The organism is Paenibacillus mendelii (assembly GCF_024498075.1).
Classification (GTDB): domain Bacteria; phylum Bacillota; class Bacilli; order Paenibacillales; family Paenibacillaceae; genus Paenibacillus_Z; species Paenibacillus_Z mendelii.
This window is the reverse complement of the sequence record NZ_JANHOF010000004.1, coordinates 576,714-681,034: the sequence shown is the minus strand read 5'-3', so window position 1 is coordinate 681,034 and position 104,321 is coordinate 576,714. Positions and strand designations below refer to the sequence as shown.

At 50.5% G+C, this 104,321-nt stretch carries 92 protein-coding genes and 5 pseudogenes (1 of these 97 only partly in view); 79 read left to right on the top strand and 18 right to left on the bottom strand.

The features are described 5' to 3' along the window. The first annotated feature begins 389 nt into the window (after positions 1–389). Positions 390–779 (top strand): hypothetical protein, encoded by a 390-nt coding sequence (locus NNL21_RS17400; protein ID WP_256555297.1) that lies wholly within the window; start codon positions 390–392, stop codon positions 777–779. Beyond that, positions 734–1,336 (top strand): N-acetyl-gamma-glutamyl-phosphate reductase, encoded by a 603-nt coding sequence (locus NNL21_RS17395; RefSeq protein ID WP_256555296.1) that lies wholly within the window; start codon positions 734–736, stop codon positions 1,334–1,336. The genes NNL21_RS17400 and NNL21_RS17395 overlap by 46 nt, the downstream gene beginning before the upstream one ends. Before the next feature lie 412 nt (positions 1,337–1,748). On the opposite strand, the pseudogene NNL21_RS17390 reads toward NNL21_RS17395, so the two are convergent. Further along, positions 1,749–2,150 (bottom strand): annotated as a pseudogene (locus NNL21_RS17390) (IS110 family transposase); the annotation flags it as partial. A 532-nt stretch (positions 2,151–2,682) separates the two neighbouring features. On the opposite strand from NNL21_RS17390, the pseudogene NNL21_RS17385 reads away from it, so the two are divergent. Then, positions 2,683–2,883: pseudogene (locus tag NNL21_RS17385) on the top strand (hypothetical protein); the annotation flags it as partial. Between the two features lie 171 nt (positions 2,884–3,054). Continuing rightward, positions 3,055–4,131 (top strand): protein kinase, encoded by a 1,077-nt coding sequence (locus NNL21_RS17380; RefSeq protein WP_204818505.1) that lies wholly within the window; start codon positions 3,055–3,057, stop codon positions 4,129–4,131. Between the two features lie 206 nt (positions 4,132–4,337). On the opposite strand, the gene NNL21_RS17375 is transcribed toward NNL21_RS17380, so the two are convergent. After that, positions 4,338–5,252, bottom strand: a complete 915-nt coding sequence (locus NNL21_RS17375) for a LysR family transcriptional regulator (RefSeq protein ID WP_204818504.1) — start codon at positions 5,250–5,252, stop codon at positions 4,338–4,340. A 165-nt stretch (positions 5,253–5,417) separates the two neighbouring features. Here NNL21_RS17375 and NNL21_RS17370 point away from each other — a divergent pair, with 165 nt between their 5' ends. The 11 genes and pseudogenes from NNL21_RS17370 to NNL21_RS37015 form a co-directional block, all read left to right on the top strand. After that, complete coding sequence (locus NNL21_RS17370) at positions 5,418–6,257, top strand: SDR family NAD(P)-dependent oxidoreductase (RefSeq protein ID WP_204818503.1); 840 nt, start codon at positions 5,418–5,420, stop codon at positions 6,255–6,257. Next, positions 6,247–7,425, top strand: a complete 1,179-nt coding sequence (locus NNL21_RS17365; protein WP_204818502.1) for an MFS transporter — start codon at positions 6,247–6,249, stop codon at positions 7,423–7,425. Before NNL21_RS17370 ends, NNL21_RS17365 begins: the two co-directional genes overlap by 11 nt. Beyond that, positions 7,415–7,633, top strand: a pseudogene (locus NNL21_RS17360) (SDR family NAD(P)-dependent oxidoreductase); the annotation flags it as partial. The gene NNL21_RS17365 and the pseudogene NNL21_RS17360, both read left to right, overlap by 11 nt. 43 nt (positions 7,634–7,676) lie before the next feature. Next, positions 7,677–7,886, top strand: a complete 210-nt coding sequence (locus NNL21_RS17355; RefSeq protein ID WP_309145331.1) for an SDR family NAD(P)-dependent oxidoreductase — start codon at positions 7,677–7,679, stop codon at positions 7,884–7,886. Between the two features lie 308 nt (positions 7,887–8,194). Next, positions 8,195–8,749, top strand: coding sequence for a dihydrofolate reductase family protein (locus tag NNL21_RS17350; protein ID WP_204818501.1), 555 nt, complete (start codon positions 8,195–8,197; stop codon positions 8,747–8,749). Positions 8,750–9,034: 285 nt separating this feature from the next. Then, the gene (locus tag NNL21_RS17345; RefSeq protein ID WP_204818500.1) at positions 9,035–11,311 is read left to right on the top strand and encodes an ATP-binding cassette domain-containing protein; all 2,277 of its coding nucleotides are present in this window, start codon (positions 9,035–9,037) and stop codon (positions 11,309–11,311) included. A gap of 504 nt (positions 11,312–11,815) precedes the next feature. Further along, entirely contained in the window at positions 11,816–12,148 is a 333-nt protein-coding gene (locus NNL21_RS17340) for a winged helix-turn-helix transcriptional regulator (protein WP_204818499.1), read from the top strand. A 267-nt stretch (positions 12,149–12,415) separates the two neighbouring features. Next, positions 12,416–13,144, top strand: a complete 729-nt coding sequence (locus NNL21_RS17335) for an NAD(P)-dependent oxidoreductase (protein ID WP_204818498.1) — start codon at positions 12,416–12,418, stop codon at positions 13,142–13,144. A 15-nt stretch (positions 13,145–13,159) separates the two neighbouring features. Next, positions 13,160–13,621 carry a DUF2269 family protein gene (locus tag NNL21_RS17330; RefSeq protein ID WP_204818497.1) on the top strand — a complete coding sequence of 154 codons (462 nt, stop codon included), beginning with the start codon at positions 13,160–13,162 and terminating at the stop codon, positions 13,619–13,621. A gap of 450 nt (positions 13,622–14,071) precedes the next feature. Beyond that, complete coding sequence (locus tag NNL21_RS17325; RefSeq protein ID WP_204818496.1) at positions 14,072–14,449, top strand: hypothetical protein; 378 nt, start codon at positions 14,072–14,074, stop codon at positions 14,447–14,449. 346 nt (positions 14,450–14,795) lie between these two features. After that, positions 14,796–14,921, top strand: a pseudogene (locus NNL21_RS37015) (IS110 family transposase); the annotation flags it as partial. Between the two features lie 184 nt (positions 14,922–15,105). On the opposite strand, the pseudogene NNL21_RS17315 reads toward NNL21_RS37015, so the two are convergent. After that, a pseudogene (locus NNL21_RS17315) lies at positions 15,106–15,234 on the bottom strand (transposase); the annotation flags it as partial. 324 nt (positions 15,235–15,558) lie between these two features. On the opposite strand from NNL21_RS17315, the gene NNL21_RS17310 reads away from it, so the two are divergent. Together NNL21_RS17310 and NNL21_RS17305 are read left to right on the top strand one after the other, a co-directional pair. Then, positions 15,559–15,948: a MerR family transcriptional regulator gene (locus NNL21_RS17310; RefSeq protein WP_204818495.1), complete on the top strand. Its 390-nt coding sequence runs from the start codon at positions 15,559–15,561 to the stop codon at positions 15,946–15,948. An 18-nt stretch (positions 15,949–15,966) separates the two neighbouring features. Then, positions 15,967–16,788, top strand: a complete 822-nt coding sequence (locus NNL21_RS17305) for an NmrA family NAD(P)-binding protein (protein WP_204818494.1) — start codon at positions 15,967–15,969, stop codon at positions 16,786–16,788. Positions 16,789–17,100: 312 nt separating this feature from the next. Here NNL21_RS17305 and NNL21_RS17300 read toward each other — a convergent pair whose 3' ends face one another. Next, complete coding sequence (locus NNL21_RS17300) at positions 17,101–18,081, bottom strand: BtrH N-terminal domain-containing protein (protein WP_204818493.1); 981 nt, start codon at positions 18,079–18,081, stop codon at positions 17,101–17,103. Continuing rightward, positions 18,065–18,637 carry a PadR family transcriptional regulator gene (locus NNL21_RS17295; RefSeq protein ID WP_204818492.1) on the bottom strand — a complete coding sequence of 191 codons (573 nt, stop codon included), beginning with the start codon at positions 18,635–18,637 and terminating at the stop codon, positions 18,065–18,067. Before NNL21_RS17295 ends, NNL21_RS17300 begins: the two co-directional genes overlap by 17 nt. A 574-nt stretch (positions 18,638–19,211) precedes the next feature. Between NNL21_RS17295 and NNL21_RS17290 the strand changes: the two genes are divergently transcribed. The 8 genes from NNL21_RS17290 (at position 19,212) to NNL21_RS17255 (ending at position 32,081) form a co-directional block, all read left to right on the top strand. Next, the gene (locus NNL21_RS17290; protein ID WP_204818491.1) at positions 19,212–19,508 is read left to right on the top strand and encodes a CBS domain-containing protein; all 297 of its coding nucleotides are present in this window, start codon (positions 19,212–19,214) and stop codon (positions 19,506–19,508) included. Positions 19,509–19,584: 76 nt separating this feature from the next. After that, positions 19,585–20,700, top strand: coding sequence for a LacI family DNA-binding transcriptional regulator (locus NNL21_RS17285; RefSeq protein WP_204818490.1), 1,116 nt, complete (start codon positions 19,585–19,587; stop codon positions 20,698–20,700). A gap of 698 nt (positions 20,701–21,398) precedes the next feature. Beyond that, positions 21,399–24,521, top strand: coding sequence for a COG1470 family protein (locus NNL21_RS17280; protein WP_204818489.1), 3,123 nt, complete (start codon positions 21,399–21,401; stop codon positions 24,519–24,521). Positions 24,522–25,287: 766 nt separating this feature from the next. Beyond that, positions 25,288–25,440, top strand: a complete 153-nt coding sequence (locus NNL21_RS17275) for a tyrosine-type recombinase/integrase (RefSeq protein ID WP_256555295.1) — start codon at positions 25,288–25,290, stop codon at positions 25,438–25,440. Positions 25,441–26,604: 1,164 nt separating this feature from the next. Then, complete coding sequence (locus NNL21_RS17270; RefSeq protein WP_204818488.1) at positions 26,605–27,909, top strand: M20/M25/M40 family metallo-hydrolase; 1,305 nt, start codon at positions 26,605–26,607, stop codon at positions 27,907–27,909. Between the two features lie 25 nt (positions 27,910–27,934). Further along, the gene (locus NNL21_RS17265) at positions 27,935–28,687 is read left to right on the top strand and encodes an SDR family NAD(P)-dependent oxidoreductase (RefSeq protein WP_204818487.1); all 753 of its coding nucleotides are present in this window, start codon (positions 27,935–27,937) and stop codon (positions 28,685–28,687) included. A gap of 26 nt (positions 28,688–28,713) precedes the next feature. After that, positions 28,714–30,603: a beta-N-acetylhexosaminidase gene (locus tag NNL21_RS17260; protein ID WP_256555294.1), complete on the top strand. Its 1,890-nt coding sequence runs from the start codon at positions 28,714–28,716 to the stop codon at positions 30,601–30,603. 38 nt (positions 30,604–30,641) lie between these two features. Beyond that, positions 30,642–32,081 (top strand): N,N-dimethylformamidase beta subunit family domain-containing protein, encoded by a 1,440-nt coding sequence (locus tag NNL21_RS17255; RefSeq protein ID WP_204818485.1) that lies wholly within the window; start codon positions 30,642–30,644, stop codon positions 32,079–32,081. 139 nt (positions 32,082–32,220) lie between these two features. Here the strand turns inward: NNL21_RS17255 and NNL21_RS17250 are convergent, their stop codons facing one another. Then, a complete protein-coding gene (locus NNL21_RS17250; protein ID WP_204818484.1) occupies positions 32,221–34,470 on the bottom strand; it encodes a helix-turn-helix domain-containing protein in 2,250 nt (749 codons plus the stop codon). Positions 34,471–34,709: 239 nt separating this feature from the next. Here NNL21_RS17250 and NNL21_RS17245 point away from each other — a divergent pair, with 239 nt between their 5' ends. From NNL21_RS17245 to NNL21_RS17170, 16 genes are all read left to right on the top strand, one after another. After that, a complete protein-coding gene (locus NNL21_RS17245) occupies positions 34,710–35,633 on the top strand; it encodes an ABC transporter permease (RefSeq protein ID WP_256555293.1) in 924 nt (307 codons plus the stop codon). A gap of 24 nt (positions 35,634–35,657) precedes the next feature. Continuing rightward, positions 35,658–36,539 carry a carbohydrate ABC transporter permease gene (locus NNL21_RS17240; protein WP_204818482.1) on the top strand — a complete coding sequence of 294 codons (882 nt, stop codon included), beginning with the start codon at positions 35,658–35,660 and terminating at the stop codon, positions 36,537–36,539. Between the two features lie 62 nt (positions 36,540–36,601). Continuing rightward, positions 36,602–38,143, top strand: a complete 1,542-nt coding sequence (locus NNL21_RS17235) for an ABC transporter substrate-binding protein (RefSeq protein ID WP_204818481.1) — start codon at positions 36,602–36,604, stop codon at positions 38,141–38,143. A 49-nt stretch (positions 38,144–38,192) separates the two neighbouring features. Then, complete coding sequence (locus tag NNL21_RS17230) at positions 38,193–44,213, top strand: S-layer homology domain-containing protein (protein ID WP_204818480.1); 6,021 nt, start codon at positions 38,193–38,195, stop codon at positions 44,211–44,213. Between the two features lie 158 nt (positions 44,214–44,371). Beyond that, positions 44,372–45,667 carry a right-handed parallel beta-helix repeat-containing protein gene (locus NNL21_RS17225; protein WP_204818479.1) on the top strand — a complete coding sequence of 432 codons (1,296 nt, stop codon included), beginning with the start codon at positions 44,372–44,374 and terminating at the stop codon, positions 45,665–45,667. A 55-nt stretch (positions 45,668–45,722) separates the two neighbouring features. Then, positions 45,723–46,193 carry a hypothetical protein gene (locus NNL21_RS17220; protein ID WP_507176559.1) on the top strand — a complete coding sequence of 157 codons (471 nt, stop codon included), beginning with the start codon at positions 45,723–45,725 and terminating at the stop codon, positions 46,191–46,193. Further along, positions 46,130–47,056 (top strand): discoidin domain-containing protein, encoded by a 927-nt coding sequence (locus NNL21_RS17215; protein ID WP_204818478.1) that lies wholly within the window; start codon positions 46,130–46,132, stop codon positions 47,054–47,056. Before NNL21_RS17220 ends, NNL21_RS17215 begins: the two co-directional genes overlap by 64 nt. Before the next feature lie 59 nt (positions 47,057–47,115). After that, entirely contained in the window at positions 47,116–48,264 is a 1,149-nt protein-coding gene (locus NNL21_RS17210) for a Gfo/Idh/MocA family protein (RefSeq protein ID WP_204818477.1), read from the top strand. Between the two features lie 23 nt (positions 48,265–48,287). Continuing rightward, positions 48,288–48,680 (top strand): Rid family detoxifying hydrolase, encoded by a 393-nt coding sequence (locus NNL21_RS17205; protein WP_204818476.1) that lies wholly within the window; start codon positions 48,288–48,290, stop codon positions 48,678–48,680. Between the two features lie 338 nt (positions 48,681–49,018). Further along, complete coding sequence (locus NNL21_RS17200) at positions 49,019–49,330, top strand: hypothetical protein (protein WP_204818475.1); 312 nt, start codon at positions 49,019–49,021, stop codon at positions 49,328–49,330. Positions 49,331–49,516: 186 nt separating this feature from the next. After that, entirely contained in the window at positions 49,517–51,586 is a 2,070-nt protein-coding gene (locus NNL21_RS17195) for a hypothetical protein (protein ID WP_204818474.1), read from the top strand. A 149-nt stretch (positions 51,587–51,735) separates the two neighbouring features. Beyond that, on the top strand, positions 51,736–52,188 hold the full coding sequence (locus NNL21_RS17190) for a MarR family winged helix-turn-helix transcriptional regulator (protein ID WP_204818473.1): 453 nt from the start codon (positions 51,736–51,738) through the stop codon (positions 52,186–52,188). Positions 52,189–52,199: 11 nt separating this feature from the next. Further along, entirely contained in the window at positions 52,200–53,402 is a 1,203-nt protein-coding gene (locus NNL21_RS17185) for an MFS transporter (RefSeq protein WP_204818472.1), read from the top strand. Between the two features lie 139 nt (positions 53,403–53,541). Then, on the top strand, positions 53,542–54,351 hold the full coding sequence (locus NNL21_RS17180) for a peptidylprolyl isomerase (RefSeq protein ID WP_204818471.1): 810 nt from the start codon (positions 53,542–53,544) through the stop codon (positions 54,349–54,351). Positions 54,352–54,454: 103 nt separating this feature from the next. Beyond that, positions 54,455–55,120, top strand: coding sequence for a Crp/Fnr family transcriptional regulator (locus tag NNL21_RS17175; RefSeq protein WP_204818470.1), 666 nt, complete (start codon positions 54,455–54,457; stop codon positions 55,118–55,120). Next, positions 55,113–57,080 carry an SLC13 family permease gene (locus NNL21_RS17170; RefSeq protein ID WP_204818469.1) on the top strand — a complete coding sequence of 656 codons (1,968 nt, stop codon included), beginning with the start codon at positions 55,113–55,115 and terminating at the stop codon, positions 57,078–57,080. The genes NNL21_RS17175 and NNL21_RS17170 overlap by 8 nt, the downstream gene beginning before the upstream one ends. On the opposite strand, the gene brfA is transcribed toward NNL21_RS17170, so the two are convergent. Beyond that, positions 57,047–57,316 carry a ribosome rescue factor BrfA gene (brfA, locus tag NNL21_RS17165; RefSeq protein ID WP_204818468.1) on the bottom strand — a complete coding sequence of 90 codons (270 nt, stop codon included), beginning with the start codon at positions 57,314–57,316 and terminating at the stop codon, positions 57,047–57,049. The two genes, NNL21_RS17170 and brfA, sit on opposite strands and share 34 nt — an antisense overlap. A gap of 257 nt (positions 57,317–57,573) precedes the next feature. On the opposite strand from brfA, the gene NNL21_RS17160 reads away from it, so the two are divergent. The 10 genes from NNL21_RS17160 (at position 57,574) to NNL21_RS17115 (ending at position 64,067) form a co-directional block, all read left to right on the top strand. Beyond that, the gene (locus NNL21_RS17160; protein WP_204818467.1) at positions 57,574–58,248 is read left to right on the top strand and encodes a PspA/IM30 family protein; all 675 of its coding nucleotides are present in this window, start codon (positions 57,574–57,576) and stop codon (positions 58,246–58,248) included. 239 nt (positions 58,249–58,487) lie between these two features. Beyond that, a complete protein-coding gene (locus NNL21_RS17155) occupies positions 58,488–58,892 on the top strand; it encodes a DUF350 domain-containing protein (RefSeq protein ID WP_204818556.1) in 405 nt (134 codons plus the stop codon). 24 nt (positions 58,893–58,916) lie between these two features. Then, entirely contained in the window at positions 58,917–59,423 is a 507-nt protein-coding gene (locus NNL21_RS17150; protein ID WP_204818466.1) for a DUF4178 domain-containing protein, read from the top strand. A 12-nt stretch (positions 59,424–59,435) separates the two neighbouring features. Next, positions 59,436–60,191, top strand: coding sequence for a DUF4247 domain-containing protein (locus NNL21_RS17145; RefSeq protein WP_204818465.1), 756 nt, complete (start codon positions 59,436–59,438; stop codon positions 60,189–60,191). A 177-nt stretch (positions 60,192–60,368) separates the two neighbouring features. Beyond that, positions 60,369–61,214: an aminoglycoside phosphotransferase family protein gene (locus NNL21_RS17140; protein ID WP_204818464.1), complete on the top strand. Its 846-nt coding sequence runs from the start codon at positions 60,369–60,371 to the stop codon at positions 61,212–61,214. A 20-nt stretch (positions 61,215–61,234) separates the two neighbouring features. Further along, positions 61,235–61,807 carry a GNAT family N-acetyltransferase gene (locus NNL21_RS17135; RefSeq protein ID WP_204818463.1) on the top strand — a complete coding sequence of 191 codons (573 nt, stop codon included), beginning with the start codon at positions 61,235–61,237 and terminating at the stop codon, positions 61,805–61,807. Further along, positions 61,807–62,328, top strand: a complete 522-nt coding sequence (locus NNL21_RS17130; RefSeq protein ID WP_204818462.1) for a DUF2569 family protein — start codon at positions 61,807–61,809, stop codon at positions 62,326–62,328. Before NNL21_RS17135 ends, NNL21_RS17130 begins: the two co-directional genes overlap by 1 nt. Positions 62,329–62,370: 42 nt before the next feature. Further along, on the top strand, positions 62,371–62,706 hold the full coding sequence (locus NNL21_RS17125) for a DUF3024 domain-containing protein (RefSeq protein ID WP_204818461.1): 336 nt from the start codon (positions 62,371–62,373) through the stop codon (positions 62,704–62,706). Positions 62,707–62,925: 219 nt separating this feature from the next. Continuing rightward, on the top strand, positions 62,926–63,153 hold the full coding sequence (locus NNL21_RS17120) for a ribosomal maturation YjgA family protein (protein WP_309145332.1): 228 nt from the start codon (positions 62,926–62,928) through the stop codon (positions 63,151–63,153). Between the two features lie 74 nt (positions 63,154–63,227). Continuing rightward, positions 63,228–64,067 (top strand): metallophosphoesterase, encoded by an 840-nt coding sequence (locus NNL21_RS17115; RefSeq protein WP_256555292.1) that lies wholly within the window; start codon positions 63,228–63,230, stop codon positions 64,065–64,067. A gap of 22 nt (positions 64,068–64,089) precedes the next feature. Here the strand turns inward: NNL21_RS17115 and NNL21_RS17110 are convergent, their stop codons facing one another. Next, complete coding sequence (locus NNL21_RS17110) at positions 64,090–64,647, bottom strand: DUF1700 domain-containing protein (protein WP_204818459.1); 558 nt, start codon at positions 64,645–64,647, stop codon at positions 64,090–64,092. Further along, on the bottom strand, positions 64,644–64,985 hold the full coding sequence (locus tag NNL21_RS17105; protein WP_305880857.1) for a PadR family transcriptional regulator: 342 nt from the start codon (positions 64,983–64,985) through the stop codon (positions 64,644–64,646). Before NNL21_RS17105 ends, NNL21_RS17110 begins: the two co-directional genes overlap by 4 nt. 792 nt (positions 64,986–65,777) lie before the next feature. On the opposite strand from NNL21_RS17105, the gene NNL21_RS17100 reads away from it, so the two are divergent. The 18 genes from NNL21_RS17100 (at position 65,778) to NNL21_RS17010 (ending at position 85,086) form a co-directional block, all read left to right on the top strand. After that, positions 65,778–66,560: a tyrosine-protein phosphatase gene (locus tag NNL21_RS17100; RefSeq protein ID WP_204818457.1), complete on the top strand. Its 783-nt coding sequence runs from the start codon at positions 65,778–65,780 to the stop codon at positions 66,558–66,560. Positions 66,561–66,575: 15 nt separating this feature from the next. Beyond that, the gene (locus NNL21_RS17095; RefSeq protein WP_204818456.1) at positions 66,576–67,334 is read left to right on the top strand and encodes a YveK family protein; all 759 of its coding nucleotides are present in this window, start codon (positions 66,576–66,578) and stop codon (positions 67,332–67,334) included. Continuing rightward, positions 67,321–67,995: a CpsD/CapB family tyrosine-protein kinase gene (locus NNL21_RS17090; protein WP_204818455.1), complete on the top strand. Its 675-nt coding sequence runs from the start codon at positions 67,321–67,323 to the stop codon at positions 67,993–67,995. The genes NNL21_RS17095 and NNL21_RS17090 overlap by 14 nt, the downstream gene beginning before the upstream one ends. Before the next feature lie 37 nt (positions 67,996–68,032). After that, on the top strand, positions 68,033–69,865 hold the full coding sequence (locus NNL21_RS17085; RefSeq protein ID WP_204818454.1) for a polysaccharide biosynthesis protein: 1,833 nt from the start codon (positions 68,033–68,035) through the stop codon (positions 69,863–69,865). A 17-nt stretch (positions 69,866–69,882) separates the two neighbouring features. Next, complete coding sequence (locus NNL21_RS17080) at positions 69,883–71,265, top strand: flippase (protein WP_204818453.1); 1,383 nt, start codon at positions 69,883–69,885, stop codon at positions 71,263–71,265. Between the two features lie 17 nt (positions 71,266–71,282). Next, positions 71,283–72,410 carry a glycosyltransferase family 1 protein gene (locus NNL21_RS17075; protein ID WP_204818452.1) on the top strand — a complete coding sequence of 376 codons (1,128 nt, stop codon included), beginning with the start codon at positions 71,283–71,285 and terminating at the stop codon, positions 72,408–72,410. Next, positions 72,400–73,629 (top strand): hypothetical protein, encoded by a 1,230-nt coding sequence (locus tag NNL21_RS17070; RefSeq protein WP_204818451.1) that lies wholly within the window; start codon positions 72,400–72,402, stop codon positions 73,627–73,629. Before NNL21_RS17075 ends, NNL21_RS17070 begins: the two co-directional genes overlap by 11 nt. After that, positions 73,616–74,221, top strand: a complete 606-nt coding sequence (locus NNL21_RS17065) for an acyltransferase (protein ID WP_204818450.1) — start codon at positions 73,616–73,618, stop codon at positions 74,219–74,221. The genes NNL21_RS17070 and NNL21_RS17065 overlap by 14 nt, the downstream gene beginning before the upstream one ends. A gap of 22 nt (positions 74,222–74,243) precedes the next feature. Next, positions 74,244–75,572, top strand: a complete 1,329-nt coding sequence (locus NNL21_RS17060; RefSeq protein ID WP_204818449.1) for a glycosyltransferase — start codon at positions 74,244–74,246, stop codon at positions 75,570–75,572. Further along, a complete protein-coding gene (locus NNL21_RS17055) occupies positions 75,569–76,603 on the top strand; it encodes an NAD-dependent epimerase (protein WP_204818448.1) in 1,035 nt (344 codons plus the stop codon). The genes NNL21_RS17060 and NNL21_RS17055 overlap by 4 nt, the downstream gene beginning before the upstream one ends. Before the next feature lie 40 nt (positions 76,604–76,643). Beyond that, positions 76,644–78,452 carry a sugar transferase gene (locus NNL21_RS36535; RefSeq protein WP_204818447.1) on the top strand — a complete coding sequence of 603 codons (1,809 nt, stop codon included), beginning with the start codon at positions 76,644–76,646 and terminating at the stop codon, positions 78,450–78,452. Between the two features lie 63 nt (positions 78,453–78,515). Further along, positions 78,516–79,685 (top strand): aminotransferase class I/II-fold pyridoxal phosphate-dependent enzyme, encoded by a 1,170-nt coding sequence (locus NNL21_RS17040; protein WP_204818446.1) that lies wholly within the window; start codon positions 78,516–78,518, stop codon positions 79,683–79,685. A 46-nt stretch (positions 79,686–79,731) separates the two neighbouring features. Continuing rightward, positions 79,732–80,634: a UTP--glucose-1-phosphate uridylyltransferase GalU gene (galU, locus tag NNL21_RS17035; protein ID WP_305880828.1), complete on the top strand. Its 903-nt coding sequence runs from the start codon at positions 79,732–79,734 to the stop codon at positions 80,632–80,634. Then, the gene (tuaD, locus tag NNL21_RS17030; protein WP_204818445.1) at positions 80,635–81,978 is read left to right on the top strand and encodes a UDP-glucose 6-dehydrogenase TuaD; all 1,344 of its coding nucleotides are present in this window, start codon (positions 80,635–80,637) and stop codon (positions 81,976–81,978) included. After that, positions 81,908–82,483 (top strand): VanZ family protein, encoded by a 576-nt coding sequence (locus NNL21_RS17025; protein ID WP_204818444.1) that lies wholly within the window; start codon positions 81,908–81,910, stop codon positions 82,481–82,483. The genes tuaD and NNL21_RS17025 overlap by 71 nt, the downstream gene beginning before the upstream one ends. A gap of 81 nt (positions 82,484–82,564) precedes the next feature. Then, positions 82,565–83,296 (top strand): hypothetical protein, encoded by a 732-nt coding sequence (locus tag NNL21_RS17020; protein ID WP_204818443.1) that lies wholly within the window; start codon positions 82,565–82,567, stop codon positions 83,294–83,296. Positions 83,297–83,302: 6 nt separating this feature from the next. Next, complete coding sequence (locus NNL21_RS17015) at positions 83,303–83,953, top strand: hypothetical protein (protein WP_256555291.1); 651 nt, start codon at positions 83,303–83,305, stop codon at positions 83,951–83,953. Positions 83,954–84,189: 236 nt separating this feature from the next. Further along, the gene (locus NNL21_RS17010) at positions 84,190–85,086 is read left to right on the top strand and encodes a helix-turn-helix transcriptional regulator (protein ID WP_204818441.1); all 897 of its coding nucleotides are present in this window, start codon (positions 84,190–84,192) and stop codon (positions 85,084–85,086) included. Positions 85,087–85,235: 149 nt separating this feature from the next. Here the strand turns inward: NNL21_RS17010 and NNL21_RS17005 are convergent, their stop codons facing one another. The 3 genes from NNL21_RS17005 to NNL21_RS16995 all read right to left on the bottom strand — a co-directional run bounded on the left by NNL21_RS17005 (position 85,236) and on the right by NNL21_RS16995 (position 89,358). After that, a complete protein-coding gene (locus NNL21_RS17005) occupies positions 85,236–86,063 on the bottom strand; it encodes an aldo/keto reductase (RefSeq protein WP_204818440.1) in 828 nt (275 codons plus the stop codon). Between the two features lie 29 nt (positions 86,064–86,092). Continuing rightward, complete coding sequence (locus NNL21_RS17000) at positions 86,093–87,259, bottom strand: iron-containing alcohol dehydrogenase (protein ID WP_204818439.1); 1,167 nt, start codon at positions 87,257–87,259, stop codon at positions 86,093–86,095. 218 nt (positions 87,260–87,477) lie between these two features. Beyond that, positions 87,478–89,358 (bottom strand): beta-L-arabinofuranosidase domain-containing protein, encoded by a 1,881-nt coding sequence (locus NNL21_RS16995; protein WP_256555290.1) that lies wholly within the window; start codon positions 89,356–89,358, stop codon positions 87,478–87,480. A 280-nt stretch (positions 89,359–89,638) separates the two neighbouring features. Between NNL21_RS16995 and NNL21_RS16990 the strand changes: the two genes are divergently transcribed. The 6 genes from NNL21_RS16990 to NNL21_RS16965 all read left to right on the top strand — a co-directional run bounded on the left by NNL21_RS16990 (position 89,639) and on the right by NNL21_RS16965 (position 98,634). Then, positions 89,639–90,586 (top strand): helix-turn-helix transcriptional regulator, encoded by a 948-nt coding sequence (locus NNL21_RS16990; RefSeq protein ID WP_204818438.1) that lies wholly within the window; start codon positions 89,639–89,641, stop codon positions 90,584–90,586. A 296-nt stretch (positions 90,587–90,882) separates the two neighbouring features. Further along, complete coding sequence (gene glgB, locus NNL21_RS16985) at positions 90,883–92,799, top strand: 1,4-alpha-glucan branching protein GlgB (RefSeq protein WP_256555289.1); 1,917 nt, start codon at positions 90,883–90,885, stop codon at positions 92,797–92,799. A gap of 109 nt (positions 92,800–92,908) precedes the next feature. Next, positions 92,909–94,075 (top strand): glucose-1-phosphate adenylyltransferase, encoded by a 1,167-nt coding sequence (locus tag NNL21_RS16980; RefSeq protein ID WP_204818436.1) that lies wholly within the window; start codon positions 92,909–92,911, stop codon positions 94,073–94,075. Further along, the gene (gene glgD / locus NNL21_RS16975; protein WP_204818435.1) at positions 94,072–95,184 is read left to right on the top strand and encodes a glucose-1-phosphate adenylyltransferase subunit GlgD; all 1,113 of its coding nucleotides are present in this window, start codon (positions 94,072–94,074) and stop codon (positions 95,182–95,184) included. The genes NNL21_RS16980 and glgD overlap by 4 nt, the downstream gene beginning before the upstream one ends. 34 nt (positions 95,185–95,218) lie before the next feature. After that, the gene (glgA, locus tag NNL21_RS16970; protein WP_204818434.1) at positions 95,219–96,685 is read left to right on the top strand and encodes a glycogen synthase GlgA; all 1,467 of its coding nucleotides are present in this window, start codon (positions 95,219–95,221) and stop codon (positions 96,683–96,685) included. Next, positions 96,667–98,634, top strand: a complete 1,968-nt coding sequence (locus NNL21_RS16965) for a glycoside hydrolase family 15 protein (RefSeq protein ID WP_204818433.1) — start codon at positions 96,667–96,669, stop codon at positions 98,632–98,634. Before glgA ends, NNL21_RS16965 begins: the two co-directional genes overlap by 19 nt. 104 nt (positions 98,635–98,738) lie before the next feature. Here NNL21_RS16965 and NNL21_RS16960 read toward each other — a convergent pair whose 3' ends face one another. From NNL21_RS16960 to NNL21_RS16935, 6 genes are all read right to left on the bottom strand, one after another. Further along, entirely contained in the window at positions 98,739–98,897 is a 159-nt protein-coding gene (locus NNL21_RS16960; RefSeq protein WP_204818432.1) for a hypothetical protein, read from the bottom strand. 175 nt (positions 98,898–99,072) lie between these two features. After that, the gene (locus tag NNL21_RS16955; protein ID WP_204818431.1) at positions 99,073–99,513 is read right to left on the bottom strand and encodes a spore germination protein GerPE; all 441 of its coding nucleotides are present in this window, start codon (positions 99,511–99,513) and stop codon (positions 99,073–99,075) included. Then, on the bottom strand, positions 99,479–99,724 hold the full coding sequence (locus NNL21_RS16950; RefSeq protein WP_204818430.1) for a spore germination protein GerPD: 246 nt from the start codon (positions 99,722–99,724) through the stop codon (positions 99,479–99,481). Before NNL21_RS16950 ends, NNL21_RS16955 begins: the two co-directional genes overlap by 35 nt. 32 nt (positions 99,725–99,756) lie before the next feature. Continuing rightward, complete coding sequence (gene gerPC / locus NNL21_RS16945; RefSeq protein WP_204818429.1) at positions 99,757–100,500, bottom strand: spore germination protein GerPC; 744 nt, start codon at positions 100,498–100,500, stop codon at positions 99,757–99,759. A gap of 18 nt (positions 100,501–100,518) precedes the next feature. Beyond that, positions 100,519–100,722, bottom strand: coding sequence for a spore germination protein GerPB (locus NNL21_RS16940; RefSeq protein ID WP_204818428.1), 204 nt, complete (start codon positions 100,720–100,722; stop codon positions 100,519–100,521). Next, the gene (locus tag NNL21_RS16935) at positions 100,719–100,946 is read right to left on the bottom strand and encodes a spore germination protein (protein ID WP_204818427.1); all 228 of its coding nucleotides are present in this window, start codon (positions 100,944–100,946) and stop codon (positions 100,719–100,721) included. The genes NNL21_RS16940 and NNL21_RS16935 overlap by 4 nt, the downstream gene beginning before the upstream one ends. A 145-nt stretch (positions 100,947–101,091) precedes the next feature. On the opposite strand from NNL21_RS16935, the gene NNL21_RS16930 reads away from it, so the two are divergent. The 4 genes from NNL21_RS16930 to NNL21_RS16915 all read left to right on the top strand — a co-directional run. Beyond that, complete coding sequence (locus NNL21_RS16930; RefSeq protein WP_204818426.1) at positions 101,092–101,517, top strand: hypothetical protein; 426 nt, start codon at positions 101,092–101,094, stop codon at positions 101,515–101,517. A gap of 162 nt (positions 101,518–101,679) precedes the next feature. Then, positions 101,680–101,880: a hypothetical protein gene (locus NNL21_RS16925; protein ID WP_204818425.1), complete on the top strand. Its 201-nt coding sequence runs from the start codon at positions 101,680–101,682 to the stop codon at positions 101,878–101,880. 218 nt (positions 101,881–102,098) lie between these two features. Then, entirely contained in the window at positions 102,099–102,695 is a 597-nt protein-coding gene (locus NNL21_RS16920; protein ID WP_204818424.1) for a YkzI domain-containing protein, read from the top strand. Positions 102,696–103,016: 321 nt separating this feature from the next. Further along, on the top strand, positions 103,017–104,321 hold the 5' portion of the coding sequence (locus NNL21_RS16915; RefSeq protein WP_204818423.1) for a gluconokinase. Its footprint extends 297 nt past the window's final position; only the first 1,305 of its 1,602 coding nucleotides appear in the window; its start codon is at positions 103,017–103,019; the stop codon falls past the right edge of the window.

The window sequence follows — 104,321 nt, the reverse complement described above, 5'->3', positions numbered from 1 at the left end:
TGAAATCCACTTTTTTTCGAATATCTCGCAACAGGTGGTCTTGAGGTACGAGATCATCTAAGCTTATATACATCAATTGATTTTGTTTTACTCCATCTATACCCATCATAGCTTTGCCCTCCCTAGAAAAGACCGCATAGAAACTAATTCTACACGGCCCTTCAAAAACCTATTAAATTGGATCATTTGTCAACAGTCCCTAACTTGTGGTTTTTTTGATTGTAAAGGGTCAAGTTCTTGTCGCGGACGAACGACAAGAACTTGACCCTTTTGTCGAAGTAAAGTGGGGGCGGCTAAACTAACGGGCAGATAACTCAATAATCACAATTGAATATTTATACGTTACGATATATAATTATACATATTTTTAAATGGTAAGGGGTGTAAAAGTGAAATATAAAATATTTGTGGATGGTCAAGAAGGCACAACAGGTTTAAAAATACATGATTACTTATCTAAGATTCCTAACATAGAAGTAATCAAAATTGATTCGGAAAAGCGAAAAGATTACGAAGCCCGTAGGGCTTTAATAAATGAAGCTGATGTCGTATTCCTTTGCCTTCCAGATTCCGCTTCAAGGGATTCCGTATCTATGATAAGTAATAATAAGACCAAAATAATTGATGCAAGTACGGTGTTCAGGACCAACCAGGAGTGGACATACGGGTTACCAGAATTACATAAAAATCAAAGAAATAAAATCCAAAATTCATCTAGGGTATCTGTCCAAGGATGTCACGCGACAGGGTTTATTTTTTGGCTATACACCCTTTGGTAGCTGAAGGAATTATACCGAGGGATTACCCTACGTCTTGTTATTCGCTTACAGGATATAGTGGTGGAGGTAAGAAACTTATATCTGAATATCAGAACTCAAATAAAGAGCAGCTTTTCGCACCAAGACAATATGCACTTAACCTTAACCACAAGCATCTTCCAGAAATGCAACTATATTCTGGGTTAAACTCAGCACCACTTTTCACTCCAATAGTCGGAAACTATTATCAGGGTGATGCAGTAACTATTCCTCTATTTCCTAGAATGTTTATAAAGAATGTAACGGCAAGGGATATTCAAGAACTTCTCGCCTCGTATTATAAAGATGAACGTTTTATTCGAGTTATCCCATACGACTCTGAGGCATATCTTGAAGACGGTTTCCTTAATCTCATGCAGTGCAATAATACAAATTTTTTGGATATATTTGTTTTTGGTCATAAAGGTGAAATATTACTTGTTTCTAGATTTGATAATTTGGGAAAAGGCGCCTCGGGGGCAGCCATTCAAAATATGAACATCATGCTTGGATTTGATGAAGGTATAGGACTAGAGTAAGAGAAATAAGTTCTTCGTTAACTCCCTCAGTACGATTTAGTTTTCTCACGAATGCTCGCTTATTCGCAGGATTTCACCCTTGCCAGAAATGTGGAAAGATAGTTAGAGAAACCTAGTTGAAGACCAGGACAACAGGAAGGCATGAGGAAATAGAGGGGGAGGTTGCAAACCCCATATCCTTCCATATACTGCAAGCATTCTCCACGCCGCCCTTGGAGGTTTTCACTCCCATGTCTCAACGGGTCGTTGCCCTCTCATTCCTTCGTTACGCCTATCCAAGGGGTGGAGGCCGGTCTTGCTAACGGTACGGGTGCCCTTTGGTTTAAAATATCCAGTACTCTGTGCTTTCTTTTGAAATCCCGCGAATAAGCCAAAATTCGTACGACGAAACGGTAAGATATCGCTTATGCTGCTAGCTGAAGTGGCATCGTTTTTCGAGGATTGTTGTAGGCTTCACGGCTACGAGCCCTAATTTTCCACATAGTTTCATAAGGGACCTCATTTTCTTCATCTTTTTCACCTGAACATTGTACGTATGGATCGCTTTGAATTCCGGATTGTTCGCAACCAAACTCATGGCCATCATGAAGATGAAACGGCGGAGGCGGGACCGTCCACGTTTACTAATATTCATCTGTCCGTTCCATTTGCCCGAGCTTGCTTCTGCAAGATTGAGCCAAGCATGACGTAGCAGAGCATTGCCATGAACAAAGTCGCTTAAATCCCCAGCTTCGCCAAGAATACCAGCGAGTGAAATGGCGCTAATCCCTTTGATAGCAAGCATGGATTTCGCAAAAGGAATACGATCTAACACAGCTGCGCTTAATGGAGTAGCATAGTTCCAGAGCGATAGTATTGTAATGCACAAATGGTTGAGGAACGGGTAGGTGATTAATTATGGAATGTACTTGGTATGGTCTTGAAGAAATTGAAGAATAGGAAATAATATATGTCGTTGTGAATAACTCATGGCCACACGATCGGCTGCCGTTGTCTGTGGAACTAACTCGCGGAATCAGCTAATGAATCACTCATTAAAATAACTAATGCTTTTTGTTTTATATGTTAATTTGACACTTAGTATTTTAGCAGGGAAAAAGCATATAATGTGGCACATCATATATTAAAAACCTTGGTAAACAAGGGATATTTCCTCATACAGACTATTGTACAAAATACTATGTCTCCTAAATATGCACAAAGCCGACTAGAACCCTTGAGAAATCAGGGGTTCTTTGGGTTGTGACACAAATCCAGTGGAGGTAGAGGGAAGGAGACCATCCAGGAGGACGGCATTCTTATCGATAATAGGCGGCGGACCTCCGGCGGAAGCTGCTCGAACAGCGGGGCAGACCGTTCTTGTGATCGAGCATCATTTGGACTTGACCAAGGTGGCAGATTACATCATCGACATGGGGCCAGAGGGCGGCAAGGGTGGGGGGAATGTCATCGCTGCTGGAACGCCTGAGCAGGTGGCGGACACTGAATATTCGCATACCGGTCAGTTTCTGCGCGATATATATCGATATTGGAGCAACGGGCTCTAGGATCGTTAAAGTAAATTCAAGCATCGGTTTAATAGAATCGGCTGCTGCGTTACCTGTGGATGACCTACTCAAGCATAACTTGATATACATTTTGCCCCGCAGTGGATACACTGATTTTTAGAAATAAAAGGTAAAGCCACTATATTTGAGCGGAAGGATAGTGATCTACCTATGAAATCAACCTCAAAAGAGCTTTATGTGTCTCACGAAACTCGACTTGCCCGCTATGCCGACATATCTACTGCCTTATCGTTGCTCAGTGATGAACGGCTTCGAGAGCGAGTGGAAAATACTAAGATTCTTGGTATTGGCATCGGTGGTTCAACGGCGCTGTTGCAACTTGAAGAGACGTCCATATTCGTAAAGATAATACCGATTACGAAACTAGAAAGACGCGCAGAGAACCTCATGTCCACTAGAAACGTGTTCGAACTCCCACCGTTTTTCCACTATGGCATAGGATCATCAGGTGGTGGCGTGTGGCGTGAGGTAGCCGCCCATACCATGACCACCAACTGGGTGATAGCGAAACAGTGTGAGAGCTTCCCATTAATGTATCACTGGCGGCTGTTACCTGGTCTGAAGCGATCTTCGCCAATCGATGTTTCCCGTATGGTTGAGTTTTGGGGTTCAGAGGCAGTACGGGGGCGTCTCGAGGCAATTGAGCAATCCATGGACAGTGTTGTACTATTCTGCGAATACGTTCCCTATAACCTTCATGACTGGCTTATCGAACAGGTCAATATTGGTGAGGATACAGCCACCTCAGCGTTTGCCATGGTGGATTCCAACCTGCGGTCTGCTGTTTCATTTATGAATGCGAATGAGTTACTACATTTCGATGTTCATTTTAGGAATATTTTAACCGACGGATACCGTGTTTATATTTCGGACTTCGGTCTTGCAACATCTTCTCGGTTTGAGCTGTCCGATAGCGAATTGGAGTTTCTCGAATTGAACAAGGCTCATGATGGGTGTTTTGTGGTAACAGAGTTAGTGAACTGGATTGTAAGGGTTTTAGGTGGTGTGATGAATCTATCAGAAATTATAGACTTCATACGCCGTTATGCTGAGGGTGAGAAGTCTCGAGAGATAATGGATTCAGCAGCGGCGGTTATCAAGAGGTACGCTCCAATAGCCATGGTGATAGTTGATTTCTACATGAACCTCGTTTCTGTGAGCAGAACTACGCCATTTCCAGTCGAGGAGATTCAACGAATTTGTGTAACAACTGGGTTCGAGCCGTAAGATCATAGGGCTATGAAAGGGGGATAATGCTACCCCGAAAATTACTCTTAATTAATGATCTATTGAACCAATGGGAAACTATAGCTCAACAATAAACAACAGGCTGCTACGGCGGCCTATTGTTGCGAACGGGCAGGATACTTTGGAATTCGGTGATGGTAAACACTAAATAGCTCGGCTTGCTGCCAGCGGGATAATTAGATCATTCAGGAGAGTTTGATTCCTGGTAATTGGCCCAATATGTCCTGAATCTGTTTTAAAAAAGTTTTGGCAGCAGCCGAAAAGACCTGATGCTTTTTCCAAACCATATTTAACCCGGATTCTAGTCTAGGCTCTAGGGGTCTAAAACAAAGGTTACTATCACTAGATGTATTTACGATTTTATCTAGCGTTATTGCATAACCGATGCCTTCTTCAACCATAATTGCAGCATTATAGGCCAGATTGTATGTAGCCACGACATTTAATTTATCGAAATCGTCACCAAACCAATGCGCAAATTCATTTTTAGAAAATGTCTGCTTCAAAGCCTGTCTTGAGCAAATTAGTGGGACATTGATTAAATCTGCTGGATGAATGACATCTTTGCAAGCAAGAGAACTGTCTTTTCTCATCACAACGCCCCAAACGTCCTTAGCGGGGAAATCTATGTAATTGTATTTTGATACATCAGCTGGTTGGATTAATATACCAAAGTCAAGCAGTCCCTTGTTAAGCCTTTCAGTTACATCATCTTCATTCCCGCTGTAAAGGTGATATCGTATATTTGGATAACATAATTGTAAGTCTTTTACTACCCGTGCAATTTGTTTCATGGCGTCTGTTTCCCCGCCCCCTATATAGACATCACCACTAACTGTTTCTTCCATGTATCTAAACTCTGCCTCTAATTTATCCACCATGTCAACGATTTCTTCAGCTCTCTTTCTTAAGAGCATTCCTTCATCTGTAAGTATGATATTGTGACTACTACGAATGAAAAGTTTTTTTCCTAACGCTTGTTCAAGATCCTTTAATTGTCTTGACAAGGTTGGCTGTGTAAGATGTAAAAAATCAGCTGCTGCTGTAATGCTCCCTTCTCTTGCAACAGTAAGAAAATAACGTAAAACTCTAACCTCCATCTTCACTTCTCCTTTTTGTTTTACAATACATGTTTAAGAAATGCTTTTCAAGCATATCTGGATATAAGATATAGGTATTTGTTATTTGGGAAAAGCACGTCTAAAATAAATGCAAACAGCAATATGACAAACATTATATTTTTAAAAACTGGAGGGAATAAAAACATGGATACAAAAAAGGTTTGGTTTATTACGGGAGCTGGCCGAGGTATGGGCAAAATAATCGCGAGAGCTGCTTTGAACGCTGGAGACAAGGTTGTGGCTACCGGTCGTAATACAGACGTGGTGGCCAAGGCGATCGGTGAATCCGAGAATGCATTAATCGTCCAATTGGATGTTACACGGCCTGCCGAAGCAAAGTCTGCAGTCAACGCGGCAATCGATCGGTTCGGAACTATCGATGTGCTGGTTAATAATGCCGCACAATTCTTTGGGGGATTCTTCGAGGAACTGACCCCAGACCAAATCGAAGAACAGCTGCAAGTGGCTTTGATTGGCCCCATGAACGTTACCCGGGCGGTGTTGCCTGTCATGCGCAAGCAGCGTTCCGGTCATATCATCTCGATTTCTTCAGGTGCCGGCATTTCCGGATTCGAGTTTAATTCCGCCTATAGTGCATCGAAATTTGCGCTTGAGGGCTGGATGGAGTCGTTGTCGCCTGAGGTAGCACCTTTTGACATTCATACGACCATTGTCAATCCAGGCTTTTTCCGTACGGAATTTCTTACGGAGGCGTCGTCGACTTACGCCAAGCATTCGATCGAGGATTATGAGGACCGCAGAGCTAATTACATGTCATTTTTTAATGGACAAAACGGGCAGCAGTCCGGTGATCCGATCAAGCTCGCGAAGGCAATTCTCATAATCGCAAGCGAGGTGCAACCGCCGCAACGCTTCATCGCAGGCGCCGACGCAATTGGTATTGCAGAGCAAAAGATTGTAGATCTCCAGGCTCAGATAAATGTCTACCGTGATCTCTCATCGGCTATGGCTTATGAGGATTGAACGAAATCATTTGCTTGTCTATATATTGACCTTTGGTGTATTCGGCATCTTAAATACCGAGATGGGAGTTATCGGAATCTTGCCTTTGATTGCGGACCACTTTCATGTCAGCATCTCCACCGCAGGGTTGATCGTGAGTCTCTTTGCGCTTGCGGTTGCCATCTCTGGCCCAATTTTGCCTTCATTGTTTTCGGGTATGAACCGCAAGAAAGTCATGCTGCTTGTTCTTGGCATTTTTATTGCTGGCAACCTCGTTTCTGCCATCACATCAGACTTTACCGTGTTACTGATTGCACGTGTTGTACCAGCTTTTTTTCATCCCGTTTATTGTTCAATGGCCTTTACCGTCGCAGCTGCTTCCGTTAACAAGGATGAAGCTTCGAAGGCAGTAGCCAAAGTATTCATTGGCGTGTCTGCAGGAATGGTGCTTGGCGTACCGGTCTCAAATATGATTGCCACCGCAACTTCTCTTGCTTATGCGATGTTGTTCTTTGCTGCCATAAATACAGTCGCCTTCATCGCGACACTACTGTTCGTACCATCTATGCCTGTTACGAATAAGCCCTCTTATGGCACTCAATTGCGTGTATTAAGAAAATCCACGATATGGCTTTCCATTGCCGCTGTGATCTTCATGAACGGAGCCGTATTCGGAGTATACAGTTACCTTGCCGAGTATCTGAAAACCGTAACCAATTATACTTGGAACACAATCAGTTTGATGTTATTCCTATACGGTGCGGCCAATATTGTTGGCAACATGCTCGCAGGGAAGCTGCTTAAAAATCATGCATTAAGAACGATAAAGTTTTATCCATTTGCATTGGGAGCAGTTTATATCTTGCTTTTTATCCTGGGTCAGTTCAGCGTGCCAATGGCCTTCATTATTTTGGTTTGGGGAGTATTGGGCGGCATAGGAGGAAACATTACTCAATATTGGATTGTATCTGCCGCGCCAGAAGCTCCGGAATTCGCGAATGGAGTATTTCTGACATCCGCCAACCTTGGAACAACAATTGGTGCTAGTGTATGCGGACTTTTTATATCAGGAATAAGTACACAATACGTCGTGCTTGGGGGAATCTTGTTCCTTATATTTAGCATCGCAGCAATGTATCCAAGACTCTCAATAACGGCCGATTGTAGGTATCTTAATAATGCAAAATAAGCAGGTAGCTCTTGTTACAGGTGCAAATCGGGGATTCGGGTATGAACTTGTCAAACAATTAGCTTCAATGGAGTTCAAGGTCATATTAACAAGCAGGGATCAAAGGAAGGGGTATGAAATAGCGCAACAACTTGCTGAGACCGGATTGGATGTTTCGTCCGTCGTCATGGATGTCACAGATCAAGAGAGTATCCGTCAAGCTGCAATGACCATCACCGAGACCGTTGGTCGATTGGATATATTAGTTAACAATGCAGGCGTATTCCTTTATTCCACTTATGGAAAAGCGGGGATACGGAAGGATTATCAATATTTCTTCGGATTATGGAGCCATGAGTGCCATGTCTTCCGAAGGAGCAGGTGCGTACAAGATCTCCAAACTAGCAATGAATGCACTGACCCGAATGGCAGAAACAGAAGTCAGGGGAGATTTCAAAATTTATGCAGTCGATCCGTGTTGAGCTAACTCGAGACGATTGCAAAATAATTAACTAAGTCGCGGCTGCCGGCATGGATCGGCAGCCTCGTTGAGCTAACGGAGTTTAGGTTAATGAATAAACCACAATGCGTTTTTGAAAGTAATATGCGTTTAATACTTTTTTAAGGATTGATGAGAACCCGCGTAGAAGAAATGCTTGTAATGCTTTTAAGGTATTGCTCTGACGGACAACATTGTTAAAAAGATATCCTCTCTTTTCTTAATATGACAGAAGGTGACGTGTTTGAAGATCTATAATGGGTGATAGATCAACGAAGGGAGTAACAAATCATGACACGAAGAATAATTTTAGATTTAGCGGTTACTTTAGATGGTTTTATTGAAGGGAAAAATGGTGAAGTTGATTGGTGCATTATGGACTCTGAGCTGGGTTTTAATGATTTTCTAAAACAAATTGATACGATTTTATATGGAAGAAAAAGCTATGATTTATGGGGACAATTTACTCCGGAATTGGAACATACGGATGACGAAAAAGAATTGTGGGAATTGGTTCATAGTAAAAAGAAATATGTGTTTTCCAGGACGCAAAAGGGGACCGATGATAAAGCAATATTCATAAATGATCGTATTCTTGAAGAAGTAACTAAATTAAAGAATAAGCCGGGTAAAGACATCTGGCTATATGGTGGAGCAAGTCTTATTACAACTTTTATCAATTTAGGGCTTGTCGATGAATTTAGATTATCTGTTCACCCTGTTGTTTTGGGAGAAGGGAAACCGCTGTTTGTGGATATAAAACAGAGGTTGAATTTAAAAATGGTTCATACAAGAACGTTCTCCTCAGGCGTTGTACAACTCATTTATCATTTTGATGGAAACTAATCCTATTGTACATTCCAATAATAAAATCGTTCGTTTCATATTGACAGCGGCAAGTCTAAGACTTTATTCTCTGGTCTTCGACCGCCGCTTTTTTCTTTATCGGGTGCAGTCAAAACCTTTATTGTCGCAATGTTAACTCTGGCGAGTCTCGCTGCATCGTTAGCCTTCCAGATGCCGAACAAACTTTACCCGCACGTAGAACATTCGTCTAATCATGACAATAGGTGTCATGATTCTTCAGTTATACTGTGAAAGCTTAGCAAATAGAGATCCGAGGTGGAGTCTATGAACGTCAATGATATCGTAATTGAAGGAGCACGCGAGAATAACCTGAAAAACGTGAATGTCCGCATCCCGAAGCGAAAAATCACGATCTTCACCGGCGTCTCGGGCTCGGGCAAATCTTCCCTGGTCTTCGACACCATCAGCGCCGAAGCTCAGCGGCAGCTTAACGAGACGTTTTCCGCATTCATCCGCAATCGGCTGCCCCGGTTTAGTCAGCCGGATACCGATCTCATCGAGAACTTGTCTACGGCGGTTGTCATCGATCAGAAAAGGCTCGGCGGCAACTCCCGTTCGACGGTCGGCACGATCACGGATATTTATGCGATGCTCCGGCTGCTGTTCTCCAGAATCGGCAAACCTTTTGCTGGCTCTTCGCATGTTTTCTCGTTTAACGAACCGGCCGGCATGTGCCCGGAATGCTCCGGAGTCGGACAGGTGGTTCAGTTTGATGTGGACAAGCTGCTCGACAGGTCCAGATCGCTGAATGAAGGCGCAATCCTGTTCCCCGTATTTAAAGTGGGAAGCTGGTACTTGAATACGTATACTCATTCCGGCTTGTTCGACAACGACAAGAAGCTTGCCGACTATACGCCGGCAGAATGGGATACCCTCCTCCACGGCAAAGAAAGCAAGATCGTATACCGCACCAAAGGCGGCGATATCGAATCGGATTATGAAGGTCTGTTGACCAAGCTCACCCGCCTGTATGTAAAGCGGGACAGCAGCGAGATGTCAGATGCCAAACGCGAAACCCTTGACCGCTTTCTATCCTATAACGAGTGTAACCTTTGCAGGGGGAGCCGGCTTAATCAAGCGGCCTTGGGCTGCCGGATTAACGGATACAACATTGCGGAGTGCGCAGCGATGGAGATTGGCGAGCTTATACGCATGATTGAAGCGATTCGGGATCCCATTGCCGGTCCGATGATTGGCGGGATTCTGATCCGGTTGAACCATCTGGTCTCCATCGGGCTGGAGTATCTGAGTCTGGACCGTCAAACGGCAACCTTGTCGGGCGGGGAGTCGCAGCGTATCAAGATGATCCGGCATCTGAGCAGCAGTCTTACCGACATGATCTACATTTTCGATGAACCGAGCGTCGGACTGCATCCGCGGGATGTCCATCGTCTGAACGGCATGCTGTGCCAGCTCCGGGACAAAGGGAATACCGTACTTGTCGTCGAACATGACCGCGAAGTCATGGAGATCGCCGATTACATCATCGATGTCGGACCTCATGCGGGAACCCGAGGCGGAGAGATCGTCTACGAAGGCGACTTTGCGGGCTTGCTCCGCGCGGATACATTGACAGGACGTTACTTGAAGCAAAGTCTGCCCTTGAAAACTTCAACCAGGGCGCCCAAGGGGCGGATGACCGTAGCCTGCACCAGCCTGCACAATCTGAAGGATGTGACAGTCGATATACCCGTCGGCGTGCTGACCGTGGTAACGGGAGTAGCCGGCTCAGGCAAAAGCACGCTGATTAACGGAGCATTTCTGCCGTCGCAACCGGAAGCGATTGTCATTGATCAGACGGCCGTGGGCACGTCCATCCGCTCCAATCCGGCTACCTACACGGGGATGATGGACGAGATCCGCCGACTGTTCGCGGCAGCCAACAAGGTGAGCGCTTCCCTGTTCAGCTTCAACTCCAAGGGAGCCTGTCCCAACTGTCAGGGTCTTGGAATGATCTACACGGATTTGGCCTTTCTCGAGCCGGTAAGAACAACATGTGAAATATGCGCGGGCAAGCGGTTCAGCGATGAAGTGCTCCAGTATAAACTGAACGGAAAATCCATCAGCGACGTCCTCGCCATGACGGTACGGGAAGCTTCGGCGTTCTTCAGCGGGAAGGAACTGCTCCGTCAAATGCGGACGCTTGAGGATGTGGGACTCGGATACGTAACGCTGGGCCAGCCTCTGAGCACCTTGTCGGGTGGAGAATGCCAACGCATCAAGCTGGCGGGGGAGCTTCACAAGGAAGGCAGTCTCTATGTCATGGACGAGCCGACAACCGGACTGCATATGTCCGATATCTCTCGTCTGATGGACATTATGAACCGCTTGGTCGACGGGGGCAACACGGTGGTGGTCATCGAACACAACCTAGATGTGATCAAGAGCGCGGACTGGATCATTGACATGGGTCCCGAGGGCGGCCAAAGGGGTGGCCGAATTGTATTCGAAGGCACTCCTGTCCAGCTTGCCGCTGCCGGGCATTCGATAACGGGGGCGTATTTGCGCAAGGCAGAAACCGGCCAGGGAGCGTCTTCCTAACGGGTACATTGCAACGTACCCTATTCCGAAACATCGATACCGACTTTAACTGTATTCATCTGTATGACACTCAATAACGATTTTAATCTGCGTAGACTTGAGCGGTATTTGTCGATTGCAGTCAAACCGGCAACTGATATCGGATACCGGTAATAGTTAATAACAAGAACAAGAATTAATTATTCGGTAAAATGAAGAGCTTCAATCATCATTGGAAATTTCAATGAATTCTAGGGGTCATTTTTCAATATCAAGATTCATGAAACGCTCTTTTCATTTACATACAGAAAGCAGGCATTAGAGAGTGGGGCGGACCGGCAGTATTGGCGTTGCCTACATTGCTGCTGGCTCTGGACATGAGTGTTCTTTACTTGGCGATCCCACATCTAAGCGAAGATCTGGCGCCAAATATTATTTGGTTGACCGGATTGCAAACATTCTTTAAAATTTTGTTAAGTGTATTCTTTAGGGTAACTTACTTAAAGGTAAGGGGATGATTTATCAATGATTCATCAGCTTGAATGTCCAGTGGAGACAATCATTCATGTTCTAGGCGGCAAATGGAAACCAATGATTTTATGGCATTTGATACAATCCAATAAGCGATTCAACGATCTGGAAAAGCTTATACCTGATGTTTCTCAAAAAATGCTTTCACAACATCTACGGGACTTGGAACGAGAGGGCATAATCGATAGAAGGGTCTACCCCACCGTCCCTCCAAAAGTAGAATATTCCCTTAGTGAATATGGTAAAACATTGATTCCTGTAGCAGAAGTCATGTGTGCTTGGGGAGAAAACCATAATAAGCGGAAATATGAAGAATCTGCTTCTTAAAGCTGGTTCAATTCATTTGCAACTAATTCAAGCACTCATAACAAAAGCTGCCAAGGGTTTTTCCTGGCAGCTTTTGCTATTTACAGTCAAACTTCCTTTAAGATTTTCGTCGTGGACCAACATGGATAACCCTTTCTGCTTAATGCTTACTTTTAAGTAAGGACCCTACATTAAAGTGGGTTCTTATTAAGATTTTTAAACGATGCTAAGCTTGAGTCAATCCAGAGATGAAATATCGGGAGTCAATTATAAATGGAGGAAAAAACGATGAAAATTATTGTTTTCGGAGCAACGGGAAATACGGGGAGAAGAGCGCTGGAGCAAGGGTGTAAAATGGGACATGAAATGACCGCATTCGTGCGAGACTCCGAGAAGTTTTATGGACAGCAAGGAGAGCATTCCACCAAACATGTGAAGGTGATCGTGGACGATATCATAAACCCAGTAAGCGTCGGCGAGGCGCTCTCGCATCAAGACGCCGCTATTATTGCAGCCGGCCATGCAGGTCAAGGAGATGAGTTCGTTCGTCTCGTTGATAACATTATAAGCCAATGTGAAATCCACCCTAGTTTTTCCGGGAGGGTATGGGTTATGGGAGGTGCCGGCCTGCTGGATATTCCATACACTGATCTCATTGGCAACAATCTGCCCGGATTCCCGCCTGCGTATAAAAATCACAACCGGAATTTTGAACGACTGCTGCAGTCTGGGCTTGATTGGTCAATTATGTGTCCGGGAACTATGATTGATTCGATAGAACATCCGGCGTCGGTTCATCTGCATGTAACAACGGAAACCTTGCCCATATCAATTCCGAAGACTATCAAGGAATTATCCGAGGCCGATATAGCGGGTTACTTGTTCAGTCGGCTTCAAGAGCTGGATGTTGCTTATGATGATGTCGTGAAATGCATGCTGGACCATATCGAGCTCGGAGGGCCTTTTAAGAGGAAAAGGGTCGGACTCGCCTATCAAAGGGAGATTCCGGTGTGCTAAGGAGCAAAAAGGGAGATGGTGAGTTTGTTTGGATGGATCCTCGTTTTGCACATATTGGCTTCTATCGCGGTAATCGGTCCCGCTTTAGTGGCACCCGTCATTCGAAGGTCCGCTAGAACCGTCGGCCAGTTGCGTTTTGCTTTTGATGTAACGAACAAGCTTGCCATCCTGCCTAAAATTGGCGGAGCCATACTTATTATTACCGGGGTTTGGCTTATGATCATAACGAAGATGGGGTTGTCCCAAATATGGCTAAATATATCGATCCTTTTATCGTTGCTCATGGTCGCTACGATCGAGGGATTAATCGGGCCGCACATGAAAAAGATCATGGAAATTGTATCTATAAGTCAAAGCAAAGGGGATGAAGTACCCTCCGAGCTCGGTCGATTGATGAAAAAGATCGTACCAATCGAGACGGCGTCACAGCTGCTTATGATTGCCATAACCGTACTTATGATCCTTAAACCATTCTAAAGAAGCCGTCAACCCTTTAACAATCGGCCCCTGGGTAGCCCCAGGAAGGGAAGAGTCAATATCGAAAAGGTGGCCGTGCGCAGCCCTTTGTTCCACTAATGAGGAATGATGTTCAATAACCAAAGGGCTGCCGCGTGGCAGCCTTTTGTTCCGTATATAAACTTCTGCATCAACGCCAGGGCTTGAGAGGCCGGTTGCTATCATCTTCCTACTGCCCTGTACCCGGGCATCCGAATTACAATCCGATGATGACGGAACTGCGAAATCTATTTGATAGGGATAATCAGGATGGTATTGTTCTATTCGATTATGAAACTGAGATATTTGGGGGAGAAGTATAGATCAAGCTTCGATTATAGAGAATCATTGTGCTAACGGGAGGATGCTTGAATAAATATATAAATACCAAAACATTTGGAAATAAACAATAAGTAAAATTGGGGTGAGAAAGTGATTATTGCATGGATCGGAAGTGTAATTTTTTTGGCACTTGCTATTTTGTCCATATTGTTAGCTATGGGTTTACCTTACGGAGAATTTGCAATGGGCGGTAAGTATAAAGTAATGCCAAAACAAATGAGAGTTGCATGTGCCATTTCGGTATTAATTCAGTTAGTTGCAATCATGTTTATACTACAAGCAGGGAATGTAATCTCGATAGATGCTTTAGAAACCAGTGCAAAGGGAGTATGTTACTTTTTTGCATTTTATTTAATAGTGAATACCTTTATGAATGCTTTGTCCAAAAGTAAAAAGGAAAAGCTTGTTATGACACCATTAGCTTTTCTCACAGCGATTTGTTTTCTAATTACTGCGATGAATGGTTAGATAACTTGTTGGATGTTCAGTTAACGGAGAACAATAGTTGAACGAATAAGGAGCAGTTTGCGGCAGCTGCTCTTTGATTTTAGCAGGATAGTTCAGAGGGGTGTGGAATATGTTAGTAATATTGAAGGCGTATTCTTATATGTAAATAATGCTGGGGAATAAAGGGCGAGACGCATCCGATATGGTATCGGTGGGGTAGCCCTGGTTTTTAGGCAACTGAGAAAATAGCGAACAAGGTTGTATCGAATGGAGAGGGGATACTAATTTGAACACAAATGACCCCGCCGGTTTCTGGATTCGGTTCGGTGCACTGGTTCTTGACGCGCTTATCGTGGGAGTACCACTTCGAAACATGATCACCAAACGCGGTTCACGAAGGCTACGAACAACTTTATATTTGGCCGTAAAATGCGGTCTGCGCAGCTCGCGTAACCAAAAACTCAGAGCCTTTTACGATAAGAAGCGTGCTGAAGTATTGACAAGCTATTAGCAAGAATAGCGTAATCAATAATCTAATGTTAATCATTTCTATCTGAATTGTATTCAGCCTCAACTACTGGGACATAAGGCGAAATGAAGCTGTCCGTTTCACGAGCTAATTTCCAAACCACAAGAATCCAGCCCATTCCTTCGTTTCATATGTGACAGGTTCTCGGTGTTGCTGTAAACTTGCCGGAAGCTTGGATCAACACCAGCAAGTACAAAACGAGCTTCTTTGCATGATCAAATCGATCGATTTCTCCGACTTCAGCCAGAATTGTTAAAGCAATTTTGGTGCCAATGCCGGTATCGATTGGATCAACGATATCTAATCTAAGATGCTGCTTTCGATGGAGAAACTCTCCATGAGCAGCATTTTTGCATTCTTGAGTAAAACTGAAATCAATACGCCACTGTGCCGTTTATTGTTGACCAGTTTTTTTCGGGCGGTGATTACCTGCTAGAGTACAAGAATATATAGCGTTATCCGCGGCCGGCGCGCTGGTCTTGCTATTAAGTAAAAGGGCGCAACAAAACCTTCTCCCATATCTGAAGAAAAAGACTTGACTTTAACGCTAGTGTCATACTTTATGATGGAACTAATCATTGCAAAGAAGGGGGTTCGTGATTTGAAGATAAGTAAAATCGCTAAACTAACCGGGATCAGTGCCAGATCCGTCCGGTATTACGAGCAGAAAGGATTACTCACGGTTCCTCGTCATGACAATAATTATCGTGAGTTTGATGATTCTATTGTTGAACTGATAAACACGATTCAATTGTATCTTGGTTTAGGTTTAACAACGGATCAGATCAAGGATATTCTATATTGTAAGCACTTCGAAAATTCCGAGAATGGACTACATGACAAAAAAGACGAGTATTGCGAAGAACTGTTGCAAATATATGAAACTAAGCGGAATGAAATAATCAGACAAAGGCTGGCATTAGAAGAAGCTCAAATAAGATTGGAAAAGCAAATTAACTTAATGAGAGAAAACCGGGATAAATGGGTTTAAGACTGAGGAGGATGAACAATGACCATTTTAGTAACAGGAGCAGCCGGTAATGTTGGTCGTCATGTAGTCGATCAGCTAGTCCTGGCCGGCCAACGTGTGCGTGCGATGACGCGCAATCCGGAAAATGCAAACTTTCCGGAAGGAGTTGAGGTAGTGTATGGCGACCTTACGGTACCAGAATCTCTTGTACCGGCATTAAACGGAGTTTCAGGGATGCATTTGATCACTTTCAACAGTGAAGGATACGGACCGCTGCAGACTGGACCTGAGATTGTTAAACTGGCTATGAAGGCTGGTGTAAGGCGAGTTACGGTATTGTGGAGTGGTGTGAACGGACCGGTGGAGAAGGCAGTGGAATCCAGTAGCCTTGAGTGGAGCTTTCTCCAGCCTACCCCCGAGTTTATGTCCAATGCATTATTGTGGGCTGAGTCCATCCGCATGGAAGGTCTTGTGAGTGAGCCATTTGGTGACTCTTTGGATGCTATGATACACCCCGCTGATATTGGCAGTGTGGCTGCAACAGCGCTAATCAACTCCGGCCACGCAGGTAAAATTTATACGCTGACCGGCCCAGAAGTGCTTACCATTCCCGAGAAGGTTCACACGATTAGTGCAGCGATCGGGAGGGATATCCATTTCGTTGAGCTCACCGAAGAGCAAGCGCGTGAACGTATGAGGAAAAGGGGGGCTCAAGAGGATGTTATCGATTTTGTAATAGGATGGCATGCCAATCCTCCAAAATCTGCTTATACTGTGGTTCCGACTGTCGAGCAGGTCACTGGCCGTCAAGCACGCACCTTTGTCCAGTGGGTGTCTGAAAACGTGCATCACTTTGAATAGATCTCACTTTTTGTATGAAGGGTGATCGTTCAGCTAACGGAGAACTATAGTTGAACGAAACAAGGAGCAGTTTGCCGCGGCAGCTGTTCCTTGTTTTATTAAGCTAATTGGGACACGATAGTTCCATATATCAACAAGAACGAGGCTGCCGGAATATTCTGTGGCCTCGTTAAAATTGGGCAGATTACGCTCGTTGACCCCAAGTATGGTAAGAAAAAAAGCACCATCGTGAGGTGCTGGTGCTTAAGCTGACACTGGGTTAAAGCATGCGTGCCGAATGGAATGATTCCGTTCAATGTAAGTGTAAGGCTTTCACAACAATAGCTCCATGGCTGCGCGTTCTTTATCCGCAATCTCGAGCAACAGCTTAGACGCCTGCATGAGCTCTTGGTGCTCACCTGTTCTTCCTGCATGGTCGATTGAAGCAGAGACGCTGACCCACATTGGAGCGATCTCTGTAAACATACGGTGGGCTTGTTCGATCCTCGGGTCCTCCAGCCGATCAGCGCATTCTCTCAAATAATCCCTATACAGATTCCGAAATAAAGCGCCGCCAGTTCCCGCCCGCTCCATTAGTGTCGCGGTAAGACATAAATCATGTTCGAAATTGTTGCTGCGAGAAGGCCACTTCAAGATTTCATTGCTCATTTTAATAATGCCTTTATTGCCAATATTCCGAATGGGCGGGTTGAGATAGTCATGCGCATTCATGGTCAAGGATTCGCGTATAGCAGGAACAAGCGGAGGCAATGCGTCGTTTGGCTCAATCGTAAAGGAACGATTCCGGGAGCTCATGGGTCCCTTTGCATTTCTGGCAGCGGCCAAGCTTGTCAAACGCGTCTTCACAAATCCACCCTGTTGTCTGGTGTCCGCCATGTAGGCGTATTCGTCATCTATACCGTAAAGTACCGCATAGTGACCGGCGAAGTGCACTTTGTTCTTAAAATAATCCAAGTAATAGGCATCTAATTTAAGCCCAATTGGAATGCCGTGTTCGATGCTGCTTCGGACGTTCTGCCATGCCTTATTGACGGATGAGGTTTCTTGATATCTGACATTCAAGCCGAGTCGTTCGGCGAGATAAGCAGTCAGTTTATCCGGTTTTACCCTTCCTCCAATGAAGGGGAAGTCCATTCCCTTCGAATCCCAGTATATGAAACCAAGCCCTTGCCCGAGTCCAAACAACATCGGCTCAGACAAGCGGACGCCCGCATATTGCATTAAATTGCCTATGGCGGTTGTTTCGCAATGTTCGCCTTGATAAGGAATGAAACCTTCAATAAATCTGATCATGTCTACTTGTCTCCTCCAATAATTCATGTATTAAACGGCTAACGAATGCTTGCTCGGTCTCGATTAAGCTGAATGGATGCAAGAACAACGCCCTTACGTTCAGCGGCAAGCTAGCTCCGCCTTGTGATTCGTACCTCTGTCTTATTTTTATCGAAGCTTGTCCAAGAAAATCCAGTCGTTTCCGTAAAGCAATGACGGCCTCTTCCTTCCCGATATGGGGCAAAGCGGCCAAACCGAGATCGAAGCGGATGTCACGTTCCCGTGTAGACGACAGACTATTAAGAATTTCATTTCTCAGCTTACGTATACCCACTTCGGTGAGGGCAAACCGGGTCGGCGTTGGCCCCTTGCCGGATTTCTCGTCGGATGTCTCAGGTGAGATCCATCCTTTATCGCTAAGTTTCTTCAATCCTGCATATATCGAAGTTGTACCGATATTCGCCCATTCTTTATAACCTCGCTGCTCGACTAACTTTATAATATCGTATCCGGAAGCTTGACGATGTTCCGCGATCATTTGCAGGAGCATGAATTCGACATTCGATAATGTATGCATAGAGAGACTCCTTATATTAAGTATTTCACATGTGGAATATAGCACGTGTGTAATAAAAATTCAATAACCGAATCTGCTAGTAAACTACAGCTTGAGAATGTACAAATCAGGAACTGACGAACTTCCGAATGTACGTTCATGAGGCGGCACTTGAGCTCGCGGCATCGACCGATCATGCCGATCTTTTTTGTACCCAGGTGATCAATACTACTCCGCGGAAAGCAGTTTGCCGTCGTATGACGCTGACTCGACGGCGTTGCAGTTGCAACGTTCACTTGAATTCCTCAGGGGGATAATTGACTGAGCGCAAACTCCTGTATGCGGGAAGTCAGTTAAGCTAACGGGAGTTCAATAAGACAGTGGCAGTCTAGGACTTTATTTTCTTGTCCATGGCTACCGCTGTTTCTGTTATTGGGATCAGTCTAATACTCTTAATACTCATTTTACGGAATCTGACGGTTTTGTAATTCGAAAAGCCGCGTGGGGCCTAAACACCCAGTCTATTAGCAGGGGCGGATCATATAAATAGATGCTTCAGGAAGTACTCGGAAGAGTTGGATGATCTCCTAAATAAATGTTATATATAATCGATGATGAAACGCACGGTGAAATAGCCGCGCTCAGCACGTCCGTCTACTGCCTCGCGCCGGTGGAGATCGGCGACCGGGTGAATCTGTACCCGAAGGTCATCGATTCCGGGCGCCGCTTCTGCAAAATGGAGGTTGTCGCGCTGGCCGGCGGGAAGCGGGTAGCCCAGGCGTCATCGCGAGCTTGTTCGATTAGCCATCGCGATCGAGACAGCCCGCTGGCCGAATGGTCGGTGGGCTGCTTGCGGGCGTCGGCGGATGGAGTCGATCGGCGCGGCGTTTAAATGTCGTGGAATCGTTCCCAAAAAGCGATAACAATGTTATGATCGAAGTGCATACGACAACCGACAAGGAGAACTTATGATGAAGAAGTCTGCGCATGACCGGACGACGGCCGAGACGCGGTCCGGCAACGCCACGATCAACGATGTCGCTAAGGCGGCCGGCGTCGGCCGCTCCACGGTTTCGCGCGTCATCAACAACAGCCCGTCTGTGGACGACGCGACCCGGCGCAACGTATTGAAGGTGATGGAGGAGCTTCGCTACGTTCCCCGCGCTTCCGCGCGCGGCAACCGGCTGTCGCGGAGCCATTCCGTCGGCTACGTATTCGGCCTGCCCAAGGAGCGCATGGACGAGGATCCGTTTCACGCGATCATCTTCCAAGGGGTTGCCGACGCTTGCCGCCAAGCCGGCTTGAACATCCTCTATTTCACCGACGATTCGATGAATGATCCGCAGTCTGCCACAACCGTGCTGGAAGCGGCGCGCAGCGGCATGGTAGACGGCTTCATCGCCGTGCTGGCCCACGATTCGTGGCTGCTGAAGGCGCTGGAGGAATGGAGCGTACCGACGGTTCTGATAGACCCGCAGCATGCGGGCTCGCCTTTTCCGTGGATCGGCATCGACAATGCCGGGGCGATGATGGACACGGTCCGGCGGCTGCAGGCGCTCGGACATAGGAAGATCGCGTTCATCGCCGGCGAGCACGGGCACGGCACGATTCCGCTCAGCTTTCGCGAACGGTTGGCGGGCTATCGGGTCGCGATGGAAGAGCAGTGGACGCTCGACGAATCCCTCATCGTCGTCGAGCGCATGGACGAGGGCATCGCCGGCGTCGCGGCCGGCTTCAAGGGGGCCCGGAAGCTGCTCGACTCGGGCAATAAGCCGGATGCGATCGTGGCGGCCAACGATCTGATCGCATTCGGCGTCATGCAGCTGCTGTACGAGCGCAACGTCCGCATTCCGGACGAAATGAGTGTGCTCGGCTTCGACGACGTCCCGGCCGCTGGCTACATGGCGCCGGCTTTGTCCACCGTTCACGTGCCCAAGGAGCTGCTGGGGCGCAAGGCGGTGGAGGCTTTCATCGAACTGTACGAGGGGACGGACGGGAAGACGGCGCCGCCGGAATGCCTGCATCGCGTCCAGGCGCAATGGGTGAACCGGGGGACCGTCGCCGATCGCCGGCCGAGGCCATAACGATGAGGAGACCCTTCCGGTTCATCGCCGTCCCGCCGCTCCCTTAGCGGGACGATCCGCGTGAAACGTTTTTTTCGCAGAAGCACGCTACCGATCCGCGTAACAGGTTTGTCTGCGGAAGAGTGCCACGACGATCCGCATGCCGCCCCTGTCTATTGAAGCGCACCAAGACGAATCTATAGATAACCCCCGTCCGCGGAAGCGTTCGGGACCGGTTCGAAAAAAGGGATTGACGACTGTCTTTCTTTAGTGACATAATGGGATCGATCCCATGGGATCGATCCCAAACGGTTGCGCAATCTTGGCAAGACATTCGAGTTTATGGAAGAAAGGGGCGGATTATGCCAGAGCCAAGCCTTTGAACGGGACTTTGCAAGCGCTATCATTTTAAGGTGAAGCGGAGGTGATCGGATCGTTGCTGCCGGGCCGCGCCAGGCCAACGCGAAAGAGGTGCACGCATGCAAACGGTACATCATGCCGTCAAGAAACCGGTCGTTTATCTGGACAAAAAGGTGACGGAGCATACTTGGGACGAACCGGTGGATCAATGGCTGCAGGCCGCAAATCGAAGCCGGTGATTTCGCTGGATATGCTGAAATAAAAAGGCAAGGATTCATGCCCGCTGCCCGGCCGCTGCGGCAAGCAGCTACCCGGGCTCGGGTAAAATCATAATTTGCAACCTGGGAGGTTGATGAATCTTGTGGAAGCCTATTGGCAGTTTGGCGCTCGCGGCAATCGTGACCGCTGCGGCGCTCGTCCCTGTCGCGGGACCTGTTCGTACTGCGTCAGCTACCGCTGACGTGCTGGAATTCGCGCCGGGCGACGCCGCGGAGCAAGCGCTCCTCATTGAGAACGACGGCGCGATTCAAGAGCACGGCACGTACTTCCGTTTCACGGACGGCTGGTCGCATTTGACCTACAAGCTGACGAAGCCGCTCAACAGCAAGGCGCTGCTCACCTTGACGCTGGCCAGCCAGTATTTGGTGCGCGTCTCGACCGATAACGCCACTTGGACCGACGTTCTCGATTATGAGGTGAACGGCAATTTCAAAGAGGACCGCACCATTGATCTGTCGCCCTATTTCGCGCAGTCGCCCGACGTGTACGTCCGGCTGGAGGACAAAGTCAAGACCGACGGCTGGGGCGGGCAAATCTGGCGCGCGAAGCTGCAAACGTACGATCTCGGAACCAGCGCGGCCGATCTGCAAGCGGATCTGTCGGACGGCTGGAGCGTATCCGTCGATCAAGGTCCTCCGCAGACAATTCAGACTGGTGACCCGATCGCGATCGCGGCGGGCTCGACCGCATCTTATACGCGGACGTTCCAGGTGCCGGACGGCTGGCCAGCGCTGCCGATCAGGCTCGCATTTAGCGGCGTGACGGGCGAGGCGACGGTCTACGTGAACGGCGCCCCGACAGGCGTCGGCAAGGAAGAGCATATGCCGTTCACGGTTCCCGTCGCGACGTCGGACTTGCAAAGCGGGCAACTCGACATCCGCGTCGACGTCCAGCGGGAGCCGGGTGCAGTGGGCTCCGGCGACCTCGGACTGTGGCGGACCGTCAAGGCGGGGCACGAGGACCTGTTCACGATCCCGGAGCCGGTGAGGACCTTCGGCTCCGAACAGGTTAAGCTGGAGAAGCAGTACGCGCCCTACGATCTGACGGAGCTGAACTGGCTCGGCGCCAACGCACTGCAGAGCCTCTATGATGACCGGTACGGGCTACTGAATTTCGACGGCTACATGCGGAACAAGGAGCTTCATTACGTCCACGATTCCTTACGGGCGATCGGCGCTTTCTACGAAGAGGAACGCTACTCCCCGGTCGTCCGGCTCGATCTGGTCAAGAAGCTATATAACGGCGTCAAGGCCGCGAAGGTGCCCGGCAGCGACTACGAGTTTTTCCTGAAGCATGACAAGCGGCCGAAAAAAATACGGGGCAGCTTCACCGTGCCCGCCGATCTGCAGTTCGAAGCCGACCAGGATTTGAACGAGCCGATCGGCAACATCGGCTTCCGCGTTCGTCAAGGGAACGGCACGGAGCTAGCGAGCAAAGAGTTGTCCTATTCCGACGGGACGATCGGATACGCCGGCGGCCAGTACGATTTCACCCGGACGTACGCGAACGCGACGGGAACCGCGAATGTTGCGGCGGCGGTCCGGTACTGGGACGGCGATGCCGACAAGCCGTCGCAAGTGACGTTCTCCGCGACCGGGGACGTGTCCGCGCTGACGGCGGTCGTCGACGATTTCGACCAGCGCTGGCAGGGACGCAGCTACGCGCTCGCGGAGAAGCCGGACCGCACGACAGCGAGTGCCTCGAACGGCGACTTCGTGATCGATAATCCGCAAGAGCGCTACATTTTGCTCCGGACAAATCCGGACTGGTGGGTCAAGTCGATCCTCGTCACGTGGGACGGCCACCCGTCCCAGGTGAAGCTGAAGGCGACGAACGGCGTGTTCACGTCGGTGGAGATCACGTATCCGTCGGCGTCGAATCCGGTCACGCTGAAGGCGGTGCCGTTCGAGTGGTTCGATCCGAACATGAACTGGCCGCATGCCGCAGCCGCAAATATCTTGCAGACGGGCCATTACGGCGCGGGCGGCTTCGACCCGACCTATTCCGTCGACATCGAAGGATTGGGGCCGTACGGACTGGCTACCGCCGCCTACATTCTCAAAAAGTACGGAGACCCGCATGCGAACGAAGCGGTCGCGCTCGCGAAGTTGGCCGTCGACGGGGCCTATGAGGCGGAACTTACGCGGCCCGCGAGGACGTCGATTCTTCACGGGCTGATGGTTGCCTCCGAAGCGTTAATGCGTGCCGGATACCCGACCTACGAAACGCAGTTCCGCCACTGGGCGGACCGGATTCTGGCCGAGCAGCAGTCCGACGGATCCTGGGTGTGGCTCGACATGCAGACGCGCAACATGGTCACGATGCTGCATGCGTACAACCAGCTCGGGGACGCCAAATATTTGCAAAGCTACAACGACGCGCGGGGAACGATTCAATACTCGCCGCAAGGGCTGGTGTGGAAAGGCCAGGTGAACGTCGGGTCTCCGCTGCCGCTGTACGGGGCGCCGGACATCGCGTTCCTCGCGCATCGGAACGATCCGGCACTGGCCGACGTGATGAGCGCCGTCGGCCATTATTTCGGGGATACCGGGCTTTGCGGCTGCTCGGACATCAACCCGTATTTCCTCGGCTTCTCCCTGAAGAATGCCGGCTTGACGGACGGCCTTGGCGACACGCGCTATCCGCTCAAATTATGGGAGTACGCTAAATATGACGCGGGCGGCATGACCGTGCTGCTGAACCCGACCGCCTACGTGAACAATCCCTATTATCCGGCGGAGGAGCGGAACCGGGGCTTGACGCTGCTGGGCGAGCGCAATCTAGGGGGCTGGCTGACCCAGGTCGACGTCCCGGACGGAGGCGCGACGCAGCCGGCGGGTATCGTTCAGGGCGAGTCGGCGCGGTCGACCCGGCCGCAGGACGGACAGCACGCTATCTATTTCGACGTAGACGATCGTTTCTTGCACGATCTGGACAAGGAGAAGGGCAAGGACAAAGACAAGGTTGTCGTTACGGTGCGCTATCTGGACGAAGGGCATGACAGCTGGACACTGGAATTCGACGCCGGACGGGGCAACGATTCATTCAAGGTGAAGAAGAATGGCACGAACCGGTGGACGGAGAAGTCGTTCGTGCTCCCGCACGCCCGCTTCGCGGGAGGGCTGAACGGCCACGATTTCCGCATCCGGGACAACGGGGGCGAGACAGTGACGATCAGCCGTGTCGAAGTGCGGCTGAAGTAGAACCGGAGCCGAAGCCGGCGCTGTGTGCGCAGGGCGCTTGCGGAGCGGAGCGAAATCGGCGAGCGAACAGGCTTGCCCCGTCTCGTGGCAGGGTTTTCGCCGATAGGCCTAGGCTAAGAGTGTCCGGCCGGAAATCGGCCGAACCCCATTTAAGGTCGAAAATCGACCTTGCAGGCAGAGGAGGTCGGGAGTGAGTCACTGCAAGGTCCGAAAACGTCCTTATTGAGCGCCGAAGCCGCTGCGATAGGCACCTTCTCGTACCCGCCGCAGCGGTCAGGAGGCGAAACGCGTATACACCCGCCGGTCCATTGAATCGGCGGGTGTCAGGCTATCGACAAAGCTCTGTTATTTGAGATGGTCTGGATAAATCAATCAAGTTCTTGAGGGATCACTTATACGAAAAGAAAGAAGATCGCCCTACCCAGCCAGCTTGGCCAGGTGGTTGGCGATCTTTTTCATGTTCTAGCAGATGGCGGTCATGAACGCTTGCTCGAGGACGTTTTTCTTGCCGCGCAATCGGCAATAGCGAAATCAATGGAGCTCTTTGGCCTAGTTCTAGTTGTGAGGGTGAAACGCTTGAAAATAGTGAAGGAATTACAATTAAATGCTCTAATAGAGGTTTTATTATGTTTTTAAGCGAGCTTTGACGTCATTATGAAGCGAATAAGCGAATCCAGGGGTTTAGTCCAAATACATTGAAAGCCTATGCCTTGCAGCACAAGATGCTGGTTAACTAAAAATGGACAAGTGAATTCCGAAGTTTTTGATGGAGCAAGATGTTATTCATCTGAAGATCTCATGTCAGACACTAAGTGAAAGAGCGCTGCTTGAGTTTCTCTACAGTACAGGCTGCCGAATTGGAGAGATTGAGATGATAAATATTGAGGATCTGAACTGGGAGAACTGCTCGCCATTGTAAATGCAAGGGTTCAATGCAAAGAGAGGTATATTTCACCACCGAGTGTAAAGTATTATTTAGCCAATCGTGAGGACTCATGTAAAGCCCAATTTGTAACCGATACAAATCCAGTAAAACGAATGGCCATTCCAACGCTCAGGTGGGCATTAAAGCGGCTTGCAGACCGGGGAGAGATCGAAGCAAATGTATACCCGCATCGCTTTCGTCATACCTACATGCCAGCTCCTTGATAACGGAACGCCGTTGGGATGTTGGGGCATGAAAAAGCATCAACCACCCAAATATATGCTCAGCTGCGCGGCGAACGTCGGCGAGAACTGCATCGTCGGTTCTTTTAACGTCGCTTTGCTTGTGAGCATGGCATTAAATTGGCCATAGTCCAAAATAAAAAGGGGAAAAAACTAGGATAGCAAATTAACTCCTAAACAACAAAAACGACAGCAAGAACGTGAAATTATTGATGAGTATCACAAATTGGTAACTGAAGATGCTCTGGATCCTCTGTATCAATCTTTTTTGGAATGGAAATCAGGTTCTTTATCGTATTTCGAACTAACAGAGCTAATCCATATATTCCATAAGAATAACCAGGAGATCTACAAGGACTTCACATATACTGATCGTAAAGAACTCATTCTACTTGCCAAGCTGAAATTGGGCCGTTTAACTGAGGATGATATTAAAGAAAATAAGCGGCTTTTAGAATTTTGGGGATACGAGGACAGAACCTCTAGTTAGATTAATGTAAGCCGTTCAGTATGGTGCCGATGAATCCAACAGAAGTCATTCACAGGGAGCAGATAACGAGGAGTTGTTCCCTTCTACAGAGCAATTTAACAACAAACTTAAAAACACAGCATCTCAGTCTCTTGAAATCCATCATTTCGTCAATCAAAGCTAGACGGATGTTTTCGACCTCTGATTATAGGACGTGTCCATGGCCATCATGGATGCGTTTTTTATATATGCCCGATTCGAACACGGCCCGTAATCATAAAAACACTCATTTCAGAACAAAAGCTTGTTTTGAGAACTTCAATTTTACGATAAACAGAACTCAAGTAACACCTTAGGACTGGTGATTCTTACTTGCGAACTATAAGATTTAGTCACGGTAGCTTACAACTGTGAGATTCTTTATTGATCGTGGAAGGGGATGGCCGATTGAAGCATGCAGAGGCAGAGATTCGCGAATGGGTTGAAAAGAATGAAGAGAGCATGATTCGGCTTGTACAGGATCTAGTTTCCTTTAATACGGTGAATCGGGTATGGACAGGTACGGAGAAAGATGCGCAACTTTTTCTTTCACAAGTGCTGAGGGACATGGGATTAGAAGTGGATGTATTTACGCCGGAAGAAGTACCCGGTTTCAAGGAGCATCCAGGCTACTTTCCCGGCAAGGATTATTCAGACCGCCCGAATGTTGTAGCAGAGTGGAAAGGAACAGGCGGTGGGCAGTCGCTTATTTTTTCCAGCCATATGGATACAACTACGGCAGCCTCCGGATGGGATCGAGATCCTTGGGCAGCGCACATAGAGGATGGGAAACTGTATGGTCTAGGCACATTCGATATGAAGGGCGGTCTGGTAGCTTCAATCTCGGCAGTTCGCTGTCTGAAAGAACTTGGATTTCAACTACAAGGAGATGTCCTGGTCGAGTCTGTTGTCGATGAAGAGTTCGGCGGGGCGAACGGAACGTTGGCGAGTCGAATCAGAGGTTATAATCCCGACGCTGCAATCATTCCCGAACCAACGAACATGTCGGTATGTCCGGGTAATCATGGCGGAGCCCAATGGAGAGTTACATTTACAGGAAATACGGGAATGTCCTTCAGTGGAGAAACCATCATTAACCCGGCTAATATAGCGGCGAAATTTATCGTTTATTTGGAGGAATTTGAAGCCGAGCGGCAGAAGAAAGGGGGGCCTGCTCCTTATTTTATTCATGACCATGTCCTCCCCGTTATTGTCACCCGCTTGGAAGCCGGGGACATGAATGCGCCGTTATGCGACACGGGGCCGGCCGAATGTCATGTGGATCTATGGGTAGAATGCCACGCGGGCGTTACGGAAGAGGAGCTCGAGAAGGAATTGGTGAACGGCTTCCAACGAAAATATGCTGACGAATATATGAAATGGAACAAGCCTACCTTCAGAAAATTAATCCGCTTTCTGCCCGGAACGCAGGTGGATTCGAAATTTCCGTTAATTGGTCTGTTATCGGAGATTGCGGGTGAAGCGACTGACGGGAAATATGGCAGTATTACAGGGGCTCCATTTGCATGCGACTCTTTCATGTTCAACCAGTATACGAATACCCCGGCGATTATTATGGGCCCAGTTGGAGCGAATGCGCATGCGCCAGATGAATATATCGATATTCCGGCGTTCTTGAAGCTTGTCGAGATCTATGCGCGAACGATTGTACAGTGGTGTGGTTACCTGGATCGTGATGGGCTAACGACATAAGCGTAAGACGGAGGGAGATGAACAGATGGAACGATTTCGTAACAAAATAGCTTTCGTAACCGGCGGGAGCCGAGGAATCGGCTTGGCGATCGCCGAACGCTTCGCTGCCGAAGGCGCGAAGTTGGCAGTCGTATCCAACAGTATGGAAGAATTAAATCAAGCGGAAAGACAATTTAAAGCCGCGGGTTATGTCATGCTGCCCCTGCTCGCAGACGTTTCCGATGCCGACCAAATCGAGAGAGCCGTTGCACGAACGGTTTCGCAATGGGGCCGGATCGACATTCTTGCCAATAATGCTGGCATTGCTTGGGAAGAAGACTTCCTGGAGATGAAGGACAATAATTGGCGCAAAATGCTGGACATCAATCTGAACGGCATGTTCTATACCGCACAGCGGGTATCCCGCCAGATGGTCCAGCAAGGGGGAGGCGTCATTATCAATATGTCCTCCACCAATGGGATCGTGGGCGAGGCCAAATATGCACATTATAACGCATCGAAGGGCGGCATTGTTTTGTTGACCAAAACGATGGCTTTAGAGCTGGGAGGCTGCGGCATTCGTGTGAATGCGGTTTGTCCGGGTTATATTCAAAGCCCCATGTCCGAAGCGATCGACAGCCCGGAATTTGTAGAGGCCTACATTCGTGCCAATATCCCGCTGGGCAGGGCCGGAGTGCCTGACGAAGTAGCAGGCGTATTCGCTTTCCTCGCTTCCGACGATGCGGCCTTTATAACGGGCACAACCCTTGTAGTCGATGGCGGACAACTCGCATTTTAATGGATTTGACAACAGGAGGCATACAAGTGAACTTACATTTTATATTGGAAGATTCCGATTTGGAGCCCGGCATCCGGATATTTGCTGAAGAATTCCATTTCTCCGTAAAGGATGAGGGAATGCCGATTCAAGTCACACAGAAGAATGAGAACATCATCGTCGTGTCGAAATCGGGGGATAAAGCCTGGATTCAATATGAGCATAAGCATCAATTTTTTCGGGCGCTCGGACTGCTCCTCGAGCATATGCAGGACAAACAGGAATTCTATATGACGGAAGTGCCTCAGTTCAGCACGAACGGCCCGATGATCGACGTTTCTCAGGGGAATGCGGTATTGCAAGCCGAGACCCTTAGACGGTTAATGACCAAGATGGCCGCCATGGGACTCAATATGCTGATGCTGTACACCGAGGACAGCTATGAAGTCCAAGAGCAGCCCTATTTCGGCTATATGAGGGGCAGGTACTCACAAGATGAGATCCGCCAATGCGACGATTATGCCAATCTGTTTGGGATTGAACTTATTCCGTGCATTCAAACCTTAAGCCATTTGAGAGAGGTAATCAAATGGGATTGCTTCGCGGACATCAAGGATGATGGGGATACGCTGCTCGTGGGAGAAGAGAAAACATATGCTTTTATCGAGCAGATGATCATTGCGGCGACAAGCCCGGTTCGGACGAAGCGCATCCATATTGGCATGGACGAAGCGATGAAGCTCGGTCAAGGGAATTACCTGCTCAAAAACGGACTGCGCTCCAAGTTCGAGATCATGAACGAGCATCTTACAAGGGTGCTGCAGATCACTGAAAAGCACGGCTTGAAGCCGATGATATGGAGCGATATGTATTTCCGGGCGGGGTCTGATGTGGGGGATAACTACGATCGGAATATGATCCTGCCTGACAACATTTCCGAGGTTATGCCTCCCAATCTTCAGTATATTTTCTGGGATTATTATCACTTCGACGAGGCGTTTTATCTCGATTTTATTCGCAAGCATAAGCAATTTGGTTCAACTCCCATCTTTGCAGGCGGGATTTGGAATTGGAAAGGGTTCTGCTTGAACTATGGCGCAACCTTCGCATCCACCGAAGCGGCTTTGGCTGCATGCAAGAGAGAAGGCGTGAAGGAAATCATCGCGACCTTATGGGGCGACGACGGATCGGAATGCCATATTTATTCCGCTCTTCTCGGCTTGCAGTTGTTCGCGGAACACGGGTATGCGCAGCAAGTGGATGAACCTAAGTTGAAACGAAGATTCGAATTTTGCACCGGCGGCCGTTATGAGGATTTCATGGACATCCGTCTTGTCGACGAAATTCCCGGCACTTTCGAAGGAAACCGCGAAATGGTGAATCCGTCCCGTTACTTGCTGTGGCAGCAGGTGTTAATGGGGCTGTTCGATCACAATATCGATGGATTGCCGTTAGATGAGCATTATGCTAAGTTAGCCATTCAATATGAGCAAGCGATGCGGCGCAATGGCCAATGGGGTCAAGTATTCGGGGTTTTACATAAGCTGTGCCGCGTCCTATCCGTCAAATCGGAGATTGGCTTAAGAATCACACGCGCTTATAAGAATGGAGATAAAGCGTCTCTGCTTGATTTTGCCCAGAGGGAGCTGGTGGATTTGATCGGCCGGGTGGAAGAACTGCGGGAATATCATCTGAGCCAGTGGCACCAGCTGTACAAACCGTTTGGCTGGGAGGTCATCGATTTCCGTTATGGCGGGCTGCTGTCCGGCCTTAGAACAGCGATCCGCCGTTTGGACGATTATGTCTTCGGAAGGATCAGGCGCTTGGAAGAGCTTGAGGAGGAACGCTTGCCGTATCAAGGACAGGAAGGCATCGTGGACTGTTACTGGTACAAGGGGATGCCCACGGCAAGCAGACTTATTCAATCCGTAGACTAGGATGGCTGTATTCATTCGATATGTGGAGTTGAACGTTAATGGGTAACCTTATTGCAAATGAAAACACACAGACGGGTACGTTGAACTGGCAGCTTACCCAATATGAGTTTGAAGAGTTGAATAGCGGTCTTGGATCAAATCTGATCCCTGGAGCCCGTTCCGCTGCGATTGAGGGATATGCTTCACAAACTAGCGTCTATCCGGGGGAAAGCATCGATTTCATGGTGAGCACATTGCCTGCCTGTCGGTTCATTGTGGATATTTTCCGGCTAGGATATTACGGCGGCACCGGCGGCCGGCATATGCTGCAGCTCGGTCCGTTCGAAGGAGAAGAACAACCGGTGCCGCCGGAGACCGTGGAACGGCTGCGGGAATGCGAGTGGCAGCCTAGCGTGACCCTGCGGATTCCTGACGAATGGATCAGCGGCGTTTACCTGGCCAAGCTGACGAAACAAGCATCCTTGCGAGCCCAGAGCTACCTAGTTTTTGTAGTGAAGCAGCGAAGGAAAACGGACATTCTCGTTCAAGTAAGCGATCTGACCTGGCAGGCATATAACAAATGGCCCGGGACCAGCTCGCTTTACGATGACGGATCGAATCCCTGGTTTACCGGCCCTAATGTTCGGGTAAGCTTCGATCGGCCGTACGGCAAGTACTTTCAGGTCGTCGACTCACCATTATCCTGCGGTTCCGGTGAATTTCTACTATGGGAGTTCCCGCTCGCCTACTGGCTTGAGGCCGAAGGCTACGATGTAACGTACTGCTCCAATCTCGATCTTCATAGTGATCCAAGCTTATTGGAAACCTGTCAAGTATTTATTTCCGCCGGACATGATGAATATTGGACAAGGGACATGTACCGACATGCATCGGCCGCTCGGGATCATGGGGTCAGCCTTCTCTTTCTATCCGGCAACGCCGTATACCATGAGATCATCCCTTATGCAAGTAACGTCACCGACGCGCCGAATCGTTCATTTGCAAGGCAACAGCGATTTGTGGATGAGCATGAATTGATGGGAGCCGCCTCGTTTGCTTCGGGGTATGGCGACTGGACGGTGGTGAATCCGGAGCATTGGGTGTTTGCGGGCACCGGCATGAAGGCGGGCGACTGCATTCCCGGGTTGATCGGGTGGGAGTATCACGGTTTACCATTCAAGGAAATAGAGGGTCTGGAAATATTGGCCCATAGCGATTTGGTAGGGAATGAGCCTGCAGCTCTGGAAATTGCGGATGGTACTCTGCGTATGGGCGATGGCAAGCATGCGGCTGTTATTTATCCGGGTCCGCGCAATAACTGGGTGTTCAACGCAGGGACGATCTGGTGGGCGGAGGGATTAAGCAATCCGCCCGGCCACATTCCGGCCTCGGGCACGTTTGGCCGGGTACTCGGTCCAGACCCTAGAGTCCAACAAATCACACGAAATTTGTTGGCCCGTTGTTTAAGGGATAACCCGGATAAGGCGGGTGCGGATTGAAGAGGTGCTTGAAGGAAGCTGAACGCCATATGCCGGAGAGATGTTAACCCCGAGCGGCGATGCCGATTCGGCTCCAGACAAGTAAAAAGGCCTATCCTTCCTAATATTGGGGGGTAGGCTTTTGTGTGAACCGGGTTCATTATCCAATCTCATCGCCTTTGAGAAGCTTGGCATTGCTTCGATATTGAACAGGCGTTACCCCATAAACCTTTTTGAACAGCGTGAAAAAGTGGCTTCTGCTTAGAAATCCGCAGCTTTCCATAATCGTATTGATGGCTTCGTCCGATGATGCGATCCGATCCCTCGCAGACGAAAGCCGGATACCGTTGATGAAATCCGTTATCGAGATCAGGCGGTGCTTCTTGAACAGCTTCCCTAAATAGGACGGAGATAAATTCACTTGTTCGGCAATCGTAACCAAGGATAAGGCCGGATTGGCATACTCCTTCTGAATAATTGAAGTCACTTCATCGAGCAGCTTGATATATTTATTGTCTTTCTTTGATTCCAGTTCAATCGATAGCTTCTCGAATAAATCCATAAAGTCGGATTGTATTTGTTCCAAGGTTTCAATCTTTTGCACCTTGGCAAGATAAATATTGAAATTGAAATTGACGTTAATGGAATGGTTGGCCTCTAACACTTCGATCGCGTGGCGAATGGACAATAGCAAGCGAATCAGAACGGAATTCAGAATGGTCAAGCTATGCTTGGAAGCATATTGAATGATGGCGGACAATGCAGCCTTAGCGTCGTTTAATTGACCTTGGATCAAAGCGTCGGACATCTTCTTATCCTGGTCCTGAGGAAATTTGAAATCGTCTGTGTGAACAGGCAAGTTCTCATTGAAAATCAGCGATTGATGCCCAAAGACCAACCGGTAGAAGGACAGGTCCAACGTTTTCAAATAATGATGCCTTAGACCGGATAGCGTTTCAAACCGTTCGCTGAACGTAACGGATATCGATAGATTCAAATATTGGCTCACATGCTCTTGAATTTTTCTGAACGAACCCGTTAACTGCTCATGGTCTGAAGGCAAGGCTGCCGAGCTGATCAAGACGAGAATCTGATCTTCATCCATATTGATGCATTCATGCGCATAAACGCCGGATAGCAGCTCCGAGACGATATTGATAACGCCGTATTTCAATAAGCTGCGGTCGGTCATGTTATATTTGGCGCAAAATTCAGCATAGTCGTCAATTTTGATGAGCACGGCCAGAAAGGAATCGGAGGGCTTGAGCGCAATATGATATTTGGTAAACTGCGTCTGAAAGGACTCAATCGAAACGGAATCGTCCGAAACGACCATTTTCCGCAAAAACTCCTGTTTTTTGTAGTGAAAATCGTTCCTCTCAAAAACGTTATAATTCTGGATCACTAATCGCATAGGCAAGTACAGCTTTCGTGAAAAATACAACGAGAGCGCAATACTCCCTATAATGAAGCAAAGCACCAGCAGATAGGTTTTATGCTTCATTTTGACGATTTCTTTGACGATTTCGGAATACGGCGTAATGCTGATCAATTTCCAGCCGAATACATCGGTAGCTGCGTAGGTCACGAACGAATCCACGCCATCGACATCGATTCGAAGATTTCCGCTGCTTTCGGCGGAAGCGTGGATCATTTGAATATAGTCTTTATCCTTTAAATCGCTTTGAAGCGGATGGATGGAATCGCTGGACAATAGAATCCCGTTACGGTCGATCATGAAAATCCGGTTTATTTTGTCATCCGAAGAACCGATGCTTTGCCTCACCCATTCCTCTGAAATATTCAGGACGATGGCTTCGCTGACTTTGCCGCTTTGAACCTGGGAATCAAAGAATAGATAGGAATAGACATATATGTAATCGCTTGCATTGGTTGATAAATCGGCTAATGGGTTTGGGATCTTGCGAAGAACAATGCTGTGCGTCCTATTGTTTTGGATGTCGTCCAAAATCGTGAAAATCCCTTTATCGTCAAAGGTGCTGCGGTCGGAAACAAAGTCCATGCTCGGTACCGAATGAATGTTATGACCGTTATAAATATAAATCGATTGCAGGAACGGATAAAGGTTTTTGTATAATTCCAGTTTCCTTTGATATTTCCTGTAGTCCTCCGAGTGGACATCCGAATACAGGAGATCTTGGATGCCTTCGTCAAAAAAGGCGCTGGTCGCAACCGAATTGGCGCTTTGCTCCATGAGACTGACGTTTCTGCTCGTATTCTGCAGATCGGTTTGCTGCTGATTATATACCATTTCAAGAGCGAACTTTTCGAATATACGTCCTTGAAAGGAGAATTGGACGAAGATCACGAGAAGCGTGCTCAATAAAAATGGAAGCAGAATCGTTAGAAAAAGCTGGAACGGATTTTTTAATATGAACTTTTTTATCATAGATGCACCCCTTCGAACTAAAGTCTAACCTGAAAGGCGAGGACGAATCAATCGCCTAAATGGCGTTAAGCGTAAAAGTGCTCATTTTAGAACAAAAATCCGCTATGAGAACTTCGGTTTTTCGCGATACAGAACCACAGAAACGTTTTAGAACTGGCGGTTTTGAAGCGCAAAACCTACTATGGAGCCAAGGACAGATAAACCCATCATTACACCCGGCGAAAGGAGTCTCACATTCCGTGAAGAAGCAGCAAGGAATACTACGCACACAGTCTTATAAGAAGAATATTCAATTAGGCATTCTGGCACTTCCGGCAATCCTGCTTATCTTTGTCTTCTCGTATGTTCCGATGGCTGGCATCTTCATTGCTTTCAAGAACATCAACTACGAGAAAGGCTTGTTTCACAGTCCGTGGGTCGGCTTCGACAACTTCAAATTCTTTTTTACTTCGAACGATGTCTGGCTTGTTGTAAGGAACACGCTTTCCTACAATATCCTGTTCATCGCAGTTGGGACATTGCTCTCCATCGTGTTCGCGATTCTCTTGAACGAAGTCTTAAGCAGAAGAATGGTGAAAGCGTATCAAACGATCTTTTTCTTCCCTTATTTCTTTTCATGGATCATTGTCGCGTATATGACCTATTCCTTTATTGGACCGTACGGCGTGCTAACCTCATTATTGGAACGGATTGGCATCAATTTTGATTTCTACACCGAAACCTGGGTTTGGCCCATCCTATTAACGTTAGTGAGCATATGGAAGGGTCTCGGATATATGAGCATCATTTTTTATGCTGGCATCATGGGGATCTCTCAAGAGTATTTTGAAGCTGCCGCAATAGACGGGGCCACGAAACTTCAAATGATCCGCAAAATAACGATTCCGCTATTGATGCCGTTAATTACGATCATGACGCTTCTATCCATTGGCAAAATATTTTACTCGGATTTCGGCTTGTTCTTCTTCGTTCCTAGGGAGATCGGACAGCTGTACCCCGTCACGCAAGTTATCGACACGTATGTTTATCGGATGCTGAAGGCTTCAGGCGATCTGGGCATGTCCTCCGCCGTAGGGTTATTTCAATCCGCGATGGGTTTCATCGTCGTACTGCTCAGTAATTTTGTCGTGAAAAAAGTAAATGAAGAAAATAAGTTATTTTAATCAAACAGCAAAGGAAGTAGGCACATGGCATTCAAGAAAATAGGGCCGCAGGTATGGATCAACCTATTGTTCATTTTGTTTTGTCTATCTTGTATTTTTCCTCTTTTCGCGATTCTCTCGGTTTCGTTCAGCAATGAAACGGACATCATCCAGAACGGGTATCGCTTATTTCCCGCCATGTTCGATTTCTCTGCATACGCTTACATTCTTTATAAGCCGCTGCAGATCTTAAACGCTTTCAAAGTATCGATATTTGTCAGTTTTTTCGGTACGCTTGTTTCTCTATTGATTACGGCTGGAATCGCATATCCACTGGCTCGTGAAGATTTTAAACTGAAAAACAAGCTGAGCTTTTACGTTTTTTTCACGATGCTGTTTAATGGCGGCTTGGTTCCGACCTACATGCTGATCAACAATTATCTTCATCTAAGCAACACGATCTGGGTGTTGATTCTACCTTATTTGGCCGTTCCGTGGTTTATCCTGATCTTAAGGTCCTTTATGCAGAAAATACCGCACAGCATCATTGAATCCTGCATGATGGACGGAGCAAGCGAGTTTCGCATCTTCTTTCAAATCATTCTTCCGCTTGCCAAACCGGGTCTTGCTACGGTTGCTCTATTTATGCTGCTGCAGTATTGGAACGATTGGTGGCTGAGCCTGCTCTATATCGAGAAGGAGAGTCTCGTGCCTCTGCAATTTATGCTTTACCGGATGATGAATAACATTTCGTTTCTTACGAATTCCAGCAATATGATGCCTCCGGGAATGAAAAATGTCGTACTCCCGTCCGAATCCGCCCGAATGGCGATGGCGATCGTTGCGGCAGGTCCTATGCTGCTCGTCTTCCCGTTCTTCCAAAAATATTTCGTTCGGGGGCTTACAGTCGGTGCGGTAAAAGGTTAGCTTAGATATGGGGTAACCCCCAGTTTAAGAATAGATGACCAGATGAAAGAGGAGGGTTACAAATGTTTAGAAAAATGAAATGGTCAAAAGCGCTGATCGTTGCGGCAGCCTTGGTACTGCTTGCTGCTTGCTCGACACCACCCAGTGAAAAGCCAAGCGAAGCTTCGAACAAGCCAACCCCGGAAGCATCGCAAAATTCGGATGCAGACTTGCCTGAGGTCAAGCTGACCTGGTATTTTCCGGGCAGTTTTCCTCAAGCCGATCAGGAATTGGTTTTTGCCGAAGTGAATAAGAAGTTGAAAGAGAAGATCAATGCCACCGTTGATTTTAAACCGCTTGGCTTCGGCGAATACGATCAGAAGATGCAGGTGGTTATCGCCTCCGGCGCGCCTTACGATATCGCATTTACTTCGAATTGGATCAACATCTATAGTCAGAATGTAGCGAAGGGCGCCTTCCTGCCTCTGGATGATTTGCTTGCCCAGTATGCGCCGAAATCGTTTGCGGCTGTCCCGCAATCATTCTGGGATGCTGCCAGGGTCAAAGGGAAAATATACGGATTCGTCAATGAGCAGATTGCCGCAAGGACGCCTGCGGTAGTCGTTTCGAAGGAAGAAGCGGAGAAATACAAGCTGGATATCCCGGCCATAAGCGGGAAGCTCACCCCGGATACCTTGCCTTTGCTCGAGCCCTATCTTCAAAACGTTCGAAAGGATTTTCCGCAGAAGGGATTTGTGACTTCGCTTGTTCAATTGGACGGACTATTCTTCAATCTGGAGCCTATTGCAGGGATACAGATTCCGGGTGCCGTCGATTTCTCGGATCCTACGCTTAAAGTAGTCAATCAATATGAAACGGAAGGAGTAAAAAAATACGCGGCACTGATGCGAGAATGGAACGCCAAAGGATATTTGAATTCGAGCGAACGTATTTCCAAGAAAGCAGATGACGGCACGGAGGTCAAGGCAGGCAAGGTTGCCGTAGGGATCGGCGGCTCCTATAAACCTGGCGGTGAAGTGGAGTTATCGGCGGAAGTGGGGTATGAAAGACTTCAGCTTCCTTCCGGAACGGCACATCTAACGACTGGCGGCATCATCGCTACTATGCAAGCAATTAACCGAAATTCTAAAAATCCGGAAAGAGCCCTGATGCTTCTTGAACTGATAAACACGGATAAAGAGATTTACAATCTATTGAACTTCGGTATTCAAGATAAGCACTTCAAGCTGGATGCGGACGGATTTATGGTCAAGGAGGGTGATGCGAGCCAAGCGTATAATCCGAATGTGCCTTGGATGTTCGCTACTAATTTCCTTGCCTATGTGGAGAAAGGTAAGTCGAAGACCGTTTGGGAAGAAACAAAGCAAGTGAATAAGGACGCTGCGCCATCCCAATTACTAGGATTTACCTTCGATGCTGAACCGGTGAAGGCTGAGATCGGAAAAGTAAGCGCACTATTTGACGAGTATTCCCGGGCCATTGATTTAGGGGTTAGCACAGAAGCCAAATACAATGAATTTTTGGCCAAACAGAAGGTAGCAGGGTCTGATAAGATCATTGCGGAAATGCAAAAGCAAATCGACGCTTGGAAAGCCGCGAAGTAACGGTTGCACTCCCAACCATGGCGGAAGCCGGGTTGGGAGTAAATTGGGATTGGAGGAATTGTATCCGATGAAGGGTTATTACGGGAAATTAAACAAGGTATTGCTCAGCATGATGCTTGGCTTTTCCACATTATTATCCGTGTCCTCGTTTCCGCAAAGTACTTATGCAGCCGCTACATTTCTTTTTGCTTCGCCTGCCGGGAGCGGCAGTAAATGTACCGTAGATGCTCCTTGTTCGCTTGATGGCGCTCAAGCGAAGGTTCGCACGCTGAACACGAGCATGACAGAAGACATTATCGTTTATTTGCGAGGCGGGACTTACGCCTTAACGTCGACCTTCGAGCTTACGTCGGCGGACTCCGGTACGGGAGGCTTTCAAGTGATTTATGAAGCCTATCCGGGGGAAACGCCGGTGCTAAGCGGCGGGCAAACAATCGCAGACTGGAGCTTGTTTGACAGCGGACAGAACATTTACCGTTCTTATGTCGGCACGGAATTAAATACGCGGCAGCTCTATGTGGATGGGGTACGGGCTACGCGAGCCCGCGGCGCCGACAACCCTGCAGGCTTCACGAAAACAACCACGGGCTATACAGCCCCGAATACGAGCATGTCCAGCTGGGGAAATCAAAGCCAGGTGGAAATCGTCGGCTTTAACGCGTGGAAAAGCTTCCGCTGCCCGGTTTCATCGATATCGGGCAATGCCGTTACCGTTCAGAACCATTGCTGGAACAATTCGCAGCTCAGCGGAACTCCCGGGTTGAACGCGATCGCCTGGTTTGAGAATGCTTACGAGCTGCTGGATGAGGAAGGCGAATGGTATTTGGACCGGACTGCCGGTTACCTCTACTATAAGCCGCTTGTCGGCCAAAATATGGCGTCAGCCGTTGCCGTCGCACCGACTTTGCAAACCTTGCTCAGCGGAACGGGAACATTGGATGAACCGCTTCAAAACGTGCAAATCAAAGGTCTTACATTTGCCTATGCCACATGGCTGCAGCCGAGTACGAACGATGGCTACGTACCGCTTCAAGCGGGGTTTACCTATACCGGGTTACATGCTTCCGCTACCCAAGACTTAACGAAGACTCTCGGTAACATTACCTTCCGAGCGGCAAAATCCGTTCGGCTGGAGCGCAACAGGTTCACCCATTTGGGCGGAGCCGGCCTAGTGTTCGAATACGGAAGCCAGAACAATACGATCATCGGGAACACATTCGATGATATTTCCGCGAGCGCGATCCTGATCGGCGATGTGACGCCGAGTCATGTTAACCCTGCCGACATCAGGGAGCGCAACAGCCATAACACCGTTCAGAGCAACTATATTTCGCATGCGGGAGCGGAATATTATGATTCGCCGGGCATATTCGGCGGCTATACGAGCTACTCCACCATCAAGCACAATGAGGTGGCGAACCTGCCCTATACGGGCATTTCGCAAGGCTGGGGCTGGGGAACCAATTCGTATGCGCAAAATAATCAAATCACCAACAATTACATTCACGATGTGATGAACGTACTCGGGGATGGAGGAGGGATATACACCTTAAGCGCTCAGCCGGACTCTACGATTAGCGGTAATCATTTGCAAAATATGTACGGCTCTTATGGAGGCTGGGGTATTTATCCGGATGAAGGCAGCGCGTATTTCACCATAACGAACAACGTGGTCGAACAAACGGGAAGATGGATTTCGATGTGGACGGGCACGATTCATGACAACATTGTTCAGCATAATTATTCGGATACGCCGAGCATGGCCAATGCATGTACGAATTGCACGGTAACCGACAATACGATTGTCAGGAACGGGAGCTGGCCGGCCGAAGCGCAAACCATCATGAACCATGCAGGTTTGGAGCAAGCTTACTGGGATTTATCGCCGCTTACCAGTCATCTGGACCATCCTTGGCCGGCATGGGATCAGGACGGAAATACAAGCAAGGAATGGATAGCGCCGACCCGGGGCTTTGTGAGACTGGCGGACACGCTAAGCAGCGCAAATAACGCTGTGATTGGAAGCGTTTACAAGAATGACGCCGTTATTTGGGGGCCGCAGCCCGTATTGCAGGGAGAAGCGACAAGCTATCAGTTGAATTTGAAGGTGCTCAAGGGCGACAGGTTGCGGTTTGTCCTTAATGGCGACGGAAACCCTGATTTGAATACGATCAGCTGGAATCCCACCCTTAAATTCGATGCCGTTCCTGCAGCTTGCGAATTTATCAAATTTGATGTCCCGGTACAGCTGCAATCCAAAATTAATACAGGCACGAGAGAAATCTTCGTAACGGTACAAGACGATACAGATCTTACCGATCTTGTCCCAGACGCGGAAATATCGGAAGAATGCCGTAGCGTTCCAGGGATTGGAGTGGCAAGGGATTTCAGCCGGATGGTCACTTACGACTTACAGGACGATGAGGGTACGTTCAGCAAAACCTGGAAAGTATTTGTTACCAAAATGTCGGCTGCATCCGGTATTAAAGGCTATAACCTCAATCAAGAAGTCGGCGATACCGACAAGTGGGTTACCGATGGAAGCTCCACGAAGGTTGCGGGAGAAGGAAGCCTTGCGATCAGCAACGGTTCTGCCGCTTATCAAGGGAGAACGTTCCAGAACGAACTGCTGGAGTTCGAGATGAAATCGGATTCGGCAGGAGGTGTGGAATGGCCGGCCATCAGCATCCGGCAGAAAGCAGCGGATAAAGTGCTGTGGGATCCGGTGAACGAGGGGTATATTCTTGTATTCAAACCGGACGTCATCGAGCTGCAACGATTCAACGGCGGGGTGCGCACGGTATTCTACGGCAATATCGACGGCATAGGAGGAAGCGAAGGCCAGCTGCCCAACCATGTATTCGAAATGGGCAAGAAGCATCTGGTGCAGTTTGGTGCGCTGAACACGGCAGAGGGCGTGAGGCTCGCAGCATACGTGGACGGCAAGAAGATTATCGATTATGTCGATAGCGGAAGCGGAAAAATCAGTTCAGCCGGCTATATGGGGGTATATGCGTATTCGGCGCCTGTCACTTTGGGGGCGGTACCGGTCATTCATAACCTCAATCCAGAAATTGGCGATACCGGCAAGTGGGTTACCGATGGAAGCTCCACGAAGGTTGCGGGAGAAGGAAGCCTTGCGGTCAGCAGCGGTTCTGCCGCTTATCAAGGGAGAACGTTCCAGAATGAGCTGCTGGAGTTCGAGATGAAATCGGATTCGGCAGGCGGAGTAGAATGGCCGGCCATCAGTATCCGGCAGAAAGCAGCGGATAAAGTGCTGTGGGATCCGGCGAATGAAGGATATATTCTGGTTTTCAAACCGGATGTCATCGAGCTGCAACGATTCAACGCCGGCGTGCGCACGGTATTTTACGGCAACGTCGACGGCATGGAAGGAAGCGAAGGCCAGCTGCCCAACCATGTATTCGAAATGGGCAAGAAGCATCTGGTGCAGTTCGGTGCGCTGAACACGGCAGAGGGCGTGAGGCTCGCCGCATACGTGGACGGCAAGAAGATTATCGATTATGTCGATAGCGGAAGCGGCAAAATCACTTCGGCCGGCTATATGGGGGTATATGCGTACTCGGCGCCTGTCACTTTGGGAGCGGTACCGGTCATTCATAACCTCAATCAAGAAATCGTCGATACCGACAAATGGGTTACCGATGGAAGCTCCACGAAGGATGCAGGAGAAGGCAGCCTTGCGGTCAGCAGCGGCTCTGCCGCTTATCAAGGGAGAACGTTCCAGAACGAACTGCTGGAGTTCGAGATGAAATCGGATTCGGCAGGCGGCGTGGAATGGCCGGCTATAAGTATCCGGCAGAAAGCAGCGGATAAAGTGCTGTGGGATCCGGCGAATGAAGGATATATTCTGGTTTTCAAACCGGATGTCATCGAGCTGCAACGATTCAACGCCGGCGTGCGCACGGTATTTTACGGCAACGTCGACGGCATGGAAGGAAGCGAAGGCCAGCTGCCCAACCATGTATTCGAAATGGGCAAGAAGCATCTGGTGCAGTTCGGTGCGCTGAACACGGCAGAGGGTGTAAGGCTTGCCGCATACGTGGACGGCAAGAAGATTATCGATTATGTCGATACCGGAAGCGGCAAAATCACTTCGGCCGGCTATATGGGGGTATATGCGTATTCGGCCCCTGTCGTATTAAGCCGCGTGTTTGATACAAACCAAGGAACGGCAGGCCCGCCGCCAACTACGCCGTCAACGCCAAGGCCAGGCGAGAATTTGGCCTTAAACCAACCGGCAACCGCTTTTTTCGCGGACGGAAGCCGGGCCAGAATGTGGACCGGATTCGAAGCGGCCAAGGCTGTCGACGGGAACACCGCGACATATGCGTTAGCGGACGGCGAACATCTCTGGCAGCTGCAGGTGGATTTGGGCTCCGTTCATCACATTGACCGAATTGTCGTGAAAATGCCTGAGAACCTGTATGCGACCGAGTTCGATATTAGAACATCGACGGATGGGGCAGCCTTTACAACTGTAAAACAGGTCACGGGATTCACTTCCGGAACAAGTGACAATAAGATTGCGGAGACAACGGCCAGATATGTCCGCGTCGTTGCCGTCAAACCGGATGGTCCTGATCAGACGGGCCTAGAAATGGCTGTTTCGGAGTTGGAGGTATACAATCCGATACCAACCAGGCCGCTAACCACGACGCCAATGCCAACCCCGACACCAATACCGACGCCGGCGCCGACACCGAAGGCAATTCCCGCCTTGGACAATGTTATTGCTGCATCGGTAAAGCATGAATTGGAAGCGGCGCTTATCAATTTGATTAACCGAAAACCAGTCGGCGAGGATGCGCAAACAACGCAAAGAAAGGCGACTAACGCTGCGGAAGAGGCTATCTGGAAGCTATCCGAATTGAAGGTTAACGATTTTGTAATTGTAGATGAAGATACGTCCGTATTTGATGTGGAGGTTGATTCCTTTACTGACGTGTTCGCATCAATAAAAGCCCATGCGGGCGAGTTAAATGCGATATTAGCACGGCTTCATCCCAAGGCTGAGCCAGCTAAGGTAATGGTAACGCTCGATCTGGGCGAGCAGTCAGCCAAGCACGCCGAAATCAGGCTTAGCAAAGAATTCGTGCAACAAGCTAAAGCTGCTGGCCTTGCATCTATTGCCGTTATGATTAACGGCGTTTCGTTAACGATCGATGTCAATGAACTTCTTCTTCACGGCAGTACGACGCTGCATGTATCCAAACAAGCGCCATCCGCAGCAGAGGATGTTACGCATCTGAAGGTGGTTTCGGATGTGTATGCTATTGAATTTACAAACGCTGCGAAAAGCAAAGTCACCTTTGCGAAGCCTGTCATCGTCAAATTGCCGATTGCCGGCACGGCGGGCGTAGATCCCGACTTATTCTCGCTTGCCAAAGTGATGGACGGGAAATTAGTGTTTTACGGCGGCAGGTATAACCCGGCAGCGAAATATTTTGAAGCCGAGCGCCACACATTCTCCACCTATGCGGTTGTTGAAAACAAGGTGATTTTTAACGATACCGCAGGTGTGGAAGCATGGGCGGGCCAAGCGATCAGAACCGCAGCTGCCAAGGGCATTATCGAAGGTCGGGGAGAGGGCAATTATGCGCCCAACGACAACGTTACCCGCGCAGAGTTCGCAGTCATGATCGTGAGGACGTTTCACTTGGAAGACAGTACGGGAGCTCTAGCATTTAAGGATGTTCAAGCGAATGACTGGTATCGATCCTCGCTGGCGGCAGCGGTAAAGGCCGGCATTATTAACGGTCGAAGCGATGATCGGTTCGCACCCAACGAAACGATCACCCGCGCCGAAATGGCAGCCATCGCCGCCAGAGCGCTGACGATTGTCAAGGGCTACAAGATCGCAACCAATGCAAAGGCGGCTCTGCTGCCACTCGGCGATGCGAATGAGATTCATGCTTCCTTAGCCGACGGAATCGCGTATGCCTTCAGCAAAGGAATCGTTATCGGATCAGGCGGAAGCTTGCATCCTAACCGCTCGTCCACGCGCGCTGAAGCGGCCGTCATGATTTCAAGATTACTCATGCAATAAACCTGTGCTGCAGGGCCGTTCAACATCCCTCTCCTTGTATCAACGTCACGGGGAGGGAAGACCTTGCTTGTGCACGCAAGCGGACAGGACAGACACGGATTTCAAACGATTACGTATTCATCTCCATAATTCAAATTGAATGGGAGGAATAGTGTCCGATGAAGAGAAGAACCGGAACGTTTAGTAAGGCTTTGCTCAGCATCATACTTGGCTGTTCAGCTTTATTGTTGTCTGTTTCCTCGTTTCCGCAGCGTGCATTTGCAGCTGCAACATTGCTTTACGCATCACCCGCGGGCAGTGGAAGCGCGTGTACCTTAGCAGCTCCTTGTTCGCTTGCCGGCGCTCAAACGAAGGTTCGTACGCTCAATGCGAACATGACGGGAGATATTATCGTTTATTTACGAGGCGGTGCCTACAACTTAACGTCAACCTTCGAGCTTACTTCGGCTGATTCCGGCACGGGAGGCTTTCAGGTCATTTATGAAGCCTATCAGGGGGAGGTGCCGATGCTTAGCGGCGGGCAAACGATCACAAACTGGAGTTTATTCGACAGCGGGAAAAACATATACCGTTCGTATGTCGGCACTGCCCTGAATACGCGGCAGCTGTACGTGAACGGGGTTCGGGCGACGCGTGCCAGGGGCGCCGATAATCCTGCCGGCTTTACCAAAACGTCCACAGGTTTTACCGCTGCGGACAACGTCATGTCCGGCTGGGGAAATAAAAACAATATCGAACTTGTTGGCTTTCACACATGGAAGAGCTTCCGCTGCCCGGTTTCATCGATATCGGGAACGACCGTTACCGTGCAGAACAATTGCTGGAACAACTCGCAGCTAAGCGGCACACCTGGCATGGACTCGATAGCCTGGATTGAAAATGCCTACGAGCTGCTGGATGCGGAAGGCGAATGGTATTTGGACCGGTCGGCCGGGTACCTCTACTATAAGCCGTTTGCCGGAGAAAATATGGCGACAGCCGCTGCCGTTGCGCCAACGCTGCAAACGCTGCTCAGCGGAACGGGAACGCTGAATGATCCGCTTCAGCACGTGCAAATCAAAGGCCTTACGTTCGCTTATGCCACATGGCTGCAGCCGAGTACGGGCGATGGCTACGTACCGCTTCAAGCGGGGTTTACCTTCACGGGATTTCATAATGAGGTTTCCCAGAACGTGACGAAGACCCCGGGCAATGTTACGTTTCGTGCGGCTAAATCTGTGAGGCTGGAGCGCAACAGGTTCATCCATTTAGGAGGAGCCGGCCTTGTTTTCGAATACGGAAGCCAGAACAATACGATCATCGGTAACACATTCGAAGATATTTCCGCGGGCGCCATCCAGGTCGGCGATGTGACGATTAGCCACGTCAACCCTGCCGATATCAGGGAACGCAACACCCATAACACCGTTCAAAGCAAGCAACTATATTTCGCATGCGGGAGCGGAATATTTTGATGCGCCGGGCATATTCGGCGGGTATACGAGTTACTCGACTATTACGCACAATGAGGTGGCAAACCTGCCTTATACGGGCATTTTGCAAGGCTGGGGCTGGGGCACCGATTCTTACGCGCAGCATAATCAAATCACTAATAATTACATTCACGATGTGATGAAGGTACTCGCGGATGGAGGAGGGATCTATACCTTAAGCGCACAGCCGGACTCTACGATTAGCGGCAATCATTTGCAGCATATGTATGGAACATACGGAGGCTGGGGGATTTATCCGGATGAGGGCAGCGCTTATTTTACGATTACGGGCAATGTGGTGAGGCAAACGGACAAATGGATATCCATGTGGACGGACTCAATTCATGATAATATCGTTCAACATAATTATTCGGATACGGCAAGTATGACCAATGCGTGCGCGAATTGTACGGTATCCGGCAATACAACGGTAACAAACGGTATATGGCCTGCCGACGCTCTAACGATTATGAGCAATCGGGGATCGAACCGGCTTATCAAGATATAAAACCGCCAGCCTCATCCAATCCGAACCTGGCCTTGAACAAAGCCGCAACCGCTTATTTCTCGGATGGAAGCACAGCCAGTATGTTTTCTGGATATGATGCGGCCAAAGCTGTTGACGGCAACGCCGCTTCCTATGCACTGGCGAACGGCCAGCACATCTGGCAGCTGCAGGTGGATTTGGGGGCCAGTCAAAGCATTGGCAGGATGGTAGTGAAAATGCCTCAATCCCTCTATGCCACCGCATTTGATCTTCAAACGTCGACGGACGGTGTAACCTTCGCGACGGTCAAGCAAGTAACGGGATTCAGTTCCGGAACAAGCAGCAATACGATCCCCGTGATAAAGGCCAGATATGTCCGCGTCGTTGCCGTGGCACCGAGCGGTCCGGATCAAGCCGGGGTAGAAATGGCCATATCAGAATTAGAAGTATACGCTCCGACGCCCAATCAGAATTTGGCTTACAATCAAGCCGCAACCGCTTATTTCTCGAATGGAAGTCCTGCGAGTATGTGGTCGGGATTCGAAGCGTCAAGGGCAGTCGACGGAAACGGCGCTACGTATGCGCTGGCAAACGGCCAACACGTCTGGGAGCTGCAGGTTGATTTAGGGTTCAATCAAAGCATCGGCAGAGTCGTCGTGAAAATGCCGTCAACCCTGTATGCCACCGCGTTTGATATTCAAACGTCGACGGACGGAGCCGTCTTTACAACCGCCAAACAAGTAACGGGATTCGCTTCGGGAACGAGCTACAATGTGATTGCTGCGACCAATGCCAGGTATGTCCGCGTCGTTGCCGTGGCACCAAACGGACCGAATCAGACCGGGGTAGAGATGGCAATCTCGGAATTGGAAGTCTATTACTGAATGACTATGGCTTAAGATCAGATTAGATAGCTTGATTAGAATGATAGGAGAAGTGACAAATGACGATCAAGATAGGAATTGTCGGCGTGAGGGGCCTTAGCATGATGACCGGCTTTAAGTCCATTCCCGATACCGAAGTCGTAGCGCTTTGCGATCTGGATGAAGACTATCTAAACATGCAAGCCCAGACTCATGGTATTCCCCGCACATATAGAATTTTTGAAGACATGCTCGCCTCGGATATCGATGCCGTGGTCATTTCTACGCCGATGCAGCTGCACATGCTGCAAACCATTCAAGCGCTGCAGAGCGGAAAGCATGTTTTGTGCGAGGTTACGGCCGGCGTAACGATGGATGAATTATGGTGGCTGAAAGAAACTGTAGAGCAGTCCGGGAAGGTGTACATGCTAGCCGAGAACTACTGCTATATCCCGCAAAACCAGCTCATCGGCAGCATGGTCAGGGAGGGAATGTTCGGCGAGATTTATTTCGGCGAAGGCGAATATTTGCACAATACTCGCGATCTTGCTTATCGGTTCAACCGCCCTGGCGTAGAGGAGAGCGCGACTCCTTCGTGGCGCAAATACTGGCAGCTCGGCAAACGAGGCAACTTTTATCCGACGCATAGTCTAGGGCCCGTCATGCAATGGTTTCAGGGCGACCGCATTCAATCCGTCTCCACTTTCGCGACCGGCTGGCATACGGACAATCGCTTTAGACAAGAGGATACGTCCATCACGCTGTGCCAGATGGAGAGCGGGAAGCTGATCAAGCTCCGGTTGGACTGCATGTCGAACCGCCCGCACAATATGAGCTATTATACGCTTCAGGGGACGAAGGGCAGCTATGAAGCGCCGCGCGGACTCGGGGATCAGCATAAAGTGTATGTTACCGCGGACGGCGAAAATCCGGATCATGCGCAGTGGCGACCGCTCAGCGACTTTAACGAGCATTTGCCTGAAAGATACAGGAACATAACGGAGGAGCAACAATCCGCAGGCCATTGGGGCGGCGATTACTTCATCGTAGAAGATTTCGTCAACGCCGTGAAGGGGATGCAGAAGCCGGCAATCGACGTCTATGATGCTTGCGAATGGACCGCTGTGGCGCTACTGTCCGAGCTGTCGGTCATGAACGGCGGGCGGACGATGGAAATGCCTGATTTTCGTAAAAACTCGTCGTTCAGCGACCAGATCATCAAATTGTGAGGATTTATGAAAGGGAGAAGAGGATGAAACGACAGATCATAACGGCAAATGCTGCGCAAGGAGACGGTCCCTATTCCCAATGCATGATCTCCAGAGGGATCGTATACGTGTCCGGACAAGGCCCGTTACACCCCGCGAATGATGAAATCATAGGGAGCACAATCGAAGAGCAGGCTGACCGGACGCTGCAAAACTTACGTTCCATCGTACTGGCAGCGGGATGTACAATGGAGGATGTCGTCAAAGTTAACGTATTTCTTGCGGACATGAATGATTTTGCACGGTTTAATACGGTTTACAAACAGTATTTTTCAGCTCCTTTCCCGGCAAGAACATGTGTTGAAGCAGGTTTGGATGGCATCCTGGTCGAGATCGATGCGATCGCCCATGTTCCGGAGGAGAAGGAAGTGACTTAATGCACAAATTTGATCATCAGGGCATGCGGATTTATGTTGACCCTAATTAGTTTTCAATCGTGGAATGAGAATCTTGGAAGGAACCGTTTATTTACTGAACGGTTCCTTTTTTTGCTTCACTAACGCTTTCGATCCAAATATTCGTCAAAGAAGATCCGTCCGCACATGTGCGGGAATGTTCTTACCTTAAGAAAGGCGATATGAGCCAACTGGCTGCATGGGGCGCATCAGGAGAAAGGGGTCCGATTCTCGCCCTATGCTTATGTCGACTTGAAGAAGGATCTCGTGATCAAGAAAGTTGAACTGTAAGGCTTGATGGAAGATTCGAAGAGACGTCAATGGGGGGGGTCGCAGGCTCGGGGGAAATCATCGAGATGCCGTACGCCGAATACCGTAAGCGGTTCGTCTATGACGCGGACTTTCTTGAGGATGCTAAGCTCGCGGCGAATAAAGTGCTTGGAGAAGGCACGACTCTTGACAATCTGCATGAGGTGTACCCGAAGGAAAGCCACGACTTTGTTGAGTATTACGTGGACGGTATCGATCCGGATGTTGATGGCATGGATTGGCGCAGCCTGCGTCTAGTCTTTGAGAAAATCGGAAATGATCATGCGCTGGCGGGCATCATTCACGACCAATGGACACCCTAGTCAACTCCTGTACTCCTTCCCATGAACCCGTCAATCGAATACACATCATATCGACTTGTTCATGCAACAATTAATGATACATAAATCGCTAGAAAAGCTAAATATTTATGTTCGGACACCCTGTAAAATAGGGCAGGAAAGCACGATTTAATTATTAAAAAATTGGTACACAAGGGTGGGTGTGTCGTGACGACTGCTGAATTTCAATTTAAATCCATCGTTCCATTCCTGTTTGTCGTCAATAAGAAAGCAGAAATGCTGGCTGCCATGCGCCGATTAAAGCAGGAAGCGGGCATCTGCAAATTTATTCTCGTATTTCCGCAGTGGAACGGAGAGTCCAAGGAGGTATCGACTGCAAGCCATGCTTTTGAAAAGTTCGGCGATCTTATTCTGGAAGTTCGGCAGCATATGGCAGATGAGGGCATCGAGGTGGGATGGTGGTGTTCGCCAAGCTTATCGGTTGGACCTCAGCCATTGAATGAACAAGAGCCTCTCTTTCAACGAATAATAGGGATTGACGGTGCAGCTTCAAGAACGGCGAATTGTCCATTGGATGAGAAATATATCGCGCTCTTAAGCGGTTACGTTCATACGGTCGTCAGCAGAGGCCGTCCGCCCTTCGTGTTTTTTGAAGACGATTATGAAATGAGCAATCATGATGTGGTTAGGTTCGGGTGCTTCTGTCCGCTCCACCTGAGGCGCTTCTCGGAGCAAATGGGGTTAAGCAAGGTCTTATCCCGGGAAGAAATAGAAGCGATTTTTCGTCGTGGAGATGAACGGTCTGCGATCTATCGCAAAGCATGGGCAAGGCTGATGAGAGATTCTTTAGTAGAGCTGGCAAGCAGAGTACGGGCAGCTGTCGATGAGGTTGCACCGCAAACAAGGATGGCATTATGTCAGCCCGGTCCCTGCGACTTTGATGGGGATTTGACGGAAGCTGTCGCCAGAGCCTTTGCAGGGAGCACGAGGCCGCTCGTTCGTTTATTTGGCAGTGACTATAATAGCGACGTGGCGAATAATTTTCCTGCCTTGACCTTTCACTTTTTGCATTCCAAGCAGACATTAAGTGAAGATCTGGAGCTCATTCATGAATCCGATCCCTATCCGCATACCCGTTTTTTCTTCTCGGCAGCCAAGCTGCGGGCATTAATAACATTAGCAATGTTCTACGGCCTTGACGGTTCTCAAACTTATTTGACGCAATATACGGATGGCCCTCTGGAGGAAGAAGGCTACTTCAAGATGGTTTCTGCAAGCAGAGCGTTCTTCTCGGAGCTGAGAAGCTCGGTCCGCGGATTCCGGATGGCGGGACCACGGATATTATACCGGCCGTTCGCCCATGCGTATCGTCCGATTAAGGGCAATCAAGGTCCCTATATTACAACGCCCGCTTGGGCCTCCGTTCTGGGAAGATTCGGGATTCCTTATTCGATTCATTCGGAGGATGGCCCGGTCATGGTTTGCGGGGAGGAAATTCTCGATCTATCCAAGGATGAGCTGGTGGAGCTGTTCAAAGGCAAGGTCTTCCTTGACGGACTGGCAGCGTTCTATCTTAGCAAGAACCGCTATGGCGACTTCATCGGAGCTGAGGTTACGGAGCTGGATAGCGTAATTAGCGATCGCATTGGCTATGAGAGACTAACAGAGCATACTGTCTGGAGGGAACATACGGCGGGGGAACGGATGTATTTCACGAACCTGACGCTGACCGTACATCAGGAATCCAATGTCTTTCGGATCAAGGACATGAACGAATCGGCTCAGGCGTTATCCGAGTTCGTTGATGAATTTGATCAAGTGGTTGCGCCTTCAACGATCCTCTTCACGAATCGGCTGGGCGGCCGTGTGGCGATTAACGCCTATAACCTGCAGGTTAACGATTCAGCATCGGTTTATAATTATAAACGCAAGGAGCAGTTTCGGGGTATCATCGAATGGCTTGGCGGAACGAGCCTGCCCGTATATGCAGGTAAGGATCCGAATATTTTTGTCAGTGCGCAAGAGCACACGGAGTCAGGGGATAAGATGATTGCGGTCTTTAATATGAGTCTCGATCCTGTGCAGCAGGTAACGCTCATCCTCGATGCTGCATGGAAGAAAGACTATGTCTATCGCTTAGACGAAGACGGGAAATGGGTTTTGATAAATGACATGGCTTGGGAACAAACAGGAGTAAATAAATATACGAGCAGGATTTCGCATGGTTGTTCAACCCTGCAGCCATTGATACTGCGATTATGTGATCATTCAATATAAAGGAATAAGACGATCCCTCCAGATGATTCGAGGGGTCGTCTTTCTTTGTTGCTGATGACGCTGGCAAGAATCATCATTGACATCATTAGTTGTTAGGCATATAGTTGTTTAGACAACTAATATCGTTGAATGGAAGAAGGCAGACCATTATGACCTCGAATATATACGGCCTGGAGCAATCCATGGGCTTCAACATGGGCATCACGTACCGTAAATTATCGACGCTGCTGCAGAATCGTTTGAAGGAATATGACATCACGCCTGAGCAGTGGGCGGTGCTCTATCAGGTTAATCGGGCAGACGGATTGATTCAGAAGGAAATAGCTGAGCGCGTAGCCAAGGACAAGCCGACTACAACGCGAATTCTGGATCATTTGGAAGGAAAGGGATTGGTCTACAAGAAGACGGGGGAGCAGGATCGCCGGTCCTTTTTGGTTCATATCACGGACAAGGGCAGAGCCTTGATCGAGCAGACGATTCCCATTGAACAGGGAGTTATCAATGTCATCAAGCAGTGTGTTACGGAGGAGGAATATAACAGGTTCTTAGAAATTCTAGTCCGAATCAACCAACAAGTCGATTCATTGACAGCCAGAGAATAGGAGAGAAATTCATGCTGCATCAAGAACAACAGAATAAATTATGGACGAAATCCTTTATCATACTTACGTTATCATCCTTTTTATTATTTTTAAATTTGCAAATGCTGCTATCCTCGTTTCCTTCACATGTGAAAAGCGAATTTCAAGCCGGTGATATAACGGTAAGTCTGGTCACGAGCGTATTTGCCGCATCGGCCATCATAACACGCTTCATTACGGCAATTCTGATGCGGAAGATCCACCGGAATGTTATCTTGATCGCCGGTCTAGCCGTTGCGGCGATTACGACAGGGTTGTATGTGACGGCAAGCTCCATCGGTTCCTTGCTGCTCATGAGGGTGGGATACGGAATCGGATTCGGAATGGCCAGCACCATTATTCCGACGTTGGTGTCGCAGATTATTCCGGGTAACCGCATTGGTGAAGGGATCGGTTACTTTGGTCTTTCTTCGAGTCTTGCGATGTCGATCGGTCCGATGATCGGTCTCAATGTCATGAAGTACTCCGGGTTTGATTCATTGGCTTTGCTGGGTACCGCTGTCGTGGTATTGATCTTCCCGATCATGCTGCTTACGAGGTCTATACCGCCTGAGAATAAGAAGAAGCAGATGCAAGGAGCAGCACCGAAGCGCAAGCCGGCATTCCATACGCCCTTATTGTTTCCCGCTTTGTTGAACGTATTCCTGTCCGTGACATACAGCGGAATTCTCAGCTTCATAGCCTTGTTCGGTGAGTCCATACATTTGGAGCAGGTAGGCTTGTTCTTTCTGTTCAATGCGGTCACAGTCATACTTATTCGTCCCATATCCGGACGAATCTTCGATAGCAAGGGACATGCTGCGGTCCTAATTCCCGCCGCAATTAGCGTTGTAGCAAGCCTAACTGTGCTTTCTTATGTCTCTACCATGCCTATGCTTATCTTGTCGGCACTTCTGTATGGTCTTGGTTTTGGTGCCATTCAGCCCACTCTTCAAGCGTGGATGCTTCGTTCGACTCCGAAAGAGCAGCATGGCATGGCTAACAGCATGTTCTATAATTCGACCGACCTTGGTGTCGCTGTCGGGGCAATCCTTTTAGGTGCGATTTCCTCCGTCTCCGACTATGGGGTCATGTACCGGTACTCCGCAGGATTTATGATTCTTTTTCTGCTTTCTTATCTGATCGTGAAAATTTTCAAGGCCAAACCAAGCAGGCAAGCCGATGCTTCGGCTTAATGTTAGGCAGAACCAGGAATCAACCATCCCTTAGAGGCGGTTGGCGCCTGGTTTTTGTTTGTTTCCAGGAGTTGGTTGTTTATGGTACGATTCGATTGTATGTTTGGCCAACTACCACATTTAGAAAAGGATGAGAAGCGTGAGTGACAAGCTAAAGGGACTCGTATTAGGACTACTGATTGGCATTCTTATTTGCTCCCCAGTGATCTATGCTTCCGGAACGCAAATTGAAGTGGTATTCAAGAAGCTGCATTATATCTTCGATGGTGAGGAGAAAGTCCCGCCTGCGGGTGGAGGCGGGTTTGTGTATAACAATACGACTTATGTCCCTCTGCGCTTCGTTGGCGAATCGCTAGGCAAACCGGTGTATTATGACAGCGAAACAAGCACGGTTCGAATCGGCAAGCAATACAAGGAGATGCCGAAGGTAACGCTGGACCCGAAGCAAATGTATTATGCCGTTGTGGAAACGTCAAAAGGAAAGTTCACGATCGAACTGTTTGCCAAGGATGCTCCTGTAACGGTTGGCAATTTCGTTGCGCTCTCCAAGGATGGTTATTATAATGACCTGCTCTTTCACCGTATCCTGCAGGATTTTGTTATACAGACCGGTGATCCCACAGCAACAGGTAGCGGAGGCCCGGGTTATTCGTTCAAGGATGAGCTGAACAATGGCCATAGTTACGAGGAAGGTATTGTGGCGATGGCCAATGCAGGCCCGAATACGAACGGCAGCCAATTCTTCATCTGTACAGGCTCCTCCTGCGCAAACTTAAATAACTATCCGAATTACTCCATCTTCGGTAAGGTTGTCGAAGGCATGGATGTTGTGCGGGCCATCTCCAAAGTACCCGTGGTGGCAAATCCCGCAACTGGCGAAGTAAGCAAACCGAAGGAAGCGATGAAGCTGCTGAAGGTATCCATCAAGACGAAGCCTCTCCAGCCATAATTATGCCGTAGTTCACTTTCGATAATAGTACGAAGATCAAGAATATCGTAGTCTGGGTAAAGGTGTAACTACATATCTACTCAATCAAAGGATCGATTACCCGGTGAAAATCAAACGCTTTGAGATGGTAAAGAGTTTGTCGAACATCGAGCTTGCCAAGCTCCTGGGAAAATTGGAAAAGCGGCAACTATCCACCGGCGAAATGCTGTTCGAGCAGGGGGACGCCGGGGACAGCATGTACATGATTGAAAGCGGCCGGATCGAGTTGTTTTCGCAGACGGATGGGGCCATGCAGTCTTTGGCGGTATTGGATCCCGGCGACAGTCTCGGAGAGATGGCCCTGCTTACAGGGGAACACCGCTCTGCAACGGCCATTGCGGCGTCAGATGCCTTACTGTATCGGATCGAACAAGAGACCTTCGATACGCTTATCGCAGAACATGCTTCGATATCAGCTTATTTCATTCGCCTGCTTCCCCAGCGGCTGATCTTGACGAATGACCGGCTTCAAACAACGAAGGAAAGCAAGTCGCAATGGATCACGCAGCGGCTTGAACGATTACCGGAACCTAAACTGCGATTCCTGCTATGGTGTGCCGTCATACCAGTCGTGCAGCAGCATCTAATCGACTTTGTGTTTGAGCCGTCTATGTCCGCAGAGCTTATTTCTGCTCCCGAGCTGAAGGAATTTCTACAGCTCGATATGTCGAGCCCCCAGACCGTCACATGGAATGACGGTCTTTCCGGCAATCCTGTCGGAGATGGCTAGCATCAAATACGGTTATCATGTGAAACGCAAGTGGCTGGAGCAAGCAGCCGCATTCTATCAATCCGAAGCGGATTGGGCGGCCGTCTTGCGGATTAATATCCATGTGCAGGACTGGGAAGCCGCCGCGCTTACAGCTGCACACATCGCTGGCTTGCCGTTAACGGATGATCAGGCTGCCGTCTTTGGAAGCCTTCTTATTGGATGTCCTGATGAACTGCTGATAACCAATCACGTTCTTCTGGAGTTTGTTCTTCATCATTGCAGGGTTCAGGATCAGGAACTGGGGCTTGCCTATGTCGATCGAGCTTTGAATCAGGGATCAGAGGCTCATGCGTACGTGCAGCAGGTTTCCCTCTATGAATGGGGAGCCCGCTTTGCCCAACTGCTACAGAAGAAGACGATGGCATTGGAATATCTGCAACTTGCAGAAACAGCCGCACTTGAAAGTACACAGCCGGGGCAAGACGAAGAGCGCGGGGACCGGGAAATTAATGCCGCCAAGCGGAAGCTTGCCAGCCGCAAGAGTCAGTTGTTGGCCGAGAATGCAAGCAGGCTGGTAAAGCCTGTCCAGTGGGTTAGACTGCTGACGGTGCTGGCAGCCGTAACCTGTATGATTTCGTTTCATTATTTGCGGCTAATGGGAGACTTGTCTCGACCTGCTATGGATTTTATCGGGATTGCGATTGCTGCGGTTATGTTGTGGATCGTAAATATCATCCCCGACTATTTGGTCGCCCTGGGGATGGTCATGCTCTGGGTGCTCGGCGGCTTAGTTGAGCCGGAAGCGGCTTTATCCGGCTTTGCATCGACGACTTGGCTATTCATGATTTTTATTATGGCGCTCAGTGCAGCGGTAACGAAGTCAGGGATCCTATACCGATTTTCCTTGCATGCGCTTAAGAGATTTCCACCCCATTATCGTGGTCAGCTGTGGGGGATCGTCGCAGGCAGTTTCGCCCTCAACGCTCTCATTCCGTCGTCCTCGGCGAAAGTGTCCTTAGGCGTCCCCATTGCGGGAACCATATCCGAGTCGATGGGGTTCAAGTCACGAAGCCGCGGCGCCGCGGGCTTAGGACTTGCTGCAATGATCTTTTACGGATTCACGGCTCCCTTTGTCTTGACGGGTTCGTATACGAATGTCATGGCCTATGGTCTGGTTTCGTCCGATGAGCCGGTTTCCTGGCTCCATTGGGCCTTGTACGCACTTCCGGCCTTTCTCATATTCGGAATCGTTATGCTGCTGCTCTTATCTTACATGTTCCGGGGGACTGTGGCGGAGAAGGGCGTGTCTGCGGGTATTCTGAATGAGCAGATTCGGCTGTTGGGTCCATTGTCCAAAGAAGAGAGAATCGCGGTAATTACGATTCTGGGATGCATCCTGCTTATGGTCTTACAGCCATTGCACGGGATCGACAGCACCTGGATATTAATGGTGGGCTTCAGTGTGCTCGTCATTACCGGGATTCTGGATAAGCAGACCCTCACATCGGGAATTGACTGGACCTTCCTGCTCTTTCTAGGCGTTGCATTCAGCTTTGCGGAGGTGGCTAATCAATTAGGGATCGTCGAGGCGTTGTCTTCCTTCTTGGGCGGTCCGATGGCTTGGTTCGTTTCGTCACCGACGCTCTTCCTGCTCGCGGTGATCTTCCTGTCATTCCTTGTGACGCTGGTTGTGCGGGATGATCCGGCGGTTATTCTGCTCGTTACCGCTCTTCTTCCACTTGCTGAGCAAGCGGGCATTCATCCGTGGATACTCGTAATCATCATTTTATTATCAACAGATCCGTTCTTCTTCACGTATCAATCGCCAACCTATCTGACGGCCTATTATAGCTCGGATGGAAAAGCGTTCAGCCACGCGCAAGGGCAAAAGGTTGCGCTCGGCTACGCGGCCGCCGTGCTGCTGGTGGCCGTGCTGTGCGTTCCCTATTGGAGATGGCTTGGATTGATTGCGCAGTGAATGAGTGATCGGGGCCGCAAGCGGTCATGCAAATAAAAAATGGAATCCCCGTTCTTGCCGCCGGGATTCCATTTGTCTTTATACTTGTGAAATTGTTTGCGCGCTGCTTCCTGCTTGGTCGGCGTTCGTCTTGTGACGGGATTGATTCCCTGCCAGTCCAAACGATTCTGTGCCGGGTCTATCTTACCGCCTCGGATGGTTTTCAATCGTTTCTTCTTTGCTTCGCTTAGTGCCATGGTTATTAATCTCTCCTTCATTTATTATTCCTTTGTAGTATATCACCGATTCCGGTCGAGGTTCCACAGCATTCGTTCTGGGATTGGATTTTTGTAGGACGTAATTTTTTTCCTAAGAAAAGCTAGCAGCCATGTAAGTTCAATCCAAATCGTGGTACGATAGAAAATGTTTTACGGAGTTGAAACGAATCGTAATGTGGTACGTACAATTGAATATAAAAACTTACACTTTACCGATTCTGAGGAGGAAATAAACCATGTCCATTTTCAAACGTTTGCGTGACCTTACACTTTCGAATGTATACTCTTTAATTGAGAAAGCAGAAGACCCGGTGAAGCTGACGGACCAATATATCCGCGATATGCAGGAGGATCTGGAGGACGCGGAGAAAGCAGTCGCTTCCCAGATCGCCATCGAGAAGAAATTCAAGCAGCTGTTTGAAGAGCAGGAAGCGCTTGTGAAGAAACGTGACGAGCAAGCGAACACGGCCGTCCAGATGCAGAATATCGAGCTAGCCCGCCGAGCGCTGGAAGAGAAGAAAGCGGCCGAAGTGAAGATGAACGAATATAAAGCAAGCTTCGATCAGAACAAAGCATCCGCCGATAACCTGCGCGGCAAGCTGGATGAGATGCGCAAACAGTTGACAGAATTGAAAAACAAGCGCGAGACGCTTGTCGCCCGTTATCAAGCGGCTAAGGCGCAAGCGGAAATTAACAAGTCGATGGCTGGCTTTAGCTCCGATACGGCCGTTTCCGGCATGAAGCGGATGGAAGAGAAGATGCTTCAGATGGAAGCGCAGGCTGAAGCAAGCAACGAAATGTCCAGCAAGGGCAAGTCGCTTGATGATGAATTCGCAGCTCTAGGCAAGGACAAAGCCGTTGAGGATGAGCTTGCCGCATTAATGAAGAAATACGAGAACAACAATCAATAATAAGTCGCTAGCCTCCCGAACGATCGAATGAAAGTTAGGACGTCCGATGGCCTCGATCGCGCGAATGAAGCCGATCGCACGGCCCTTAGACGTCTTTTCTTTGAAATATAAGAACGTAAAGGTTCCGTGTTGCGATTCTTATATTTTTGGATGAAGAAACTCAGCCCGCCGCCAGAGACGGCAGCCGGCGTTTCTTCTTAGGCGGGAGACGCGCGGCGATGATAATGGAGGATGCCCGGATGACATTGGAGAATGTTGTGGCCATGCTAGTATGGACTGGAGCAGGAGGAGCCTTGCTCGTCGTCTTGATGATGGTCGATTCGTTATTTACGCGTTATAAGGATTTGGAAGAAATCCGCAAAGGGAACGTGGCGGTGACGACCCGCTTCATTATTAAACTGCTCGCCCAAGCATATATTTTATCTCAATCGATTACCACCTCGAACAGTCTTGGTGAAGCCCTTTTTGTATCGGTTATTTCGTTTCTGATTTTACTTGTACTTGAGAATCTGCTGCGTATCATTCTACGCTCAACGGTGAATCTTCATCTAGATAAGGGCACGCAGGAAGGGAAGATCGCGCATGCGCTTTTTGCCGGATCTATCCATGCCGCCGGTGCATTGATCATCGGAGCATGTCTGTAACCTGCAGAGAAAGGAGCAATGGCGATGAGCATATTCAAACGAATCAAGAATATATTGTCCAAACCCGAGCCGCAGAAAGCGGAACGCGGCATCCTGTCTATCGGACCCGGCGATGTGTGCGAAGTGTCGCTTGTCACATATCAGGTTGTGGGACGGACCCAGAACCGTCAGCGGAATTTGATTGTCCTGACGCTTCAAGACGGGGCAAGCATCCGGTATTTAACCATTGAGGAACGCGAGCGCACCTTATATGCCTTGTATGAGCCCATAGACGGACGACTGGATTCGGTGGACGAGGTACCGACCGTGATCGAGCTGGACGACCGGACCTATCATATGGAAGAGCAGTACAACGGTTTTATTACGGCCGCAGGCAAAACACCGTTCTTCCAAGGCGGCGAGCAGTACGTGTGGCAATATCAATCCGACGATATGAAGCTTCTCCGGGTGGAGTGGCAGGACGGACGGTTTATGCTGTACGAGGGTGAGGATGTGCTTCCCGCAGACGTTCGCGTGCTGCGAGGCAGCTAAGGAGGTTTGAGAATGCGGCACAAATGGTCATATGCACTTAAACTATTCCTCGCCTTCAGTCTAATCGTACCGCTTCTCGCTGCATGCGGAGGCATTAACGAAACGATCAAGGACACCTACCCGCTCGAATCCGTCAGCGGAAGCGGTTCGCAAACGTCCTACGTCTATCGTGCAGAAGGCAAGACGGTTCCAGAGGTTGCTGACGAGCTGGTGAAGTCCTCCAAGCCGGATCAGCAATCAGATGAGGCAGAGGACCGGATGTTCCTCGTCTACTCCGACCGGATTGTGCAGCTTCAGAAAGACGAGAAGAAGCCTGAGGATACGCTAGTCGAAGTCGATTCCAAGGAATATGTGCGCAATAATTACAGCATGAGTTTCTTGGAAGGCTATTTGCTGGCGAGCCTGCTGAGCGATTTGTTCGACAACGGCCGATATGGTGGAGGCAGCTACAGAGGCTACAGTGACCGGGATGTCTATAAGCCGAAGACGGGGTCGTTTCGTACCCCGACGGTAGAGGATAAGAAGGCGATTCCGCCGATGACGGTGGAACGCAAAGGATCGATTTTCAAAAGGTCGAAGGATGCTTCCTCGAGCCAGCCCGGCAGCGGGGGAAGCATATTCAGTAAGACGCCGGAGAAGTCAGCCTCCACCGGCAAAATTACTAGGGACAGCTCCGGGAGCAGCAAGCAGAGCAGCTGGCTGTCTCCGCGAAAATCGAAGAAGCCGAAGACGCGAGTCGGTCTCGGCCGCATATCGAAACGGCGATGAGAAAAGAACATGATTCGTTAACAAATAAAGGGGCAGACGGCGTTCACGCTTGGTCTGTCCTCTTTTTTTGCACATGTCGAACTTTCGGAGGCAGCAGTTTACGGTATATGATAAGATGGTAGTCATCTGAAAGTAGCAAAGTTGAATAATAAACACATGAAGGAAGCTGGATATTCTATGGAAATGACCGTTATCGCAGCTGAATTGTTTGCAGCCGGCGTGCTGCCAAGCGGTGAGCTCGTCATGGACAAGCTGGAAGGCGGAACAAACAGTCAGGTTTATCTCATGAAATGCGGCAAGCAGGACAGACTGGTGCTGAAATGGAATGAGCCGGATGTTATCGAGGCGGAGGCTGCCTATTTGAAGCGTTACGAAAGGCTGCCGATCGTACCCTCGCTGCGGTATGTGGATCCTGCCAATCGTTTCCTTATTTACGAATATATCGCTGGGAGCACGGCTTACTATCCTGGTCATAAAGGCGAGATGCTCCTAGAATTGGTCCGGCGGCTGATCTCCGGCTATGATGAGGTGGAATGGCCGCGGGACCGGGAGGAAAGCTGGCAATATTATCTGCTGGGGGAAACGGGATTGACGCGAAATGGATCAGGGGACTTATTCACGGAGGAGGATCATGATCTTGTCGCCGAGCTGGCCGGCAACTCCAACCGTGTGACGGGACCCTTCTATCACCTGCATGGGGACTGCGGTGTGCACAATTTTATCTTTGATGAAGATCATCAGCTCGCCGGCGTGATCGACCCGACTCCCCTAATCGGACAACCGATGTACGAGTTGGCCTTTGCATTCTGTTCATCCTCCGATGAATTGACCCCGGACGTCATTGCGGAAGTCGTTTATCATGAGGCATGGCCGTTCTCCCGCGAGCTCAAGGCTCTCTATGAAGAAGTCGCGATCGCGCTTTACAATCGGATCGTAACCTGTACGTACCATCATCCGCATGATTTGAACGCGTATTTGACCGCATGGAAGCAATGGAGAATGATCGTAACCTTCAATCGCTAATGGAAAGGGACGTGAGTGGAATGCCTCGTTTGTACGGAGATCGCATTATGCTGCGCGAGTATCGCAGTGATGATTTTGTTCATATGCGGGATTGGGTGAATGATCCGGAAGTCGTCAATAACTTGTCTGATGTGTTTCTGTACCCGCATACGGCATCCGAGACGGAAGCGTTCCTGAGCGCAGTGCTGGAGAAGGAAGGCGATCATCGCGGATTCGTCATTGCAGACCTGAAGACGGAAGCGTACATTGGACAGATCGATTTGTTTAAATTCGATTGGAAGAACCGGACAACGGAGATGGGGATCGTAATCGGCAGCCGGGAGATGCGCGACAAAGGGTATGGCTCGGAAGCGATCCGCGTGCTGCAGAAATTTGTATTCGAACGATTGAATTTAAATCGGTTGCAGCTCGAAGTGCATGATTACAATGCTGCGGCTATAAACTGCTATATTCGATGCGGCTTTCGCGAGGAGGGTCGGCTGAGGGAACGTCATTATATGAATGGGTCATACACCGACACGGTGCTCATGGCTATTCTGCGAAGTGATTATACCAGACTCATGGCCGATCCTATCGATGGGGAGCGCTCTTAATGCCAAACCAGCCGCCTATATGGCCAAGTGAAACGAAGCGATTGAATCGCGGGGATCTTGAAATAAACGGTCTGGGCGGTTGGCTCATACTGGTACAGTTCAGCCTGTGGTTTGCGCTGGTGGGCTCGGTTCTATACCTGACCGCAGGGATTCTGCCGCTATTCGCCGGTGAAACCTGGGAGAGATTAACCTCTCCGGATTCGCCGGCGTACGACGCCATGTGGACGATCATCATCCCGTTTGAAGCGATTGGGAATGCCGTGCTCATCATTATTCTTACTGTTGTACTCATCCTGCTGTACAAGAAGAAACGATGGTTCGTTCCCGCAGCGATCCTCTATTTCACAGTCGTGTTGATGCTTACTTCAGTCGGGTTCATGCTGGCGCAATCCATTCCGCTCATCGCGGAAGAGGGAGTGGGCAAATCGGTAAGCAAGATCATCCGCAATCTGTTCACCTGCCTGATCTGGATTCCATATTTCCTGAGATCTGTCCGTGTGAAGAATACGTTCGTGAAATAAGAGAGTGATTGACCATACGTTGATAAGGAGATTTACTTAGCTATGCTGGATGAATTCACTAGATTACGAGTTACTCGTATCCTGCAATCCTATATCGAACAGAAGGTTCCGAAGGAAATCAGGAATGAAATTAAGCTAAAATTTACGATACGTGGCAATAATGTCACCTTGAAGGAAGAAAGACTCGGTTACCAGAGCAGATGGTTTGAGTACGATATTGCTCAATTCCGCTTTAAGAATGAGACGAATACGTGGAGCGTCTACTGGCGGGACAGTAAAGATAAATGGCATCTTGTCGAGGAGATTGCGCCAAGCGGTGATTTTGTCCATCAGCTGCAATGTGTCGATGTGAATGCCAGCGGGATATTCTGGCACTAATGGCGGCGATAGCGGCTGCGCTTTAAACCTATCGATCAAGATAAGGATGACAAGCTAAGAGAAGAAGAATGGGCTATTTCATCATGCTCGTGATCGTTATTATGCTCGGTTTAGGCTCACGGATGACGATTGAATACATACCGGAGTTCGTTTCCAGACATGCTGGAGATGCGCTATGGGCGAGTATGATATACATGGGATTCCGCATTCTTCTAACCGATCGGAAGAAGTCCATGTCGGTTTGCACTCTTCTGTTTATTCATCGAATGCAGTCAGCTGTATCAAGCCGGCTGGATCAACGACATACGGGCAACTGTGATTGGAGCGCTGATATTGGGGAAAGGATTTCTGGCGGTTGATCTTGTTCGATACGCGGCTGGTATTGGCGCAGCATACGGGTTAGACCGGTTTGCGTCGATTCTCGGGGGCGAAAGCAAAAAGCGTTGACCAATCGTCTACACTTTATGAAGTCTATAGCGTGCCGAAGGGAACGATATCATACTATGCCAAGCAACCCAAGAATGACAAGAAGACGATTCCTTCAATGGATAGCTGGAGGCGGAATCGCCGCTGCGGCAGCCGCTCCAGCTTATAGCTATTTCGTGGAACGAAATTGGGTTGAGGTGAACGCCGTGACGATTCCGATGTTTGACGGCAACCGAAAACACCCATTCCGCGGTACGCGTATTTTACATTTTAGCGATCTGCATTTCGGTTATTATTTTGACAAAGACGCGTTAGCGAAGGTTATACATCGAATCGAACGATTGGAGCCGGATATGATTTGTTTCACCGGCGATCTGGTCGACGATGGAACCAAGGGGCTTATCCAATGCGTTGACCTTATGAAGGGACTGCATGCGCCGCTGGGCAAGTTTGCCGTGCTGGGCAATCATGATTATGGACTTGAAGGCCGGAATGGTGTAGCCGATTTCTGGAAGAAGACCGGTTTCCGGCTGCTTCTCAATCGGCATGAGGTGGTCGAGAAGGATGGAAGCCGACTTGTCGTGGCTGGTGTGGACGATCTTCTGCTCGGACAAGCCGATGTGGAACGATCATTGGCTGGCACGCTTCCCGAGGACGAGGTCATTCTGCTCGCGCATGAACCGGATTACGCAGATACGGTGAGCGAATGGCCCCGGGTGAAGCTTCAGCTGTCCGGACACTCACATGGGGGGCAAATCCGGCTTCCCTTTGTGGGTCATCTCATTGCGCCGCCATATGGGAAGAAATATGTGAGCGGTCTCTATCAAGCGGATTCCTCGCAGCTGGCGGTGTATACGAATAGGGGGATCGGCACGACAACGCTGCCCATTCGGTTCTGGTGCCGGCCTGAGCTGACCGTTCTGGAGCTTACGTAAGAGCTGTCAGGTCGTCGTGGCGTTAACCCCGGTTGTCTGGCAGCACCGCTCTATAACGGGAAGAAAGAAAGCCGATATAAGCCCGAAGATATTTGCGGCTATAGAATGCGATCGCACCTAGAATGCCGCCAACAACGATGGCAAAGGCCATACTCCATTCTGTTGGAAGCTGATGATCGGGACTGAAACCCATCTGAATCCAGGTCGCGCCGAAGGTGCGGACGATGCCCGCGATAATCGCGAGTATGGCGCAGAACCCAAATCCATACGCGATAACGGCAAGAACCGGAATGACCATAATACTTAAGAGACCGGTTGTGCAATAGAATCCGATTAATGCCAATACATCCTTAAAGGATCTGCTGGAACGATGTTCCATTAAATACTCGCTTCGATAGGCCCTCGCAAGCTTCCGGGGGTCTCCTAGCCGTGCCAAGATATCATCCTCGCGCTGTCCATGCGCAATACCTTCCACAATGTGACTTTCGATTTCACGTACGGCATCGAGCCGATCCTCCTCTGGTGTTTGGTGCAGCAGCTCATACAATTTGGCTAGATAAGCTCTTCCATTTGGACTCATCCTGGTTCCTCTCCTCGATACAATTCAATTTGGTTCATGGCGGTGGAAAGCTTATTCCACTCGATCGACATCGCTTCCATCAGGTACTGGCCGGCTTTGGTTAAGCTGTAATATTTCCGCGGTGGGCCGCTTTCGGACTCTTTCCAATAGGATTCGATGTATTTCTCTTTAAGCAGCCTGCGCAGAAGCGGATACAGCGTCCCCTCCGTAACAGCGAGCGGCTCCCATTTGTCTAATAGTGTCACTAGTTCATAGCCATAACGTGGTTCTTTGCTGATCAGCAGCAAAATGCTATATTCTAATATTCCCCGACGTGCTTGGGACGTCCATTCGGACATATCCACCCAGATCCCTCCTGACAAACGTAATGGTATCACATGCTACTGTGTTCTGCAAGGTACTAGGTGAAGTGAATATTTAAGGAGATATGAGTAATGTTGATTGCGATTGATCGCTCGCCAGGGAGTGGGAAATGGACGGAATGTCGTTATTGAAACTGAATATATTTTCCCTATTATTCGTTATTAGGCAGGAATGGATGCTTCATTTCTATGATTTCTTCATCATTTTTGGGCCGCGGCATGGTTCTCATATCGGGAAGAAATCGATAGATAGAGGAAAAAGTAGGCGTAATTTCCCGGCTTTCAGTCAAACTGGGCCTCTTACGGGATAAAAAAATGGAAGGTAAAGGAAAAGTAAACCTATGCCAACTGTCCCAAAAAAACAGCGTATATGTCGCTAGTCCCTATTGAATATACGGTAACCCATGGAATTGCCGTAAAATCAGAAAATTTCTAAGAATAGGAAAAATGCGTCTATCTGTTGCACTGTAAGGGATGTACAGGATTTACATTGTAAGATTAATGTAAGACTATTGTTCGAAATATACGGGTGAAAAGAGCAAGTTAGAAATCTATCATAATCACAATAAATCGACCTTATCCACCTATAAATGGATATATATGGTTGTTAATTCGTAGTTAACAAAACAAGAAACTAGGGATGATAGCTTATATTCGTTTTTGCAAAATAAACAGTAACACCTAATTGAAATTATTACCTTATTCCCTCATTGCCTCCTATCTATTTATGACATAATCGATACGAGTCGAGATCTGGGAGGAGATGTTATGATCGATCTTCATTGTCATCTGCTGCATGGTCTTGATGACGGACCAACAAGTTTGGATGAATCTTTAGCGCTTGCACGCTCGGCTGTGAACGATGGGGCAACGACCATCTATGCAACGCCTCATTACCGTGCAGGGCGATATGACACGGAAGCGAAAGACATTCGTGAACGTACCGACGTATTAAACGCCGAGCTCATTGAACGGCATATTCCGCTGCGGGTCTTGCCTGGGCAGGAAATAAGGGTATACGACGGTCTTCTAGATGATTTAGAAGCAGGCAAGCTGCTCCCGCTTGGGGAGTCGTCTTACTTGCTGCTAGAATTTTCAGCTTCAAGTGTTCCCGTGCGGTTCGAGGATACGCTGCACGAGCTTCGTATTGCAGGCTGGACACCCATTATCGCTCACCCGGAACGCAATGCCGAGCTTGCTGCTGCGCCGGATAGGCTGATGGCCATGGTGGATAATGGCGCATTATGCCAAGTCACGTCTCACTCGCTGACGGGGCGCTTCGGTCCCAAAGTAAAGTCGGCGGCCATCGAGATGTGCCGCAGAAATTTGATTCACTTCATTGCATCCGATTCTCATAACGGAACATCAAGACCGTTTGAACTGCGCTTAGCCTATGAGACTGCAGAGAATAAGCTCGGGCTGGATACTATTGCTTACTATGAGCGAAACGCCCGTGCGGTCGTTCACAATTTAAAAATAAGCCCTAGACCCACGATTCACCGAAAAAGGCAACTGCGGCTGTTCGCCGGTTGGTCGCCATTCAAAACCTAGAATGGAGGTTAACATTTGACTACGGAATTGGATTTGAAGCATTATTTGTCGATCATACGCAAACGGATATGGATTGTTGTGCTTGTCGTCGCCCTTGGCACGGCAGCGGCCGGTTTCATCAGTTATATGTTAATTAAGCCCGTCTACCAAGCCTATACCAAGCTCATAGTGAATTCTGCGAACGATAAGCCAGGCATGCTTCAGCTGGATATTAACGCGATCAATACGAATATCAGCTTGATCAATACGTACAAAGAAATTATTCGTACCCCGGCCATCATGGATTTGGTCGTACAGAAGCACCCTGAATTTGGAGTGACCACGGAGGAGCTGATGAGCAAAATTACGTTCAGTTCCGTCAACGGCACCCAGGTCGTTACACTCACATACTCCGATACGGACTATAAGAGAGCAGCTACTATCGTAAACGCGATCTCGGAAGTGTTTCAGGAACAGATTCCGAAAATCATGAAGGTCGATAACGTGTATTTGCTTCATATGGCAAAAGTGGTTAAAACGCCTGCACCGGTCAAGCCGAATCCGCAGCTTAATATGGTGATCAGCTTCGTTCTTTGCTTGCTGCTCGGAATTGGTCTTGTCTTGCTGCTGGATTACTTCGATGACACGATTAAGACGGAAGCGGACGTCGAGCGTGCTCTTGGTTTACCGACGCTTGGGCTTGTGCCATCCATCAAGCAGGGCGATCTGAAGGGGAAACGGAGAAAATCAAAGATATCGACAAAGGCGGGTGAAGCATCTCATGTCTCAAACTGATGCCAGACCAATTATTACAGATCTTAATCCGATGTCGCCCATCTCCGAAGCATATCGTACCTTGCGCACCAACCTGCAGTTTGCTTCGGTTGACCGTGCGCTTCAGCTTCTCATGGTGACATCGGCTAACCCGCGTGAAGGGAAGACAACGACGATCAACAATTTAGCCGTTGCTTACGCCCAAACGGAGAAGTCGGTGCTGCTCGTGGATGCAGACCTGCGCAAGCCGACGGCTCATCAAACCTTCAAGCTCTCGAACCGGTGCGGCCTGACGAATGTGCTCACTGGACAGGCGACGGCTGCAGAAGCGATTAAAGAAACGCATATCGATCATTTAAGTGTACTGCCATCAGGAGTGATTCCCCCGAATCCGTCGGAGCTGCTCGGATCCCGGAAGATGGATCAGCTGTTGGAAGAATTGCGTACACGGTTCGATTTCGTGCTGATCGATACGCCGCCTGTTCTTGCGGTAAGCGATGCGCAGGTGATGGCCACCCGGTGTGACGGTGTTCTCTTGGTTGTGAACGCACGAAACGTGAAACGGCAGCAGGTCATCAAGGCACGCGATGCGCTTCAGTTCGTACAAGCGCGTATCGTGGGTGTCACGTTGAACCAAACGTCGAATCGGGATGTGAACGGCTATTATGAATATTCGCAATAATCCGAAAGTCTGCACCATATTTTTGGGAGGTTAAACCATGATTGCTGCTTACCGCACCTATTTATTAGTTGCCTTGGATTTATCGGCCGTGGTGTTCAGCTTAGCATTTGCCTTCAGTCTACAGTATTCGAACCCGTGGAATGAGCCTCAGCAAGGCTTATGGCTCATGTACACCCTGTTAGCGGGGCTGATCGGACTCTACTGCACACTGAGGATGAAGCTTCACCGCCGTATATACCAGTATGCCGGAGTTAGCGAAGTGATTGCGATCATTAACGCTTCGTTAGTGGCAAGCATTGTTCCTTATGCAGCTGTGGTTCTCGTATACGGCATTACCGTTCCGAAAATGATTCTATTTCATCATTTGATCGGAATGGTGGCCATGATGGCCGGCCCGAGACTGCTATGGCGGGCCTTTTGTGATAAATACAGCACGCGCAGACGGTCAGGCGGGCACCGGACGCTCATTATCGGGGCTGGAAGCTGCGGCACGATGATAGCGAAAGAGCTTGGGCAGAATGATACGTCACGCCATATTCCTGTCGGCTTCATCGATGACGATCCGTACAAGCAGCGGTTAACGATCTATGGCTTGCCCGTCTACGGCACTCGTAACGACATCGCGAGGATTACAGAAGAAGAGAAGATCGACGAAATTATAATCGCGATGCCCTCAGTATCCAAATCGCAAATATCCGCAATCATAAACATTTGCAAACCGACAAAGGCAAAGCTTAAGATCGCGCCTGATTTGCAGGATGTGATACAAGGCAGAACCTCCGCCGTTCGGGTGCGTGACGTATCTGTCGAGGATTTGCTCGGCCGAGACCCGATTCGCATCGATCTGGACAACATCGCCAACTATGTTGAAGGCAAGACGGTGCTCGTTACCGGCGCAGGCGGTTCAATCGGCTCCGAGCTGTGCCGTCAAATCGCACCTTTCGGGCCGGAGAGACTGCTGCTCCTCGGACATGGGGAGAACAGTATTTATTTGATCGAGATGGAATTGAGAAGTACGTTCCCGGATTTGCCGATCGAGACCGTGATCGCCGATGTGCAGGACCGGAAACGGCTGGAGGATGTATTTGGCAAATTCCGTCCGGCGGTCGTCTTCCACGCAGCCGCCCACAAGCATGTGCCGCTCATGGAGCGGAATCCGTCCGAAGCGATCAAGAACAACGTATTCGGCACAAAGAACGTCGCCGAATGCGCCGACCAATTCGGCGCCGAGCGGTTCGTACTCATCTCGACCGACAAAGCGGTTAATCCGACGAGCATTATGGGCACGACCAAACGGATCGCCGAAATGTTTATTCAAAGCTTGGATAAGCACAGCGAGACGAAGTTCGTAGCGGTTCGCTTCGGCAATGTACTCGGGAGCAGGGGCAGCGTTATCCCGCGTTTTAAGGATCAGATTGCCAAGGGTGGTCCGGTCACTGTTACGCATCCGGAGATGGTCCGTTATTTCATGACCATTCCGGAAGCCGTTCAGCTCGTGATTCAAGCCGGCGCCTTCGCCAAGGGCGGCGAAGTGTTCATTCTCGATATGGGCAAGCCTGTCAAAATTTTTGATCTGGCTGTCGATTTGATCCGGTTGTCCGGCTATGAACCGAATATCGATATCGAGGTTAAGTTTTCCGGGATCCGCGAAGGCGAGAAGCTCTATGAAGAGCTGCTGACCAATGAAGAAGGCATGTCATCAACCAAACATAACCGCATCTTCATCGGAAGACCGATGCAGATCAACCGGACGGAGCTTGAATTCGAGATCCGCAAGCTGGAGCAAGTGATCGGCCAGCATCCGAATGAAATCCGCGCCGTACTCAAGCACCTCGTGCCTACGTATAGCAACGTTTCGAACGTGTCTTAAGGGGGCGGTCCGGATTTATGGCTAAAGTCGAAACACTCGCAGCTCAGGAGCAGAGCTCCTCCGTAAAAAAAATGCTGAGGCGGGGAGGCAGCATCAGCTTCCTCATCAACTCCAGCGGTATGGCTCTGGCTCTGCTCATGCAGGTTATGCTGGCCCGTATGCTGGGTGCGGCAGCTTACGGTACCTACGCCTTCGTCTCGACAGTGGTCACGTTTCTTGTTTTTCCGACCAAGCTTGGCTTCGATACGTCAATCGTCCGATTGGTAGCATCGTATCGTGCCATGAACGAATGGGGGTTCATTAAGGGACTACTCCGCAGAGCGAATCAAATTGGTTTGGTGCTCTCGATGACGGCGATGATTATGGGCGCTGTGTTCTTGATCTTCAGCTCAGATTCCATGACAACCGAGAGGATCGTAACCTATGCGGCAGGGCTGGCGACCATTCCGCTGCTGACGTTAGCGACGCTCCGGCAAAGTGTGCTGCAAGCGCTCAAAGATGTACTGTTCTCGCAGATGCCGGAGAAAATCGCACGCCCGATCATTACGATGGCTATCCTGGCTTGCTGGATCGGGGTATTCGGCATAAAAGCCGATGCCGGGGTGGCGATGATCAGCTTTGCCGCAGCAGTGGCGATTAGCTGGCTGATCGGGGCTGTCGTCCTGCGGAAGCGGATCGGCAGCCAGATCGAAGCGATTGAGTCAAGGTACGACACCCGCTCTTGGACGAAGCTGTCTGTGTCGCTCATGCTCAATGCCGGCATGTATCTCATTCTTGGCCAGCTGGGCGTGCTCATGATGGGGATGATGCATTCGGAGACGGAATCCGGCTTGTTCTCGGCAGCGGTCCGGCTTGCGACATTGGCCGCATTCGCGCTTACCGCGGTGAACATGACGGCGGCTCCGATGCTCTCCGAGCTGTATGCGACCGGCAAACGCAAGCAGCTTCAGCATGTATGCCAGACATCGGGCTTGTCCGGCTTTGTCTTCGCGGCCATGCTGATGATCGCATTCGCCGCCTTCGGCAAGCTGCTGCTCGGACTGTTCGGAGCCGAGTTCCGTGCCTCCTATTGGCCGATGCTGATCATGACCTTCGGTCAGGTTGTGAATGCATATTGTGGTCAGAATGGCATGATGGCTACGATGACCGGCCGGCAGAATGCGCTCACCAAGGCACTCATCGTATCGACGGTGTTGAATATCGCCCTGAATGTCGCCTTAATCCCGCTCATGGGCATGACCGGCGCAGCCATTGCAACGACAGCCGGTCTCGTCTGCTGGAATGTCATCATGGTGGTGTTCGTCTACCGGAAGATGGGGATCTTGACCGTTGCCTGGCTGCCGAAACGAGCATGGAATCGATTGCTGGAAGCCGCACCGGCCGAAGATGTTCATTCATGAAAGGAGGGATAGAGGAGATGTCAGGCAAAATCAAAGTGCTGCATGTTGTGGGGAAGATGCATCCCGGCGGAATCGAGACGCTGCTCATGAACGTGTACCGGCATACGGACCGCGAGAAGTATGAATTCCACTTCGCCGTACAAACCGAAGAAAAGGCCTTCTACGATGACGAAATCGAAAGCCTGGGCGGCAAGATTCTGCGTCAGCCTCACCCTCAGCGGGGATTAAGCCGGTTCCGCAGAGAGCTCGAGTCGAACATTCGCGAGAACGGTCCCTATGCGGCTATCCATAGCCACATATTCGGGTTTAGCGGCTATGTGCTCAAGATTGCGAAGGGGCTCGGGATTCCAGTTCGTATCAGTCACAGCCATACGGTGCATCGGGATGCGAAGCAGCCCCTTCTGCGCAGGATATACCGGGCTTATATGCAGCGTCTCATTCTCAAGAATGCGACCCATCTGCTCGGATGTTCACGGCTTGCTTGTGAGTCGCTGTTCGGTAAGAACTGCTGGGGAGACAAACGGGTGATGGTCTTCCCGAACGCGATCGCATTGGATCCCTATGAGTCGCTGCCGATGGATCGGAGCGCACTTCGCGCTAATCTTGGCATTCTTAATCCGAATGCACCGGTATTCGCGCATATCGGACGCTTCCAAGAGATGAAGAACCACTCCTTTCTGATCGACCGTTTCGCTGAATTTTCCATGACCTGCCCGGAAGCGAGGCTGATCCTGATCGGCGACGGTCCCGAGCGGGGCCGCATAGAGGAGCAAGTACGCCGGCTTGGACTTACGAAGCAGGTTGAGTTTCTTGGACAGCGCAAAGATATTCCGGAGCTGCTGGGAGCGGTTGACGGCTTCGTCCTTCCATCGTTAATCGAAGGACTCGGCATCGTGGTCATTGAAGCGCAGGCTGCAGGCGTCCCGTGTCTGGTGTCGGAGGCGGTGCCGGAGGAGGCGGATCTGGAGCTGGGCCTTGTCCATAAGCTGAGGCTCGACGACCATCCGAACCGCTGGGTTCAAGGGCTCGGACTGCTTGCGGCAACGCCGCAGCCTGCTTGGACGATGCGCCGCATGGCATTGGAGAAGTCAGGCTTTAATATGGTCAGCAGTGTCCGCCGGTTGGAGCATCTCTATGAGGGTTAACCGGACACTGCAGCATCCGATGGTCGCAGCCATGTACCTTGTGATGCTGCTGCTGATGGCGAAGCTGCTGTTTCCGCTCGGCGAGCAAATCGGGATGGTGATGTTCTTCGCCATGCTGATCCCATTCTTCTTCTTCCTGCTTCGCTGGCCGGATACCCCGGGGGCGTTGTACGTCGGGATATGTGTGATGCTGGCAGGGAAGCTAGTCTATGCGGTCACGACGAACCCCGTGACCGGACCGGATGAGATTCATTATTTCGAGCAGGTGAGCACGTTTCAGAAGCTGTCGGATTTCATGCCGTATGCACTGGATCATATCGTGACCCAATGGGCGAACATCTCGGCCTATCCGATGTTCGGCATGCTCTATATGCCGCTGTTCAAGTGGCTGGAGCTGGAGAATCCACTGGCGATCATTATGTTGAATTCGCTGCTGCTTATACTCGTTGTCAATCAGACCTACCGGTTGAATGCCGCGAAATTCGACTACGCGCTGCCCGATGTACAGGAAGAACGAAGCTCGCGCTTCCATGCCATCGTGATCTTCGGTCTGCTGGTGAGTCCTTCATTCATGCTTCTATCATCGGTATTCGCCAAAGACGTCGCATGCGCGCTCCTCGGCTTATTCGGAGCAGGGTTGTTGATCCGGCGCAAATATGTGCTGTTTCTTCTCGTTCTGGCTTATTCTACGGGACTTCGGGATTACTCCATCGTGTATACATTCGGGATTTACTTCCTGTATGCCCAGAAGATGAGGACTTCGCTTGTCGTGATGATTGCCGCAATGGGCGTGCTTGTTCTGCAGATTGGGCCGCTCGGATTAATGAACGCTTCGCTGCTGACGGTATTTCTGTTCATAAGTCCGAACCCGTCCAACCTGAGCAATTGGAATTCGGAAATTGCCATGCGAACGCTCGAAGCGCTGTGGATGTCCTTCATTCTCGTCGCATCCGTGCTCAATTACTTACGTTTCAAGGCAACCAGGCGATTCTATCTTCTGGCACTGATCGTACTTTTCAGTTACGCCTGCACGCTTGTGCTCGTCGGTTATGTCACGGTTACAGGACGAGAGATGGAGTATGGGCTCGGGACCGTTGGTGACAACATGGTTCGCAAGAAGCTGCCCGTGCTGCCTATTCTATATGTCATCAGCGCGTACACCCTCGTATGGGGACGAAAATGGTTTCAGAAAGGAGGAACAATCAATGAGGGGACGTGATCTATTCCATACGGCTAAGCCGGTACTCCACGCGGTTGCAAGCGCGCTTCGAATTATACCCAAGCCGATCGCGGTATGGATGTGGACGATCAGCGACTGGCTGCCGGAGCTTCCGGGCGTCGCATTCCGGTATTGTCTGTTGAAAAGACTTGCGAGGCGATGCGGCGATAATGTACTCGTTGGCCGAGGGGTGGAGATCAAGTATCCCGAGCGATTGACGATCGGTTCGAATGTCAGTATCCATAAGCACTGCTACTTGGATGCCTACGGCGAGCTCGATATTGATGATGAAGTATCCATCGCTCACCAAACCTCGCTCGTGTCGTTCCAACATACATGGAATGATGAGTCGGCTCCGATTCGTGATAATCCGGTCGTATGCGGCAAAATCCGGATCGGCCGTGATGTATGGATCGGATGCGGCGTGCGAATTATGGCCGGCGTGGAAATTGGAAACCGTTCCGTGGTGGCAGCGGGAGCTGTCGTCACGCGCCATGTTCCTTCCGGAGTTGTGGCTGCCGGGGTACCGGCGAAGGTAGTGAAGTCGATCGTTAACCCGTCTCACGGCGACCGGCCGAGGCAGCATGGATAACAATTAATTAGGAGGTATTCAAATGCATGTCCTATGGGCGCATGACCATACGTTTTATTTTAACGAAACCGGTAAGTTCTTCTCGGGAGGCAAGCTGCCTTATGCCGTGTGGGAACGTTATCTGGCCGTCTTCGACCGTGTGACCGTTGCTTGTAGAGGACAGAAGGCGCAGGCGGATGCCGACATGAACGGAAAAACATTGTCCAGCGGACCGAACGTCGACTTTCTCGTTCTGCCCTCGCTGAGCAATCCGGTCAACAAGCTGACGAAGAAAGGCTATGTCGACCAATGCTTGACCGATGCGATCCGCAATGCCGATGCCGTCATTGCCCGTATGCCAAGTGAGATTGGAGCAGAAGCGATACGGGTTGCCCGGAAACTGGGCAAGCCTTATGCCATTGAAATGGTAGCTTGCGCTTGGGACGGGTTGTGGAATTATGGCAGCGCGCAAGGGAAGGTCTACGCACCGCTCTCTTTGTGGAAGACGAGACGGCTCGTTAAGCAGGCCCCTTACGGGATCTACGTAACGGAGCGGTTCTTGCAGCAGCGGTATCCGCTGTCTGCGGCTGGATTCGCAGGGGCCTGCTCGAATGTGGAAATTCCCGAGCACAATGAGGAGGTGCTGACAGAACGGTTGAACCGGATTGCAGCCCTCGAGTCTGGTCGAAAGACACCTTTTCGGATCGGGTTAATTGGTTCATTGAATGGCAAGACCAAAGGGATCGACACTGCACTTCGTGCCATGGCCCGCATCGCGAGCGATACACTTCCATTCGAGTTTCACATTCTAGGAGACGGCTCAACGGAACGCTGGCGGGCGCTTGCAGTGAAGCTTGGAGTTGGGGATCGTGTGACATTCTGTGGCGTTCTGCCAAGCGGTAACGCCGTGCTTGAGTGGATCGACGGACTGGATCTCTATATACAGCCAAGCTTCCAGGAAGGATTGCCGCGTGCCACGATCGAAGCGATGAGCCGGGCATGCCCCGTCATCGGATCGACAGCCGGTGGCATTCCCGAGCTCGTCGAAGATCAGTGGCTGCATAAGCCGGGGAACGTCAAACAGCTCGCATCCAAGCTGAAGCATGGTATCGGCAATGTCTCCTGGATGGCGGAGCAGGCACAGCTGAATTTCGCGCGTGCCCAACAATATACAAAGCCGAAGCTGGATCAGAAACGATTATCGTTCTGGTTGTCATTCCGCGAATATGTGAAATCGCAGGCGGCTGGCGGGGTCGGAACGGCAGTGGGGAAAACGGCGGCCGGTATGAATGAACAAACCAACGGCCGCAGTTCCAAGGCCGGCCAAAGCACGTATGTATCGAATGAATCGAAGGGGGCGGAGGCGCTATGACGATACTTGTAACCGGCGCAGCCGGTTTTATCGGTTATCACTTGAGTGAACGGCTTATAGCCGAAGGGCATGAGGTTGTCGGGATCGACAACTTCAACGATTATTACGATGTGCAGTTGAAGAAAGACCGGTTCGGGATGCTGAAGCGGCATTCGTATTTCACCGGGATCGAGGCGGATGTTGCGAAGTTTGATTATTTGAGTGATATTTTCGCTAAATATCGGATCAAATCGGTCGTCCATCTTGCAGCGCAGGCAGGTGTGAGGTACAGCATCACAAACCCCTTTGCCTATCTGGATTCCAATCTGGTCGGATTCGGCAACGTGCTTGAAGCGTGCAGACGTCATGAAGTCAAACACCTGCTCTATGCTTCATCAAGCTCGGTATACGGAGCGAATGTCAAGATGCCGTTCAGTGTCCATGACAACGTCGATCACCCGGTCAGCTTATATGCCGCCACGAAAAAAGCGAACGAGCTGATGGCGCATACGTACAGCCATCTGTATGGGCTGCCAACGACGGGTCTACGCTTCTTTACGGTATATGGGCCTTGGGGCAGGCCGGATATGGCCTACTTCACCTTTACGCGGGATATCGAAAGCGGCATTCCGATCAAAGTATTTAATGAAGGCCGGATGCAGCGGGATTTCACCTATATCGACGATATCGTAGAAGGAATCGTACGGCTGCACGGACGGCCGCCGGAAGCGGATCCGAAGTGGGACCGGGAGAACCCGGACCCAGGCTCGAGCTATGCGCCGTACCGTGTGTACAATATCGGGAACAACAAACCGGTTGCCTTGATGACGTTTATTCAGACGATTGAGAAGCGGCTCGGGAAGCTCGCGAATATCGAGTATTTGCCTATGCAGGCAGGCGATGTAGAAGCTACGTTCGCGGATATAGACGACTTGACCCGGGATATCGGCTTTAAACCGACCACCACGATTGAAGAGGGAATCGGCCGTTTCGTTGATTGGTACCAAACCTACTACGCTTCGCGGAAGACGGCCGAAAAGCTGCTTCGCTAGGCGGATCACTGACGTCGCAGGACAAAGGATGGGGAGAAGCATGAGAAAAGTGGCGCATGTGTGCACGTCGGGCATCAGCCACAAAATACTGGGCGATAAGCTGGCCTTGCTGCAAGCGGCCGGTTATGATGTGACCTTCATCTCTTCAGGGGATGGAATCGATTCAACTATTCAGGATGCGTATCCGTTTCAATGGCGGACCGTGCCGATGAATCGTGCTATAAAGCCATGGCAGGATATGATCTCGATCTTGCGGATGAGAAAGCTGTTCAAGGCGGAACGGTACGACATCGTTCATACCCATACGGCGAAGGCGGGGATCATCGGCCGTGTCGCAGCTTGGCTGGCGGGCGTGCCTGTAGTTATTCATACAAGTCACGGGCTGCCGTTCTACAGTGGACAGTCCCGAACCGCCTATAACCTGTACCGTTTGCTGGAGAAAGCGGGGGCATGGTTCTGCGATGCGCTGGCGTCACAGAACCATGAGGATATCTCTGTCATGCAGAGGCTCACACCGTGGCGTAAAACGTACTACGAGGGCAACGGCGTTGATCTGGACAAGCTGGAATCCGCCGGAGCGAACGCCATTCACCGGCTGAAGGCAGAAGACTTGAAGCGCGCTTACGGGATCCGGGAAGATGCTCCGATGCTCTTAATGGCGGCGCGATTCGAGACCGTGAAGGATCATGCCCTGCTGCTGGATGCCCTGCTTCATGCCAAGCGGCATGGAAGGCTCGACTGGGTGACGGTGCTCGCAGGCCAGGGGCCGCTTGAAGCGGACATCCGCAAGAGGATCGAAGCGGAAGGGCTGACGGGTGATGTCGTACTTATCGGCCAGCAGTCACCGCTAGTGCCTTGGCTTCTCATGGCTGATGCGGTAACGCTGACCAGCGAGAAGGAAGGCATTCCGCGTTCGCTTATGGAGGCTATGGCATACGGCAAGCCTGTTGTGGCTACGGATGTGCTGGGAACACGCGAGCTTGTCCGAAGCGAGGAAGCGCAGTGGCAGAATGGCGAGGATCCGACCGGAATTCTTGTGCCCTATCGGAACGCGGAGAAGCTTTCAGAAGCGCTTAACCGCTTAATGACGAGCGAAGGTCTGCGGATGAAGCTGGGCCGGGCAGGCAGAAGGCGCATCGAGCTGCACTTCACCGAAACAGCAGTCGTCGAGCGCATCGCAAGCATGTATCGCGAGACGGAGCAGCGGGTTCGCGGACGCTTCGGCAAGCGTCTGCAGCTGCTGCTTAAGCGTGCGGTCGATCTAGTCGTTAGCGTACCCGCCATTGTGCTGCTGTCTCCGGTAATTGCAGCTACTGCTATTCTCGTGCGGCTCAAGCTCGGAGGACCCGTACTGTTCAAGCAGCAAAGGCCGGGCAGATATGGCGTCCCATTCCACGTCTATAAATTCAGGACGATGACGGATGCCCGAAGAGCGGATGGCGAGTTATTGCCTGATGATGTACGTCTGACCTCCTTTGGGAAATTGCTGCGCAAGCTAAGTCTGGACGAGCTGCCGCAGCTGCTCAATGTCATTCGAGGCGATATGAGTCTGGTCGGACCAAGGCCGCTTCTCATGGAATACTTGCCACTCTACACGGATGAGCAGGCGAGAAGACATGATCTTCGGCCAGGTATCACTGGCTGGGCACAGGTGAACGGCCGCAATAACGTATCGTGGGAGGATAAATTCCGCCTTGACGTGTGGTACGTCGATCATCAATCGCTATGGCTGGACTTGAAAATCGTGGCGCTGACCTTCATCAAAGTGTTTAAGCGGGAGGGAATCCAGCAGGAGGGTCAAGCGACGGTACGAAAGTTCGTCGGCAGCAGAGAGGCAGAACGCGCCTAATGCATGTTAGGTGCAGGCCGTACACCGAGAAGAAGCAAACCTACTTTAGAGGAGTGATGACGCTTGGCAAATGAAGGACGCATATATCTATCGCCTCCACATATCGGTGAAGCAGAGCTGCGTTATGTGCAGGAAGCTTTCACAACAAATTGGGTCGCACCGCTGGGGCCGAATGTAGACGAATTCGAAAGAGAGCTTGCAGAGAAAACGGCGGTACGGGGAGCTGTTGCGTTAAGCTCTGGAACCGCCGGGCTTCACCTATCGCTGAAGCTCGCCGGGGTAGGAAAAGGAGACACGGTATTCGTGTCAACGCTCACGTTCGTGGCCAGCGTCAATCCGATTCTATATGAAGGCGCCGAGCCCGTATTTATCGATTCAGACTTTGATTCGTGGAATATGTCACCCAAAGCGCTTGAACGGGCGCTGGTCGCAGCCCGCAAGGAAGGGCGTCTGCCGAAGGCGGTCATTGTCGTTAACCTGTACGGACAAAGTGCGGATATGGATCCGATTATCGATCTTTGCGAGCGGTTCGGCATTCCGATTATCGAGGATGCAGCCGAGTCGCTCGGCGCGACATATAAGGGCAAGGCGAGCGGTACGCTAGGAACGTTCGGCATCTATTCGTTTAACGGCAACAAAATCATAACGACATCAGGCGGCGGCATGCTGGTATCGGATAATGTTGAAGCGCTCTCGAAGGCGCGGTATTGGGCGACGCAATCGCGTGATCCTGCTCTGCATTACGAGCATAGCGAAGTGGGCTACAACTACCGGTTGAGCAATGTGCTTGCAGGCGTTGGTCGCGGCCAGCTGCAGCTGCTGGAGGACCGGGTAGCGGCACGGCGTGCTGTGTTCGATCGTTACGAACGGACGCTTGGCAGCATTGAAGGCATATCCTTCATGCCTGAAGCATCCTATGGCCGATCCACCCGCTGGTTAACCGCTCTGACGATCAATCCGCTCATGACTGGATTAAACACGACAGAGCTGCTGCGGGCCCTGGGAGATGAGAACATCGAGGCTAGGCCGGTCTGGAAGCCGATGCATCTCCAGCCATTGCTTCGTAAATATGATTATTTTCCACATATGCCGCAGTATAGCGTATCGGATCAATTGTTTACGCAAGGGATTTGTCTCCCGTCCGGATCCGCAATGAGCGTTCAGGATCAGGATCGCGTGCTCGACTGTATCTCGCACCATATCCGGCTGTCGGCCAAACACGCAGCTGTGTGAACCCAAGCACTATATCCCGCTAATTCTTGAAGGAGGTTTACCGATTATGAAAGTCCGTAAAGCGATTATCCCGGCCGCAGGCCTTGGCACTCGGTTTCTTCCGGCAACGAAAGCACAGCCCAAAGAGATGCTGCCGATTGTTGATAAGCCAACGATCCAATACATTATCGAGGAGGCCATCGCCTCTGGCATCGAGGATATTCTTATCGTCAGCGGTCGCGGCAAACGTGCCATTGAAGATCATTTTGACAAATCATTCGAGCTTGAGGAAACACTTGATCAGAAAGGGAAGACAAAGGAGCTTGAGCAGATTCGCGCCATCTCGGAGATGGCCAACATCCACTATATCCGGCAAAAGGAACCGAAAGGGCTTGGGCATGCGATCTGGTGCGCCCGCAGCTTCGTAGGCGACGAGCCATTCGCGGTACTGCTGGGGGATGATATCGTCCAGTCCGATACCCCTTGTCTCAGCCAGCTGATCCGGGTGTTCAGCCGGTTCTCATCGTCCGTCGTCGGTGTACAGAAGGTCAGTGATGAGGATGTATCCAAATATGGCATTATTGCACCACGGGGATCGTCGATCGAGCCGTCCGTCTTCTTCCTGGATACGCTCGTTGAGAAGCCGTCGCGGAAAGCTGCGCCATCGAATTACGCCATTATGGGCAGATATGTGCTCACGCCGGAAATCTTCGATATTCTGGAGCATCAAACGCCTGGAGCGGGCGGAGAGATCCAGCTGACGGATGCAATCAAGAAGCTGAACGATCAGAAGACAGTGTTAGCTTATAATTTCGAGGGCGTCCGGTACGATGTCGGCGATAAATTCGGATTCATCAAAGCAACGCTGGACTTTGCGCTGCAGCGCGAGGATCTGCAGCCCGCTATGCTGAACTATATTCAAAGTGTTTACGAGCAGCATTTTCCATTACTGAACAAGGTGGCGAAATAGATGCGGAAAATAACGGTTATCGGAACAGGCTACGTTGGACTTGTATCGGGAACATGCTTTGCGGAGATTGGGAACCGCGTCATCTGCTGCGACGTGGATCAGCAAAAAATCGAGAAGCTTCGCCGTGGCGAAATACCGATTTATGAACCGGGGCTGGAAGAGCTTGTAATGAAGAATATGAAGCGGGAGCAGCTTTACTTCACGACTGAGGTCGGAGAAGCGATCGAGGCCTCGGATATTATCTACATTGCCGTCGGCACGCCGATGTCGGATACCGGCGAGGCAGACATGCGCTACGTCATGTCCGCAGCGAAGAAGATCGGCGAGCATCTAAATAACCGCAAAATAATTGTCAATAAAAGCACGGTGCCTGTCGGGACAGCTGAGCTCGTCCGCGAGGTCGTACAGGCGAATAAGAAATATCCATGGATATCGTTCGATGTCGTCTCCAATCCGGAGTTTCTGCGCGAAGGGTCGGCGATCTCCGATTGCATGAATATGGATCGTGCCGTCATCGGTTCCGATAATGCGGAAGCGGCCAAGGCGATTGCCGAGCTGCACGCACCTTTCAATACGCATATCTTCACAACGGACCTAGAGAGCGCCGAGATGATCAAATACGCAGCGAACACGTTTCTGGCAACAAAAATATCGTTCATTAACGCGATTGCCAATGTATGCGAACGTGTAGGAGCGAACGTGATCGATGTTGCGGAGGGGATGGGGCTGGACAGCCGGATCGGCAGTAAATTTCTGCAAGCCGGCATTGGTTACGGTGGATCCTGTTTCCCGAAGGACACGTACGCGCTTGCGCATATGGCCGACAAAGCGGGTTATGACTTCGAGCTGTTGAAATCCGTCATTAAGACGAACCAGCGCCAGCGTCTCATTATTATGGATAAGCTGCGTGAAGCGGTAGGCGGATTAGCGGGCAAACAAGTAGCCGTGCTCGGGCTTGCGTTCAAGCCAAATACCGATGACATGAGGTACGCGCCATCCTTGACCATTATTCCGGAGCTGCTCAAGCAAGGGGCGTTCGTACGCGCCTTCGATCCAATTGCGACGGAATCGGCAAGGCGTGAGCTTCCCGGCGATGTTCACTATTGCGAAACCGTGGAGCAGGCGGTTGCAGGTAGCGATGTGTGTGTCATTCTGACCGAATGGAATGAAGTGCTTAGCATGGATTTGGATCGGGTGCGTCAGACGATGAAGCAGCCTATTGTCATTGATGGACGCAACTGCTTCGATCTGCAGACAATGCAGAAGAGCGGATTTGAATACCATTCTATCGGCCGTTCTTCCGTCAATTCGGCCGGGAGGGATCGCCATTCGGTCAATTTCTAGATGGCTGGCGCTGGCTGCGCTCATCGGGTGGACGGCGCTGCTGTTTGGGTTCTCATCGCAATCTTATTCATCGCAAACCATTCAGCCTTGGTTGAAATCGGTCATTGCCAAGGACAGACTGGCTCAAGTCGTGCCGAAGATAAGTGTGACGTATGACCAAGCAGTTATCGATGCGAAGGAGGAACCGTTCCGCTTCGTGGAATTTCTGTTTCGCAAATCAGCACATTTGTTCGTGTATGCCGTATTGGGCGGTTTGGCATTCATTACCTTCCTATCCTGGCTGCACAGAAAGAGTCATGTATGGGGCATATCCTTTGTGTACATTGCAATCGTAAGCAGTTTAGATGAGTGGAATCAATCCTACACATCTATGCGAACGAGTACCTGGCAGGATGTAGGTGTCGATTGCATCGGTGGATGGATTGGTATGACGGCCGCATCGATTATGACCGTACTGATGCTTAAGCAGGGGTCGCCATGGCGATGGCCGTCCAGAGGAAGCTGAGCCTATGCTTCTGCTGTGAGTTTTGATGCGATGCTGCTTCGTAAGAGTGGGAGTAACCTAAACTTTCGGGAGGTTACCGTGATGAAACAACAGCAAAGCGATAAGCAAGCAGAGGGGAAAAAAACGGGGTGGAGGCGTATTGTCGTTTCATTCGTCATCGTGATGCTGCTAATCACGGGCGCGGCTTGGATCGCATACGACCGAATGACGGACAAGCTTCTTGAAGTGTTGATGGATGAATCGATGGCGGATCTCTCCAGTAATTCGGCGACTAGAGGAGGCGCAGCAGCGGACTCGGAGGGGCCATCGAAAGAGCCTTTGCCAACCTCCGTAACTTCTTCGGAGAAGTTGCCTGACTCCTCCAAGAAGACTGCTGAGGATACAGCTGCAGAGCAAGCCGAGGAGCGATCGAACGTATCCATCCCTGATGATGGCTCTGCATCCGGTGATTCCGTTTCCGGGAAGGGAGGTGGAAGCAAGGGTGTAACGGAAGCGGGCAAGCGGCCGAACATCTCGCAGGAAGAAGCGGAGGAAGCCGCTGGCAGTGTAACGATGGCGGAGAAAATCGAAATCGGTGCTGTCCTGCTTAGTCATTGGGATAAGGAAGAGCTGAAATCGTTCCGTGCCGCATTAAGCGGCGGGCTGACGATCGAAGAGAAGAGGGAATTGAAGAAGAAAGCAATGGAAGTACTCTCGGAAGAGGAATACGATCGGTTAATTGTAATCGCACAAAAATATGGGCTGAGTCAGGGGAAGAGCTACAAGCAATCAGAACAAGATGAATTTCCCTCACATAATCAGCCGAAGGAGTGATAATTGGTGAAAAATCGTAAACTAGCGGCCGTCATGGCTGCCGTCATGCTCGGTTCAGTCATTTCATTCGTACCGGCAAAGCCGACGAATGCTCAAGGAGCGGCGACGTCTGCAACTTCATATTCCTTCATATCACAACTATGGGATATTTTCACAAATGGAATTATACCCGGCATTAACGTAAAACCTGGACAGTCGAAACCGGATAAGCCTGGGAAACCGGAGAACCCGGGCAAGCCGGAGAACCCGGGCAAGCCGGAGAACCCGGGCAAGCCGGAGAACCCGGGCAAGCCGGAGAATCCAGGCAAGCCAGAAAAGCCAGAAAAGCCGGATAAACCCGATCAGGCTCAAATCAATAAAATTTTACAAGAAACCAAGAGCAAGCTGAGCGTTCTGAAGACGAGCTGCCAGATTAAGCTGACGGGAATCGCCTACCAATTCTCGATGGCAGAAACGACTCATGAGAAAACGGTCCTTTATAAGCAGGGCAAAGTCGCTTTCGCTGAATGCCTCGCTTCGTTCAACAGCATTATTGACAATGCCGAGGCTGAATTAAAAGCAGCCGGCGCTGACACCTCAGGTTTAGTTCCATTCCGCGAAGCGTTCGATATGTTCGTGGAAGAAGGTAAAGCCATTCTAAAAATGATCATAGGCTGATTCAGCTATCGGTTATGATCGCAAGCAGCCTTCCGTCAGAAGAAATGACGGAGAGGCTGCTTTGTATGTCCACCAATAAATACTAGAGTTGTTATCCAATAGCAACATGTTTCGAAATCGAAAGAAATATTGAAAATGGTAGAAACTCGATGTTCCTTACAGCGTCATTGTTTGATAGAATAGACGGACAACAGGAATGATTTGCTTATTTTCACACAACAACAGGGGGTCATTGTTTGTCGTCCGTTCCGCTGCTCACCTTTTTATCACCGCCGCTGCCATATTTTATAGAATCCAACCGCACGACGTACAATCCCGGGTGGGAGCATCCCAACCGGAACAACCTGGGCGTGTTTGATTTGCTGTTCGTTCATAGCGGCACGCTGCATATAGGCGAGGATGACCGAACATGGTCGCTTGAAGCGGGACAGATGCTTATTCTGCGTCCCGACCGGGGACACTACTCGGTCAAACCTTGCACAGAGGAAACCGTAATTGACTGGGTTCACTTTCAAACCGCCGGTGCTTGGGAGGAGATCGAAGGAACCCATACCGGTTCGCTTCGCGGCGACTATTATTCCTATGCGATCCGACTGCCTAAGACGATGACGCTGCCCTTCCCGGAAGAGGCCATCTCCTTGTTCAGCAAGCTGCACGAAGCGGCTATGGGTACCTCTCATGCTGCATTCTGGCAGCGTCAACAATGGTTTCTGCATCTTCTGCAGCTGTTTGACGAGGGCTGGCGCAGCGACGCGGCCAAAGCGCCGATCGCCGTAGCGGAGGAAGCTGCCGCATATTTGAAGCTTCATTATCGTGCGGCTGTCACGAACGGCAAGCTCGGCCATGCACTTGGGCTGCATCCGAATTACATCGCCCGCTGCATGGGAGAGGTATTCGATTGCACCCCTCAACAGTATTTACTCGCTTACCGGCTGGATCAGGCAAAGCTGCTCTTATTAAAGACGAATTGGCCGATTGCGCGAATAGCGGAGGAGACGGGGTTTAAGCAGACACCGCACTTCTCGCGATCCTTCTCCGAGCATGTCGGTGTCACGCCGCTTCTATACAGGAAGAAATATACGGGTAACTCGCTCCCGCGAACGATTGTCCGCAGAGCGACTGAGGACAAGTGATTTGAAGTAAGTCTTGCTATAGGCAGCTAATAGCATTGTAATCGAAATTGCGATCATACTGTCCGTATTCCACGATAACAGACCCAACCCGCCTCCTGGCTAACAGGAATTGGCGGGTTGGGTCTGTTCAAGCTGAGCAGCTGCTTGTGTCAAAAATTGAAGTTGTCTGGATCGGCTCCGAAACGGCGGGAACAATCCATTGCATTGAGCTTGGCCATATCTTCATCCGAGAGTGCGAAGTCGAAGATTGCGGCGTTTTCCTTCAGACGTTCCGGGTTCGACGATTTGGGAATCGTGACGACTTCGTTTTGCAAATCCCAGCGCAGCACAACCTGTGCAGGCGTCTTGCCGTAGTTACTTGCAATCTCGCGGAGGAGCGGTTCATCGAGACGCCCATGCATCAGCGGGCTCCACGCTTCGAGTTGAATGCGGTGTGACTTGCAAAATTTCCGCAGCTGCTGCTGGGCGAGCAGCGGATGGAACTCGACTTGATTAACCATGGGTACAACGTTTCCGACCGCCATGATGTCCTCTAAGTGATGGGTTTGGAAATTGCTGACGCCGATTGCCCGAACCGAACCGTCCTGATACAATTTCTCGAGCGCCTTCCAGGTCTCCACATATTTTCCTTTTACCGGCCAGTGTACCAGATAGAGATCGATATACTCCACGCCAAGACGTTTGCGGCTGGCTTCGAATGCCGATAAGGCCGCGTTGTAGCCGTGATCGGAATTCCATACCTTGGTTGTGATAAATAATTCTTCCCTTGGGACCCCGCAATCGCGGATCGCTCGGCCTACGCCTTCCTCATTGTTGTATGAGGCTGCGGTATCGATACTCCGGTACCCTGTGGATATTGCGGATTTAACAGCCTCCTCGACCTCGTTCTCAGCAACCATATTAAAGACGCCGAGTCCGAGCCAAGGCATTTTTACGCCGTTAGTCAATGTGGTTCGACTCTCAATAGATGTTGTCATAAGGGCTTCGCCTCCTTCTATCATACTTATTACAAGCAATGCTGAAGTATGGCTCTTACATCGGCCTGATCCAACTTCTTGAATGATCCGATCGATCCGAAGCGAACGGCCTCGTAAGCCATTCGATCTAATTGTTCCGTGCCGATGCCGAAGTCTGCCAATGTAGAAGGAGCCCCGATACGGGTGAAGAAATCACGTGTCGCCTCGATCCCCGCAAGCGCAAGCTCGGTCTCCGTTTTTCCATTCCTCTCAATGCCCCATACCCGATTTGCATACTGAGCGAAACGATCCGGCCGTTCGTTCATCACATATTTCATCCAGTTCGGAAATACAATCGACAGTCCTGCGCCGTGCGGGATGTCGTAGATCGCGCTGATCTCGTGCTCGATCCCATGCGAGGACCAATCATTATCCATGCCGAGGCTGATTAAGCCGCCGTTAAGCGCAAGCGTTCCACACCACATCAAATTGGCGCGGGCTGTGTAATCGTCCGGTTTGTCGAGCGCGCGTTCCGCGTTCTCGATCACAGTAAGCAGAATCGATTCGCAGAGTCTTTCTTGCAGCGGAGTATCCTTCGTTAAGCTGAAATATTGTTCGAAAACATGAGACATGATGTCAACTATCCCATTGACCGTCTGATCACGGGGAACGGAGAAGGTAAGCGTCGGATCGAGGATCGAGAACCGGGGGTACATATAAGAGCTGGTGAAGCCGCGCTTCTGCTTTTCCTCCCAATGGGAGATGACAGAGCTGCCATTCATCTCCGAGCCCGTCGCAGACAGCGTCAATATCGTGCCGATCGGCAGTGACTCGCGGATGGTAGCTTTATGAACGAGGAAGTCCCACACGTCGCCTTCGTATGGCACACCGACTGCGATCGCTTTGGCCGCATCGATGACGCTGCCGCCGCCGACAGCAAGAATGAAGTCGATGCCTTCGGTACGGCACAGCTCGATTCCCTTCTGGACGGAGGACAGCCGCGGGTTCGGCTCGATGCCGCCAAGCTGGACGACGCGTACTTCAGCCGCATTGAGCTGCTGTAAGACACGGTCGTACAGACCCGTCCGTTTGATGCTGCCGCCGCCGTAGACGAGCAGTACGTTAGAGCCGTAACGTTTCACCTCGCTTGCCAGCTGTTCAACCGCACCTTCTCCAAAACATATCTTCGTTGGATTATGAAACGAGAAAGAATTCATGATGCGTCACCTCCTTAATTAAGCTGCTCTGCAAGATCCCTGCCTTCAATGGGGGGTATTCGTATCTGTTATACTCAAATTCTAGCGATAAAAACGGATTGAAGTCAAGTTTTCTATTCATGAAGAAAACTCATTTACCGGCTTCTGCGGACATTCTCGCCAATCATGAACAAACCGCCGAGGGCTAAGACCCGGCGGTTTGTTCATGATTATAAATTTTATTTGCTGCCGAGTATGACCGGAAATTCTCCAATGCGCAGACGTGCGCTGCCATATGGAACAAGCAACAGCTCGGTAACCGGTCCGTCAGCCAGCGGGTTGAACGGCGGAAAGTCCGCGCTTTCGCCCTTCATTCGCCAATTGCGGACAAACCGGCCTTGCGTCTTCAATCGTACAGGTGCTTCGCCCGCAACGAACGGCTGCCTAGGAAGCGGTGATTCGGCAACCTCATAGTCAGCACCCTCGATTATTCCGAATTTCCATTGAGAGGCGGGGAAGACCTCATAATCGTGGAACATATCCCGCTCCTTCACCAGCTGCCAGTTCTCTTCAATTGGCAGCACATAGACGAGCGGCCCGCGCTCAACGCTCACTGCGGCATTGTTGCGGTGGACGGTATGCGCCTCCATCGGGAGTACAAGCGTAATGACGTCGCCGTCCTGCCATTGACGCTCGATCCGGATGTATTGTTTGGTCGCGGCCGTAGACAATGACTGTCCGTTTACCTGAAGGACAGGCGATGCGCACCAGGCGGGAATCCGAAGTGAAACCGGGAATGAGGCAGTTCGGTCAAGCTGGACCGTAATACCGATCGTGTCACGGAATGGGTATTCCGTGTCGACAGTCAGCGTGACGTTTGCACCAGAGCCGACCGAGGAGCGGACGACGCATGGCGCATAGGCAACCGCTGCCAGTCCTTCTCCATCCTTCATCCATAGGTGAGAGGCCAGCTTCGGCCAGCCTTGATGCATATTCGAGGTGCAGCAGCCGAAGTTGGGATCAAGTCCGAACAGATTGGCCTCTTCGCCATTCGACCAGTTGCGGTGAGCGATGTTGCATACCACCTGGTTAACCTGCTGATCGTACTGATGCGACGTCCAATCTGCCGAGATGGTAGCCGGCAGGGCGTTGTAGGCGACCTTCTCCAGGATGTCCCCAAAATAACCGTCTCCGAATATGCGCACCAGGTTCTCCATCGAAAACATATATTCCACTACTGCGCAGAGCTCAACACCTTGGCTGGGATGCGTGCCTGAGAGCCACTCGTCTCCGGAGAACATGCCATGCGCTTGTCCATGATAGGTCATCAGGCTCTTGATCCCGCTGTATACCGCCTCGCGCTCCTTCTCCTCGCCGCTGGACATGAATTGTACGCCAGGAGCTTTAACCCCCATCGCCACATTGACGACATGGGAGCGGTGATCCCAATGCTCGATCTTGTTCCAGAAAGGGAAATTCGTGAACAGGCCGGTCCAGTCTGTCGTTTGTTCACCGATTATCCCGGCTAATTCAAGCAGAGCGGGATCGCCCGTGCGACCGTATAACCAATGGATGCTAAGCAGCATCTCAGCGCCGCGCGCCTTCGCCCATTCCGCCAAAGGCATGCTCTCGATCGTATCTCGCACATAGCCGAAAAACTTCGTCATGAACGGCACGACGCGCTCATCTCCGGTCGCTTCCGCAAACTGGGTCATCACCTTGAGCATGATCATGTAATGCCACCAATCATGACTGTGCTGCATGTCAGCGTTGGCCGATACTAAATTCATCGGTCCGAACAGTCCGCTCTCCCGTTGGCTGTTCAAGCTCCATTCCACCCAACGGTTTGCTTTGGCGATCAGCTTCTCGTCGTCTAACAAATAAGCAAGCGGCAGTAAACCGTCCAGATAGTAGGGTCCTCGTTCCCAGCTTTCACCGTCTCCGCCAATCCAGCCGTTACGGGGGCCTACATCCGCCCATTGTTCATCCAGATGGCCGGATAATCCGTCTGCTTGAATGCGGAGCTGGTTGTACAGCCATCCTGCCGGTTTTACAGCTCCTAGAGGCAGCGATTCGAATGCGGTTGGTTTGAATTTGATATTCGTGCTTGCTGATTTCAATGTCCGTCACTCCTTTATGTAGCGCAGCGGCAGCTGGATAGGAGGGCAGCGGCCGCGCATTGTGTTTGGTTCTATTTCACTCTACCATGGGATATCCCTCGTTTACGATAACGGTTCACATCCTCTTTTTGTCCGATCACAACCTGAAAGGTTTGACTAAACTCTTTCATTGCTTGATATACTAATCAACATTTTGATTATATCGAACATGACGGATAAACTAAGAGAAAAAGAGCTGCCTTGAAATAGCTTATTCATAGATACGGGAGGAGAAGATTGTATGCCTACGTTTCAATTTATTTCGCCGCCGCTGCCGCATTACATCGTTAGCGGGGAGGATGTCTATCCCGCAGGCGGTGAGCATCCTTCGCGCAATCGGATTGCTGTGTTCGATCTGATTGTCGTTACTGGAGGGACGTTGTATATCAGCGAGGGGGAGGAGCAATGGCAGGTAGAAGGAGGGCATTGCTTAGTGCTGCGGCCGGACCGCTACCACTATCCGACGCGGCCTTGCCGGGAGGAGACGCATTTTTATTGGCTGCATTTTTCAACCTGCGGGACGTGGGGCGAGGTGTTGGAACCGGGGATGCACGTTATAAATGGGGATGAAGAAGAGGATGCGGATGGGACAATACCGGAACATGCGATGGATGATGAGTCTGCCGACGCTTTGGATCATCTTCCATCAATAGCCTCAACGGAGTTCAGTCAGATGGATGCCTTTTCCATCTATGTTCCCAGACATGTCAAGCTTCGTAATCCAGATGCCGTCTATAAGCTGCTGGAACGGATTGCGCTGCTCGATCAGACATCCTCGGCCGCTACGAAGTGGGAGCAGCAGATTCGGTTTCAAGAGCTGCTCATGATTCTGAAGGATGAGCGGGGAGACGAGCTCGTAACGCCGCAGATTGCGGTTGCGGAGCGTGCCGCCGCATTTCTTCGAACCCGCTATAGAGTGCCGGTATCATATGCCGAGCTGGCAGAGGAGCTGCATTTTCACCCTAATTATATATCGCGCTGTATGAAGCGGGTTTATGGGTGTACGCCGCTGGAGTACGTGACGCGTTACCGGATCGAGCAGGCGAAGCGGCTGCTGATTCATACGAATGATGCGATCGGCAAAGTGGCGGAGGAAGCCGGGTTCGCGTCCTTTCCGTTCTTTGTCCGATCGTTCGCGAAGCATACGGGCTTCCGCCCACGCGAGTTTCGGAAGCATTACAGGAGGTAGGATCCAGGCTCTAGACGGAAGCGGACAGCGTTCATGCGTTGCCGCTGATTGCACAGCCTCACATTCGGTTAATGGAAAGAACAGATTTCTAACGTTCCGTCATATTCATGGCGCTTTAGTATAGAAATATATAAGTTGTCCTTATTTATCAGCTCACAGTAAAAATGTGAATTTTCTGAAAATGGGGGGTGTCAACTTTCTGAACGCGGTGTATAATGGAAGAAACATCTCGCGATCACGTAAGGAATACTGACATATTCATAACAAAAGACATTTCTCGGGGGTGTGCCTACGTCGTGGTGAATGCCGCTTCAATCGGTTTGTCGACACGTGATTTGTATTTATTTAATAACGGGAATTCGTTTCATAGCTACCGGTTTCTTGGGGCACATCCGATCAGGCTTGGCGATGAGAAGGGAGTCCGTTTCTCCGTATGGGCTCCTCAAGCGAAATCGGTTCGTGTCTCGGGTTCGTTCAATGAGTGGCAGAGCGACAAGCATGTGATGGAGAAGGTGGGAGAGACGGGGGTCTGGTCACTGTTCATTCCGGGTATCCGTGTTGGCGCAATATACAAGTATGAGCTGGAAACCGCAAGCGGTGATCGGCTTCTAAAGTCTGATCCATATGCATTCCAATCCGAGCGCCGTCCACGGACGGCTTCCGTCGTGACCGACTTATCGAGCTACCACTGGAATGACAGAGCTTGGCAGCTTCATCAACAGGAGGAAAGTCCCTACCATGAGCCGATGCTCATTTATGAGGTTCATCTCGGTTCCTGGCGAGTCAAGGGGAAGGAGATCTTCCTGACTTATGAAGAAATGGCCGATCAGCTGCTCGATTATGTGGTAGAGATGGGTTATACCCATATCGAGCTGCTTCCGATCACCGAGCATCCGCTCGACCAGTCCTGGGGGTATCAGACGACCGGTTATTACTCGGCAACAAGCCGCTACGGGACACCTGAGCAGCTCATGATATTTGTCGACCGCTGCCACCAGAGGGGGATCGGCGTGCTCCTCGATTGGGTCCCCGGCCACTTTTGCAAGGATGACCACGGTCTTCGGCTGTTCGACGGGACGCCAATTTATGAAGGGGCGGATTGGAAGAGGGCGGAGAAACCGCTCTGGGGGACGCTTGCCTTTGATTTTGGCCGCACGGAAGTTCAGAGCTTTCTAATATCCAATGCGATCTTCTGGATGGACGTGTTTCATATCGATGGACTCCGGGTTGATGCGGTTGCCAGCATGATCGATCTGCATTTTGACAAAGCGCCGGAGCTGCATACGTATAACAAATTTGGCGGAAGGGAGAATACCGACGCCATCCGTTTCCTGAAACGGTTGAATGAAACGGTGTTTCACTATTACCCCGATGCGCTCATGATCGCCGAAGATTCCTCGGCCTGGCCGGCCGTTACTTCTCCCACTTATATGGGGGGCCTCGGATTCAATTTCAAATGGAATATGGGCTGGATGAACGATATGCTCCGCTATATGGCGCTTGATCCGAACGAACGCAGACATCACCACCAATTAATCACATTCTCGCTTATGTATGCTTTTTCCGAAAACTTTATCTTACCGCTCTCCCATGATGAGGTCGTACATGGAAAGCGCTCGCTGCTAGGCAAAATGTCCGGTACGTATGAGCAAAAGTTTGCTCAGTTAAGGCTGTTCTACGGCTATTGGATGACGCATCCCGGCAAGAAGCTGCTGTTCATGGGCGGCGAATGGGGGCAATTCGACGAATGGAAAGATGCGGAGTCGCTTGACTGGCAGCTGCTTGAATATGAATCGCATGGCCGCATGAACGACTATGTGAAGGCGCTCAATACGGTTTATGCCGACCGCAGCGCGCTGTGGGAAAGGGATTGCGATCCTGGCGGTTTCGAATGGATCGACGTGCATAATGCCGCACAAAGCATCATCGTTTTCTTGCGGAGGGGTTTGGAGCCGGATTGTTTCAATGTCGTGCTGTGCAATTTCTCGACGCAGCATTACGAGAATTACAGGGTCGGTGTACCGGAGGCTGGTATGTACCGGTTGGTTCTAAACAGCGATGAGCAAGCATTCGGGGGACATACAACGCTCATGCCTGAGGTGCTGACGGCTGAAGCTGTTCCATGGCAAGGACGGGCATATAGTCTGACCCTTGAACTCCCTCCCTTAGCGTTTCTCATGCTTGCCTACGAAGAGAAAGGTCCGAAGAAGTAACGTCGGCCGGGCTGTGTTGCATACAAGCGTTCGCACCGGCGTTTCCAATACAAAAGTCCGGGCTGCATTCAGGCACGAAGAAGCGGCTGCGGCGAGAGGAGATCTGTCCATGGGCCGTAAAGAAATGATTGCGATGCTGCTTGCTGGTGGCGAAGGGAAGAGACTCGGCGTACTGACGAAGGACCTGGCTAAGCCCGCTGTTCACTATGGCGGTAAATACCGGATTATCGACTTTACGTTAAGCAATTGTGCGCATTCGGGAATCGATACGGTCGGTGTGCTGACGCAATACCAGCCGCTTGTACTGAACGGTTATCTTGGTATTGGCAGCCCATGGGGACTGGACCGGCGGGACGGGGGCATGTCGATCCTCCCTCCGTTCATGAAGCAGAAGGGGAGCATGTGGTATAAAGGGACGGCCAACGCCATTTATCAGAACATGGGGTTCATTGACCGGTTCGATCCGGAGTACGTGCTCATCATCTCAGGCGATCATATTTATAAGATGGATTATGACCACATGCTGCAGGAGCATAAGCGGAGCGGTGCAGATGTGACGATCAGCGGCATTCAAGTGGATTATAAAGAAGCAAAGCGCTTTGGCATCATGCACATCGATGACGACAAGCGAATCACCTCTTTCGAGGAGAAGCCGAAGATACCGACCAGTAATTTGGCTTCGATGGGCATCTATATCTTCTCCTGGCCGGTGCTTCAGCAGTATTTGATCCGTGATGAAGCCAGCCGGTTGTCCGGCAATGACTTCGGCAAAGATATTATTCCTGCGATGCTACAGGATGGCGTTTCCTTGCATGCTTACTTGTTCGAAGGCTATTGGAAGGACGTCGGAACGATCGAGAGCTTATGGGAAGCCAACATGGATCTTCTGACGGACCGGCCTGCGCTCAATTTGAATGACAGGGATTGGCGGATTTACTCGGTTAACCCGAACCGGCCCGGCCACTTTGTGGCGCCTAATGCTGTGCTCTCCAATTCTCTCGTTACGGAAGGGTGCATGGTGGAGGGGACTGTTCATCGCTCGGTTCTGTTCTACGGCGTTCAAGCGGGTGCTGACAGCGTCATTGAACAATCTGTCATTATGCCGAACGTTCGAATAGGTCAAGGCGCGCGAATCTACAAAGCGATTATCGGGGAAGGCGCCATTATCGCGGACGGAATTACGATCGGCCATCCCGATAACGGCTCGATTACGGTCATTGGCAGCGATGAGTATGTTACGCGAAATCAAACTCTGTTGGAGGTGAAGCAGCCATGAATACGAATGTTCTGGGTGTCATTAATCTCATTCATGAATCGGACGAAATGGAGTCGTTAACGGCTGGCCGCTGCACGGCCTCGGTCCCCTTCGGTTCGCGTTACAGGCTGATTGATTTCGTCCTGTCGGGTATGGTTAATTCCGGCATAACCAAGGTGGCGGTATTCGCACATACGAAATTCCGCTCTCTTATGGACCATCTCGGGTCCGGCAAGCATTGGGATTTGAATCATAGGCAGGGCGGTCTGTTCGTTCTTCCGCCTGTGACGGACGACATTAATGAAGTGAGGAGGGGCGACCTCTTTCATTTTTTTCAGAATCGGGATTACTTTACGCGAAGCTCACTCGATTATGTTGTGATTACCCGCAGCCATATGGTGTGCAATATTGATTTCGAGCCTGTTCTTGCACAGCACAAGGCAAGCGGAGCGGATATAACGGTCGTCTGCAAGCACCAGACGGAATTGTTCGGCGGCATGGCGCGCAAGGTAGAGGTTGACGGCAAGGGACGGGTAACCGCGATGCAGGATCATTATGGCCGAATGCAGAGCAATCTGGTGTCCATGGAGATGTACATCATGCGCAAGGATCTGCTTCTCGAGCTTGTAGAAACATCGCTTGCGCAGGGTCAGGATCATCTGGTTCGGCATGCGATTATGACCAGACTGGATGAGCTGCATGTACAGAGCTATATATACAGCGGCTATCTCGGTATCGTCAATACGATATCGAGCTATTATCAGAACAACATGCAGCTGCTTCGTCCCGACGTCTACCGGAGTCTGTTCTTCGAACCCGGGGCGCTTTACACGAAGGTGAAGGATGAGCCGCCGGCCAGGTATGCCGAAGGAGCCATGACGAGCAATTCACTGATTGCCAATGGCTGTGTCATTGAAGGGACGGTTGTGAACAGCATCCTGTTTCGGGGCGTGCATGTGCGCAAAGGCGCCGTCATTCGCAACAGTATCGTCATGCAGAACGGCATAATTGGCGAGAACAGCCGCATCGATCATGTCATTCTCGATAAGGATGTCCGCATTGTACAAGAACGCGATATCCGGGGAACGGCATTGTCGCCGTTCCTCGCAGTGAAACGGAAGGTTATTTAATACGAAGCATGAAATCAAGGCGGGGGGTTATCGCATGAAACTGTTGTTCGTCGCATCGGAAGCTGTGCCGCTCGTCAAAACAGGCGGCTTGGCCGACGTAGCTGGTTCTTTGCCGAAGGCTTTGCAGGCGCGTGGAGCGGAAGTCAGAATTATGATTCCGAAATACGAGAGTATTCCGCAATCGGCCTTAGAACGAATGGAAACGATCGCGACGTTTACGGTGGGCATCGGTTGGAGGCAGCAGTATTGCGGACTGCAGAAGGCGGAGATTGACGGAATTATCTATTATTTCATCGATAATGAATTTTATTTCAAGCGCGGTGACGGTTTATACGGTTACGGCGACGATGCGGAAAGGTTCGTATTCTTCTCGCTGGCGGTTGCGGAAGCGATGAGCTACATGGACTACCGGCCGGAGCTGCTGCATTGCCATGACTGGCAAACCGGACTAATCCCGTTTCTGCTCAAAACCCGTTACCGGCATGACCCGGCTTGCCGGGATCTCGCCACCGTATTCACGATTCATAACTTGAAATATCAAGGCGTGTTCGGTAAAGAATTGTTAATGGATTTGCTTGGGGCGGGGGAGGAGCTGTTCGGTCAAGACGGAATTGAATTTTATGGAGCGGGCAGCTGTATGAAGGGTGCGCTGCTCTGCGCGGACAAGCTGACGACGGTCAGTCCGACGTATGCTCAAGAGATTCAAACCGATGCCTACGGCGAGAGGCTGGATGGCTTGCTCCGTTCCCGTTCCGCTGATTTGGTCGGCATTGTGAATGGTATCGATACGGCATCATTCGATCCGATGGCCGATCCGGCGCTTGAGTTCTCTTATCGCAATGCTTTAACTCGCAAGCGTAAGAACAAGCTGTCCCTGCAGCGGGAGCTCGGCCTGCCGGAAGCGGGCTCAACCCCGCTCATCGGGGTCGTCTCGCGGCTTGTGGATCAGAAGGGCTTCGACCTGGTCGAAGCCATATTGGAGCGACTGGTTGAGGAGGATATGCAGCTGGTCGTGCTGGGCTCAGGCCATCCTCATTACGAATATGTATTCCAGAGCGCGACCGAGCGTTGGCCGGACAAGGTTAAGGTTTGGTTCGGATTTAACGATGCTCTGGCACGGCGGATCTATGCAGGCAGCGATATGTACCTGATGCCATCCTTATTCGAGCCTTGCGGACTTAGCCAGCTTATTGCGCTTCGTTACCGCTCCGTTCCGATTGTTCGTGAAACCGGGGGTCTTAAGGACACGGTGCTGGCGTACAATGAGTACACGGGAGAAGGAAACGGCTTTAGCTTCACGCATTACAACGCGGATGATTTATTATATACGGTCCGAAGGGCGCTTGCTTGCTACCAGGATGACCCCACGTGGGAGAAAATCGTAGCGAATGGCGGCAGGAGCGATTACAGCTGGGATCAATCCGCGCGAACGTATATGTCACTTTATGCCGATCTTCTGTCGAAACGAAAGGAGAACATCACATGGCCCGTCATCTCGTAATCGGCAACGGCAAATTGCTTGTCAATCTAGACCGGAATTGCTATGTCCGCGATATCTATTATCCCTATGTAGGACAGCTTAATCATGTAGGCGGTCAGCACTGCCGCATCGGAATCTGGGTGAACGGCACGTTCTCATGGCTGGATGAGCCGGACTGGAAGTTCGATCTCAGCTATATCGACGATTCGCTAGTTACGAACGTCGCAGCGATTAATGAACGGCTTGGTATCGAGCTGTATATGAACGACGGCATCCACCAGCGGGAATGCATTTATTTGAAAAGAGTCGTTGTTCGCAACCGCTCATCGGAAGCGATGGAAATCCGGCTGTTCTTTCATCAGGATTTGATGATCGACGGCTCGGAGGTCGGCGATACAGCTGCTTATTATCCAGACAATCACACGGTGTTCCACTACAAACGTTCTTCCTATTTTATGTTTAACGGATTCTCGGACGAAGGCGGAATGATGCAGTATACAACGGGCATCAAACGGTTTCAGTCAGCGGAGGGGACTTGGCGGGATGCCGAGGACGGCACATTAATGGGCAATGCAATCGCTCAAGGATCCGTCGACAGCACGATCAGCTTCAGAACGATTGTGCCTGCCGGGGGAGAGAAGACGGTCTATTACTGGATGTCGATCGGCAAAGATATGGAAGAGGTAAAGGCGCTCGACCAGTATGTGCAGGAGCACCAACCGGAAAAACTGCTCAGCCGCATCGTTATTTACTGGAGGCATTGGCTTCATCGTGCGGAGTCCGATCTCGGCGATCTGCCGGCGGAGGTCTCCCGTCAGTTTCGTTTAAGTCTGCTGATGGTGCGGACGCAAACCGATGAGCGAGGGGCAATCATTGCCGCGAACGACACAGATATTTTGCAATATAATCGGGATCATTACAGCTATATGTGGCCAAGGGACGGGGCACTCATCGCCGATGCGATGTCGATGGCGGGCTTTCAAAGCGTCATTGCCCCGTTCTTTCAATTCTGCGCGCAAACGATGTCGCCCGAGGGCTACTTATACCATAAGTATAATCCGGACGGAACCGTCGGCTCCAGCTGGCATCCCTATATGGTGCAAGGGAGCCGGAGGCTGCCGATTCAAGAGGATGAAACCGCACTGGTGCTGCTTGCACTATGGAAAGACTACACGCGCCATCAAGTCATCGAGCTCCCGCAGTCGCTGTATAACAATTTGATCCGCAAAGGCTCCGCTTTCCTGAGCCGGTACATAGAAGAAGATCTATCTCTGCCGAAACCGAGCTATGATTTGTGGGAAGAGCGTTACGGGATATGGACATATACTGCTGCTTCCGTATATGGCGGATTAATGGCGGGCGCTTTCTTTACCGAGCTGTTCGGCGACTATGAACGAAGTGATCACTTGCGTCACACGGCAAAGACGATCAAGCAGGGGATAATCACCCACCTGTGGGACGAGGAAGCGGGGCGCTTCGCTCGCGGGCTGATTCAGCAGGACGGCTGCTGGGTGAAGGATATGACGCTCGAGAGCAGCTTGTTTGGAATATGGGAATTCGGGGTGCTGGCGATCGACGACAGCCGGGTGGTGCGTACGATGGATGCCATTAAGAAGGGGCTGGCCATCCAGACGGATGTGGGAGGAGCCGCTCGTTACACGAATGACTACTATTTTCAGCAATCGGGCGATATCGAGCGTATACCAGGGAATCCCTGGATTATCTGCACGTTGTGGGTGGCTAATTATGAAATTGAGTCGGCCGTTAGCCTCAGCGATTTGGAAGCGCCAAAGCGTTCGCTTGAGTGGGTGGTGCGGCAGGCGCTGTCCAGCGGCGTACTGCCGGAGCAGCTTCATCCGCTCGACGGCAGCCCGCTGTCGGTAGCGCCGCTTACATGGTCGCATGCAACGTTCGTGCAGAGCGTCAGCAAGTATGCGGCGAAGTACAAGGAATTGACAGCTTCTCAATAGAAGCGGGCGTAATTTTCTTGTCCGCTCCTACGTGGCTTATCCGAAGACGCTGCCAAAAACGGCCTTGCCCAACCGGGCAAGGCCGACTTCGGTTTATAGGTCTGTTAACAAAAGATTCCGCAGCGCAGAATGATAACGAGCAGAATGAAGAGAACGAGAATAACGCCCGTACTCGAAAAGATAATGTTGCATCCGCCTACCGGTCCGTAACCTGCACCGCCTACCGGTCCGCAACCTGCTCCGCCTGCTACAGGATAGCCCACTGTACATACCTCCTGAGATGGTTGGTTTATTGTGATTATTACACCACACTTCTACTATATGCTCGGAAAGGTAATTCGTTTGGACGTTTGTACCGTGTCGTGTGCATATACGTTATCGCCCAGTTCAGAAAGGCTGTTTCTTGCTTAGGCATATGCCTTGCGGGACAGGGGTAGCTCAGCAGCCGAGCGGCGGCGTTGGCTTCGATCCGGCATATTGCCGGATATGCTTGACACGTGACTCGCAGCGTGTGTTCATGCCATTCCCGATCAGAATTAAAGAGGAGGAGCTAACCGCGATGACCTCCACACATCCGACGCAGATACGGGGCTGCAGATTGCGTGTTGTGACATGAACGGTCGTCTGTTCGTCCACAGGCTCAATGATGGCCGGGACGGGACGGTCGAACACCGAATAGGACTCGAAGTAGACCTCTCCGGCTTCGGCATGCGAAGCTTGCCGCTGTACCGCGAGGGCTCTCAGTTTGGCATCGATCTCAGAGCGATCGCCGACTTGAACGATGGAAGAGCCGCTTGCGCTTATGATTTCCAAGACGGCTAGCTCGGCGGTGCGGATCGGATAATCAAACATCGCTTGATTCCGGCTCCGCATCACCATTCCGGTCGTCTTCTCCTTCAGCCGACTCTGCCCCCTCAGGCGGGCTCAAGGGAGCTACAGGGCCGACGATGACAGATTCCGGCGGGGTATCAAACATGGAATAAAGGGAGATGCACTGTGTATCGCCGATCTGCAGAATAGAAGAGCTCGCTACACCGAGGGTTTCTATTTTGCCGACATAGAGGGTATGGTTCGTGACATGGAAGTTCATTGGTTTGTCGGACCTCCTTCATGATTTCCTTGTCATTGTCCGTCTTCACGCAGTCGTGTCAGATATGACCTCAGCGCGGTATCGATGTCCCGCTTCGTCTTCGACACGATCTCCGCTTTGGTCTGAGGCGAGTCCAGGATGTCCGGTCCATCCTCGGGTTGTCCTGCTGTAGACGTCTGCATGTAGTATTGGATCCGCCCCGACATTTGTTTGCGGATATCCTCTACGACGAGCCGGCGGTGATACGGATCGAGCCGGAGGCGCATTTCGGATTCGAGCTGCGTCATGCGGTTTAGAGCGGTTTGGTTTAAGTAGTCATCGATTTCTTGACGAAGCTCTCCGTAGGGTGGAGGGGGCTGTGTCGCATCGGCTCCTGTAGTAGCGCCCATCGACGGGAATAGATTGGGCGCGCCAGGAGGATTCGTGAAAGGGCCTGCGGGCGGCGGGCTGCTGTACACAGGCGAAGATCCGGGCGGCATGACGAGCTGTCCGAATTCCTTAAACTGCTGTTCCGTAGGAGGGGTCATTCCGATGTTCAACGTTCCGTCCAGCTTCTCGACTTTTAATTGATCGAATTGATACTCTAATTTCTCGATATTGTAAAGAGGCCTGGATTCGGCTGCGGTCAAACGAGCCGACAACTCATCCACCTGATGGCACAGCTTTGTAAAGAGCGCTTGCTGCTCCTGCAGCTGCATCCGCTGTTCGTGAAGCTGCTGTGACAAGTTGATGCACATTTGCCAGGGAGTCATAGGCGGCACGTTGGGAGCTTGCATCTTCGATCACCTCCGTCTTCAAGTAGGATTGGGCAGCGGTACGAAAGAGAGGGGGTTCTCCTGCCCGAGCTGCGGTGCCGGTCCAGAGAAGCCACCGGTATTGTACAGCTGGGACAGCGAGCGAACCGACCCGGCGGCACCTACCTGGAGAACAGAGGAGTTCGATACGCTTTCCACCCGGAGCTGGTGAATTGTAATGTGCTGATGAACGGTCATATTCATACGACATTAGCCTCGTTCTGAGTGCTGTCCTGAACATCCGGGTCGAGCGTGTTTGTGGCGCTTACCGCATTGTTGGAATTCGCCAGGCTGCCGGTAAGAAACGAGCCCGAGCCCGCATAGGTTTTGGTAATGCTGGAGGGAGACATTTGGACGGCGTCTCCGAATTGCACGATGGAGCTGGAACCGGTGCTGACGATCTTGACAAAGCCGACGATTGCAGGCATACGAGGCCACTCCTTTGCTGCTTGCGTGTTGGTTGATGTTACATCTTATGCGGCATTCGCCTAGTTGTGCCTCTCCGTGGAGTGGAGTGTCAGCGTCAGGAGAGCCCGCATAGAATATAGGCAGATGTGAGCGGAGGTGAGGGCGTTGCCGTCACGTTGGAATGAACTCGAGAAGTGGCTGGAAGGACAGCAGCTGCCCAAAGGCTTCGACTTGTTCCGGAGTCCGGATTGGGTGGAGAATTACGTGCGCAATATGATGACCAAGACGCTGCCGGCCGCAGCCGCAGCGCTCAGCGGAGGCAGTGCGGATATTACCGAGACCAAACGTTTTCTTATCGTCACGTTCCCGCTGGGGGAAGCGGCGGATTTGTCGCGTGTCCGTCTGCTCGTGCGGGAAGATCGGCTGCGTATTATTGGAATGTCAGGGGGCAAGGCCGAGACGGTCATCCTGCCGAAGCTGATCCTGCCACAATCCTGCAATGCGCAATATGATGGAACGGTCCTGAAGATCAAGCTTCGAAAGCGTCCTGCCCGCAAAAGGGTTCACGAGGCAGATATCCATTGGATTTAGCCCCAAACCTTCAAATTTCGATCCTCTCTTAAGGAAGGCAGAGGAATGCAATTACAAGTTTTTGTCACGAATTTGACCGACTTTTCCAGAACGGTCCGCTGGCGGTGAAACGCCGTTTCCCTTATAATGCATATATAGACTTTCACTAAGGGAGTGTTCCGCTTGACACTGGTTGACGTCAGCAGCGTATCCACGGGCCTGTTTATTACGGGCGCCTTGTTCATTTTGCTTATTTTTTCATTGCTCAGCTTCGGCATTCTGCAGATGTTCCAGCGCCGTGTGCGCGCCGGCTGGTACAGCTTCGCAGGAGCGGTTGTGAGCGGTGTTGCTTTTGGGCTTATATTAAACGAATGGTTCGTTTGATGCCCGCCTCAAGGGCAGATGCACAAGCCGTCCGTCGTCACCATGGGTGATGAACGGACGGCTTTTGTTTTTCCCGATAATTTTGTATTCAAAATTTTGGGACGAGGTTAAAAATAGTCAATAAACCAAGTTGCCATTACATAAGATGGAGTATAAGATAATCACAAGAGAGAATATTCAGAACATTTCGTCAATAAAGAAACGAGGGAGGGATTGCCGTGAACAAGAGCCATGAGGTGGAGTATTGCAACTTGGAGCTGCGTTTCGACCGCCGGCAAATCCAAAATCTGATTCGGGATTTGATACAAGAGGGGTACTCGCTCTATTGGAGCGAAACGGATGTTTTTTTTCTTATCTCGGTCCGCAGCGGGCGCAAGCTCGTTAAACTAAGATTCCAGCGGGTTCGCAGCCGTTATAAGATGGTTGGCGATTATATCATCAAAGACGAGAAGCTGTCGGAGCTCATCGAGAAGCTGATTAACGATTCACGCGGGCATGCAGTCGTCAAACGGTTCAGGGACCGTCAGATTGTTATTGAAAGCATCATGTTTGGCGAAATTATACGATTGGTGGAGGTGTCTGGTATGGAACATCGGATTATTTATCAGAAGAAGCCATTTGTAACCGTTGAGGAAGTCATCCAAGCGTTTCAATCGAAGCGTGCGGAGGAGCGGGCTGCGGTGCTGCGCTATGAGCTTGATTATGAGCTTACCGTCCTCCATGATGCCATTCAGGAGGGACGCGAGGAGGATATTGCATCGTCCAAGGAACGTCTGAATCTGCTAAGAATTGAGATGATACAGCTTGAGTTGTAAGTTATTCAATGAAGTGGATCGAAACTGATGAGCTTTCGGGTGTAAATGCCTGGAAGCTCATTTGTTATTTTAGAGCAAATCATCCTTGATCCACGTACAGGTGATCTTTGTGATTTCCCGCAATATCCATCCGCGGCTGAATGCGATTGAGGGTTGAAGAGTAGTGGAAGTGCAGGTAAAGTTAAGCCAGATCAAGCCTTGGTATCGTCTGTAAGGTTGTAAGGAATTAGCCGCATAAAAGCGGATTCTTGTTTGAATGATGCGCGCCAAGTGTGTAAACATCGCGGCGTATATGCACCTTGGAGGAGTGAGTTGGTTAGGATGAGCGCGAAATCATACGGCAGCAGCAGAAAAATCGTCATGGCCATCGACATTGGCACGACAAGCGCGAAGGTATTGGCAGTGGACGCTGCTGTTCTTAAGGGAAATAAGGAGGGGACTGCGGCTGCGGCGAAAGCGGAAACGGAATACCCGTTGAACGAACCGTTCCCGGGGCGTTTCGAGCAGGATCCTGACCGTATCGCCGAGGCAGTCGGGTTGGCTGTACGCAAACTGCTGGAGCAGGAGGCTGTAAAGCCGGAAGAGATTATCGGCATCTCATTTAGTTCCGCCATGCACAGCTTAATCGCTGTCAATGCAGAGGGTGCTCCGCTCACCGCGTGTATCACGTGGGCTGACTTGCGGGCATCGTCTTACGCGGCTGCGCTTCGGGCAAGCGGACAAGCAGCCGGCATTGCAAGGCGCACGGGTGTACCCGTTCATGCGATGACACCACTCTGTAAATTAATGTGGATGCGCGATCATGAACCGGCTGCGTTTCTAGCCGCGCACACTTTTATTGGAGTGAAGGAATACGTTCTGTTCCGATGGTTTGGCGGTCCGTATGTGATGGATGAATCCGTAGCGGGAGGAACCGGATTGTATAATTTGGTTGAGGGCAGCTGGGACGAGGAATCGTTGGCTCTCGCAGGGATTGATGCCGGCCGGCTGCCCCGGCTTGTATCGTCGACCCATGTACTGCGGGGCATGCGTCAAGAGGCGGCTGCAGCTCTTGGTTTGCCGGCGGATGTTCCGGTTATCGTCGGGGCGGCGGACGGGGTGCTGGCCAACCTCGGCGCAGGTGCGGTGGAGGAAGGAGTCGCCGCCGTAACGGTCGGTACAAGCGGTGCTGTGCGCATTGGGATGGACCGGCCGGCAGCGGATCCGGAGGGAAGGCTGTTCTGCTACAAGCTTGCGGACGGGCTGTGGGTCGCGGGCGGGCCGGTCAACAGCGGCGGTGTCGTGCTGCGTTGGCTGCGCGACAAGCTTGTTCCCGCCGATGCCGCCGAAGCGGCGAGAAGCGGCCTTGATCCCTATGAGCGCATTGTGTCGCTCGCCATGGAGACGCCGCCCGGAGCGGACGGCTTGCTCTGTCTGCCGCATCTTGCGGGAGAGCGGGCGCCGCATTGGGATGAAGACGCGCGGGGCGTCTTCTTCGGCCTGTCGCTCGGACACGACAGGCGGCATCTTCTCCGCAGCGGCCTCGAGGGCATCGTCCTCGGGCTTCGCACGGTGGCGGAGGCGGTCGCAGCAACTGCGGACGGTCCGCTGCGCGAGATCCGCGCCTCCGGCGGCTTCGCCCGCTCT

Bases quoted from the DNA above. Each gene is read 5' to 3' on its own strand.
- NNL21_RS17395 (WP_256555296.1), top strand. From the start codon at position 734: ATGTCACGCGACAGGGTTTATTTTTTGGCTATACACCCTTTGGTAGCT.
- NNL21_RS17380 (WP_204818505.1), top strand. From the start codon at position 3,055: ATGAAATCAACCTCAAAAGAGCTTTATGTGTCTCACGAAACTCGACTT.
- NNL21_RS17375 (WP_204818504.1), bottom strand. From the start codon at position 5,252: ATGGAGGTTAGAGTTTTACGTTATTTTCTTACTGTTGCAAGAGAAGGG.
- NNL21_RS17370 (WP_204818503.1), top strand. From the start codon at position 5,418: ATGGATACAAAAAAGGTTTGGTTTATTACGGGAGCTGGCCGAGGTATG.
- NNL21_RS17365 (WP_204818502.1), top strand. From the start codon at position 6,247: ATGAGGATTGAACGAAATCATTTGCTTGTCTATATATTGACCTTTGGT.
- NNL21_RS17355 (WP_309145331.1), top strand. From the start codon at position 7,677: ATGCAGGCGTATTCCTTTATTCCACTTATGGAAAAGCGGGGATACGGA.
- NNL21_RS17350 (WP_204818501.1), top strand. From the start codon at position 8,195: ATGACACGAAGAATAATTTTAGATTTAGCGGTTACTTTAGATGGTTTT.
- NNL21_RS17345 (WP_204818500.1), top strand. From the start codon at position 9,035: ATGAACGTCAATGATATCGTAATTGAAGGAGCACGCGAGAATAACCTG.
- NNL21_RS17340 (WP_204818499.1), top strand. From the start codon at position 11,816: ATGATTCATCAGCTTGAATGTCCAGTGGAGACAATCATTCATGTTCTA.
- NNL21_RS17335 (WP_204818498.1), top strand. From the start codon at position 12,416: ATGAAAATTATTGTTTTCGGAGCAACGGGAAATACGGGGAGAAGAGCG.
- NNL21_RS17330 (WP_204818497.1), top strand. From the start codon at position 13,160: ATGGTGAGTTTGTTTGGATGGATCCTCGTTTTGCACATATTGGCTTCT.
- NNL21_RS17305 (WP_204818494.1), top strand. From the start codon at position 15,967: ATGACCATTTTAGTAACAGGAGCAGCCGGTAATGTTGGTCGTCATGTA.
- NNL21_RS17300 (WP_204818493.1), bottom strand. From the start codon at position 18,081: ATGATCAGATTTATTGAAGGTTTCATTCCTTATCAAGGCGAACATTGC.
- NNL21_RS17295 (WP_204818492.1), bottom strand. From the start codon at position 18,637: ATGCATACATTATCGAATGTCGAATTCATGCTCCTGCAAATGATCGCG.
- NNL21_RS17290 (WP_204818491.1), top strand. From the start codon at position 19,212: ATGTTATATATAATCGATGATGAAACGCACGGTGAAATAGCCGCGCTC.
- NNL21_RS17285 (WP_204818490.1), top strand. From the start codon at position 19,585: ATGATGAAGAAGTCTGCGCATGACCGGACGACGGCCGAGACGCGGTCC.
- NNL21_RS17275 (WP_256555295.1), top strand. From the start codon at position 25,288: ATGGAGCAAGATGTTATTCATCTGAAGATCTCATGTCAGACACTAAGT.
- NNL21_RS17265 (WP_204818487.1), top strand. From the start codon at position 27,935: ATGGAACGATTTCGTAACAAAATAGCTTTCGTAACCGGCGGGAGCCGA.
- NNL21_RS17255 (WP_204818485.1), top strand. From the start codon at position 30,642: ATGGGTAACCTTATTGCAAATGAAAACACACAGACGGGTACGTTGAAC.
- NNL21_RS17250 (WP_204818484.1), bottom strand. From the start codon at position 34,470: ATGATAAAAAAGTTCATATTAAAAAATCCGTTCCAGCTTTTTCTAACG.
- NNL21_RS17240 (WP_204818482.1), top strand. From the start codon at position 35,658: ATGGCATTCAAGAAAATAGGGCCGCAGGTATGGATCAACCTATTGTTC.
- NNL21_RS17235 (WP_204818481.1), top strand. From the start codon at position 36,602: ATGTTTAGAAAAATGAAATGGTCAAAAGCGCTGATCGTTGCGGCAGCC.
- NNL21_RS17225 (WP_204818479.1), top strand. From the start codon at position 44,372: ATGAAGAGAAGAACCGGAACGTTTAGTAAGGCTTTGCTCAGCATCATA.
- NNL21_RS17215 (WP_204818478.1), top strand. From the start codon at position 46,130: ATGGCCTGCCGACGCTCTAACGATTATGAGCAATCGGGGATCGAACCG.
- NNL21_RS17210 (WP_204818477.1), top strand. From the start codon at position 47,116: ATGACGATCAAGATAGGAATTGTCGGCGTGAGGGGCCTTAGCATGATG.
- NNL21_RS17205 (WP_204818476.1), top strand. From the start codon at position 48,288: ATGAAACGACAGATCATAACGGCAAATGCTGCGCAAGGAGACGGTCCC.
- NNL21_RS17200 (WP_204818475.1), top strand. From the start codon at position 49,019: ATGGGGGGGGTCGCAGGCTCGGGGGAAATCATCGAGATGCCGTACGCC.
- NNL21_RS17190 (WP_204818473.1), top strand. From the start codon at position 51,736: ATGACCTCGAATATATACGGCCTGGAGCAATCCATGGGCTTCAACATG.
- NNL21_RS17185 (WP_204818472.1), top strand. From the start codon at position 52,200: ATGCTGCATCAAGAACAACAGAATAAATTATGGACGAAATCCTTTATC.
- NNL21_RS17170 (WP_204818469.1), top strand. From the start codon at position 55,113: ATGGCTAGCATCAAATACGGTTATCATGTGAAACGCAAGTGGCTGGAG.
- brfA (WP_204818468.1), bottom strand. From the start codon at position 57,316: ATGGCACTAAGCGAAGCAAAGAAGAAACGATTGAAAACCATCCGAGGC.
- NNL21_RS17160 (WP_204818467.1), top strand. From the start codon at position 57,574: ATGTCCATTTTCAAACGTTTGCGTGACCTTACACTTTCGAATGTATAC.
- NNL21_RS17155 (WP_204818556.1), top strand. From the start codon at position 58,488: ATGACATTGGAGAATGTTGTGGCCATGCTAGTATGGACTGGAGCAGGA.
- NNL21_RS17150 (WP_204818466.1), top strand. From the start codon at position 58,917: ATGAGCATATTCAAACGAATCAAGAATATATTGTCCAAACCCGAGCCG.
- NNL21_RS17145 (WP_204818465.1), top strand. From the start codon at position 59,436: ATGCGGCACAAATGGTCATATGCACTTAAACTATTCCTCGCCTTCAGT.
- NNL21_RS17140 (WP_204818464.1), top strand. From the start codon at position 60,369: ATGGAAATGACCGTTATCGCAGCTGAATTGTTTGCAGCCGGCGTGCTG.
- NNL21_RS17135 (WP_204818463.1), top strand. From the start codon at position 61,235: ATGCCTCGTTTGTACGGAGATCGCATTATGCTGCGCGAGTATCGCAGT.
- NNL21_RS17130 (WP_204818462.1), top strand. From the start codon at position 61,807: ATGCCAAACCAGCCGCCTATATGGCCAAGTGAAACGAAGCGATTGAAT.
- NNL21_RS17125 (WP_204818461.1), top strand. From the start codon at position 62,371: ATGCTGGATGAATTCACTAGATTACGAGTTACTCGTATCCTGCAATCC.
- NNL21_RS17115 (WP_256555292.1), top strand. From the start codon at position 63,228: ATGACAAGAAGACGATTCCTTCAATGGATAGCTGGAGGCGGAATCGCC.
- NNL21_RS17110 (WP_204818459.1), bottom strand. From the start codon at position 64,647: ATGAGTCCAAATGGAAGAGCTTATCTAGCCAAATTGTATGAGCTGCTG.
- NNL21_RS17105 (WP_305880857.1), bottom strand. From the start codon at position 64,985: ATGTCCGAATGGACGTCCCAAGCACGTCGGGGAATATTAGAATATAGC.
- NNL21_RS17100 (WP_204818457.1), top strand. From the start codon at position 65,778: ATGATCGATCTTCATTGTCATCTGCTGCATGGTCTTGATGACGGACCA.
- NNL21_RS17090 (WP_204818455.1), top strand. From the start codon at position 67,321: ATGTCTCAAACTGATGCCAGACCAATTATTACAGATCTTAATCCGATG.
- NNL21_RS17085 (WP_204818454.1), top strand. From the start codon at position 68,033: ATGATTGCTGCTTACCGCACCTATTTATTAGTTGCCTTGGATTTATCG.
- NNL21_RS17080 (WP_204818453.1), top strand. From the start codon at position 69,883: ATGGCTAAAGTCGAAACACTCGCAGCTCAGGAGCAGAGCTCCTCCGTA.
- NNL21_RS17075 (WP_204818452.1), top strand. From the start codon at position 71,283: ATGTCAGGCAAAATCAAAGTGCTGCATGTTGTGGGGAAGATGCATCCC.
- NNL21_RS17070 (WP_204818451.1), top strand. From the start codon at position 72,400: ATGAGGGTTAACCGGACACTGCAGCATCCGATGGTCGCAGCCATGTAC.
- NNL21_RS17065 (WP_204818450.1), top strand. From the start codon at position 73,616: ATGAGGGGACGTGATCTATTCCATACGGCTAAGCCGGTACTCCACGCG.
- NNL21_RS17060 (WP_204818449.1), top strand. From the start codon at position 74,244: ATGCATGTCCTATGGGCGCATGACCATACGTTTTATTTTAACGAAACC.
- NNL21_RS17055 (WP_204818448.1), top strand. From the start codon at position 75,569: ATGACGATACTTGTAACCGGCGCAGCCGGTTTTATCGGTTATCACTTG.
- NNL21_RS36535 (WP_204818447.1), top strand. From the start codon at position 76,644: ATGAGAAAAGTGGCGCATGTGTGCACGTCGGGCATCAGCCACAAAATA.
- galU (WP_305880828.1), top strand. From the start codon at position 79,732: ATGAAAGTCCGTAAAGCGATTATCCCGGCCGCAGGCCTTGGCACTCGG.
- tuaD (WP_204818445.1), top strand. From the start codon at position 80,635: ATGCGGAAAATAACGGTTATCGGAACAGGCTACGTTGGACTTGTATCG.
- NNL21_RS17020 (WP_204818443.1), top strand. From the start codon at position 82,565: ATGAAACAACAGCAAAGCGATAAGCAAGCAGAGGGGAAAAAAACGGGG.
- NNL21_RS17005 (WP_204818440.1), bottom strand. From the start codon at position 86,063: ATGACAACATCTATTGAGAGTCGAACCACATTGACTAACGGCGTAAAA.
- NNL21_RS17000 (WP_204818439.1), bottom strand. From the start codon at position 87,259: ATGAATTCTTTCTCGTTTCATAATCCAACGAAGATATGTTTTGGAGAA.
- NNL21_RS16990 (WP_204818438.1), top strand. From the start codon at position 89,639: ATGCCTACGTTTCAATTTATTTCGCCGCCGCTGCCGCATTACATCGTT.
- NNL21_RS16980 (WP_204818436.1), top strand. From the start codon at position 92,909: ATGGGCCGTAAAGAAATGATTGCGATGCTGCTTGCTGGTGGCGAAGGG.
- glgD (WP_204818435.1), top strand. From the start codon at position 94,072: ATGAATACGAATGTTCTGGGTGTCATTAATCTCATTCATGAATCGGAC.
- glgA (WP_204818434.1), top strand. From the start codon at position 95,219: ATGAAACTGTTGTTCGTCGCATCGGAAGCTGTGCCGCTCGTCAAAACA.
- NNL21_RS16965 (WP_204818433.1), top strand. From the start codon at position 96,667: ATGGCCCGTCATCTCGTAATCGGCAACGGCAAATTGCTTGTCAATCTA.
- NNL21_RS16955 (WP_204818431.1), bottom strand. From the start codon at position 99,513: ATGGTGATGCGGAGCCGGAATCAAGCGATGTTTGATTATCCGATCCGC.
- NNL21_RS16950 (WP_204818430.1), bottom strand. From the start codon at position 99,724: ATGAACTTCCATGTCACGAACCATACCCTCTATGTCGGCAAAATAGAA.
- gerPC (WP_204818429.1), bottom strand. From the start codon at position 100,500: ATGCAAGCTCCCAACGTGCCGCCTATGACTCCCTGGCAAATGTGCATC.
- NNL21_RS16940 (WP_204818428.1), bottom strand. From the start codon at position 100,722: ATGAATATGACCGTTCATCAGCACATTACAATTCACCAGCTCCGGGTG.
- NNL21_RS16935 (WP_204818427.1), bottom strand. From the start codon at position 100,946: ATGCCTGCAATCGTCGGCTTTGTCAAGATCGTCAGCACCGGTTCCAGC.